The organism is Lactococcus sp. EKM203L (assembly GCF_011800585.1).
Classification (GTDB): Bacteria; Bacillota; Bacilli; order Lactobacillales; family Streptococcaceae; genus Lactococcus; species Lactococcus lactis.
Map to the genome: position 1 here is coordinate 1 of NZ_JAALEQ010000007.1, position 86,563 is coordinate 86,563.

An 86,563-nucleotide genomic window follows, 5' to 3' on the forward strand; every position below is an offset into this window, starting at 1 on the left:
TACGTTCGCTTTTTCCCTCTCCTGTATTCGCTTTATTTCATGCCACCACTAGCTTTGACAAATTAAAAAAATAAGTCAAAATTGACTTATTTTTTTATTAATGTACCCAGATACTCATCAACATGACCATCCCTAAACCTACAACTGCGATAATCGTTTCTAGTACTGTCCAAGTTTTTAATGTTTGTTTGACATCTAAATCAAAGTATTCTTTAAACATCCAGAATCCTGCATCGTTAACATGAGATGCGGCAATTGAACCTGCCCCTATTGCCAAGACCATTAGTGCGGCTGTATTTGGAGAAGCTGATGCAAGCATTGGTTGAACTAAACCTGCTGCTGTTAAAGCGGCCACGGTTGCAGAACCTAAGGCTACACGTAAAATTACTGTGATGATCCAAGCAAGTAACAATGGCGAAAGTGGTGAATCTTTAAACATATTGGCGATTTGGACTGAAATCCCTCCATCAATAAGAATTTGTTTAAGAGCTGCTCCACCACCGATAACTAACAATAGCATCGCAATTGATTTAACTGAATCTGCAATCGATACTGCAATTTCAGAATTTTTCTTACGTTGCATCCAACCCATAGTAACTAAGGCAAAGAGTAGTGAAATAATCATTGCCGATACGGGATTACCAATAAACATCATCACATTTTCAACAAAACTTGATGGGTAAGTGGTGGTCGTTACTACCTTTCCTGCTTTCATTGCACTTGTTGTTACTGCGGCAAAGGGTTTCCCATCATTAGTCGCGATAGAATAAATGGTGCTGATTGCCATTAAGATTACTGGCATTAATGCTGTCAAGATGGAAATTCCAAATCCTGGAGTTTCTTCTAATTTCCATTCTTTGATTTCACCAAAGGCGGATAGTTTATTTTTTACAACAAAGGCTTCTGGAACCCATTTTTTAGCAATTTTTGTGAAAACTGGACCTGCGATAATGACTGTTGGAATTGCTGCAATAATTCCGTAAAGGAGAACAGTTCCAGGATTTGCGCCTAGTACACCAGCAATTGCAATTGGTGCTGGATGAGGAGGTAAGAATCCGTGAGTTACTGAAAGTCCGGCTGCCATTGGAATTCCGAGGTAAATCAAGGGAACACTTGCTTCTAAGGCGACGGCAAAGACAATCGGAATCAAGAGAACCATCCCAACTTCAAAGAAGGGGGCAATCCCAATAATGAAACTGGCAACCATGATTGCCCATTGAATTCTTTTTTTACCAAAACTGTTAATAAGCGTTTTTGAGATACGATAGGCTCCACCAGCATCAGCAATTAGTCTTCCAAGCATTGCTCCAAAACCAAAAACGATTGCTAACTCTCCTAATGAGCCTCCGATTCCGTTTTGGATTGAAACAGGGATTTGACCGAGTGGCATTCCAAGTCCTAACCCAACTAAAACCGCTACGACAATCAAGGACACAAAAGTGTTAATTTTAAATTTGATAATCATCAGGAGGAGGATTAAGACCCCAATTAAAAGTACAAGTAAATCAATCATATATTTTTTCCTTTCAAAAAATATTGAAGATACTGTGTAAGCACGATTGCTGGCGCTTACAATTTGCTTTTAAAAATTAACTCAATACTTATTTGTGATATATGGAAGTATTGAGTCTTTAAAGAATATAAGTTTATTTTTCTTCTTCAAATTTTCTTTGGAAATTGGCAATATTTTCATATTCTGCCAAGAGAGAGCGAGAAAGTCGGATAAATATTGGACTAATTTCTCGGTAAATTTCGAAATTTTTTGGATTGGGTTGGTAGGTTTCGTTTGTTCCTACCATCGTTTCGATTTCGCTGATATCTTCAATTAAGCCAAGGGCTTTTTCAGCCATGATAATGGCGGCTAAACAGCCAGCTTCTCGGCTCTCTGGCACATTGATTGGTTGTTCAAAAATATCTGCTAGGATTTGTGTCCAGAGTTCAGAGCTTGTAAATCCTCCTGTCGCTTGAATCATATTTAGGTCACCTACTACTTCAACAAGGCTAAGCGCAACCATATAAATATTGAAGATAACCCCTTCAAGAACAGATCTTGCCATATGACTACGATTATGTCCGTAGTTTAGGCCAAAAAATGAACCTCTGGCATTGGCATCCCAAATCGGTGCTCGCTCGCCTCCAAGATAGGGGTGGAAAAGCAATCCATCAGCGCCCGGGGAAATGTTTGCTGCAAGTTCCGTGACTTCATCAAAAGAAATTTTTCCATCAAAAATTTGGTCACGAGCCCAACGGAAAACATCTCCACCAGAGTTTACGGGACCACCGACTACCCAATGCTCTTTGTCTAATGCATAGGTAAATGTGCGTCCTTTTTCATCTGTTTTAGGTTTGTCAGTAACTACTCGAATCGCACCAGATGTTCCAATTGTGATGGCTGCAACACCCGGTTTAATCGCATTTACTCCCAAATTTGACAACGGACCATCGGCTGCACCCCAAATAAATTTGGTGCTGCTTTGAATTCCCATTTTCTTGGCATATTCGTGAGGAAGGTTTTCTTCTATCTCATAGGGTTCAACTACTTTAGGCAATTGACTTTCTTTGATTCCAGTCATCTCTAGCGCTTCTTTATCCCAATGAAGTTCAAATATATTGAAGATACCTGTACCTGTTGCGGTTGATAAATCCATTTTATTTGTTCCAAAAAGTCTTTGGAAAATGTATCCTTTAAGTTCCAAATAGTGGGCTGCTTTTTGATAAATATCTGGATGTTCAGCTTCTAACCAGATAAATTTAGATAAAGGAGCCATTGGATGAAGAGGCGTTCCGGTTCTTCGATAAATATCAAAACCATTTTTAGAGGCCTTAATTTGTTCGGTGTATTTTACTGCTCTTGTATCAGCCCAAGTGATTAATCTTGTAAGCGGCTGCCAATTTTCGTCAAAAGCAATTAGCGAGTGCATTTGTGTACTAAATGAAACGGCTAAAAGTTCATCTTCATCTTCTAAATTAATTGAAACTTCCCTGATTGTCACTAAAACTGCTTCAAAAATTTCTTCAAGAGATTCTTCTGCCATCCCACTAGCATCACGATAAAGGGGATAGGCTTGGCTACTACTTGCAACTATTTTTCCATTTTTCTCAAAAAGCACTGCCTTAGTTGCTGTGGTTCCTAAATCGACGCCTATTAAATATTGCATTTAGGCTCCTTTTCTTCTATATATTTACTGACAGACTTTAAAATTCTTTCATCATCAGTAGTTTTTTACTGACAGAAGTTTTTTGTCCTAGTTAGCTTACGCTTCTCATCTGTCAGTAAATTATTTTTGTTCTACGTCATGTCCGCCAAAGCCATTGCGCAAAGCGGCAACTACTTTTCCGGTCATGGTATCTTCTTGTAATGAGCGTTGACGCATCATTAGTGACAAGGCAATAACTGGGGCAGGAACGCCTAAGTCCAAGCTTTCTTCGACGGTCCATTTTCCTTCTCCTGAAGATTGAACATGACCGATAATTTGGTCTAGTTTAGGGTCTTTTGAAAATTGTTCTTGAGCAAGCTCCATCAACCAGCTTCGGATTACTGAACCATGATTCCATAATTTTGCAACGGCTTCATAGTCATAATCAAATGGTGACTCTTCTAAAATTTCAAATCCTTCAGCAATCGCTTGCATCATCCCATATTCAATTCCATTATGAATCATTTTCAAGTAATGACCACTGCCAAGTTTCCCTGTATAGAGGTAGCCATCTTCCATTGAGATTGCTTTGAAGATTGGTTCTATGATTGTCCAAGATTTTTCATCATCTCCACCAATCATAAAATTTCCGCCTTGACGAGCTCCAGCCATTCCACCAGAGGTTCCAACATCAAAAAATTTAATTCCTTTTTCTGTCAGTAATTTATTTTGTTCTAAATTATCTTTGTAATTAGAATTTCCACCGTCTATCAGAATATCTCCAGCTGACAACTTTTCAGAAAGCATTTCAATCGTTGAATTTGTAGGAGTTCCTGCCGGAAGCATCAACCAAACAATTTTGCTTGCTGGCAATTCTGTCAGTAAATTTTCAATTGTGCTGACAGCGGTAATTTTGTCTGAGTAATCCTTAGCTTCCTCTACCGCTTTTGTATTTAGATCGTAAGCAACAACTTCAATCTCATGGTCAACGGCATTTTTCACAAGATTCATTCCCATTTTCCCTAAACCAATCATACCAAATTTCATCATTTTTTCCTCCGTGGCATCGCTTTCATTTTATAACTTTAGTATAAGTAATTTTTTTTCATTTGTCAACAATATTTTTTGTAAAATATTTTCTGATTTGTCAAAAAAATTTCAAGTTAGGAGTTTGGAATTTTTGAGAAATCGAAAAATCTTGAGTATCACTACTTATAACACGCTATAGCGAACTCCCTAGATACCTTATTACTCCGCTCTAGGTGTAACAACTAGCATATCTGTAAGTCAGTAAACTGACAACAGCTATCCTACGCATCGTTCGGTCCCAATAAAATGATAGCCAGTACATGAAACATTGTTTCGTGTTACTGGCTATGATATAATGTAGTCAATTAGAAGGAGGCTTGATATGTCGCGTACTTTAATCAGCCGAATCCGAAGTTATTATGATAACCTCAGTAAATCAGATCAGGCAATTTCTGACTATTTAATTGCGAATATTGATAGTGCAGCGAGGCTTTCAATTCAGGAATTTGCTCAAAAAACTCATGTCTCTACGGCTACAATTTCCAGATTTTCTAAAAAAATTGGCTTTAATTCCTTCCAAGAATTAAAACTCGCCATTCATGCCACTGACTCGACACGAAACGATGAATTTTTTAGCGAACTTTCACCAACTGACGATTACAAAGAAATACTGACAAAAAACTTCAACGGCAATATTTCATCATTAAATTCTACATTAAACCTTATCACTAACAGACAACTTGACCAAACCATGGAAATTTTGCTCAATGCCAGCACTTGCGGTTTTTTTGGTTTGGGTGGTTCAAACGCTGTTGCATTGATTGCTTTTCATAAATTTTTGAGAATGCCTTTGCACTGCGTTTATCATCAAGATTTTCATTTTCAACAAATGCAAGCTGCAAAATTAACGAGCGACGATTGTGCTTTTGTTATTTCACATACAGGAAAAAACAGAGATACAATGCACTTGGTTGAAATTTTGAAGAGTCGCGGGGTTCCAATTATTGCATTGACTTCTTTTGCGAGTTCACCTTTAGCTAAAGCGGCCGATGTCGCGCTAATTTCAATTTCTGAAGAAATTTCATTTCGACCTGAAGCTGTCGCTTCCACTGTTTCTCAAATTAGTTTGCTTGATGCCTTGTTTATGATGTACGGAATGAAAATGAAAAATGTTTCTGAAGGGACTTTATCTGAAATCCGAAAAGTCATTCGAGATTCCCGTATTTCCTAGAATTTATCCATTTATCTTATAGAAAGGATGTGATTTTATGGCATTTTCTAACACTAGACGACGCTACGCAAGTTTTGATACCGTTGCGTCAATTCCTGGAGAAGTCATTGATGCCTTTTGGTTTATTATTGACCATCACCTCAAGGGCGTTTTTCCACTAGAAACAATTATCAATTTTGACTTGGTTAATTCGGATAATTTACTTTCTATTCGTTTTTCTCAAGACAATAGTCCAACAACCATCCTCGTTGATTTTGGCTACCCTTTTAATCCTGAATGGCCTCTACACTACCGAGCCGTTGATAATATGGGACGCGAAACGATCATGACTGCAAGAGAAATGTAATAACAGAATTTTTAACAAAGCTGTCAGTAAATTTTTAAATAAAAAAATAAAAAAATCTGTCAAAATTACTGACAGATTTTTTTAGATGTAGTAATACACAATTTCTGGAGGCACCCCAAAACGAATAGGTAAGAAAGTCAAACCAATTCCACGATTAACATACAATTTTGTTCGGTCATTGAGCTGATACAAACCACCATCAGCACTACTTGACCCCTTATTGCGTAAACGCCAATTTCCTATCCGAATTTGCCCTCCGTGACTATGACCAGAAAGAATTAAATCAAATTCCTTAATTGTTTCCATGTCTAAAATAGTATCCGGTTCGTGAAGGGCTAAAAGCGAAAATGTTGCATCAATAGGCTCAAGTTCAAAATCAGGCCGTCCCTCCCGCCAGTCATCAACCCCAGAAATAGATAAATTATCTTTGACAACTGATGAATTTTTCAACAGAAGAAAACCAGCTTTTTCTAGAAACTCTTCAACAAACCTTGACGATTTTTCATCATCAAAATCATGATTACCAAGTATCGCAAATTTCCCAAGAGGAGCTTTAAGTTCTGACAATATCGTCAGTAAATCAGTCCAATCTCGATTTTTTGCCCAAGCAACCTTGTCAAATAAATCTCCAGAAAAAATAATTAAATCTGGCTGTTCATTAGCAATATTTCGAGCAAATTTTTTAAAACGACGACTAGTCGTGTGCCAAGCAAAGTGGGTATCGGTAAAATGAGCAATTTTTAAATTTTGTTTTTGAGCGATTTTTACATGTCTCACTTTCATCAAATGAGGCTCTATAAAAATTCCATAAATTAACAAACTTAAGAGCACTGCTCCTATTATCAATTCAATCATTTGTCCATTTTATCATAAATTCACTGACAAAAACATAGTATTAATCAAAAATACTTGATGAAGTTATCAATCTATTCTCTTTTTCTGACAAATTTCTGGTCAGTAAATTCGGACGGAACCGAGCTTTCTGTCAGTAAATATCAACTCTAATTATCAAATTTTTATACAAAAAAAGACCACCGAAGCAGCCTTTCATTTATTAGTTTTGGTCTTCAGCTACGAATGGAAGCAAAGCCATTATGCGCGCGCGTTTGATTGCGTTAACCACTTTACGTTGGTTTTTAGCAGATGTACCAGTCACGCGACGTGGCAAGATTTTACCACGTTCTGAGATGAAACGTTTCAAAAGTTCAGTGTCTTTGTAGTCAACGACTTCGATTTTGTTTGCAGCGATGAAGTCAACTTTTTTACGGCGTTTGAAGCCGCCACGACGTTGTTGTGCCATTTTATTTCTCCTTATATTATTTTTAGATGTCTGTTTAAAGCTTTCTTAGGATTACGACGTTATTATGAAAAGCCGATTCTGCTTTTCATAATAACTAGTAAGAGGGTTAGGAAATCCGCCATAGCGGTTTCCGTGAAATAATTAGGCGCTTTAGCGTCAATTATTTCACCCTATTAGAATGGAAGGTCATCATCCGAAATTTCCATCGGTGAGCTACCAAACGGATCAGCATCACGACCGAAATTCGGTGTTGCATTATTGTTATTCGTTTGTGGACGTGGAGTATTATTTGTAGATTGGCTAGGTGCAGAATATGAACCAGCAGAAGTTCCGCCTCCCATACCTTCACGAGCAGATCTACTTTCCAACATTTGGAAACTGTCAGCCACAACCTCAGTCACATAAACGCGTTGACCTTGTTGATTTTCATAGTTACGTGTTTGAATTCGACCAGTTACCCCAATCAAAGCTCCTTTTTTAGCCCAATTCGCCAAATTCTCAGCTTGTTGGCGCCAAATAACGCAGTTAATGAAATCAGCCTCACGTTCGCCATTCGCATTTTTAAATTGACGGTTTACAGCCAATGAAAATGTTGCGACAGCTTGATTTTGAGGGGTGTATCGAAGTTCAGGATCGCGAGTAATGCGTCCTACTAATACAACATTGTTAATCATGATGAACTTCTCCTTAGAAATGAAAGCTCTTAAGCTTCAACTTTAACGATCATATGACGAAGAATGTCAAGGTTGATCTTAGCAAGACGGTCAAATTCGCTCAAAGCTTCTGAAGTTGTTTCAGCTTCAAAAGTTGCGATGTGGTAGATACCTTCGCGGAAATCATTGATTTCGTAAGCAAGTTTACGTTTTTCCCAGTCTTTAGACTCAAGATTTGCAGCACCGTTGTCAGTCAAGATTCCATCGAAACGTTCAACGAGGGCAGCTTTTGCTTCTTCATCAATGTTTGGGCGAATAATATAAAGAATTTCGTATTTAGTCATTGATTTTTCCTCCTTTTGGACTAATGACGCAGGTTGAGTCCTGCGTAAGTTGTGAGTTTTTCCCACAGAGTTATATTCTATCACTTTTTTCTATTTTTAGCAAGAATACATTTAAACTTTCCCTCAGCAAAGAGAACTATTTTAAAATAAAAAATACCAACTAAAGAGAGTTGGCATAATTTATCTCATTCTTAGCCCAAAAAGGCTTTAAACATTGCATAAATAAGAAGGATAATCCCTAACACAATCCGATATTTCCCAAAGAAAGTAAAATCATGTTTTTTCACATAATCGGTCAAGAACTTGATGGCAACCATTGATACCCCAAAGGCAACTATACAAGCTACTAACAAGACCCCAAATTGTTCAAAACTTAAAGAATTCCCATTTTTGAAAAAGTGAAGTATTTTGATGAAACTAGCCCCAAACATAACTGGAATACCCAAGAAAAAGGTAAATTCTGCGGCAACTTCACGACTTACACCAATTAATAAAGCACCGACAATTGTCGCACCTGAACGCGATGTCCCTGGAAGTAAAGACAGCACTTGGAATAATCCAATATAAAGAGCGGCACGATAAGGCAAACGGTCAATATTCATTACGGAAAATTCATGGTTTGGTACCCACCGACGCTCAATGACAATAAATGCTACCCCATAAATAATTAACATGAAGGCAACAGGAACAAAATGGTAAAAATGTTTGTCCAACCAGTCATTAAGTGGTAAACCAATAATCGCTGCTGGTAAAGCCGCAACCAAAACTTTCAACCACAAACGCCAAGTTAATTGAATTTCACGTGGGGTTTTTTGTTTGTCAGCTGGATTTAACTTATTAAATGGATTCAGTTTATGAAAATAAAGAACAACAACTGACAAAATTGCTCCTAGCTGAATCACAACATCAAACATTTCTTTAAAAGCTGCTGATTGATTAAGACGAATAAATTCATCAGCAATAATCAAATGTCCTGTTGAGGAAATAGGTAACCACTCAGTGATTCCTTCAATAATACCTAAAATAATGGCACGAATAAAATCCATATTTTGCTCCTAGAAAATTTCAGTAAAAAGACTGATTTTTATTGACTGACATAGCAGTCCTATCCTCATAAGTATATCATAAATGACAAATGAATAAACTTACAAAGAAAGTGATTATTTGTAATTAATTTTACATTCTCTTCCTTGACATCATCTTAAAATTGCGCTAGAATTACAAATAACACATCGATAGAGGTCGCAACTGATATGAATCTACGCCGAGTTGGAGCACAACAAAGACGCGTATATAGAGGAGGAGAGGTTGCCGAAAGAATTTTGTTGCTCAGCAAAGTTCTTGGGCTAGTGAGAAAAACTCACTAGACTGTCGCAAATGGTTAATAACCATGCGGAGGGCTATTCGTTCAAGAAAATTTTTAAAATTTTGTCGGACCTTTAGCAATCTATTCTATCTAGTAGGATTGCTTTTTTTGTTTTTCTCAGACTTTTCTAAACTAAACAGGAGTAAGGTTGAGTCTGAGTCAAACAAGTCGGTGTAGAATAAATTTTATTAGGGAGAGAATTTTGGAAAATTCTTCAAACTCAACTACTGAGACGCAAGTAAAACGCGGCTTAAAATCACGCCATGTTTCCATGATTGCCCTTGGCGGAACAATCGGAACTGGATTGTTTCTGACTTCAGGCGATGTCATTCACACGGCAGGACCATTTGGTGCACTGACTGCCTATGTTCTTATCGGAGCAATGGTTTACTTCCTCATGACATCACTTGGTGAAATGGCCACTTATTTACCCACTTCTGGTTCTTTTTCAGACTATGGAACACGTTATGTTGACCCAGCTTTTGGTTTTGCTCTAGGTTGGAATTATTGGTTGAACTGGGCAATTACCGTAGCGGTTGATTTAACAGCCGTTGCCCTTTGTATCAAATTCTGGTTACCAGATGTTCCAAGTTGGATTTTTTCACTGATTGCCTTAATTATTGTCTTTGCAATCAATGCCTTATCAGTTAAAACTTTTGGCGAAACTGAATATTGGTTGTCAGCCATTAAAATTACTGTTGTTGTTTTATTCTTGATTATTGGTTTCTTATCTATTTTTGGAATTATGGGCGGTCATATTGACGTCGCTAAAAATCTTTCAGTTGGTAATCATGGTTTTGTCGGAGGACTTGGTAGTTTCACTACCGGCGGAGGGATTCTCGGCGTACTCTTAGTCGCTGGTTTCTCTTTCCAAGGAACAGAATTGCTCGGAATTACAGCTGGTGAAGCTGAAAATCCTGAAAAATCAATTCCTAAAGCTATGAACTCTATCTTCTGGCGTATTCTTGTCTTTTATATCTTATCTATCTTCGTGATGGCGGCTATCATTCCATTTACCGACCCCCACTTAGTTGGAGGAGATTCAGCTGCTCAAAGCCCTTTCACAATTGTATTTGAACGTGTTGGTCTCTCTATTGCAGCTTCTATCATGAACGCCGTTGTTTTAACTTCTGTCGTTTCAGCAGCAAACTCTGGAATGTATGCCTCTACTCGGATGCTTTATTCACTAGCTAAAGATGGTGGCGCACCAAAGATTTTCTCAAAAACTTCAAAAAACGGGATTCCTTTCATTGCTTTATTAGCTACAACTGCTGTTGCTTTACTCACATTCTTGACATCAATTTACGGAGTTAGCTTCTTTACATTCCTCGTCTCAGCCTCTGGTTTAACAGGATTTATTGCTTGGATTGGGATTGCAATTAGCCACTTCCGCTTCCGCCGCGCCTATGTCGCTCAAGGAAAAGATGTTAAAAAATTACCTTATCATGCAAAACTATTCCCATTTGGTCCAATCTTAGCCTTAATTATGACCGTTTTAGTCACACTCGGCCAAGACCCAATGCTTCTTTTTGGTAAAACTTGGGTGCAAGGTGTCATCATGTATGCCGCAATTCCACTCTTCTTCATCCTTTACTTGGGTTATAAATTTAAAAACAAAACGAAACTTATCCCCCTTAAAGAGGTTGATTTAAGTCGTCATAAAGATTAAAAAAAGTCGCTCAATGAGCGGCTTTTTTATTATTTTAATCATTAATTTCAACTACTTTTTCACCAAAGAGTTCTTTAGCTAAGTTTACCGTTTCATCCGGCTCTTTTTCATCTTCTTCATCTTCTTGAACATTTTCAGATTTTAAATTAGAAACATATTCTGCTCGAACTTCTTGCCAGTCTTGTTCAGCAAGAGAGATAATTTCTGGCGCAAATCCAACAATTGAACTCAAGAGATTCCCACAAAAAAGTTGCAATTCTTCATTTTCACTGACTCTTTTAGCAAGATTCTCATGAGGAAAAGTCACCACAAGGAAATTTTCTGACGCAGCGACAGGGGCTGTATTATTAAGTAAAGCTCGGTCTGCCGGTTTAGTTACCGAAGCAACAAGTTCTGGCCACGCACTTAGAGCAGCTTTTCTAGCTTCATTTGTCGCCTCAGCCAAAGCTTTATAAATTAAATCTTTGTTAATTTGGCGTTTTTTAGATGCTATTGGTTTCGGACTGCCTTTAACTTTTTCTGTCAGTAAATTATTTTGTGAATCTGAATTTACCTGAATTTGACCAGCTGAAATTTGAGCTTTCAATTGATTAATTTCGGTTTTTAAAGTAGCAATTTCGGCTGTCAGCTGATTAGGGATTTCTCCTTGCGAAGTATTTTGTCCAATTTCAGCCAAACGCATGGTCATGACGTCTGCCGCAATTTTTGTTTGAGTCGTTTCCTTTATCGTTTTCAAACTTTCAATTGCAACATCAATCCATGAAAAAATTTGACCCCGGTCATACTGAGAATTTTTATCCAAGAGTAAATCCCGAAGGTATGCTAATAAATCTTCCGTAAATCGAAGCATATTTTTTCCTTCAGCAAAAATCTTATCAAGTTCCGTCAGCGCTTTTGCTTCATCATGCTCAAAAAGTGCTGCAACATATGTTACTAAAGCATCTGCAGCAATCGACCCTGTGACAAGTAGTGCATCATTTTCTTCTAATTTTCCTGATGAAAACGATAAGGCTTGGTCTAATAAAGAGAGGGCATCACGCATTCCACCTTCAGCTGCTTTAGCAATAACATCGAGTGCTTTACCGTCGAATTCAAGTCCTTCATCAGCCATTATTTTTGCTAAATAAGTCCGAATGTCTCCTGTTGTGATTGATTTAAAAGCAAAACGTTGAACACGCGAGATAATGGTTGCTGGAATTTTTTGTAATTCAGTAGTAGCCAGGACGAAAACAACATTTTCTGTAGGTTCTTCTAGTGTTTTCAAAAGTGCATTAAAAGCCCCTGTTGAAAGCATATGCACTTCATCAATAATATAAACCTTGTAAGTGGCTTGACTAGCTGCGTAAGTTGATTTATCTCGAATTTCTCGAATTTCGTCAACCCCATTATTTGATGCCGCATCAAGTTCAATGACATCATCTAAGCTTCCTTTGGTGATTGAGTCACAAATAAAGCAATTATTGCAGGGCTCTCCATCCACTTGATTAGGACAATTTATTGCCTTAGCAAAAATTTTAGCTGCTGAGGTTTTCCCTGTCCCTCTTGGACCAGAAAAAAGATAAGCATGTGAAATTTGATGATTGACAATCGCATTTTTTAATGTTGTTGCTACAACTTCTTGCCCCACCATTTCATCAAATCTTTGACTTCGATATTTTCTATATAATGCTTGATATGCCATTTTTCTCTTCCAATTTTTTTACTTAGTATTCTTTTCATATCCGCTTGTTTCAATAGAAATCTTGCCCAAGACTATAGTTTAAGTCTTTTAAAATTTCAGTTGAAGCATCACGTGATTGAATCAATTCATCAATATCTTGTGATTGATAATTTCTGAGGGCCTGTCTGAGGGCGAACATTCTTGCTCGATTAATCGTTGCCTCATCTGCTTCGGTTGCCGCAAAAAATATTTTACGTGCTTTTTCATCAAAAATCGTCCAAGCAATTGCTAAATCAAAAGCTGGATCACCAATAACAGCTTTGTCAGTAATTTTGACGTTAACTAACTTTCCGTCAGTAACTTTTAAATTTTGCGTAAGCAATTCCCCCAAAACCCAAACAGGTTTCTTGGACCATTTTGTTTTTGCTGCAAAATCAAATTTTTCTTGCAAAAGGTCAGCAGGAACAACTTTTTGATAGACTTTCAAAAGTTCTATCATCTCAGCTTCAAAGAAAATCAAATCAGAACCAGCAAAAGCATTTTCAAAACTAGGTGACTTTGCATCTGTTGTTGGTAGCCGATGTAATTGATAGAGAAAACTTCCTAATTCTTGCGCAAATTCACGAACATCTCCAATATTACCTGGATTTACAGATGTTCCTTCTTTTTCCCCAAAACGGTCAGCAATAAATTTTTTTACTATTTCACTCATTTTTTTCTCCGATACCCTTTAAAATTTTGATTTAACCTACTTCAAAAAATTTAAAATCAGTCATTTCACATAAAATGTTAGCAAATTCTTCAAGATATTTTTGGTCGATTTCATCGTAAAAACCAATTTCTGAACTGTCTAAGTCAAGAACCCCAACTAATTTACCATCTTTAACCATTGGAACAACAATTTCAGACATTGCTCGACCGTCACAAGAAATATAATTTTTGTGTTTCTTTACATTTTCAACAATAATGGTTTGGCGATTTTGAGCTGATTCCCCACAAACCCCTTTGCCCATTATAATTTCAACGCAAGACACAGACCCTTGAAATGGCCCTAAAATTAATTTTTCACCATTGTAGAGGTAGAAACCTGTATAAACTTGCTCAGGCAAAAAGCTCCAAAGTAAACTACTTGCATTGGCTAAGTTTGAAAGTGTATAATTTTGTTCACTAAGAAGCGCTTTTAGTTGCAAATTAAGCAACTCATAACCTTCGATTTTTTCTTCTTTATTCATCTTGTTGCTCCTCAAAAATAATATAATCCATTATATCATTTTTTAAAGGCAAATTTTAGATTAGTTTTGATATAAGCATTCTTGCTTCTACTACGCTGTCCGTTTTGACTAGCTGCTCAAGCAACTGCCAAAAAGGCAACACGCTAAAGCGTGAACGCGCAGACGAAAAGGTGAAAAGCTATACTTTTCTAATCTGCACCCTGAAAGCTCCCTTTTCAGTCGCTTCCAGCTATGGCGTCCTTCCTGCCTTTTCACCTTGCTGGCTTAGATCGAGCCCTTTTGTCCGTTGCTTTAGCAATGCTGACAAAATGGACACCTGTGGTATGGACAACGTAGTGAAACAAAGTAGATACCTTATTACTTCTCTACGCTACGTTGCTAAAGCAACAAGTCGAGCCGCACTCACTCGGCGGAAAATTATCGTCCCGCTGAGTTCGGTCATAATGAGAGAAAGAAGTCAGCAACATGAAACGTTGTTTCGTGTTACTGGCTATGATATAATAAAAACCATGAATAAACTAGAAGAACTTCGGAACAACATTGACCACGTGGACCAAGAAATCGTTCAGCTTCTTGAGAAACGTATGACAATTGTTCAAGAAATTAGCCAAGAAAAACAAGCACAAAAAATTACTATTTTAGATAACTCTCGCGAACAAGCCGTATTAGATTTGGCTCGCCAAAATATTAAAAATTCTGCTTATCAAGAAACAATCATTAATACTTTTAAAGATATTATGAAAAATTCTCGCCTTTATCAAAGAGAAAACCGTGAACAATAAGAAAAAGTTACTGACAAAAATTCTATCACTCCTATCTGCTTGCTTACGCAACTTACAGACTGAGCGATAATTTTGTCAGTAACTTTTTTTATAATTTAAATTGTCCAGCTAAACTGTCTCGCAACATCATGTATTCTAATTGCGGCAAATCAAGCAGAACCAATTTACTATTTTCTAAAAGATTATTTTCTTTCAAGCTGTTAAGAAAACCTTTAATTTCTGTTGTTCCCAAATAGAGACACTCAACAAAAATAATATGTTTTTCCTTGGTCATCTGACCGATAAATCGCGAAAAATCTTCTGGAGTCAGTGCCTGATCAATATCTGAACGACCAGCTACCACTAAATCCTCGTTTTCATCTTTAACTGTAGCAGCAAGCTCTTTAAAGATTCCAGAATTTATCTTTTGATCTTTACTTTCCGCTTCAATAGACTCTTCAATTTCAGCATATGCGCCTCGGTCAATCATAGCGACAGTTGCAATTTCACCATATTTTAAAGCAGTCAGTGAATCTTTCAAATCATTGAGTTCCATATTTTCCTATGCAAATCTACTTTTAGTAAAAAGTATTAAGATTCGCTTCCTTTCTCGCATTAAATTCATAAAACCTATCTCAAGTTTACACTGACTTTGTGAATTTTTCAAAAAATATGGCTCTTTTTGTGATTTCAACTTTGATTTAAAGTTTTATCAGTAAAAAATAAGTGCCTTTTGCTATAATAAAACTATATAACAAGAGAGAGCTATAAATCCCTTTGTAACAAGTATTCCACTAATTAAAACTATCTTTTTTTACGCTTTTTACTACGTTCGCCCCAAAAAATCATAATGCTTTTAAGATATTGCTGAACTTTTCGGCAGTCTCTTTTTTCTTGTCCTTGGCAAGGTGGCTATATGTATCTAAGGTTGTTGTTATTTTAGAGTGTCCTAACCGCTCTTGTATCTCTTTAGGGTTCACATCGTTGTTCATTAACAAGCTGGCATGAGTATGGCGGAAACCATGCAGACCGATATTTGGAAGTCTTGCTGATTTCAAGTGAGAAGAAAGGCGAAACCTCTCACTTTCATAAATCAATCTTTGACCGTCATAAGAGAATACTACACTATCAGACAAACCTATAACTTTATTATGGTTATTTTGGTATTTACGCCAATTTGCTAAAATTTGTAAAGTGGCATTATCAAGCGAAATAATTCTATTACTTCCTTTAGTTTTGGGACTATCTTGCACTTCTCTGCTCTGTAAAGTTGTCTTTGTTACATTAACAAGTTTTTCGGAGAAGTCAATATCAGACCAATTCAAAGCCAAAGCCTCACCAATACGTAAACCAGTAGCCAATAATAGACGATATAAGGCATTATGTAGCTGGTTCTCTATACTTGGCTCTAACGATTCAAGATATTCTAAGAACATTTTCAGCTCTTTATCATCAAAATACTTAATTTTACTTACAGTTCTTACCTTTAATTTAGGAGGAAAAACTTTAGTAGCTGGGTTGCTCTTTATTGCTCCTAGTTGCATGCCATAATCAAGAATACGTTTGATGATATTGAGCATTATCTTAAAATTTTTACCTTTACCTTTTTCACGCTTACCATTAACTATTTCAGCCGTATTAGCATTTTTAGACCAATCGTTAACAATACTTTGTAATAACATCGGAGTTATTTTTGGTAAAACGTATGTCCCAAGAGCTGGTAAAATGTATACTTTTAGATAATTTTTCACTGAACGTACACTATTTGCTTTAACTGTCAGCTTATAACTTTCAAACCAACTCAAAGCCAAAGCCTCAAAGTTATCAAAGACGACTTTTTCTCTTGCAATTGTTGACCCGTTATTGATAAAATTATTTATAGATTGGCGTGCTTTAATCTCACACATTTTTCTACTATTGGCACTTACACTTGTTCGTACTTGCTTACCAGTCAGACTATCTACGCCCAAATAAACGTTAGTTCGGTACACCTTTGTACCGTCTTTTTTTATATATTCTTTAATATTCATATTTTCTTCCTTTCCATTTTTGTACTAATGTCAGGCAAGGCATGTACAAGGATTGAGAAATATTGTTATTAGAGCTTATACGATTAATTAGTTAACTGGTTTATTAGTTTATAGAGTTATAAAATTATCAACTGATATAATATTATTTACGGTAACAAGAGTAACAAAGTATTATAAAGCTATATAAATAAAGGGTTTATGCTGTTACCTTTCTCTATATTAAGAGTAACAGTAAGGTATCAAGGGTAACAAGATAATTAGAGAGGAATCCCTAAACTAGAGCCAGTACCTGGAAATGCTGGTAGAATCTCTGCAAGAGTTTTGGGCAATGTACTATAAAACTCACTTACACTTGGGGAGAGGTTACTATTTATGGCATCCAACGTAAAATTTGTCTGCATACGCCTGATGACATTGGGGATATACTCTCCTTTTTCTATTAGATTCTTAGCTTTAGTCAGCACTCTACGTTCTTCTTCTGTTATACTTTCACTCAGTATAAGATCATAAAGTTCATTTAAAAATTGAGTCTTAATCCGCGAAGATTTTTCATTTTCTACCATATTATGCTCCTATCGTATTTTAATAGTCTTTACTATGGTTTTATTTATTCCGTTTTAGAATGATGTAACCCTTGTGCTAAAGCCTCACCTTCAGTCATCGAAATAACAGGACTTTTTGGTATAGGATGAATTGCAGTTTGGCTGTACCAGTAAACATTAGTTGTCCCATTATTAACAACATAAACCGTTCTGCTATTTGGATCGCTCGCTGTGGTAGTCTCAGTATCTTGAGAGTTTCGTTCAAGAGCTATAGCTGCTTCTTGAGAGGATGAGGCCAACGCATTTGATTTAGAAATACTATCAGCCACACTAGCTGAACTTTCAGCAATTGATTTAGATTCTGACTCACTTTTAGCAATTGATATTGATGCAGATTGTCTCTCTATACTCTCTGACTCTGAAATAGAGTAACTTTTACTGAGAGATTTTGATTCTGATTGTAATGAAACTGATTCTTTAAAAGATTTGTCACTACTTGAGTTATCCTTTGTGGGTGATGTGGAACAAGCAGATAAAGAAACAACTGCTAATATAGTAATCATACACAACCAAATTTTTTTCATAATTACCTCCTATCAGCTTTTAACGTGATTCAGGTTTGCACGTATTGGGGTTAAGTAAAAAAGATTGAATAATTTACTTATGGAATTTGTGGAAAAAGTGGAATTTGTTATAAACGACTATTATTTTAATGAGTCCGCAAGCGTTAGAGTTTTTCTATCAACTACTCTTATATCTTCATTTTCTAGCCGTACAATATAGCAATTGGTCAAACTCGTTGATTCGTCGCCAGTAACAATTGTGGCAGTCTGTCCGTCTGATAGTTTGATAACGTCGTCTTTTTTCATGGTGTAAATTCTTTCTATTTTTATAGTGGATATAAACCACTTTGATTATATTGAGGAGTTTGAATACTCCGTCACGGATGATATGAATTAAAAAATATATTCATACCTTTGGTTTTCACAGATATGAACTTCCGTAAATTTCCGATAGTTGAGGTAAAGTGAAAAGTTACTTGTCCTAATTAGATTGTGGCTATAGTCGTAAAATGCGACCTCAGGTAGTTTAACAAAAAAATTGTAATAACTATGTCTCTATTTCTTAATTTGAAAACCAATACAAAAAGGTGTAAGATGAAAGTATAATGATTTTGAGATGTCATTACTTTCAAGTATAAAGTTACTCTTTGGAGTGACTTTTTGTTTAGTTTAAGATTTATTAGCTATACTCTATTTATTCCAAAAATAAACTTTTCATGAAGTTTTGCATTAAGCGTCCTATTTCAAACTAGGGCGCTTTTTTTATTTTACATTAGTCAAACTTATGAATTTCATTTTTTCTTGGTTCGACATAAAAATGATGAATATTACCCCCACCCGTCCCTTCATCAGAAAGAGATTTTACTATTTCACGCCCTAATATTTCTCCTCTAAGCAATTCTTTCGTAATCCGCCCGATATGGAGTAGATGATTCTTTTTGATTTCACTAATGTCTACCCAATCGTTATCGGGAAGGTTTTTAATTGCTTCATAGAGCTTCATTATGATGTCTCCTTAGAATATATATTTAGTATTTCACTTTTAATAAGATTATTATAGAATTTTTGAACCTTAGCATTTCTAAGCATTGGTTTATCTCATAAGATGACAAAAATTAACAAATACAGCTTTTTTATACTGTTTTTGTCTGTCATCTTTTGCGTTACCAGTACTAAATAATACTAAAGGTTTGTGCTTATAGTGAATTGCTACAACCCTTTTAACGCAGGCGATTTTTCCTTGGTTACTTTTTGAACCTTTAGGGCTATGTTAACAAATGTTAAGGTTCACAGCTATATAGACTTTAGCACTATTAAAGTTCTAATCTATTGCTTTTTTCATTTCATGAATAACTCTTCTTAATTTTGGTAAAGGCAATTCCATCAGGTCAGCAAACTGTTCTTGTGGTAGTCTGTAGTGTTCTCCAAGCATTCTCTCATACCCAGCTATAATTACAGCCTTTTCCATTTTTTCATCTAGGTGATCAATATTCTTTAAGTAGTCCGATAGTTTCATGTTGCTAGACCTTTCCTTGACTGGTTATATTTGCAAATATTCATTTAGAGAAATGCAAAGTTCACCACTATATATTATGTAACTTATTCCGATTATGTTATAATATTAGTGAGAGCTAATGACTCTCTGGGGTCCATAAGTGTTTGGACGGAGCGCCTATAAAGGCGCTTTTTTTATTTTCTAAATTAAATCCAGTTGTTTAATTTTATGCAATATCTTCATTATTGCTGACCTCGGCAAAATTGGCTGTTATGCGTTTAGAGTAGTTTAGAGTAGTTTAGAGTAGATTAGAGCGAACCTATAGAGATTTGTACAAAAATGTTCATATCCTATTATTGGTTTCAGAAAAAAGTGATGGCAATAACTAGCAATGTTCTGACAAGGTTAATCACAAAAATGTGAGCAAGTATCCTGACATTTCTGGCGCCCTAAAAAGGGTGTAACGAATCGTTACTACCTAGCAAGTCGTGAATCACGACCCCTTTATTAACAAGAACGAAATTTCCGTTTTTGCCACTTGTGGCAGAAAGCTATACCGACATCACGTAGGGTATGAACAACATACAAAATTTACATGTAGTTATTCCCCATATAAATGGGGAAGCCGTCAACCATTCCGCAACCAAACGACAACCACAAAAACACTTGTTTAATTGTTGGCAAATGTTGGCAGAAATTGACTTGGTACGTCATTTTATTTTTTATGATTTAAAAAAGAAAGTACTCTATGGCGGTATAGATTAGATATAGCACAACTACAAACAACAATAATACTCCAACCGTAGAGATATGTTTTTTATTTTTCATAAATTACTCCTTACCAGTTTTTAGTGACTGGAAACACATAGACTTACGAATTCACGCGCCCTGGCGCTTTTTATTTTTCTATGGTCTAGCATATTGATTCCCTCTTTGCGCTGGTTGCGCGATATTAGAGGCTTCTGCTTGTGACATATATTGGTAATTACTAGGATTAGTTACTGAAGAGTAATACTTGTTGCTTTCAGAAACAAACACCATACCAGGAGCTGCGATAGACCACCCGCCCTCAGTTGTATAGGAGTTATCATTAGCTACTGTTTGAGATGAAGGCTCTGTAACTACTGGGGCTTGTTCTACTGCTTGCGATGAACTTACTTTAGGCGCTTCTGACTGTACTGGTTGAGTTGTTGAAGAGATCGGAGTTCCTGAGGCATAGTCAATTTCTAAGCCCTCTGCGCTATTAATAACAACTACCTCAGTATTTAGAGTATTATCTGAAGACTTGATGTCTACAATTGAGCCACGAGGTATAGTTTCATTGGCATTATAGACAGGGGTAGTTTGATAATTTATAGTTGCACTTGTATTTGGATTAGCCTTCCAAAAATCTTCTGCTAATTCTTCCGCATACCTCATTCCTCCATTTTGATTTGCTCCAACGTTTTGACTACGCGTACCAGTAGTGAAGTTATATTGTGAAGTATAAGAGCCTTCTCCTAAGAGACTGTCAGCAATTGAATGACTTCTATTGTATAAATAACCATGATAGGTTCTTCCTGTCAGTGAGAACGTGATTGCGATTTTTGGATTGCTTGATGGCCAAGCTGGAGGGTCTAAAGGTTGTCCTTGTCTCGAACCTTTTGAGGCTTCAAACTGTGAATATGTTAAAATCGCGCGTGCTACTCCTGAACGCCCTTTATCATCAGCATTAAAACTATACTCTCCTGCTTTCAAATTTTCAAAGCCCGAAAGTTTTGCTGAACCATTTTCCCAGTAATAATTACCAGTAGGACCTGCAGACTTGGCATTAGTGTACTCGTTTAATTTGTTTAAAATATCCGTTGTACTAGCTGCAGTAGAACTGCTTGAGGAACTAGCAACTACTTTTTTAGCTACTTTAGAACTGGAAGAACTCGTAGTACTCTTACTTATAGATTTCGCAGGCTTAGTGCTTGTGGATACTGAACTGCTAGAAAAACTAGAGGAATAGCTAGATATAGCTGTTTCAGTTTTATTATCAGAATTCGGCCCACTAAATGCTCCAGCATAAACTACAAATCCAAACAATGAAACTAACGCAAGTGGGACAACTCCGACTAACCAAACTTTTCGACCTGTCGTTCTATAATTTATAACTAAACGATAAATGCCATAAAGGCATAAGAAAGGAAACAGTAAAACAGCTAGAATCCAAAACCACCATTTTTTACTTTTATTTTTCATAAATTACTCCTTACCAGTTTTTAGTGACTGGAAACACATAGACTTACGAATTCACGCGCCTAGGCGCTTTTTATTTTGCGTTCCTAAAATTTAGGACTTGTTATATAGATTTGAACCTTAGCATTTCTTAGCATTGGTTTATCCGAAAAACAGTTATACCTTATTGATATACAACCGTAGCAAAATATCCCCAAATAGTTGGTCTGTATTGAATTTCTACTACTTCAAATCCATCGTGTTTCAAGTCATCTAAAAATTCATTGATATAATTCTCTAATCTTTTATCACTCCAACAAGAATGTAGCATTTTTACTTTCATTTCATCTCCTTTTCAACTGCTTTAAAGTATCAATCAGTCGTTGATACTAACAATTTTGCGCGTGCTTATAATTTTTTATAATGTAATGCCACATTTTGGCAAATTAGAATACAAATATAGCAAAGCATGATGCAATAATACCTACAATAATGAGCATTATATTTATTACCCTTGATGTAAACACTCTTTGGAAATAGAACAATGAGGCAAAAAATATAATATTATACATTAAAATAAAACCTAAGTCGACATTTAATAATAAGCATATTAGATTTACAGTAAGTAGTATTAAAAGTTTAGGTAATAACTCTTTTAGGTTTATATTCATGATCGATTACTCTCCAGTAGTATATTTTTTAATTGTTTTTGACTTTGCCAGCACTAAATAATACTAAAGGTTTGAGCTTATAGCGAATTGCTACAGCCCTTGTAACGCGGGCGATTTTCGCTTGGTTACTTTTTAAACCTTTAGAGCGATGTTAAGAAATGTTAAGGTTCACAGCTATATACTTAAAAAAATAATTTCAAGAATAGCAAGTATTATAAACATTATCGATAAGATAATCGCCATTATTCCTATATCTATTTTTTTCATGAGTTATCAACCCCTTTATCTTTGCATCAGTTTCATAAATGTATCATGGAATACCACAAAGAACCAAAGACCTCCGATAACAGAAATTATCAGGTTAAAGAGCCATATTTTAAACAGGACAATAACAATGTCCCAAAAGGCATATATTGTAAGTGCAATAAGAGCAAGAGCGATGATAGTTGCAAGGAATACAATCATTATTGACCTCTGCTCTCATTATTAGGCTTTAGAGTAAATTTGGTATCACAGTTATAACAATACCAATCATTTCCACCAAGTGTGTAATCAGGTTGAAGCCGTTTTATTTTAGCAAGCATAAAAGCATCAGTTGTTTTGCAATTAGGACACCTTGTTATATTGCTTATGTCTTGAAGTCTGTTTTTTTCCATAATCTATTAGTTACTTTGCTGTTTTTTGATAAGAATTAGCTTATCATTTATACCCCTTAATAGGACGTTTGTTGTACTTTTTTCATTTTTTCTAGTGAAACCAAAACAGGATTTTCTGCATTTCGATTATACCGTTCTAAAAGAGAAATGAATTGAGCAAATGAAATATCTTTAATACCATCTTTTGTTTTTTGGATATCAAGCGGTAAATACATTACCTCGTATTCTTTTCCATTGAGCTTTAAGGTAATGCCATAAACACCGTTCATCCTAATCTCAATATCATTTTTTGATTCAATAATCGCTTCTGAAATTAAAGGAGCATAAATAGATTGAAAAAACTTTCTTTTCTCTTCTAATGAGCTATTTGGGGAATAAGTAGCTTGGCTATTTCCTTGCGATAACCCCACAGAAATCAAATCATTATTTCTCATGCGTACAGTTGCAATTCCGTGGTCTGCTAGTTTCCTCTCAGCAGCTTTTAACTTTGCTTGTTGTACCATCTTTTTCATTTTGTCTTTTTTCATTGTATTTTCCTTTATCCAGCTAGTTCAAACCAGCACAGCTCATACAGCAACGCACGCGCCTCGTCATAAGCGTTGTGATGATAGCCGTAAAAGTCTAAGAAGTTGTATATATTTAACGTGTCGCGCGTGATAATGTCAAAACGGATGATGTAATCAATGGCGCACTCACGAAAGCTCTTTTTGCTCATATCACAGCACATTGATGTTATCAGTCGTTTAGTGGCTTCATAGTGGCAACCAGTTATCTGACAGAATCGTGTTATATCGTTAAAGCTTCCGCCATACTGTATAAACCAGTCCCAAAGCATGAGAATCGCTTCTTTGTTAGCTCTCTTTTCTGCAGGGCTTAACGTATCACATTCGCCTAGCCGTCTATCATCTTTATAATATGCGTGCATGTACTCGTGAGCGTGGTCAAAGGGTGTGGCAGTATTTGGATTATATCCACCAATACAAAGCCTTGTATCTATCCAAGCTCTTTGATTATCATATTCAAACGTTCTGTAATCTATACCTAAGTTCTCAATCTTGATTACTATAAGAGCGGTCAATTCTTCTTGATTCATTTAACGCCCTCATTTTTCACTATCTTTCAAGTCTTTAGCTTTTTGTTGCAATTCTTCCCAACGGTCAGCAAAAACTAACTTAATCATAGCTTTGTCTTTTTCGGTCAAAGGGCGACCACCAGCACTTAGAATACTATCAAAAATAGCGTCATCATCAGAGTTTGCAACCTCCGCCAAGTCTATCGGCTCAAATTGTCCATGAGCTATTGTATTCCTAACCTCCGCTCCGTACACAAGAGTATCTATATCTGTATCAAAAAGCTTTGCTAGGGCATGAACATCTTCCATTTTCGGGGAGTTATCTCCACTTATCCATCTTGAAATAGCAGATTCTGTCTTACCCATTTTATTTGCTAACTCTTTCATAGTCCAACCTTTTTCTTTTCTGAAATAGTCGACCATTTGAGGAAATTTAATATCTGTTTTTGTCATACCTTGATTATATCGCAATGTTTAACTACTTTCAAGAGAAAACTTGCAAAAAAGTAAAGTTATTACTTGCATAAAAATCAAGTTAATGTTAGAATGAAAAACATAAAAATCAGAAAGGAGATAAAATGAGTAAAACTTATAAACCACTTGATGAGATTTTAAAACAATCAGGGGTAAGATATGAGGCGATAGCGAAGAATATGGGAATCACATATAATGCTCTATATCGCATTAGATTAGCTCCGAATAAATTAACACTTGATAAGGTTAAAGAATTAGAAAGAGCAGCAAATTTAGAAGAAAATTCTATTTATGACTTGATGAAAAATTTTAACTATTAACTTGATTTTTTTGCAAGTTAAGGATAGCTAACCATGAACAAACTAGACACCGCAATCATGCAAAGCAATCAGTCGAAGCCATACTATCACAAAATCATTCTTGATTTACTCGTACAGCTTACGACAAACGGAAAATATCGTAGTCTAACGAGCTTTAAACAGTCAGGCGACAAATTAACCGCAGAACAAAAAGAAACGCTCAGGCGCTATACTGACAGCATTATATTACTGTTAGAGATAGGCATGGCGTTTCATGAAATTAAACAATTTTTAGTAAATTAAAAAGCCGATTAGGCTAGGATATGGAAAGATGAGAAAAGATAAAAAAGAGCTATGGATAGTAATCTTACTTAGCTTTACAGCCAGTTTTCTAGTAAATATTTTGTTAACCATATTAGAACAGTGGTTGCCATAGACACCCAAATAGGAGTAAAATATTTTTCTCTTATTTGTTCACGGTAAATATCTTTATATCTTAAACCTGTACTAGTTGGAGCAATAATATTTTGTGGATTTATGTGTTCCCCTAAGTCAGGATCATATTTATCGCTTGTAAAGTAAACTTTTGCTAACTTGTTTTCAATTAAAACCTGATGCGATAAATTATCTTGTTCATAATTTAGTTTTTTGGCTTTTACTAGTTTATACAAATACTTTCTATCTTTGCCACTAAGTTCAATCATTTAGTATAGAACTCCTAATATATTTATTTAAGTCAAAAACTATTATACACGCAGTTTACCACTAAAACAAGAGAGGTCATCACAATGTGGGACAAAATCAAAAAAGAATTAGACAAACAAGGCATAACCGAGTATCGGCTTGCCAAAATGACAGGCATAAGCCCCCAGCAGTTACACCAAATCAAAAAACGCAATACAAAAAATCCTAAATGGCTCACAGTCGTTAAGATTGCGGAGGCATTAGGAGTTAGTTTAGATGAATTTAAATAATCGTACAAAAAAAGCTTGACCCGACCAAGAGACAGCTTTTTATCAAATTAGAGTAGCAAACGCAATATCACGCGCTTTCTTACTCTAATTATATCAAATTGGAGAATGAAAACAAAATGAATAATACAGCAAACAAAGAAACTTATATCCTTGACGATTCAATAGCCTTTGAACTCATGGACTTATTAAAAGCCAAAGCGCGCCACTTTATCCAACTTAATGAGTATGTCTACCGCTTGTTTGACGGTCAATCAGTAGTTACTTTCACAACGTTGGAAAATAACATTCAAGTAGAAATGGTTAAGGGGTAAAGCATGAAATTTAAAAGATTTAAACGTGTTTATATCGCTCATGATAAGACAGCTAAGCCAGTTATTGGCATGACTACTGACAGGACGTTATTTATAAATATCCCTTATGAATTTACAGGTAAGCGACATCTAGTTAGAGGGGGCAAAGTATGAAATTTATAAAAATGGACGTTATAAGCACAAAAATACTACCTATTTGGTTGGTTAAATCTAGTCGTGCTGAAGTAAGAAAAATATTAATTGTCAATGAATCTAAAGCGCCAAAGCGACAGTTACAACTTAAACGAGGAGATAAAGCATGAAAATTAATACTATATCAGATTTAAAAGCGCTTGTAACTTCTCTTGAACGTTATGACGATAATACACCGCTAGCAATTAGTATCAACGGACAAGCTGAATGTTTTGCGGTTACTCCTTTACCTTTTTCTAAAGTTTTCGGACAGAAACAACCTGATTTAGTAAGTTTACAGATTTTTAAAAAAGGAGAAAAAAATGATTGAAGATATTAATTTAAAAAATGCTGAGGTTTCAGCAATCCTAACAATGGTTTTTGATGAAGTACAAAGAATTTACGAACTCGAAAAAGAAGGTAGGGAATACGAATTGGATAGATTGAAAGATACTTTAATGACATCGTTTTTTATGATGAGTGAACGAGTGGAAGACATCAATGAAATAGCTAGTTTGATTATGAAAAAAGAGAAGCCAAAGGGGGCAGGAAGTGAATGACGATAATTTAACAAGCCTTGTGGCGCGTGGTTTAGTTGATAAAGTCATCAGCCTATTTAATAAGTATCTTGGTACACAGCTCAAAATCAGAAATGAAAAGCGAGTATTACCTTATATCTCTAAAAAGCGTGTTATGGAAGACTTAGATATATCAGACGGCACACTTGATAATTGGGAAAAGCACGGCTTGAACCGCTACAAACCAAGATACAAAACCACACTTATTTACTATTTGATTGATGATATATGCAAATTCATCATCATAGATACTTAGCAACTTGTCAGGCAAGGCAAAAAAGGATTATAAGAAAATGCAAAATATTGTTAAAATTTGCCCTTATGTGGCTGGAATTGATAGCGTAGGCATGCAAAACTTAAAAGCCTATCATTCAGAGCTGACAGACAAGCAGATTGAAAAATTAGACCCGTTAAACGCCAATACAGGCACCGTTGATTATTCTTTTAAAGTTCGTAAATATAAGCATGGTGTCCGATTTGAGGGCGAAAAAGAGGGCGGAGAAATCAGCTTATTTGATGAGGTAGCGAGATGATTGAACACCACCAAGGCTACACGGCTATAAAACGGCAAGGACGGAATAGTTTTAGACCGATAGGAAAACACCCATTTAAGATAATTTACAATGCACAAGCGGTTAAATATGACTTAATACAGCAGTTTGAGGTAAGTACAGGCATAATCTTACCCAGCGGAGTGAAAAGCAACTTATGCACGCAAACAGTACCGAATTTAGGTAAGCAACTGGCTGTCATGAAATTACAGATAAAGGAAAATAAAAAATGAAAATTACAATTGATGTCCTTGAAAATGAAAGCAACAAGGACAACCTAGAGTATCTTATCAGCGATACAAGCAGCGAAGCTATTACTATATTAATGTTTGCTTTGATTGGCGAAGCTAGACAGAGAGCAAGCTATGAGCAATTTTTAGAAACCATTACTAGAATTTGGGGGTATCTCAATGAAGATAACTGACTTACAGAAAATAGACCAAAACATTATTAAATTTCTTTCTGAACATAGAGGAATTGACCGAGCTGTCAAAGGCAAGATTTTAGCACAAGCGCTTGATATTGATTTTAGAACTTTACAGAGTAGAATTGAATACCTCCATAAGCAAGGTTGCGCCATTGGTTCGATTGATAACGGCTATTTTATTCCAACTAACGAAGACGAGCGCAGAGCCGGAATTATCAAGAAACAACGCACAGGTATAGCGATTAATAATGCAGTCAACGGCTACACCCTTGCAGAACTTGATTGGATTGACCAACTTTTTAAGGAGGACTAACAAAGTGAATTGTTATTTATGTGGTAAACCTCTAAAAGAAAATGAGATTATCCCCTATCAAGAACGGCAGATTTGTGATGAATGCGAGTATCGTTTGGAGGTTGACTATTGACAGAATTAGAAGCACAACGCAAAGCGTGGGAACGATTAGAAAATAATCATAAGCGCGTGCTGGCGTTACCGTGGGAAGAGTTCGACCATATTGACAGTGCCAAAATACCAAGAGCACTTGATTTTATACATGTTTTACACCGTGATGAATTTGAATATCCTTATCTGTCAGTTAAAACAGCCGAGGGAAAAATCAGAATTAAACGCCCTACCTTTCATATTAATAATGGACTGAACCATTTCTCACTCTTTTATGGCAGAATAAAAGCAAATAAAGATGAAACAGAGACATCAATCTCAGAAGAATCAAACGTACCGAGATATATTCATGCCATTATGGATTATCTTGCAGGAACAATCGCCATTTATAAAGAATGTTTCTATTTGATTAATGATGAAGAACTGATTCTACTCTCACAAATGAAACTATCAGAACGTTATCGACTATCAAACCGTAGTACCTTTGATGTTGGAGCAGTTGAAGAAATATTGTTATTTATTCATGAACACTTACAGCTTGAACCCATAAAAGCCATAAAAACGGCGGTTATCGCTTGTAATGATTTTCAAATGGATTTACACACTAAAAACATCTTAGTTGATACCCTGCCGGATGAAAAAGAGTGCTATTTTAAACGTTATGAGTGTAATTATAATGATGTGATGAAGATTGTAAACACTTATGGCAGTTACTTAGATATGGTTATTGATGATAAAGATAGCTTACACAATGCGAGCTTACAGCCGATTTATACCATGTTAGTCGCTTGTCGTGAGGGAACCAAAGCAAAATTCTTTGTCAGTAAGTCCGCAGAGCGTACAGGCAAAGGACTAAGACACAAGGTTATTTCAGCCCCATTTATCACAAAAGACATTTTACTGGATAACTTGGGCGGTGGAGGTTTTGAAGCCTTAAACGCTTGGGCGCAGTTAGACGGTGGCGAGTTCTTACTAGCAACTGAACAGGGCGATATTACAGGTAAAGCTATGGAGCGCGCTTTAAAAGTCATTGCGACAGAGGACACCCACCAAGCACGACAAACAGGAGGAAATACAAATAATGTCAATCTCACAGGGGTGCTGTCAATTGATAGCAACGCCAAAATCTTACTCGATGAGGGAATGAACTCACGCGCAGTCAATATCGCTTTTCGGAATCGCCCAGCACAAGAAAGTGATAACGAACGTGAACAGATTTTTTCTGAATACTGGGAGGCGTTTACCATACAAACGGCAACTAGTACCAGCAGAACAGCTAAAATAAGCGCAGGCGTTGCTAGTTTGGTGCATAGCTTTTTATATTGGAAGTCCGAAAAATTCAAGTTTAATTTCAAGATTGTAGAAATGAATAATTTACTTGATAACAGTATGCTTGATGAAGTTCAGGAGCGCATACTTGAGATTTACACGCAAGGCAACCCTATCATCTATTTCGAGCATTTCCCTGATATTGTTCCACTCATGAAAGAAACTTACACAGGAGCAGGCAGACAAGCCAAAAGAAATAAAGCGCTGGAGTTTATAGGTTTTAAACAAGTCAATAAAAAAGTGATGAAGCAAGACGGTTCAGGATATACCAGCAAACAGGCTTTCGTCATTAGGAATAAAAAAAGACTACAACAAATCTCAACATCTTACCTAGAAAACATGATAAAAGATAACCAATTATAGACAAAACTATATTCTGAATATAGTTTGGATATAGATTTATGATAGCTACAAACCCCATTAATAAGGGAAAGAATATAGATAATATAGATAATATAGATTTATATAGGGGTATATTATTTTTACAAAATATTAAGGGTTATAAAACTATACCAATTATTAAGTGGAAACATTAAATATATTGGGGGTGGGCAAAAACTATATTATTTATATTATCTATATTCTTTTAAGGAATTATAAGGGTTTGTAGCCTGTATGAAATCTATATTCTTTGAGGTAAAAACAGTATTCTTTTGCTTGTTTTTGATAAAATCACTAGAAAAAATCAAAAAGCGATATAAAACATACACCAATACTAACTATACCAATTATAAAAGGAATAAAAACATGAAAAAAGCACGCTGTCCGACAAATTGAAGTGTTGACAAATGTTGTCATAAAAAATACTATAAATTACTACATAGAAAAATCGGAGAAAATAAAATGAGCCAAAATACAAAAACAATCTTATCTAACCTTTTTACACTTACAAGTGAACTTACAGAACCAACTTCTAAACTTATCCATATTGAGGGAGCAAACGAAACGCCAGCCACTCAAAAAGACTTAGTGAAAGGATTGCATGAGAACCTCATCAACCTTACTGAAGTTTTGGGCTTATCTGTGGAAGAACTGACAGCACCGCAAGAGTATGAACCACAGGAAACAGTAAAATCAATTATTGAGGAAATGCAAGAACTGACCTTTGCACCTCAGGAAACCTCAGGCAATGACGTACAAGTATTTTCAAACTTACTGACTGATAATGTCGAGCGTTTAATCAAAGCGTTAGGATTGAATGACATGAGCCTATCAGCAGAGAGCGAGAATAAACCGCAAGAGCTGGCACTTAAAGCACAGCTCCAAGACTTGCACGCGCTAAATGATTCAATGTTCAAAGAGGATATCAACGAAGTCCCACGGTTCACAGACGGCACAGAAATCACAGCGAAAGATTTGGCGGATATGAATATCAGCGCGCTGGATAATATCGCGGAATTAATCGGCTTTGAGTTAGAAGAATAAACAAAAAGAGCCTAGTCAATGACTGGGCTTTTTTAACGTTATGTGGAAATAAAAAAACTTATAAAACTTGTCTTTTTACTTTGCTATAATCAATAAAGGACATATAAACAGAAACGAGGGGAAAAAATGACACCTAAACAGCGTAAATTTTGCGACGAATATATAAAAACAGGAAACGCCACCCAGTCGGCTATTAATGCAGGATATAGCCAAAAAACAGCGAAGTCGATAGGAGCCGAAAACCTGACTAAACCTGACTTAAAAAAATACATTGATAGTAAGTTAAAATCAATCTCAGACAATGCCATAGCAACCGCAGAGGAAACCTTGGGCATATTAACTAAGATAGTACGCGGAGAGCATACAGAGCAAGTGATAACAGCAGAGGGCGATGTCATAGACAAACACCCTGACACTAATCAAATCATTAGAGCAAGTTCTGAAATCTTAAAACGTTACCCACTTGTACAAGATATTAATATCAACGGAAACTTGAGCGTGAGCAATCCTTTTGAAAATCTAACAGAGGAAGAACTTAGAATCTTAGCAAGCAGAGAGCGGGAAGCGTGAAAGATAAAATAGATAAAATCATAGCCGATTATATTAACGGGCGCACACAAGCCAAAATAAAAGCAATTGAGAGCCGTTATTTATACAGGGTAAAACAGGACAATCTTGGAATAAGAACAGCTTATAAAGGCACAGCAGAGCCAGAGGGGAACACAATAGACAGGGAACGCATGGAAGAGGATAAAGAGCTGATAGGATTAAGGCGAATACTTGAACTTATAGGAGCTTTATACAATACTTTAACAGTATCAGAAAAAAGAATCATAGAGTTAAGATGTAAAGGGTATGACGGTTATACGTGGTATCGTGTCGCTATGGAGTTAGAGAGCGCAGGCATAGACATACCTATCAAGAGAGCGAAAAAAATATACTTTGCTTTCAAAGAAGATGTGGCGCGTGTTTTGTAGTGTTTTTGTTTGAAAGGATTATATTATGAATAAGCTAGAGTTTAATATAAGATTATATCTCACAGGTACAATGAAGTCATGGACAGATAGAATAGACAACACAGACCAACTCACACCACAACGCTTTATACTCAACGCAATGACAGAGCTGTTTGATTCATTGAGTGATGATGACCTAGAGTTAATAAGACTTAGATACATGGAACGCTTGAAACTATCAGAAGTTGCAAGCCGTTATCTGTTAAACGAACATACTATTAGAAACCACACGAACCCAACCATTAAGCAAGTGAAAGAGATTATAAAGAAAGCCACAGAACAAGCACAGCACGCGCGTGAGGTTGATTGAATATAAATTATTATTAGACAATAAAAAAACTCACAGCGATTAAACCGTGAGCTTCTGTGATTGATTTACATTATTAATCTATAATATTTTTGCGATAAGCTCCAATGATTAGATTATTTTTTAAACACCCTCCCCCCCATACTAATGTTAGGGAAAGCACACACATAGGTATCGTCTTGCGTGAAAACCCAATTTTGAAAATTTTTATATAGGGGGGTCAAAATCTTAAAACATTGATTTAATCACGTTTAAAGGCAAAAAAAGGGAAAATCACTTCCCTTTCTTGCCTTTTTTTACGTCGTTTTAGCACTAATAATCGTTGGTAGCGTGTCTCACAAATAAATTTAGCTGGTTTGCCTCATTTTTAGAGGATAACTTTTAGGGGTCAATTATCCACGATATCCTTATGGTTGAGCGATTCCATCCCAGAAAAAAAGTTTTCAAAATTGGTCTGTGATGTAAGAAAACAGTATGTGTGTGCTTTCCCTATGAAAAGATAGGGGCGGGGGTATTCATTTTTTAATAATTTTTTTACGCTTTTATACAAAAAGTCAGCAAAATTAAAAGCCGTATATCGTGGATATACAGCCCCTTGCCTGACAAAAATTTGTTCATTTTTTTAACGCTTTTTACTACGTTCGTGTTTTTTTACGCTTTTTACTACGTTTAAAAACATGTATATTTGGTTCTAATGGGTCGTGTTTTCATTGCATAATTGCATAAAACAGCCATTTTACCTTCTATTTGGTTCTAATGGGTTGCCGTGGTATACTAAAACTATAACAAAGAAAGGACTTTTTATTATGAAATTTAAATTTAAAGGAATCAATTATTACGAGGACTCAGAAAACAATTATGTCGGTGCCACAAACACTTGCTCAATCGTCAAAGAATTCGCTGATTTCCAAGCAGCTATTGACTATGTTGCTGAACACAAAGGATTCTTGATTGCCGAAGACGGAAAAACTGCCTTCAACGTTTTGACAATTACTGAAAACAACTAAAATATTTAAATGGTCCAAAAAATCACTGACAGGCTTTGTCAGTGATTTTTTATATCAATTAATAAAGTTCTAAATAGTTATCAATTTCCCATTGCGATACGAATTGTGCATAGCTTGCCCATTCAATGCGTTTCGCTTCAACAAAGTTAACCAAAACATGTTCTCCAAGCGCTTCAGTCACAATTGTATCTTCACGCAATGCTTTAACGGCATTGTGCAAAGTAGATGGCAAATCTGTAATACCATGTGCTTTACGTTCTTCTTCTGTCATTACGTAAATATTTGATTCGATTGCTTCTGGCGCTTCCAATTTATGTTCAACACCGTCAAGACCAGCTGCCAATAGAACAGCCAATGCAAGATATGGATTTGCTGTTGGGTCAACCGCACGAAGTTCAACACGAGTTGACAAACCACGTGAAGCAGGTACGCGAATCAAAGGTGATCTGTTACGTCCAGCCCAAGCGACATAAACGGGTGCTTCATAACCAGGAACCAAACGTTTATATGAGTTAACAGTTGGGTTTGTAATTGCTGTAAAGTTATAAGCATGTTTCAAAAGTCCAGCAATAAAGCTATGTGCAACATCTGAAAGTCCCATATCTCCTGTTGGATCAGCAAAGGCATTGGCACCATCTTCTGTAAACAAAGACATGTTACAATGCATCCCAGAACCGTTGATTCCGTGAACTGGTTTTGCCATAAACGTTGCATGTAAACCATGTTTACGCGCAATTGTTTTAACAACAAGCTTAAAGATTTGAATATTATCACAAGCTTTCAAAGCATTGGCATATTTAAAGTCAATTTCGTGTTGACCGATTGCTACTTCGTGGTGAGAAGCTTCAACTTCAAAACCAAGGTCTGTCAATACATTTACGATTTCACGTCTTGTGTTTCCAGCGAGGTCAGTTGGTGCAAGGTCAAAATAACCACCTTTATCATTCACTTCAAGTGTTGGTTCATCATTTTCATTAAGTTTGAAAAGGAAGAACTCTGGTTCAGGTCCAAGGTTAAAGCTCTTGAAGCCCAATTTTTCCATTGATTTAAGGTTACGTTTCAAGACACCACGTGGGTCTCCAGCGAAAGGTTCACCTTCTGGAGTGTAAACATCACAAATTACACCTGCCACTTTACCATACTCATCTCCCCAAGGAAAAACAATCCAAGTGTCAAGGTCTGGATAAAGATACATGTCTGATTCATTGATACGAACGAATCCTTCGATTGATGAACCGTCAAACATCATTTTGTTTTCAAACAATTTGTCCAATTGTTCATCTGTAGCTGGAACTTCAACGTTTTTAAGTGTTCCAAGAATGTCTGTAAACATCAAACGCAAGAATTTAATATCCTTTTCTTTGACGTCGCGACGAATGTCTGCTGCTGTGATTGTCATGCTTTACTCTCCTAGTTAAATTTTCGCTGTAAACTTAGTTGACAAATAAAGTAAACTAAACTTACATCCGCGGTTGGGTAAAATGAGTGGGATCAGGAGTTCCGAATCTACCTTGTTGGGCAAATTCGCGTTCAAGTGCATGGTGGACTTCTCCGATAGATAAAGTTTGAGCCTTCTTAGCATCCCTTTTGGCATAAATTTCTTTGATATCTGCAATATTATTACCTTCTTGCAATAAGTCAGCAATATCAAATAGAGCATCTATGTCATTGAGCGAATACATGCGACGATTACCGTCACTTCGCTCCGGGAAAATAAGCTCTTGCTCTTCGTAATAACGAATCTGCCTTGCGCTTAGGTCAGTGAGTTTCATGACAGTTCCTATTGGAAGTACCGCCATAGAGCGTCTTAATTCACGTTCTTTCACCAAATCTCGCCTCCATGCCTTTCATTATAGACCTTGTTATTAGCAAAGTCAAGTTTTAATGTGAGATTTTCTCACATCGGTTTATTTTATTTGAAATATTTTATACAATTTCATCCAATAATCTTTGACAACCCGTCTTAACAAGTTGATAAGTTTCTTGGAAATCGCCCGTGAACCATGGATCTGGAACACCTTGTTCTAAAAGCATCGCGATTTTTTGACTCGTTCCTTCTGGTGCCATTTTTCTAAGATTTTCTAAATTGGATTCATCCATTGCGATAATTTTATCAAATTCATAAAAATCTTCACTACTGATTTTTTGACTTCCTTTGTGAAGGTCAAAAGCAATCTTTTGTTCTTTTAGTTTTGTTTGGGTTCCAGAATGAATTGGATTTCCATGCTCCCAAGAAGAAGTTGCTCGACTTTCAATCAAAAACTTTGATTCATTCCCTGCCTTTTCAACTAAATCTTTCATGACAAATTCTGCCATTGGGCTACGACAAATATTTCCTAAACAGACAAAAACAATCTTTTCCATGACTTCCTTACTTTATATCATTTATAAATTAACTAATTTTGAGCATTTATTCTATTATACCCTATTTCACAAGATATTACTGACAGAATTCTAAAATGAAAAAGTCTGCCAAAATTTGACAAACTTTTTTACTGACAGACGAACTAATCTTTCTGCTTAATTTTTTTCTTTTTTTCCTTCAATTTTTTATAAATTTTATTGTTATCTACCAAAACTTTACTTTCATTATTTTTAAAAGAATTTTGGAGTTGTTCAACCTCCCGAAAAATATCACTTTTAGGTTGAGGGGCAGGTGTAATTACTGACATAAGTTCTCCTTATCTTTCATTCGACTTATCTCTTAATCGGAAACAATTATTAGAAAATATATAAACCAAATAATGTAGTATTCTTTCGCATTAATTCCCTTTCACTAAAAAAATACATCCATATAACCGATTTCTTTTGCCGCTTCATCAAAATTTGTCACCAAAGTCAGTCCTTTTTCGGACAATAGATAAGCTTGGTCACAGAAATGTTCAATTTCCTTGAGATTGTGTGAGGTTAATAAAACAATTTTTTCTTGAGCGATTTTTTTCACTTCTTCATAAACTAGGGATTTTTTGGAAACGTCAAGCCCACTGAATAGCTCGTCAATGATTAAAATATCACAGTCGATAGAAAATGATAAAATTGTCGCAAAAAGCTCTTTCATTCCTAAAGAAAATTGGCCAATTCTCTTTTTCGCAAATTTATCTGCACCAAAAGTAAGACTTAACTCTCTTGCTCTATCCTGTTCACTATTTTTCAAAATTTTAAAATAATCATGCATTTTTAAACTTTCTTCAAAAGATTCTACATCGGGAAGATAAGCGACACGCCCATTTTCTATTTCTCCTTGAGAAAATCCAATTTCTCCTGAAAGAATGCCGAAAAGTGTACTTTTCCCAATCCCATTTCGTCCAATCAGACCGTACAAACCATTTTCAGAAATCTCAAAATTAAGCGGAGCAATGTCTGGTATCTTTAAATTTTTTATTTTTAATATCATGAGATTCTCCTTGTTTTTTGATTTTTAATAATGAAGACAGAAATGAGCAAAAATAATACACTTAAAGAAAGTAGATAGCCAGCCCCGATTAATATAGAATATTTCCCAAAAAGAGCACTAGGATTTCCAAAAAGTTTTAGAGGTTCAAGATAAGAAAGTGGCACAAAACGTCTAATTGAAATTATCCAAGAAACATTTCCTATCATCGAATATCCCATGACAAATAGAGCTATAACCCCAACAACAACCATACTCCGTTTTACAAAAACAGAAATCAAGGCACCTAATGAAGCCAAGAAAAAGATGACAAAAAACAGATAGAGGATACTTCCTAAATCCAAAATTCCATTTGGAATTGTGAGATTAGTCAAAGTAAATCCTGTTTTCAAATCCGAATCACCAAGATAGGCGGGATAATTCCATGCTCCAAAACCATTCACCACCCCAATTACCAGAAAATAAATGATACTAGAAATAATAATCCAAGCAAAGGTCGCTAAAGTTCCAGATAAAACTTTTATAATTAAATTTTTCTGCAAATCAATTCCCGCAAATCGATAAAATCTGTTTTCTTTTGATTCATAACTAGTGGCGACAAGGATTGAAACCATGGAAGCAAATAAGACAATGAATAGACTACTCGTTAAAATTGGAATGAACTGCTGATGAAAATTTCCAAAAGCATGAGATTGCATGGTAGACATTGCTTCAAAATCTAACTTTCTCTCTTGAACTGTCTTGATATACTTAATTTCTGCTTTCAGGAATTTATCTTGACCAGATGATGATTGGTTACCATTTTGTTTAAAATACAACTGGTCAATTTCTTTTTGTAAATGATAATATTCATTAATGTCATTGACGCCTATAGCTGCGATTTGTTTTTGATAGATGTTATCTTTTTGCTTTAAGTCACTCAATGTATTATTTAGATTATCATCTTCTGCCTTCACTTTTGTGGTTTTTAGGCTTTCTTCAGTAGTTTCAATGTTATCCTGAACTGATTTTTCATTAGTCTGTACCTCTTGAACAAGGCTAGTGATGTTATTTTTAAAAATATTAGTAAAAGAAATTGTATTATATACACTATAAACTATGATTAAGGAAGAAATCAAAGCTAATAAGTATCTGTTTCTTTTGTTTAGAATAAACTTTTTTAATTCAAATTTGAAGTATTTCATTTAATCACCTCTCAATCAAAAATAATCATTAAATAGGAGTAAGTGAGGTAGCTTACTCCTATTCCATCAATAATGATAATAAGTAGTTACTTGTTTTGCCGGTTGACTTTGTCCGACAGAATTTACTACCGTGTAGTAAATTGTACTTGTGGTGATTGTATAAGAACCTCCATGAAGGATATTCACATAATCATAATAATCCGTTGTTCCTGTAGAAACATTATTTAGATAGTAAGTAACTGAACTTGTTTTTACATAGGCGACTTGAGTCGCAGATACAGAAGTTACCCCTATCGCACCTGTCGTAACAAGTAAAGTTGATAAGACAAAGATTTGTTTTTTCAAATTCATTTTCATAATTTACCTCTTTCTGCCCAAATTCAGAAAGAAATTATCTTTTCTGAATCAAGCTGATGATATTTTTCTCATGTTGAGAGATTCCTTTCATTTTTTACTTTGTTTTCTTGGCTGCGATCAGTAGCTTGCGAATTTGTCCATTGGTTTTTCCTCGTTTGTTTTTATTTTTGTCTCCTTAACTTTATTGTAGCACCGATTTCGAAAGCACAAAAAAAAGATTCAAATTGAATCTTTTCCTAGAATATCACTTAACCATTGAGGAAAATTATAGTTTTTCACATATTTATCATAGAGTTTTTGGTAGGTTTTTGCTAAATTTATACTTCCTTCCCAATCAAAAATTTCGATGACCTTTTTCATGCTTTCAATTCCCAGAAGTCGTTCTTCGCCTTGACCATAAAAAATACAATAATAACCTTTAGTAAAGCGATAAATCAATCTAGAATATGCGTCTTTTTCATGACAATATGCTTTGACCAGAGCCAGACATTCTTGCGCTTCCTTTTCTTTCCCTTCTTGGATACAAGTCACTGCTCCGCGACAGGCGATTTGACAAATAATTTTGCGATAACGTGTACGATTGGCTAACCTTTGATGATGATGGCTCAAATCTTGAATAATTGCTTTTATCATTTCTGACGAAAATTGCTCAATGGTATCTGACAAAATGAGAAGTTCATAAAAACTAAATATTTCAATTCCTAAAATAAAAGAACTTAACTCAACCACTTCGTTTTCTGGCAACTTTTCTAAGCGTGCTTTGGCACAAAGAGCAATCAAATGTTCGCCAATTTGCTCACATTGCCAGGCAATGTCTTTTAGTTCTTCAATATTATTATTCGTTGCCGCTTGGTCGATTTTACTAAATAATTCTTCGTAAAAACTATGTTTAAAATTATTGAGATAATAATCATATTCAGAAAGTTCCAAGTGAAGAAATTCAAGCAAAGCATCAATTTGATCAAGATTTAAATAACCTTCTCCACTAAAAAAACGAGAGAGACTACTTTTAGGAATTCCTGTTTTTTTGATAATTTCATTTTTCGTGATTTCTTTAGCTTCACAGAGTTCTTGAAGTTTTAAACCATAGTATTGATTAACCATTTGTCTTGTCTCTCCAGTCGTAACTTTATGGTCATATTATATACTTTTTTCATTATTGTTACAACGGTAGGAATTTATGTAATATAAAAAAGCCCGTCAAGCTTTGACAAACTTTTTTACTGACAGATACTAACTGTCAATCTTCTTCATTATAAACGTAACCTAAGTGTTCATAGGCTCTTTGGGTCACCTTACGTCCCTGTTTAGTTCTCATCAAAAATCCTTTTTGAATCAAATAAGGTTCATACATATCCTCGACCGTTTCACGGTCTTCGGCAATATTTACCGCCAAAGTTCCAATCCCAACAGGACCACCGTGGTACATTTCAATCATTGTGCGGAGAATTTTTTGGTCAATATAATCCAAACCAGCGGCATCAACATCAAGAATAGACAAGGCCTTATCGGTAATTGCTTTATCCACTCGGCCATCCCCCATTATTTGAGCAAAATCACGCACTCGTTTAAGTAAACGATTGGCAATCCGCGGAGTCCCTCGACTACGTAAAGCAATCTCTAAAGCGGCATTATCAATAACTTCGACTTCAAAAATATCAGCTGTTCTTTTAACAATTTCTTCTAAATCACGCTCTTGATAATACTCCATATGACTTGAAATTCCAAAACGGGCACGCAATGGATTCGAAAGCATTCCAGCTCTTGTTGTTGCCCCAACTAGAGTAAATGGCGGCAAATCTAAATGAACCGAGCGTGAACCATCACCAGAACCAAGCATAATATCAATGTAGAAATCTTCCATAGCGCTATAAAGAACTTCTTCAACTTGCATTGGCATCCGATGAATTTCATCAATAAATAGTACATCGCCAGGTTCCAATTCATTCAAAATCGCAACTAAATCTCCTGGCTTTTCAATGGCAGGACCCGCTGTTTGTTTAATATTAACCCCCAACTCATTGGCAATGACAAATGCCATTGTTGTCTTACCAAGTCCCGGAGGGCCAAAAAGTAACACGTGGTCCAAAACTTCTTCACGCATTTTTGCTGCTTTAATAAAGATTTCTAATTGTTCTTTGACTTTATCTTGACCAATATATTGATTAAAAAATTGCGGACGTAGAGATTTTTCAATACCGTAATCTTCTTCCATTGGCTCTTTGTTTAATATATCGTTCATCTTATCTTGTAATTCTCCTTTTAGAGATGATTTTTGATGACTTATGAGAAGCTGTCAGTAAATTTTACTGACAGAAAGACTTGAATGACTATTTTTGATGTCTGTCAGTTCTTTCTTCAAACTTTTTTATTTCATCATAAGTTTTAAGGCTGATTTGATATATTCTTCGCTGGTCAGACCTGTTTCTTGAGCTAATTTTTTCTCAATTTTCTTCAATTCTGTTGCTTTATAACCCAAAGCTTGTAGCGCTTCAATCGCTTCTTCCAAAGCAAGATTGCCAGCAGGTCCAGCATCAAGAAGAGAAATACCTACAGTTCCTGTCGCATCAAATTTCCCAGCCAAATCAAGCACCATCTGCATGGCTGTTTTTTTACCAACTCCTGGAAATTTAGTTAAATACTTGATATCACTATTGTCAATAGCAGTGATTAAACCTTCGTTATCAGCCGCCGCAATGATGGCCAGAGCTGATTTTGGCCCAATCCCAGAAACGCTGATCAGACGTAAGAATAAAGCTTTTTCGGCCTCGTTAACAAAACCATAGAGGCTGTGGGCATCTTCGCGAATGACTTGATGAACATAAATTTTTACTTCTGTGTTCATCAAAGCCGACCAAGCGTAAGGGTTAGCTACACTGATAAGATAACCAATTCCTGCTACATCAATTACAATATTTGTTGGGGAAATTTTTACTAATTTTCCATTAAGATATTCAAACATTTTTTTACTTTTCTAATTTTTTTGATTGACAAACTCCCTTATTCAAGTCTGTCAGTAGTTTTTATCTATTTTTTTACTGACCAACTTCATCATTAATCTGTTTAGTCACTTTTTACTCAAAATCTTTCCACGAAGCTGCTTTTGAACGATGCGTTTCTTGGATTCTCCGGAACATTTTTTGAATGTCATCCCCTGAAAAATGAACAATCGTTGGCCGTCCATGCGCACAACTATAAGGATTTTTACAAGTTGCTAATTCTGCAATCAATGCTCTAGCTGACTCGGCATCAAGGGGATGATTAGCTTTAATTGAACTTTTACAAGCAACCATTGCAGCTAAATCATGACGATATTTTTTGAGTGAAAATTCTTTTGATGAGAGAATAATATCAATCATTTCATTAATTGATTTCTCTATCTCGGTTTCTTTTAACCAGATTGGATGTTCTCTTAAAATGAATTGATTTTCTCCGTATTCTTCTAAGAAAACACCGGCTTCATGCAACAAATCTTTCTTCTCGGCTAAAACAATAAAATCATTTTTGGCTAAAGTGAACAAATATGGTGCAAGTAAAATTTGTTGCTCCATACTGACCTCACCAATTTTATCTTTCCAATACTCATATTTGATTCGCTCTTGAGCCGCATGTTGGTCAACCAAATAAAGTCCTTCTTTGGACTGACAAAGTAAATAAGTCGCATGCAATTGTGCCAAGTATTCAAGCTGCGGAAAAGTTGATGACTGACTTATCTTTACTTCATTATCAAAATCAATTTCAAAGTTGCTGACAGTATTTTCTAGACTGTTGTCAGTAATTTCAGTTGTACTTTCAACAGTTCTGTCAGTAATTTTTTCACTGACAGCATCTGTATTAAGTTGATTTTCTGTAAAATTATCAAAAGTTCGTTCAGACGAATCATTTGAAGCTTGATTTTTATTGATTTTAAAAGTTGCCTCTTCTCTGACATAAAAATCTTGGCGAACATTATCATAATATAAAGGATTATTTTGCAAAGGAAGTTCCGTTTGAACAGAAAGACTCTCCTTTTCTTTAGCTCTTCCTTGCAAATTTTCCAAAGCTTCTGGAATCAAAACACCTTCTGATAAAGCTTCATCAATTGCTTTAGAAATTAAAGCCATCAATTCACGCTCTTTAGACAAACGCACCTCTTGTTTTGTCGGATGAACATTAACATCAGCAAGTGTTGGGTCAATTTTAATCGATAAAATAGCAAAAGGGAACCGTCCCACCATCAATCGATTGCCATACCCTTCTAAAATTGCCCGATTCAATAAAAAGTTTTTGATAAATCGACCATTTATTAAAATCGTAATATAATTACGATTAGCCCTTGTCAGCTCTGGTAAGCTGACATAACCTATTAGTTCAAAATCTAAGTCTGAGCCCTTGATTTGACGCATTTTTTTCGCTGTCCCTATACCATAAATTGCAGCAATAACCTGACGTAAATCACCATTTCCAGCCGTTTTCAAAAATTCTTTACCCTCATTAACTAAAGTAAAGGAAATCTCTGGATGAGCCAGACTCAATCGGTGGATGATGTCTGTGATATGAGAAAGTTCAGCCTGCAAGGACTTGATATACTTGAGTCTTGCTGGTGTATTATAAAAAAGATTAGCAACAGAAATTTTCGTCCCCACGCGCTTAGCAAGTGGTTCTAAAGTTTCGATATTTCCACCTTTAGCAATTAGTTTTGTTCCTGATTCTTCCTCAGCCGTACTTGTTTCAATGGTCATCTGGCTGACAGAAGCGATTGATGGCAGAGCCTCCCCCCGAAAACCGAGTGTTCTAATCCGAAACAAATCTGCCGAATCCTTGATTTTACTTGTTGCATGACGACGTAAAGCCAAAGCCACATCTTCTTTTTCCAAACCCAAACCATTATCAATGACTTCAATTAATCGCAAACCAGCTTCTTCAACATTGATAATAATTTTACTGCTTCCAGCATCAATTGAGTTTTCGACTAATTCTTTGACAACACTAGCAGGCCGCTCAACCACCTCTCCAGCAGCAATTTGATTGGCGAGCGCTTCATTTAGTTCAATAATTTTTCCCACAATAATCTCGCTCTCTTGTTTTTTAAAATTAATTCTAATTATAACACAAAAAGCAAGGGCTCGCTTTTCATTTTTTACTGACAAAAAATGATAGACAAGATGAAAATTGTCTATCATTTTTACATTAATTAGTAGTTTCCAAAATTGCGGTAACCATTATCAAAATTATTATAGCTGTTAAAAGCAAAGACTAATACGAAAATAAGAATCAAAATTGCAATCACAAATAATACAATTCCAATAATGAATGCAACGAAACCTGCTCGATTCCAACCGTCCATGACCTTACGGAACTCTTCCTCATCACGATATTTATTATCTCGATTTTCAAGTGCCCATTTTTCGCCATTAAAACCAAAAACAATCATCCATACAATCCCAAAAATCCAACCTATCCATGGGATTAATCCAATCAAAATCAAGAGTCCCAAATAAGCACGGTTGGCAATCCCAAACCACATTGGAAAAGAGAAAGCTCCCCAGTTCCATTTAGTTTTAATTTCATCTTGATTTTCTAGTGAGCGATTCTGAGGAATATCTGCATAAGCTGATTGTTCGCTCGTTTTCTCTTCGACTTTTGAATCAAGTGGTTCACTAGCAGCAATTACTGGTTCTGCAATCACTGGTTCACTTACAAAACCTTCTGAAACTTCAGCCTTGGCAACTACTGGCTCATCAAGTACAGGCTCTGAGGCATCCCATTCACTAATATCACTCTTAGTTGTTTCTTCTTGAGAAGCAAGATTCTCAGAATTTAATTCTTCAGTTGGCTCCACTTGAGTCTCTGGAATTTCTTGCCCTTTAAGTTCTTTTTCATTTTCCATGTTTAGCTCCTTTTTATGTTAGCTTCTACTCAATTCATCTTTCAATGAATTTCTTTTTAAGTAATTATAGCCTTTTTTCTTAGCTTATTTACAGAATATGCCTCGCTACCAAGTTCAAAGTGAATCTTTAAGTTCCCACAAGAAATTCAATGCCTCTCTTGCAGTCATATTATCAACATTTTGCCTTTTTATCTTTTCAATAATTTCTGAAGAATTTTCGGTAAAATCAAATAAACTAAGTTGTTCTTGTTCATCAGCAACTTTTTTAGCAGGCAAAGGTTTATTTTCTAACTTCTGCAAAATCAAATCTGCTCGCTCTAACAAAGGCTGTGGTAAACCTGCAATTTTCGCCACATGAATCCCATAGGATTTATCAGCTGGTCCCTCTGTTATTTTATGCAAAAAAGTCACATTCCCATTTTGCTCCAAGGTAGCAACATGGACATTATCAAGATGATCGAGCGCTTCATCTAAGTCTGTCAATTCATGATAATGCGTAGCAAACAAGGTCTTTGCCCCAATATGGTCATGAACATATTCAATAATTGCTTGAGCTAGAGCCATCCCATCATAAGTTGCCGTTCCTCGCCCTAATTCATCAAAAATAATCAGGCTGCGACTGCTTGCCTTTTGAATGGCATGATTGGCCTCAGACATTTCAACCATAAAGGTCGATTCCCCTGAAATCAAGTTATCACTGGCACCAATCCGTGTAAAGATGGCATCAAAAATTGGTAAATTGGCTGTTTCGGCTGGAACAAAAGATCCAATTTGAGCCATAATCACCGTCAAAGCAAATTGACGCATGTAGGTTGATTTACCTGACATATTCGGTCCTGTGATGAGTTGAATATCTGTTTGTTCAGGCAGTTCAATATCATTTGGCACATATTCTTGAGCACCCATGACCGCTTCAACGACCGCATGACGACCGCCTTTAATTTCAACAATTCTTGAACCGTCTGTAAGCGTCGGACGGATATATCCTTGTTTTTCGGCAACGACAGATAGACTTTGTAAACAATCAATTTCAGCAATTGTTTTGGCTAGAGCTTGTAGTCTGCCAATATATTGCTCCGTTTCAGTCCGAAGGCCCATGAATAAATCATATTCTAGAGATGATGATTTTTCACGCGCTTCCAACATAATTTCTTCAATTTCAGTTAATTCCTGAGAACCAAAACGCTCAGAATTTTTCAAAGTTGCCTTCCGATAAAAATGTTCAGGAACACTATTCAACTGACTTTGAGTAATATGAAAATAATAACCATCCTTACGATTATAATCAATTCGTAGTGTGGAAATTCCTGTCTTGGCTTTTTCATCTGCTTCCAATTTAGCAATCCAAGAAGTCCCATTTTCAAGCGCCTCCCGATATTTATCTAATTGAGCATTGTAGCCTTTTTTAATAATGCCCCCTTCAGTAATCGTTCTTGAGGCATTCTCACTAATAGCTGAATTAATTAAACCAGATAATTCTGGAATTTCGTCTAATTGGCTTTTTAACTCTTCTAATGGAGCTTCATTAAGCATTCCCAAAATATTTTTGATAGCAGGAACATTTGATAAAGAATTAGCCAGCTGCAAAAAATCAACCGGAACAGCCTTACCAAAAGAAACACGTGAAGCCAAACGTTCTAAATCATAGACCCCTTTTAAGGCTTCTATCAAATCGGAACGCTCAAAGAAATGGTCTAAGAAAATTTGAACAATTTCCATTCGTTTTTGAATGGCTGAATTTGAAACCAAAGGACGGTCAATCCACGACCGTAACATTCTGGTTCCCATCGCTGTTTTCGTCTCATCAAGCAACCAATAAAGTGTGCCATGTTTTTTATTTTCTCTTTTATTTGCCGTCAGCTCTAAAGATGATTTTGTCGCAAAGTCCATTTGCAAAAAGTCTTTAATTTCATAATGTTCAACTTCTTGTAAGTGACTCAAATCACGCATTTGTGTTTCTTTGACATAAGCCAACAATTTTGAAGCGACTTGATTTTCTAAGGCGGTCAATCCTGACAAATCTATCAGTAAATTTTCAGGAATTTCAATTTGTTCTGAAATCAAAAGATTCATTTGTCTTTCAAAAACTTTTAACTGACTTTCATCTAAAGTAAAACCAGCTACAATTTCCCGCGCCTTGAGTGAAGCAATTTCTCCTACTACCGCTGAAAATTCGCTGAGCTCTGTCACCTTGAATTCACCAGTTGATAAGTCCATATAGGAAAGAGCATAATGTTTATCTTTGAAGTCAATTGCCACCAAGAAATTATTATCAACCGAATTTGCAGTGTCAATCGTTGTCCCTGGGGTAATCACCTGTGTTACTGCCCGTTTAACAATTCCGACCGCTTTTTTCGGGTCTTCCATTTGTTCAGCAACAGCCACTTTGTAGCCTAAATCAACCAATTTATCAATGTATTCAGCTGCTGCATGGTGGGGAACACCAGCCATTGGAATTGGATTTTCTGAATTTTTATTTCTTGAAGTCAGGGTTAATTCTAATATTTGGGCAGCATTCACTGCATCATCATAGAAAAGCTCATAAAAATCACCCATCCGAAAGAGCAAGAAAGCATCGGGATAATCTTGTTTGATGTCTAAATATTGTTGCATTCCTGGTGAAATTTTTTCAGCCATTTTTTCTTCCTATCCCATCTAAATTTTACTGACGAAATTCTTAGCATATCCGTAAGAAAATTTAACACTAAATATCCTAAAACAGAAATTCTGTCAGTATTTTTTTATTATATTTTTACTGACAAAAATTCTAGCATCTCCATAAGCAAGCTTTCATGGCCTATCCTATGCCAGAATTTCTTGTCAGTACTTTTTATTCACCAGTTTCCAACAAAAGATTTACTTTTTCTTCTAATTCACCAGTGATATATTGAACTAAATCATTGACATCCTCTAATTTTGTAGCATAATCTTCTACCAAAGGATGATGCTTAATCCGTTTTTCAATGACTTGAGCCGACTGTGAAGTCTTTTTGTAAGCCTGTATTTTATCAATTTTTTGATATAAAACAGCCTCTTTTTGTAGAGCTTTCATTTCTTCTTGAGCTTTAAAAAGTTCTTGATTAGCCATTAGTGCTGTTTCAGCTTGTTGAAAATCTTTAACATAATCAAGACTTTTTATTTTTTCAACAAGCAAATCAACTAAGTCATCATAGTGCATCTCAAGCCTCCTTAAAATTTCATTAATTACTAATTATTTCTTTCATTAAAACTCTTAGACTTTATAAAATAATTATAACATATTTGGTAAAGTGACGATACTTCGCTTTATAAATTAGGGTTAAATCTATAAAATATATTTAGTTTTTCAATCACTTCAACTTTTTTATCTATAAAAACAGCCTGAAATGTTCAGGCTGTTTTGCGCTATTTCTCTTATTCTGGACGATGTCCATTTGGCCACCAAAGTTTAATCAAAGCTTGAGTCCCATCATTTTCAAAGCCTTTATCAGCTAATTGCTCATAGAGTTCTTTTGCCCCTTTAGTTGCAGGAAGCTCAAGATTCATTTTTTCTGCCTCAGAAAGTGCAATCCCTAAGTCTTTGATGAAATGCTTAACAAAAAATCCTGCACTATAATCTTCACGGAGAATCCGAGGCCCGTAATTAGCCAAAGACCAAGTAGCACCAGAACCTCCCCCAACAGTATTTAAAACTTTATCCAAATCCAAACCAGCCTTTTGGGCATAAGCTAGAAGCTCAGTCATTCCAGTCATTGTACCCGCAATACAAATTTGGTTAGCCATTTTGGTGTGTTGTCCACTTCCAGCTGCCCCTTGATGAGTAATAGTTTTTCCCATTTTTTCAAATAAAGGCAAAGCTTTCTCATAAGTTTCTGAATCACCACCAACCATAATAGTCAGTGTCGCATTTTTTGCACCCAAATCTCCTCCAGAAACAGGGGCATCAAGTGCGAAAGCTCCAACTTTTTTAGCTTCTTGATAAATTTCTTGTGCTAAAGTTGGCTCAGTCGTCGTCATATCAATAAGAACTTTTCCTGAACAATCATTTTTGAAAATTCCTTCTGCACCAAAATAAACTTCGCGGACGTCCTTAGGATAACCAACAATTGTAATCACAAACTCAGCTTGAGCCGCAGCCTTTTGTGGATTTTCAGCATAAGTTGCACCACGTGCCACAAGACCGTCCGTTTTTGATTTTGTACGATTATAAACAATTAAATCATGACCAGCGTCCATAAGATGACCAGCCATTGCGGCTCCCATCACACCCGTACCAATAAATGCTATTTTTGACATTTCTTCTCCTTTATTTAGCAGATTTATAAAATCTGTTTCGTCTAATTTTGGTAATCACGACGTTTACGGGCTTTATCTCCCCGCAACCGTTTGATTTTTCGGTTACGATATTCATCCAATTGATAAGTTTTCAACCATTTTTCAATAGCCACTCGTGAATTTCCTGTTTCTTCGCCAATGCTTGATAAAGAGCGTAAAGGATTTTCATCAATGATTTTCTCTAGTTCTTCTCTTGTTAATCTAGTCATATTTCTCCATCTCTTAAAAAGCTCAAAAGAGCAAAAAACGGCCAGCTTCCAGCCAACCGTCCACTTAATCATGGGGAAGAAGGGATTTGAACCCTCACGCGATTTCTCGCACATGCACCTGAAGCATGCGTGTCTGCCATTCCACCACTTCCCCTACGGATCATAACCTTGTCCTTTTACGTAAGTCGCTAAAGCGACTACTACAAAGGCACTTCCCCTACGGGTCATAACACTTTTCTATAATATCAGTTTAATAGAAAAAATGCAAGTTGAAAATCCGCTATGACGCCCTATTTAAGCACCTCCGTGCCCTACAAACATTGCAACAATTAATATAATCAAAACTAAAGTTGTAATTGCCACATAGAGTTTATCTCCTTCTTTTGCAAAAGCCACAATTGAAGCAACTACTCGCAAAACAGGAGTCAAAATTAAGAGGAATAATCCAGTCATCAACCAAGCCAATGCTTTAAATTCAACTAAACCACTTAAAATTTCATTAAATTTATCTGGCCAAACCCCTTCAGCATAACCAGAATGGCCGCTTAGGAGAAACATCAAAATTCCAATAATAATGACTGTAGTACTAACAAATACACCAATCCGAAGAATCTTTCCGATATTTCGCTCTATTTTGAGTAACTCTTCTTTTGTTAATTCTTTATTTACCATTAGAGCGATACCCCCAATCCTTTAAGCAACATTTGTAATGCCATAATTAAAATAACTGGAATGAAAATCAATCGAATTGTTTTCGCTGGTAACTTAGGCATAATTTTTGAGCCCAAAGCTGCACCGGCAACAATCCCAATAGCAAGCGGACCTGCTAAACTTGGATTAACATAGCCATTGAAAAAATAAACCGTTGCAGAAGCCGCTGCTGTTACCCCAATCATCAAATTTGAAGTCGCTGTTGAAGCTTTTAAAGGCATTTTCATCATTGAATCCATTGCCATGACCTTAAAGACCCCAGAACCAATTCCCAAAAGACCTGACGCAACACCAGCACCAAGCATTACAGCAGCACCACCTGGAACCTTTTCTACTTGATAAGGAATTTCTTTGCCAAGCTGTTTATCATAATAGCTTGAGTTTAATTTTAATTTCTCAGCAATCTTGTCTGACTCCACCTTTTGAACAACTTCCTCACCTTTATGCATTTTCCGCCACATATTGTAGCCTTGGAAAATCAAAAGACAACCAAATAAAATATTTAAAATCGTAGCATCAAAAAATCCTGCTAAAATTGCACCAACTAAACCACCAATTGTGGTAAATATTTCCAAAAACATAGCGGTACGAACATTAATCATATCATCTTTCAGATAAGAAATGGCCGCACCAGAACTTGTTGCAATAACGGCAACAATACTTGCCCCAATGGCATATTTAATATCAACACCAAAAAATGTCGTAATAATAGGCGTGATAATAATTCCACCCCCAAGACCCAAAATTGAGCCAAATACCCCTGCGACGAAACCAAGAAGTAACATCAACAGAGTAAATACTAATAAAGACATGTGTTTCTCCAATCTAATAACCCTATTTTACCAAAAACTTTTTAAAGCTGCTTGTTCCTTTGATTAAGATACTTTATCAAGAACATTTAAATCCTATTCTATTTTTTACAACCCCAATTTATGATATAATTCTTATAAGATTAATGCTTCACAAGAGTTTTTGAGGCAACTTATTGGAGGTTAAAATGAATAGACAAGAACTTGAGACACGACTTCGTCAAGAGCTAGCAATTCCCTTTTATAATGCTAAAATAGCCGAGCGCGATTATAGCGAGTCCGAATTTCAAGAAATGAAAGCTGAACTCAAAGCCGATATTGAACAGTACGCTCATGATTACGTCAATGAAACTAATACAAATGGTTAAATTTTACTGACAGAAATTCTAAATCAGTCTGTCAGTAAATTAATTATTGTTTTTTAAAAAAGGAAAAAATATGACCGAACAAAAACAAGCACTTTTCACCATCTTCGGAGCAACTGGTGACCTCGCTAAAAGAAAGCTCTACCCTTCACTCTTTCGCCTCTTCAAAAAAGGTGAACTAGCTGACAATTTTGCAGTCATCGGTACCGCTCGCCGTCCATGGACAAACGAGTATTATCGTGAAGTTGTTTTAGAGTCTATCAAAGATTTAATGAACTCAAAAACGGAAGCCGAAAATTTCGCCAGCCATTTTTATTATCAAAGTCACGATGTTAGCGACAGCTCACATTACGTTAACTTAAAAGATTTGGGTGAAAAATTGCGTAAACAGTATAAAACTGCGGGCAATCAAGTCTTCTTTTTAGCAATGGCTCCTCAATTTTTTGGCACTATCGCTGAACACCTTAAATCAGAAAATATTTTGACAGGTGAGGGTTTTGAGAGAATCGTCATTGAAAAACCATTTGGAACAAGCTACGATACGGCAAAATCACTTAATGACAGCCTCGCAAAAGTATTTAGTGAAGAACAAATTTTCCGAATCGACCACTACCTTGGAAAAGAAATGATCCAGGCCGTTTCTGCCGTTCGTTTTGCCAATCCAATCTTTGAATCGCTTTGGAATAATCAACACATTGATAACGTTCAGATTACTTTTGCCGAATTTATCGGTGTTGAAGACCGTGGCGGTTACTACGAAACTTCTGGTGCTTTAAAAGATATGATTCAAAACCATGTCTTACAAGTACTCAGCCTCATTGCCATGGAAAAACCTGAAAAATTTGATGAATCTTATATTGTAAAAGAAAAAGTTAAAGCCCTTAATGCAATCCGTCAATATTCTTCTGAGGAAGCTTTAGAAAACTTCGTTCGTGGTCAATATATCGCAGGACGTTTTGACGGTGAAGATTACCTAGGCTATCGCGAAGAAGATTCTGTTGCAACAGACAGTCGAACTGAAACTTTCGCTGCTGGAAAATTTGTCATTGATAATGAGCGTTGGTCAGGCGTCCCTTTCTATGTTCGCTCAGGAAAACGTATGACTGAAAAAGGAACTCGTATTAATATCGTTTTCAAAAAAGATAAAGACAATCTCTTTGCAGAAAATTGCGATGACCAATCCGTTCAAAATGTTTTGACCATTTATATTCAACCAACTGAAGGGTTTTCACTTTCAGTAAATGGAAAAGCGGCTGGTCAAGGCTTCCATTTAGAGCCTTTGCGCTTAAATTTCCGACACGATAGTGAATTTCTTGGAAATTCTCCTGAAGCATATGAAAAACTTTTCCTAGATGTCCTTAATGGAGATGGAACAAATTTCTCACATTGGGAAGAAGCGGCTCGCGCCTGGGAACTTATTGATGTTATTCGAGAAGCTTGGGATAAAGAAACTTCTGAGCTTCCAACTTATACGGCTCGCACAATGGGACCTAAGGCTGCATTTGACTTACTAGAAAAAAATGGTCACGAATGGGCTTGGCAACCTGATTTATGGTATCAAGAACGTGGTTACTACAATAAATAAAGAAAAAAACCTGTCTTAACGATAGGTTTTTTATCTTTTCCACAAACTTTTACACAGTTTTCCACATATTTGTGGAAAGACTTCACAATTCTGTGGAAAACTTTCTGTTTTTATCCGTAAAATAAGATAAAAAAAGGATTTTACTTGTGAATTTATTTTTCCACAGGTAAAATTCTTTTTTGAAATCTATTTTTATAAACTTGTTTTCCACACAGGCTCACCATCTCGAGCAATCAATTTTTTCCAAACGCGTCGTTCACGCCAACGATTCACTTGTGTACTCCAAGAGTCTGATGCAACTAAAGGTTTGACTAAAATACTTCTGACGCCGGCACGATGAGCAGCTCTAATATCCGTCATCAATTGATCACCAACCATAATCACATTTTCAGGACGCTCATCAAGCAATCTCAAGGCTTTTTTTATCCCCCAAGCAAAAGGTTTCATTGCCCGCCAAATATATTGAACACCAAACTTTTCCACAGCACGAGCAACTCTTGCTTGTTTATTATTTGATACAACCACCACTTTTAAACCATTTTCTCGCATATCCAAAAGCCAAGCCAAAAGCTCTGGAGTTCCGTCAGGATTATCCCAGGCAATTAAAGTATTGTCCAAATCCACCATTACGGCACGAACATTCAAGGCTTGCAGACGTTTAGGGTCTAGTTGATAGACAGCTTCCACTAAATAATCAGGCTTATAATTATCAATTTTCATGCCCCTATTATATCAAAAACTTACAGAAATTCCTGTTTTCTTCCCTAAAAATACTGACAAACTCGTCAACAAAAAAATAGAGAACAAAATTACTGACAGAACAAAAAAAGCCGCCAAAAGCGACTTTTACTTTTATTTTTATTTAAACTTATCAAAGAAACCTTTTTTACCTGAACCAGAGACTTCAACACCACTTGCTTTAGCAAAAGCTTGGAGCGCTTCTTTTTGAGCTTGATTCAAATTCTTAGGAGTGACAATATTGATAATAACATATTGGTCACCATTACCAGAACCACGAAGTTTTGGCGCACCTTTACCTTTTAGACGGAAATTAGCCCCTGTTTGTGTTCCAGCAGGAATTTTCAACTTCACATTTCCATGAACAGTCGGAACTTCAATTTCATCACCTAAAGCAGCTTGAACAAAGTCCATTGGCATCTTGTAGTAAATTTCTGCACCATCACGCTCAAATTTGTCTGAAGCTTCCACTTGGAAAACAACATACAAATCACCATAAGGTCCACCATTTACACCAGCATCACCTTGTCCTTGCAAACGCATTTTTTGTCCAGTTTCAACACCAGCAGGTACAGTAACCTTAACAGTATGTGCCACTTTTTCATGACCTGAACCATGACAAGTTTCACATTTCTCTTTGATTTCTTTACCTGTTCCGTTACAAACATCACATGTTACTTGTGTTTGCATCCGTCCAAGTGGTGTATCACGAACAACATTAATTTGTCCACGACCACCACATTTATGACAAGTTTCTGGATGTGTGCCAGCTTTCGCTCCAGAACCTCCACAAGTGTGACAGAGTTCTTCACGATTATATTTGACTTGTTTTTCCACGCCAAAAATAGCTTCTTCAAATTTTAAGTTTATCCGATACTGTAAGTCATCTCCTTGACGGGGTGCATTAGGGTTAACTTGTGCACCACCTCCTCCAAAGAAACTTGAGAATATATCTTCAAAACCACCAAAGCCACCTGAGCCACCGCCGAAACCAGAGAAACCAGAAGCTCCGCCGAAGCCACCGCCACCAAAGCCGCCATTGGCTCCAGCTTCACCATATTGGTCATAAGCAGCACGCTTTTGTTCATCCGAAAGCGTTTCGTATGCTTCTTGAACTTCTTTATATTTTTCTTCAGCACCCTCTTCTTTATTTAAATCGGGATGATATTTTTTGGACATTTTACGATAAGCTTTTTTTATTTCATCTTGACTGGCATTTTTATCGACACCTAGTCGTTCATAATATTCAGTATTATTCATTTCTAAATTACTCACTTCCTTTACTAAATCAATTTTTCAATAGCACTATTTTACCACGTTTTTTCATTTTTGGCAAAAAAATTAGCACTCTTTTTATAAGAGTGCTAATTACACTATAAAAATTCTATCGCAAATTGATTTGTTCCACTATAAACCGAATCAACTGTAGATTCAGCCAACCAATATTTTCCTTTTATTGGATCAGTAACATGAAACTCATTTTTCTTTTCGTTATACCCATCTAAAATAACAGCATGCGTATTAGCTACAACCTTATAACCGTAATAATCATCGTAAGTGATATTAGGTTCATCAAAATCAATCGTCACCCACATTTCAACTAAATGTTCTGATAAAACAGCATCTTTAATCTCGCTAATACTTTTTCCAGATAAGTCAGCAACTTGGATATTATTTTCTTGAGCAAAACTCATCAAAGCTGTGGGCCAAATCGTTGGAAAACCACCATCCGGGATGTCTTCATCAGACGTCCAAGGATTCCCAGCATAACCACTTCCTGGATCACCTCCCCAACCCACATACGGCAAAGATTCAATCCAATCAGTGACCGTCCTACCCTGAGTTTTATCCAAATAGACCAATGCATTGTAAAAAGAAACAATTTCACATCCCTGGTAGGCTCCGATTGTCATTTGATTAACATCACCAGTTTTCATCAAAACATAATCGTACTTACCCTTACGATCAGTTTGGACAAAAGTTTTTGATGCAGATGTTAATTTTTTATCTTCTTGATTCTTAGGATTTACAATTAAAGTAAAAATAAGTAGACAGGCCACAAGAACAAATAAAATTACGATTCTTTTTTTAAAAAGTTTTTTCTTTTTAATAGTCATCTAATAAATCTTTTTTTCCCATCATAGATATTGTTCGATGTACAGTTTCAGCTTGTGCATCTATTATATTGTACTCTTTTGTCAAATCATAGGCTTCATATAAGACTGACAATTCTGTACAACCTAAAATGGTTACTTCACAATTCATTTCTGACGCGACATCAGACAAAATTTCCTTATAAAGCTCAAAATTAAGATTTCTATTTTCCTTAACTTCTTGATAAATCAAGCGATTTACCTTTTCTTGCAATTGATCATCTGGAATTACCGCTTCATATCCTTGTTCTTCCAAGGCCTTACGATAAACTCCTGTCAAAATTGTTCCTTCAGTCGCTAGCACGGCCACCCTCTTAGCTTTTGGAAAGTGATGGCTAATACTATCAACGGCAATGCGTGGCATATGTAGAATCGGAATTTCTGTTGCTTTTTGCATCTCATCAAAATAATAATGAGCCGTGTTACAAGGAACAACGAAAAATTTTGGTGAAAGTTGACTGTGAATCTTAATATCATCAATCAATTTTTCTTCTGGATTTTCCAATGAAGGATTCTTGATATAATCTGTTCGGTCAGGAATTGTCGCATGATTAACTACGATATAATTCAAATAATCTTGGTCACGATAAGCCTCTGTTCGTTCATTCAGCGTATGAATAAAACTTTCAGTCGCAAGAGTACCCATTCCCCCCAAGATTGTAAAGAAGTTTTCCATTATATCCCCCTGTCCTTCTTATTCTTAATTTTTATTTGTGAAAGTACGTTTTAAATGCCCCAATATAGCGATGGAATGCATATTTCATCAAAAGATAACGTTTTGGTGAGTTATCCTTAGAATAAAATAGAGTTGTCCCATAGTTTCCTGAATTAATAAAACGACGAATTTCTTCTTTAAAACTAGGATTTACATATTTGAGCAATACTTTTTTAGGAACCCCTAACCAAAGTTTTGAACCTTTTCCATAAATTGTCTCAGTAAAAGGTTCATTATTAATACGGTCAGCAACTAAATAACGTGTCAAATTGTAACCATTTAAAGTAACATAAAAGGAGCTACGTCCTTGACGTAAGTTAATTTCAAAAAGTTTATAAGAGCCATCACGTGGGTCATATTTCATATCAAAATTAGCAAAGCCTGTATATTCAATTTTTTCAAGAAAATCCTGAATTTGTTGATAAACTTGTTGATTATAATCAGGCAAAATCGCCACATAATTCCCAATCGCTTTTGGACTTGGATCCTCAAGTAAGGGATGACCCAAACACATCATGCGAACTTTATGATTTTTATCTACATAAGCGTTAAGAACACGCATATTTTCATCCCCTCCAGGAATGAAATCTTGAATAATCATCTCATCAGGATAACCAGCTTCATAACAACGATGAAGCATCAACTTCATTTCTTCGTTAGATGCAATCGTGAACGCTTTTTTCTGTCCTTCAAAGTGCACATCTAAATAAGAAATAGAATTCCCTGGTTTTAAAATCATTGGATAAGGGAAAGTTAACTCATCTACTAAAGTATCTATTTCTGATTTTGGATTAACTAATACCGTTTTTGGATAAGGTAAATTATATTGTTCACAGATATTGTAAAAATCAGGCTTATTTTCTAATTGACGATAAAGCGCGTAGTCAATATAAGGCACTTCAAAAAATTCCGAAAGCTCCTCACGATATTTTGAAGCAAGTAGGGCATAACCGTCCCCACAAGCTACTAAAAGATATTTCTTCTTACTGTCTTTATGTTTACTTGCAAAATCACGAAGCACCTGAATAAACGTTTCTTCATGGTCAAAATTTTCATGAGTTTGTACTTCAACAATTTTTGAATACTTTGTTGGAGCTAATCCAGAAGCACTTAAAGCCAGAGAAGTAATTCCAAATTCTTCATGAAATGAACGAGCCATTCCATAGACATTGATATCAGAACCTAACAAGATAGGTTGAAATTCATTTGTTTGTGACACAAAAACCTCCCTTAAAAATTAACCACAGCAGGTTTTTCACCATTATTGATGAAGTAAACATCATACCAAGTCAAGAATGAATAAATTGTCCAGAGTTTACGACGTGCATCATTTTTGTCTGCAAAGTTATCATCCAACATCTTCAAGAGTTTTTCTTGATCAAAGAATTCAGCAACAAAATCTTGTTCAAATAATTGACGAACAACTTTATAATATTTTTCTTCTCGCAACCAGTTTTTAATTGGCACTGGGAAGCCTAATTTTTTACGATTTGACCATTCTTCTGGTAAATGACGACGAGCTGCTTGGCGGAAAGCATACTTTGTATTATGTCCATTCAAAAGATATTTTGTAGGAATTTGTTCCGCTGTATGCATCAATTCAATATCAAGTAGTGGAACACGCAATTCAAGTGAGTGTGCCATTGCCATTTTATCAGCTTTAAGTAGGATATCTCCTGGCATCCATTGGTGCATATCAAGATATTGCATTTTACGAAGTTCAGAACCTTCTGGGGCCTTTTTGTAAGTTTTTCCAACAATATCTTTAACAGTTGGGGCTGCTTTAAATTCTTCTTTCAAAAGCTCTACTGATTCAGACTCATCAAATACTTTCGCTTGACCGATAAAGAAATCTTCAGCAGGCGCAAGTGATTCATAAAGATGTTTTTGACCTTTGAAATGTTTATTTTCAATACCACGAGCAATTGAGAAACGTAAAGATTTTGGTAATTTCTTCAAACCTTCTGCGAAAACACGAACCGCACGAGAATTTGTACTAAATCCATAAGACTCATAACCAGCAAAAAGCTCATCAGCACCTTCACCGCTCATTACAACACGTACATCACGTGCTGCTAATTCTGCGAGGAAAAAGAGTGGCACACAAGAAGGATTTGAGTCTGGTTCATCCAAATAATATTGAATTTGTGGGAAATACTTGAACGCTTCATCTCCATGGATTTCACGAGAAGTATTGTTCAAACCAATCATATCAGTCAATTGTTTGGCTTGTTTAGATTCATTGAAAGTTCCTTGACCAAAACCAATAGAATAAGTATGTTCCGGACGAAGCGTTGAAGCAACATAACTAGAATCGACACCACTTGATACAAAAGCTCCAACTTCTACGTCAGCAAATTTATGAGCGTCAACAGAACCCAAAACAGTCTTATCAATCAAATCAATTGATTCTTCCAAACTCATATCTTTTTCATCAACTTTCATATCCCAATAAGGTTTGATATCCAAGACCCCATCTTTGTAAGTAAAGTAATGACCTTCTTTGATACGAAAAACATTTTTAAAGAAAGTTTCATCAAGAGCAGAGTATTGGAAAGTCATGTAAGGTTTTAAAGCTTCTTTATTTAATTCTTTTTTGAAGTTTGGATGTTTCAAAAAACTTTTAATTTCTGAACCATACATGAAAGTTCCACCCATTTGAGTATAGTAAAGTGGTTTGATACCAAAATGATCCCGAGCACCAAACAATTCTTGTTTTTCTCTATCCCAAATAACAAAAGCGAACATTCCACGAAGCTTTTGAAGAAGTTCTACACCATATTCTTCATAACCATGCAAAAGAACTTCTGTATCAGCATGAGTTGTAAAATCATGACCTTTAGAAATAAGGTCCTCACGTAATTCGCGGAAGTTATAAATTTCACCATTAAAAGTAATCAATTTAGTTTTATCTTCATTGAAAATAGGTTGGTCTCCACCTTCAAGGTCAATAATACTCAAACGACGAAAGCCAATTGCGGCACCTTCATCAATAAATTCACCTGAACTACTTGGACCACGGTGAACAATAGTATTCATCATTTCTTCTAAAGTTTTTGATTTATCATTTTGATTCATCCGGTCAATAAAGCCGACAATTCCACACATTTGTATCTATCCCCTTATCATTTTTCCTTATTATTATACCACAATAATAAAAAATGATTTGACAGAAGGAAAATTATTCCCCACTATCAAATCACTATTTATATCTTTAAAATTTTTGAATTAGTTTGGCATTAAGAATGTTACACCAGCTGCACTTACGTGTGAGCGTGTATGACCCCATCCAAAGCCACTTCCACCTTCAACAACGTCAATTGTACCATCGGAATTTACCGCTGTTACAATAGCAACGTGACCATAAGGTGATCCTGCATATCCAACAAAGTCAGTTGAGAATCCAGACGCGATAACACCAGGAGCCGCACCTACTACATGGAGAACACCTTGTGCAGGGCCATTAGATGCCCATTGACCACCATTACCTGGCATGATATTTCTGATGTAGATTCCTTGTGCAGCAAAATGTTGCCATACGTAGTCAGTACATCCACCACCAGCATAAGGATTACCGATTGGTGTGCTATTAATACCTGATGAACTTGAACCACCTGTATTACCAGTATTTGTACTTCCACCACCATTTGAGCTACTTGAATTTGATGAGCTATTAGAGCTTGATGAATTGCTACTTGAATTTGATGATGTATTATTGCTACTTGAGCTGCTTGAATTTGATGATGTATTATTGCTACTTGTGTTTGAACTTGATGAACTTGATTGTGAAGCTTGACTAGATGAAACAGTTGAAGTTGCTTCTTCTACCGCTTTAGTTGTTGCTGCTGTAGAAGCTGCCTGAGCTTTAGCGGTCTCTTTTTGTTGTGCTTCATAAGCTGCTTGTTTTTTAGCTGCTTCTTGAGCTGCTTTTTCTGCGGCTGCTTTTTCATCTAATAAAGATTGTTTTTTATCTTGCGCAGTAGCAATTGTTGCTTGATAATTCAAAGTAGCAACTTTAAGTTCAGCTTGTTGTGAAGTCAACTCTTGAGCTTGAGAATCTAAACTTTGTGAAAGAGAAACGAACTGGTTATAGTTCTTTTTAACAGTTTCTGATTTTTGACTAAGTTCTTTTTGCTCTTTTTCTTGTTGTTCCAACATTTGTTTGTTGGCACTAGAAACTGTAGCAATTGCTGTTACTTTTTGAATAACATCTGTCAAAGATTTTGAATTAACAACAGCATCCATATAGTTTGTTGCTGAGCTGTTAACTTGAGCACTACGTGCTTGAGCTTCCAATGTCTTTGTACGTTCTGCGATACTTTCATTCAATGTTGCAATTTGTGCATTAAGCGCTTTTGCTTCACTTTCGATTTTAGCAATTTGAGCTTTTGTGCTTGCTTGTTTTTGTTGTAAGCTATCAACTTTTGATTGTAAGCTATCAACTTGTGCTTGGGCTTGAGCCTTTGCAGACTGCGCACTTGAAATTGTCGCATCTTGTTTAGCAATATCTGAATTTGTGTCAGCGTAGACCCCTGACAACGGTGCTGCAGCAGAGAGTACCACTGTAGACATTAAAATAGCTGAGATAATCTTTTTTTTCATAACTGTAATTTTTTAATTTTTCCTCCCATTAAGTTCGGTTGAATAAACATATTATACTATTCCTACCCGCCCAAAATATTTCTTTATGATTACAAAACACTTTCTAATTGTATCTTCCGTGACTTTTCTTTAATCTGTAAAAGATTTCTAAAGGAAATTGCAAGGCTACAGCCAAGATAATATTAAGCAAAAGTGTAGGCGCTAGCTGGTAAACAACAAAATTAATAAAGTTTAAATGTGCAAATCCAAAAGCTACCATAATGATTGCACTAAAAACTTCAAAAGCCGTCACAATAATAATTGTTGTAAATAACCGTGTCCAGCGATTAGTAAATATGGTTATCTGTATATTATATATAAAAAGAGCAATAAGTGGGAACAATAAGGTCGCAATTCCATAAATCCCTAGATAATAACTATCATATATTGCCCCCAAAACTGCCGCTAAGATGATAATATAGCTTGGTCTGTGCTGAGTGACACTGTACATCAGAAATATCAAAAATAAATGACTCACTGGTACCCACGTCCCGCTGCTAACCCCCGTTAATATATGGGTAATTTGACCGTCCAAAATCATTAGTAAAAAAAGAATAATTGGACTAAAAAATTGAAATGTAAATCGACTCACTACTTAATTCCTTATATTCTAGTTGGTTTTAACAAATTAATGCTTTATTTCCATAAGCAAAATAATAATTAATACTTATCTAGCAAAAACTACTGACCGTCAATTTTGCTTTTGACCACAAAGACGAATCTAATATCATAGAGATTTGTTTCTGGTTTGATATAAACCATTTTACCAAGGCCATCACTATCTTGCTTTTCACCGATAACCTTTCCTATAAGTAAACCACTTGGTGTTCCACCTTGACTACCAGAATTCGTTCCAAGACCACTAGTAAAAACGGAATCTCCATTTTTAAATTTCCCTTGTGAGTCGATATTTTTAACTACATAAGCCTCTTGTTGGGAATCATAGCTGCTCAAAATGCCATAAATAGGTGAGCCGTCACTTTCAATTCTTACAGGAATTTTATTATCAATTCCTTTAGAAGAACTTAAAAGTGCAACTTTTGAACTATTTTTATTCACTTGAGTTACACGACCAACAACGCCACCATTTGCCATAACAATCATACCTGTTGTCAAGCCATCCTTACTACCGCTATCAATCACTAGTGTATCATTCCATGAAGAAGGCTCACGAGTAATCACATTTGCAGCAACCGTTTGATAATCAGTTAAAGTTTCTTGGAGTTTCAAAGCTTTTTTCAACTCTTTATTTTCTGACTCAAGGCCGCTTAATTTATTATCATCATCTTTTGACTTTGCCAATTGTGTTTTTAAACTTTGGTTTTGTTGGTAGGTATCCATCAGATTCGACAATTCATTAGCCTTGTCTTGAACAAAGTGGATAGGTGCCACAAGTACTCTGTCAACAAAACTTGTCCCATCATTAATGGTTTGAGTCATTGCTGACGGATTACGGTTAGACTTAAAATTTTTGGCAGAGATAAAAATTGCTGACATCGCTGCAATAATGATAATGAGTGCAATAATAATAAGCTTACTTAAGTTAATTTTTTTCACTATTCTATGTTCCCTTCGGTAATATGTTTCAAACTCTCTAAATTAAATTTGAAAGCTCTGTGATTTCACATAGCCCTTTGCATAAGCAAAAGCAATTCTTATATCGTTTATCTCTTTGAACTAATCTTCACTTTCAATCCGATAGTCGTATAAGTTCTTCTTACTCGTACCTTATTTTATCAAATTTGACAGAATTTTGATAGAATAGTAGTAATAAATTTCTGTAAGCGGTTTTTAACTATTTTAAAATAGTTATGTTTATCATAATAATCAGTATTGGGGAGAATTTTTTATGAATCATATTCCAGTTTTCGGTGAAAAAAATGAAGAGAAAAATTATCAGGCAAGATATGGTGTCTATTCGATTGTCGCAAGAGAGAATAAAGAAATTTGTCTCGTTCAGGCACCCAATGGAGCTTATTTTCTTCCTGGGGGAGAAATTGAAGCGGGTGAAGATCAAGAAAAAGCACTTCATCGTGAACTCATGGAAGAGTTAGGAGCTACCGCTGAAATTGGAGAATTTTTAGGGCAAGCAGATGAATATTTTTATAGTTCGCATCGTGATAAATATTTTTATAATCCCGCCTATATTTATAATACTAAGAATGTCCGCTTTGATTCCAAACCTCTCGAAGATTTTAACCATATTAGCTGGTTTGACCCAGAAACAGCTATTAGTAAACTCAAACGTGGCTCTCATAAATGGGGAGTTCAAGAGTGGTTAAAGAAATAAAAAAATCGTCTGATTGACGATTTTTTATTTACTTATTTATTATTCTTACGCCTTCGTTGCCAGCAACAATCACTTTTTTAACCATATTATTAAAGAGGCCGTGTTCAACAACTCCAACCATTAAATCAAGCTCTTCAGCAAGTTTTTCTGGTTCTTTAATTTGAGAGATATGAAGGTCAATAATAAAGTGATGCATATCCGTTATCAATCTCTCGTTTTCCTCATTTAGACGCCAAGTTGGAGCATAGCCAGCCGCTTCGAATTTTTTAAAAACTTGTTGTGAGCCATAAGGAATAACTTCTACAGGAATTTTAAAGGATCCTAGATTTTCTGATAATTTACTTTCATCAACAATCCAAATATAGTCTTTTGAGTAGGTTGCAACAATTTTTTCCATTAGAAGTGCTGCTCCACCACCTTTAATACCATTTAGTGAAGAATCAATTTCATCTGCGCCATCAACTGTTAAATCAACATAATCTACTTCGTCAATAGAGGCTAAAGGAATTCCAAGAGCTCTGGCTTGGCTACTTGTTACATTGGACGTTGTTACACCCGTAATTTCCAATTGTTCTTCGGCAATTCTTCGACCCAATTCTTCGACAAAATAGGCTGCTGTTGACCCAGTTCCTAAACCAACGACCATTCCCGATTTAACAAATTCAGCAGCTTTTATGCCGACTTGTTTTTTTAAATTATCCATTTTACCTCCTTGAATACTTTGATATCATGCTGACCTAATTATAACAAAAAAGCTACCTAAAGTAGCTTTTTTATCTGTTTATATTAACTAATATATTCTTCCAAATATTGAGGATTATAAATCATGATCTTATTATCAATCACATCAATTACTTTCTCATCCTTTAAATCGTGGAGAATACGATTGACACTGTTTCTTGTAGAAATACCACAGAAGCCTGCAATATCCTCATTAGTAACTGTGAAATCAATCAAAATTCCATCTTTCTTACGAATGCCAAAATCATCAATTAAACTATGGAGACAAGCACAAACTGCTCCTTTTTTACCATTAATTGTCATTTTTTGAAGAATTTCTAAATTAAGTGCCAATCTTCTTTTATAAAAATCATCAACAACTCTAAATAAATTTAAATCTTCGCGCACCCAATCCCAAAAATCGCTCCGCGAAATTTTATAAAAATTAGCCGTTGGAGATTCCACTCTGACATTAAATAATGCTGAGATTCCATCATTTTGTTTTTCTTCCAATAAAGAAACAAAATCTGGCTGCGCAACATACGCGATATTAAATTCACGACCATCTCTTAAAATATTGCTAATCTTCGCTACACCATCTTTAAGGACATAGATATATTCTGACTCAATTCCTTGATACATAATATAGCTATGCTTTTTACGTGTTACGACACTGACTTTTTTTTGCTCTAGTGTATTGATTAGATATTCAATGTTTACGTTTGCCATTTCTTCCATCTTATTAAAACTCATCTACTCGCTAATTTGTTCATTTATTCGCCTATATAAGGCTGTAGCCATTTCATTATATCATTTTTTATGTAAATCATTAAAATCAAACTTTAGAACTTGATTTTTGATGTTTACCATGAATGAGATAGTATATAATCCAAACAATTACAACTGCGGGAGCACTGTAAAGGTACAAATTTCTGAAACCAAGCATACCATTTCCAAGCATTGGAATAATTGCTCCAAGAACAATAGGTCCTCCACCAACACCTAAATCTAAAAATCCAAAGAAGGTAGAAGTTGCAACACCGATACGATCTTTACTTGAATCACGAATAGCAATTGCTTGACCAAATGGAGCGACACCACCGTAACCAAGACCGAAGGCTCCACCAGCAATTAATAAGACAACAAAGCCAATAGCTGGGCTGAAGAAACCGGCTAAGCCAACAAGAAGCATTGCCACTGCAAAGAAAATAAATGTTGGATTGAAAATCCAGTTATCCCCTTTAGTATCGAATAAACGACCTGTGAATGGACGTGAAACAAAGATTAACACGGCATACATCGTGAAGAATAATGATCCCGCAAGTGGAATTTTAAGATCTGTTGAAAATGAACCCATTCCTGTTAAAATAGCTGAGTCAATAAATCCGGCTAAAAAGGCAATAATTGAAATAGGAAGAGCTGATTTTTCAATATATCGTTCAACACCTTTAGGTTCATGCGCCAGGGCATAGGCACGCTCTTCTGCAGAAAATTCTTTGACACGAACAAAGAAAATTAATATGAAGGTAATAACCAACAAACCAAGAGCAATTCCAAGTAAAGAACCAAAACCAAGTGAAGAGTAAATCATGATTGAAAGGGCTGGACCAACTGCAGCTGCCAAGGTAACAGATAAAGCGTAGTAGCCAATTCCTTCACCACGACGTGAAGCAGGGACAACGTGACCTGCAATTGTTCCTGAGGCTGTTGCACCAATCCCAAAACCTGCGCCTTGAATCACTCGAATCAAAAAGAGTAAGGGAATATTAGTTGTCAAATAATAACCAAAAGTTAAAACAAGAAAAATAAGTCCACCAATATAGAGCAATCGCTTCATTCCGATACGTGTGATATTAATACCTGTCCAAACCCGACCAATCAGGGCTCCAATAACAAAAACGCTTGATAAAGAAAGACTAACAACTGTTGATTGATGAAGTTGTTGAAGCGCATAAGTCCCTATTGAGGAGGTTAAGACGTAAAAAACAATATAAAATAAAAAACTAATAAGCGTGTTAATAACGAAAGTAGGAGTAAAAATACTTTCTTTTTTCATGATTTTTTCCATTTCTAAGTAAAAGAGACTCTGCTCTTTTTATGAGTGACTAAGTAAGACTATTATTTTCTAACGATGAGTGTATTGCAAGTGGCATGATTAACAATATAAGATGCAACTGAACCAACAACTACACGCTCTATATAACTAATCCCTGTTGCGCCAATTACAATCAAATCAACATTTTCTTGCTTAGGAATTTTTGTTGCCATTGCTACTTTAGGTGAACCATATTCCAAAAGTGTTCTAACATTTGTTAGTCCTTCATCCAATGCTTCCTTAGCAAATTGTTGCAATAAAAGTTTTGTTCCATTTTCATGCTGTTCTTCGGCAATTGTGTCGTAAGTATTCACGGCAAGAAATGAACGTTTTTCAATAACGTTGGCTAAGATGAGCTCAGCGTCATTGCGTTTAGCAACTCTGACTGCTTCATCAAATGCTTTAAGTGATTCTGCTGAACCATCCATACCAACTAAAATTCTTGAATATTTTTGTTCCATGCTAACTGTCCTTATCTAATTAACCGATAGCTGAGATATTTCTTACTTCAAAAGCAAATTTCCCATCTTCAGTTTTTATAAAACCGTGGTGATTTGAAACAAATTCAATTGCTTCATCCATGTTAACGAAGTCTTGAATGACACTGCGTACTTTAGTATCGCCTACATAGTTTGGTGTTGAATTTTCTTCATATGAAGAAAGTCCTTTAAATTCAAATTTCATTTCGAAATTCCTTTCTTAAATAACAATAATTTCTATTTTTGAGAAACGGGAATCTTGTTGTTCTCAAATGTTTTTAAGTTACTCAATTATTTTAAACAAAAGCGATACGAAGCGCGACCACATTTTTTGATACCAAGCATTGATATCCAGTATTGATATTAAGCATTGATACCCATCATTGATAACATTTGTTACTCTTTATATAAAAAAATACTGACAGATTTGTCAGTATTTAATCTTTATTTTTTAATAAGCTTGAGCAGTTTCCATTTCTGACTCTCTTTCTGATTCTTCGACTGAATTGGAAGTAGTGTTCATTCTCTTTTTAGCCGTGGTCATCATTAAGCGGATCCTATTCAATTGATTGACCGCAGAAACTCCTGGGTCATAATCAATGGGAGCGAGATTGGCTCCTGGGTACTGACGACGAAGTTCTTTCATCATTCCTTTACCAACGATATGGTTAGGAAGACAACCAAATGGTTGAAGACAAATGATATTGTGCACCCCTTTTTGCAAGAGTTCAATCATTTCGCCAGTGAGGAACCAACCCTCACCTGTATGATTCCCAATTGAAATCACTTCTTCAGTTGATGCTGCAATATCATAAATTGATTCAATAGAATCAAAGCGTTTTGAGGCTTTCAAGGCTTTATTCATTGGTTTTTCTAACATATTAATAATACCAATGAAAGTTTTAGCCATGAGTTTATTTTTCTTACTAAAGCCAATCTCATCTGCTTTCCAGATTTGATTGTACAAGCTATAGTTCATGAAGCCAATTAAATCAAGAACAACTGCTTCGCCGCCCTCTTCTTCAATTATTGACACAATATCATCATTTGCTGTTTTACTATATTTAACCAAAATTTCACCGACAACACCCACTCGTGGTTTTTGAATATCCAAAAGTTCAATTTGGTCAAATTCGGCAACAATTTTTTTCATGTTACGATTAAATTCAAAAATTGATCCAGATTCTACATTTTTCCGAGCTTTTTCTAACCATTTCGCATGTAATTCATTGACAGAACCTTCAGTGGCTTCATATGGTCGAGTACGATAAACGACTCTTTCAAATAAATCTCCATAAAGAACTGCAATCATAAAGCGTGTTAAAAGTGGAACTGTGAATTTAAATCCTTTTTCTGTTCCTTGATTCCCCATTGATAGGGAAACGACAGGTACTTGTGGGAAACCTGCATCAATTAGAGCTTTACGCAATAAAGGAATATAGTTTGTTGCGCGACATCCCCCACCTGTTTGAGTCATCATGACCGAAGTATTATCAAGGTCATACTCTCCTGACTGGAGAGCTTCAATGAGCTGACCTATTGTAATAATCGCTGGATAACATGAGTCATTATTAACAAATTTCAACCCATTATTGACAGAAGTATTGCTTTCTGGTAGAGAAACGACATTATATCCCGCAGCGGCAAAAGCTGTATCTAATAGCCCTTCTTGGTGAATTGGTGACAACATTGGTAAAAGAAGAGTGTGTTTTTTTGCCATTTCTTTTGTGAAAGCTGGTGTTTCTTGTACTAATTCGTGAACTTCGGTGCTTGCTTCAATATTATGACGCACGCGCTCTGAAACTGCTGCTTTCAGACTACGTAAACGGATCCGAACAGCTCCCATGTTTGATCCTTCGTCAATTTTCAAGACGGTATAAAGCTTATTGTGTCCACGCATGATTTCTTCTACTTGGTCTGTCGTTACGGCATCAAGACCACAACCAAAGGAATTAAGTTGAACAAGTTCTAGATTTTTATTTTTACAAACAACATTTGCAGCTGCATAAAGGCGGCTATGGTAAACCCATTGATTGACCACACGCAGGCCAGAAACTTCGGCTAAATGACTAATAGAATCCTCAGTCAAAACGTGGAAACCTTCTTGAGTGATGATGTCAGCAATTCCATGATTGATTTCTGGGTCCAAATGATAAGGACGTCCAGCGAGAACAATGGCTTTTTCATTATTTAAATTAATTTGCATGAGCAGCTCTTCTGCTTTAAGGCGCAAATCTTCTTTAAATTTATCCATTTCTTCAAAGCCATGTTGGACGGCAGCTTGTACTTCCGTAAGATTGACAGAAATCCCTTGGGCGGTTAAAGCCTTATGAACATTAACAGCTACTCCTTCCGGATTGGCTAGATTAATGAAAGGATGAAGATAATTAACTTGCCCTTCACGAATTTCATCGATATTATTTTTAAGAACTTCAGGGTAAGATTGCACAATCGGACAGTTGAAATGGTTTTGAGCATTTTTTTGTTCTTCTTGTTCAAAAAGGACAGATGGATAGAAGATATTTGGAACGCCTTGTTTAATCAAAGCCATAATATGTCCGTGACTCATTTTTGCCGGATAGCATACCGTATCTGAAGGAATGGTTTCAATTCCCTCTTCAAAGAGTCCTTTATCAGAGCGAGGGCTTAAAACAACACGGAATCCAAGGTCTGTCAGCATCGTGTGCCAAAGCGGATAGTTTTCATACATATTGAGTACACGTGGTATCCCAATTTCTCCTCTGGTTTGTTTTTTCTTGCTTAAGCTATGGTAACGGAAAAGTTTTTTATACTTGTAATCAACTAAGTTAACTTTTTTATCCTTTTTAGCGACTTTAACTTTTGTAGCTTTTTCGGCACCACGTTCGCAACGGTTCCCAGTTACAAACTTATTCCCATCATTGAAGACCGTTAGGGTCATTTTACAGTTATTTTCGCAAAGACCACAGACCATAAATTCTTTATGAGTTGTGAATTTTTCTAATTCATCAAGTTTTAGAATTTCTGATTCTTTATTTGCTTCTTGGTTATCTAAGGAAATCAAAGCACAACCGTAAGCTCCCATTAATCCTGCGATACTTGGACGAACCACTTCGCGCTCAGAAATTTTTTCAAAAGCACGTAGAACGGCTTCATTGTAAAATGTTCCCCCTTGAACAACGATTTTCTTACCAAGTTCTTCTGGACGTTTTACTTTTATAACTTTATAGAGAGCATTTTTAATGACACTGTATGAAAGACCTGCGGAAATATCTCCAACAGTCGCTCCTTCTTTTTGAACTTGTTTTACTTTTGAGTTCATGAAGACGGTACAACGAGAACCCAAGTTAACTGGATGCTCAGCCAAAAGTGCTTTTTGTGAAAATTCACGAACATCATGTTTTAGTGAATGGGCAAAGGTTTCAATGAATGAACCACAACCTGATGAACAAGCTTCATTAAGTTGAATACTTGATAGAGCACCATCACGAATCCGCATAGCTTTCATATCTTGTCCACCAATATCAAGAATGAAATCTACTCCTGGATTGAAATAATCAGCGGCCTTATAATGAGCCATTGTTTCAACTTCACCATAATCAACATGAAGTCCTGCTTTAATCAGGTGTTCTCCATACCCCGTTACTGTTGATTTTGCAATATAGACGTCCGCTGGAAGTTTAGCATAGACATCTTTTAAAATATTAATGACAGATTCAAGCGGTTCTCCATTGTTAGAACCATAATGGTCATAAAGAATATTTCCTTCATCATCAATAAGAACAACTTTTGTTGTGGTTGAGCCGGCATCAATTCCTAAGAAGGCAGCTCCATGATGTTCAGACAGGTTCTTATAGTTAGCTGTTGCTTTGGCATGACGCGTCCGAAATTCATCAAGTTCTGCTTGATTTTCAAAAAGTTTATCCATTGTATCTTGTGGAATTAAGCTGTCTGAATCATCATTTTCTAAACTATGAATTAAATCAGTTGCTGTTTTCTGACTTGTTTCTTCATAGAGCGCAGCTCCCATTGCCACAAAAAGTTGTGGATTTTCTGGGAAGATAATATTTTCTTCTTTTAAATCCAAGGTTTCGATGAAACGTTTGCGTAATTCACTCATAAAGAAAAGCGGACCGCCTAGAAAGGCTACATTTCCTTTGATTTTTCGTCCACTTGCTAAACCAGCAATGGTTTGATTGACAACGGCTTGAAAAATACTAGCAGCAATATCTTCACGACGCACTCCTTCATTTAACAGCGGTTGAACGTCGGTCTTGGCAAAAACGCCACAGCGTGACGCTATCGGATAGAGTTTTTCGTAGTTTTTAGCTAACTCATTGACACCATTGGCATCAACTTTCAAAAGGGCTGCCATTTGGTCAATGAAAGCACCTGTCCCACCGGCACATGTTCCGTTCATACGTAATTCTTGAGTTCCGTTATCAAAAAATGTCATCTTGGCATCTTCACCACCAAGCTCAATCATCACGTCTGTTTGGGGAATGAATTTTTCAATGGTAATTGATGAAGCGATAACTTCTTGAACAAAAGGAACATCAATGACTTCCGCAAGTCCCATTCCTCCTGAGCCGGTAATGGCTAGTTCTAGATTTAAATCTCCATATTCTTCTATAAAATCTTTGAATACTTTGATGGTTGCTGCTTTCACATCTGAAAAATGGCGCTCATAGCGTGAGAAAATGAGCTTAAAATTTTCGTCAAAAACGACGAGTTTTACTGTGGTTGATCCAACGTCAATCCCTGTTTTATAAATTTGTGTCAAGATGGTCTCCTAGTTATGTGAGAAATATCACTTGAACAAGTCCGCTAAGTTCTTAATATTTTTTTCGGCAAGTTAAATTTGAAATCTAACTTATCTTTTGGACGCAGAATTTTGATAAAAAGTAATTTAGACGGTCTGTTGCTTATCTTATTATATGTTCATTTTATCATTTGTCATAAGAAAAGCAACCAGCAAAAAGGGCGTGGTTGTCACATAAACGACAATTCAAAACAAGCTGTTGATTATGTTAAAAGACTTTGACATCGAATGACAAAATGTTTTGACTAAATTCTTTAATGACTTTAATCTATTTTTTGATTATAATGGAGTTAAATAGTACAATGTGAAAAATTAGACAAAACAGTCTATCGGACTGGGTCTTTTTGAAACTGGAAAGATGGTTTTTTATGGTTAAATCAGATGATTTACGTGTGAAACGAACGAGAAAATTGATTAGTCAGGCTTTTTTTGGTTTGTTACGCAAGAAAAAATTTGAAAAGATTTCAATTCAAGAAATTGCCGATTCAGCCATGATTAATCGGGCAACTTTTTATGCTCATTATGCTGACAAACAAGATTTATATGATAGTTTGATTGACCAATTTTTAGCTAGCTTCACTGGCATTTTAGATGAACAAAATTTGGTTGATGGTAACAATGTTCATGTCAAAGAAATTGAAACTGTCTTGAGTCGTTTCTATGAATTTGTTCGCGATAATCCTGAAATTGCACAAATGATTACTGACAGAGCGCATGATCAACGATTAAAAAATCGATTTCTGGAGATTTTATCTGAACGCTATACCGAGTTATTTGAAAAACTGGAAGTTAGAGAAAAAGATGTTGTGGTTCCCAATGATTTTGTAATTTCTTACATCAGCTCGATTTTGGTGGGAACTTTAGACTGGTGGGTCAGCACTTCTACACAAATGTCTGCTCAAGATTTTGCTCATTTGATTATCAAATTAATTTCTAATGGCCATTTGACCGTCCTTGGGGTCAATATTAATCGCGAAAATTAAAAAAGTTACTGATGAAACTTCTAGGATAGCCGTTGTTTTTTAACTTACGGATACCTTCGAATTTTCATCAGTAACTTTTTATTTTTTCAAATTTTCTATTTCTTCGGTTGTTAAAGGACGATAGGCTCCTAGCGCTAAATCTGAATCCAATGCTAAATTGCCCATCCGAATGCGTTTGAGATAGAGAACGTACATTTCAACAGCTTCAAACATCCGTTTGACTTGATGAAATTTTCCTTCATGAATAATCACACGAATTTCACTAATCCAGCCAGATTGACTCTCCCCTTTGTAAATATTTTCAATGAATAATTCTCCTGGTCGTGCTTTTTCTCCATTTTTTAGAGTCAAGCCCTCAGCAAATTTATTGACAATTTCGTCAGTAACTTTTCCATCAATTCGCGCAAAGTATTCTTTTTCAACATGCTTTTTGGGTTGAGTTAAATCATGTCCCAATGCTCCGTCATTCGTTAAAATTAAAAGTCCCTCAGTATTTTTATCTAAACGTCCGACTGGAAAAATATCCTCACGAAAATCTTTTTCCGATAATAATTGAACAACTGTCTTAAAAAGATTATCTTTTGTTGCAGAAACAAGACCTTGCGGTTTATTTAATAAGTAATAATAATATTCTTGGTAATCTAAAATCTCACCATCAAAGGCGACTTGTCTAGAATTCTTGTCTACTTGAAACCTGCCGTCTCGCTGAACTTCCCCAGCAACTGTCACGCGCCCTTTTTTCAATAGAATTTTGACTTCACTACGGCTTCCGAGGCCACTTTCTGCTAAAAATTTATCTAGTCTCATGTCTTTTATTATATCAGATTTTGCTGACAGGTCTGTCAGTAAAATAATGAAAAAAAAGTTACTGACAGAATTTCTGTCAGTAATTTTTCTCATTCTTATTCTCCATAAATATCTGCATCTGTCAGCTTAAAAATAATCATTGTTTCTGGTGGATATGCTGCCAATTGATTGGCAAAACTGTCATCATCATCTTTTTTGACTTTTGCTTTGATATTAATGGTCACTTTTTGATGTTCTTCAACAAGTGCGTCATAAAGTGTTTTTAAATCGGCAATATCTTGGCTGCTGGCTTTGGGTAAAATCGTATATTTGGTGTAATCTTTATCAAACCAAGAACCTTCTTTTTCAAAATCAACTGATGAATTTTCACGAATTTGCAATTTAGCTGAGATATCATAATCATAATCTTGCTGTTCAATCATTTTAGCAATTTTTACCATTGATTCATAATCACCACTTGCTTTTAATTTCAAAGTGGCTTTATAAGGAATCCCAGCAAGCTCTAAGCGACCCGCAATCATAAATGGGTCTGGCTCAGTTCCCTTGTCATCAAGTTGAGGTGGAGCAAAATTGACTGAGATTGAATAACCTTTTGTCAGTAATTGCTCATATTGCGTGATGACTTCTTCTAATTCGAGTCCATCAATAAACTCATTAAATGTACGCTCAGTGAGTTTGTTATTTTCAGCGGCTTCTTCTTTTGGATAGATAATTTTTACTTGATAGGTCATATCTACTATTATATCAAGATGTGAGCATAAATTGGGAAAATGCGAAGAAAAAATAGAAAATTTTTTGTTTCTATTTTTAGTCAGCATCAAAATTTATTTTTTTATCACTTTTTATTGGTGCAAACTCAATTATTATAGATTTTTATTTTTTATAAAAAAATAAATTAAATAGGCTAGGAAATTCAGCCTTTTTGCGTTAAAATAGTCTTTATGACATTAACACAAGAATTTGATACGATTGCGGCGATTTCGACACCGCTTGGTGAAGGAGCAATTGCCATTGTTCGTTTATCAGGGACAGATGCCCTAAAAATTGCTCAATCTGTCTATAAAGGAAAAAATTTAACTCAAGTTGCTAGCCATACGATTAATTATGGCCATATTTTTGAAGAAAAACGTCTCGTTGACGAAGTCATGGTTTCAGTCATGCGTGCGCCTAAAACATTTACACGCGAGGATATTGTTGAAATAAATACGCATGGTGGAATTGCAGTCACACAAGAAATTTTGCAATTACTTTTACGTAATGGCGCAAGACTCGCTGAACCTGGCGAATTTACCAAACGTGCCTTTTTAAATGGACGAATTGACTTGGCTCAGGCTGAATCTGTCATGGATTTAATTCGAGCTAAAACTGACAAAGCTGCCAACATTGCCGTAAAACAACTTGACGGAAGTCTTTCAAAAATGATTAATAACATTCGTCAAGAGATTCTCGAAAGTTTGGCACAAGTCGAGGTCAATATTGACTATCCAGAGTATGATGATGTGGAAACAATGACTTCACAAATGCTCCTTGAAAAAACGGCTCATTTTGAACAGCTTTTGGAAAATCTTTTATCAACAGCTAAACGCGGAAAAATTTTAAGAGAAGGTTTAAAAACGGCGATTATTGGTCGGCCAAACGTTGGAAAATCAAGTTTACTTAATCAATTGCTTCGTGAAGAAAAAGCCATTGTCACTGATATTGCTGGAACAACGCGCGATGTCATTACTGAATTTGCCAATATTGGCGGTGTTCCTCTTGAACTAGTGGATACTGCTGGTATTCGTGAAACAGATGATTTAGTCGAAGCGATTGGGGTTGAACGTTCTAAAAAAGCTTTGGCTGAAGCTGATTTAGTTTTACTCGTTTTAGATGCCTCAAATGAATTGACTGACAAAGATTTAGAGCTCTTAGAACTGTCTAAAAATTCAAATCGCATTGTTCTACTCAACAAAACCGACCTGCCAGAAAAAATTGATAGCACTCAAATTTCTGGTGATTTTATCCGAATTTCAGCTCTTAAAAATGAAAACTTAAATGCTGTTGAAGAAAAAATCAATCAAATTTTCTTTGCCGGTGAAATTGAATCCAAAGATGCAACGGTATTATCTAATGCCCGCCACATTTCAATTGTTGAAGAAGCTTTGAAGGCTCTTAAAGAAGCAAACTCTGGGCTTGCTCTGGGCTTACCTGTTGATTTAATTCAAGTGGATGTCACACGTTGTTGGCAATTACTTGGAGAAATCACAGGGGAAGCTGCCCCAGATGAATTGATTACACAACTTTTTTCACAATTTTGTTTGGGAAAATAAAAAAGAGTTCAAATGAACTCTTTTTTTTACTGACAGAAATTGGTCAATCATCAAATCATCCCTTTAATTTCTGTCAGACATTTTCTAACAAACTGGTCAGTCATTCCACCGAAATAAGTTCCTTGAAAGTTTCGACCGTTAATCACGATTAATTTTTTATCGACACGATAAGCTCGAACGTATTTGGCAGCTTTTCCTACTTCTTCTTTATCAAATATTTCTTCGATTTCAGTTCCAGCATTTTTAAGTAAAATTTTTAAATTACTTACTGACAGACTTGTCAGTAAAATATCTGGTTCTAAAAGTTGCAAAAGTTGCGGAAATTTCATCTTGAATTGTTCTTGTTGGCTCTTAGCTAAACCTGGCCAAACTGGATGTGTCGCAATTGGGGTAAACAAATCAATGTGTAAGGCTCGATTAATTTGATTTTCAGATTCTTTATAAGCTGAATCAAAAACAGGTAAAAATTTTGCTAACTGATTGAACCAAGGACTAGGATTGTATTCAAAATACCGATTGAGATTTGACTTGTAAGTTTCCAAATTTACTGACGAAAATTCTGTCAGTAATTTTTCATAACGTTGATTTTCACCAAATTCTGCATAAGAAGCATTTTTACTGACCGTCAGTATTTTTAAGTCTGATTTTTCATATTTGGCTAAGTCACCAAACCACAAAAGTGGCATACTATTTGGAATCAAAACTTCTGACAGCTCAGCTTTATTTTTTAAGTCGATAAAATCTGTCCACGTTTCTAAAATCAAGTGGTCTAATTTTTCATTATCCATTTTACTCATCAATCAAAGCCCCCGTCAACATTAACTTGAGCAATCAAATCAGGAAACTCATCTGCATTTTTAAAAATTTCAACTGCTTCTTTTCTAGCCACTTCTAAAATATTATAATCATTGACTAAATCAGCCGCAATAAATTCTGGAAGTCCTGACTGACGAAGTCCAAAAATCTCTCCAGAACCACGCATTTTCAAATCTTCTTCGGCTAAAATAAAACCATTTTGTGTTTCTGTCATAATTTTCATCCGTTGTTTTCCTGAATCGGACTTAGGATTTGCTACTAAAATGGCATAAGATTTTTTTGTTCCCCGACCAACACGACCACGCAATTGGTGAAGCTGCGAAAGTCCAAAGCGGTCAGCATCCATAATCACCATAATGGTAGCATTAGGAACGTCAACTCCCACTTCAATCACTGTTGTTGAAACCAAAATATCTAATTTTTTAGCCTTAAATTCTTGCATGATTTGGTCTTTTTCATCATTTTTCATTTTTCCATGTAAAAGACCAATTTTGGCAAATAATCCAAAGTATTCATTTAATTCCGCAAAAAGAGCTTCTGCGTTTTTCAGGTCCAACGTTTCACTTTCCTCAATTAAAGGTGAAATAAAATAAACCTGTGAATCTTTAGCAACCTCTGCTTTTATCCAACTTAAAACTTCGGAAAATTGTTCATGTTTGACCCACCTTGTAGTAATGGGTTGACGTCCCTTGGGTAGTTCATCAATAATTGAAACATCCATATCCCCAAAAGCCGTAATCGCAAGCGTTCTTGGAATGGGTGTAGCTGTCATCATTAGAACATCTGGATTTTGCCCTTTTTCTCGTAAAATTTTTCGCTGATTAACTCCGAAACGGTGTTGTTCATCTGTAATCACAAGACCCAAATTATAAAAATCGACCCCTTCTTGAATTAGTGCATGAGTTCCAACTACCATATGTGTATGACCACTAACTAAATCAGCCAAAATCTCGCGGCGCTCTGCCACTTTCAAACCCGAAACCAAAAGTGAAATTTGCAATTCTGGAAAAAGAGCTTTCAAGTTTGCAAAATGCTGACGGGCAAGGATTTCCGTTGGTACCATAATTGCTGCTTGAAAATTCGCCAAACAAGCCGCGTACATGGCAAGGGAAGCAACAACTGTTTTACCAGAACCCACATCACCTTGCAAAAGTCGATTCATGTGATAAGGAGATTTCATATCCGTCAGAATCTCTGACAAAGCGCTTAATTGAGCATCTGTCAGTTCAAAAGGTAATTCAGAAATCTTCTGATCAATTTCTCCTTGCTCAAAAACAACTTCTAATCCTGCTCGGCCCGACTTTTCTTTATTTTTTAACGCCTGTAATTTCAACTGAAACATGAATAATTCTTCAAATTTTACACGACGTAAAGCCTGCTTATGAGCTTCCGTATCTTCAGGAAAATGCATAGCCAAAACGGCTTCTTGCCGGTTCATCAGACGATATTTTTTAATCAAAAATTCTGGTAAGTTCTCAGGTAATTCTGATAGAAGGTCTGATTCAAAAACCTGATGAATTACTTTGACCAATTGACTTTGTTTCATACCAGCTGTCAAATGATAAACAGGTTCTAAGCCATCGTCCACCTGAGCCACAACTTTCATCCCCATCAGTTGTTGCTTTGCCTGCTCCCATTTTCCGTAAACTGCAATTTCCTTACCAACTTCCACTTTGTCAGCCAAATAAGGTTGATTAAAAAAGCTGACAGCAACCACGGCCTCACCTTCTTTAATTTTAAATGAAAGTCGATTACGTTTAAATCCGTAATACTGGACATTAGCTGGTGTCACTACCGTTCCAATAATTGTTGCTTTTTCTCCGTCAACAAGTTCAAAAACCGAACGACTTGCGAAATCTTCATAACGAAAAGGGAAATAAAGCAATAAATCTTGAACCGTGAAAATTCCTAACTTATGGAAATTTTCTACAGATTTCGGTCCCACACCTTTTAAAAATTGCACTGAATCTGTTAATTTCATACTTTTATTATACCAATATATAAGGTTAAATGCTTCAAAAATCAAATATAATTTGCTGACAGAGAATTTATCAGCAAAATTTACTGACAGAAAGCTCTGTCAGTAAAAAAATAATCAGAAATTACTCTGATTATTTTTTATGCTTTCTTAACAACTGAACCCTTCAAAGCAATTGCTCCAAAGCCCGGAATTTTTGAATCAATAAAATGTTCATTTTTCCCTTCTGGATTAATGCGAATGTTTTTCACTTTTGTTCCCTGCTTAATTGGTTTTGGCATTCCCTTAACTGGCAAATCTTGTACAATAACAAGGTCATTCCCAGTTTCTAACTCATTTCCTAAACTATCAAGGACAATAAATTTTCCAGCTGCCTCAATTTCCTCAAGAGTAAATTCATTTCCACATTCAGAACAGCCAAAGCTCGTATCTGATAATTCATAAGTATATTCACTTGAACAATGAATACATTTTGGTGTTTCCATCTTCTCTCCTTTATTAAATCAAAAAAAACCAGCCCGAAGACTGGTTTTTATACCGTTAAAATCGGAAAATTATTTAGCGATTTTAGCGAAGTATGCAAGTGTACGAACAAGATTTGAAGTGTATGACATTTCGTTATCGTACCAAGATACAGTTTTAACAAGTTGAGCTCCATCAGCTGAAGTAACTTCAGTTTGAGTAGCATCAAAGAGTGAAGAGTTTGAGATACCAACGATATCAGATGAAACGATTTGGTCTTCGTTGTAACCAAATGATTCATTTGAAGCAGCTTTCATAGCTGCGTTGATTTCGTCAACTGTAACTTCTTTGTTAAGGATAGTAACAAGTTCAGTCAATGAACCAGTTGGAACTGGTACACGTTGAGCATGTCCTTGAAGTTTACCTTGAAGTTCTGGCAATACAAGACCGATAGCTTTAGCAGCACCTGTTGAGTTAGGTACGATGTTTTCAGCTGCAGCACGTGCGCGACGGAAGTCTCCACCACGGTGTGGGCCATCAAGAGTCATTTGGTCACCAGTGTAACCGTGAACTGTAGTCATTGTACCAACTTTGATACCGAATTGTTTGTTCAAAGTATCAGCCATTGGAGCAAGACAGTTAGTTGTACATGAACCAGCTGAAATTACTGTTTCAGTTCCATCAAGTACTTCGTGGTTAGTGTTGAAAACGATTGTTTTAACATCAGATCCACCAGGTGCAGTGATAACAACTTTTTTAGCACCGTTAGCGTGCAAGTGTTGTTCAGCTTTTTCTTTAGTTGCGAAGAAACCAGTTGCTTCAAGAACGATTTCTGCACCAACTTCAGCCCAGTTGATGTTAGCTGGGTTAGATTCAGCAGTAACTTTAACGAATTTACCGTTAACTTCAAAACCACCATCTTTAACTTCAACTTTACCATCAAAACGACCTTGAGTTGTATCGTATTTAAGCAAGTGAGCAAGCATTGCTGGATCTGTCAAGTCGTTGATTGCAACAACTTCAACACCTTCAACATTTTGAATACGACGGAAAGCAAGACGACCGATACGACCGAAACCGTTAATACCAACTTTAACTACCATTAGTAGTTTCCTCCTTATAGGGATTAGATTTTATAAAAGGCTTACCTTTTAAATTGACTAAGTTAACAATTTAACTTACTCTTTTATTTTAACACTTTTTTTAAAATTTGCAAACATAAACTCCCTTAGAAAGCGCTCTACAAAAGCAAAAGAAGTCCACTTCTATTGAAAGCGTTTAACATTAAAAAAGCTCGTACTTTTAAGAATAGTTTCTTCTTCCACTTCTATAAAAAAGCAATAAAAAAAATTTACTGATGAAACGCTCAGCAAATTTATGATTTATTTCTTACCAAATAAACGCCCAAAAAAGCCCTTATTATCAGTGGTTTTTAACTGTTCTTGCAAATCCGTAAAAAATTGTTTTTGATCTGTCAAAGCTTTTTCCATTAACTCTTGCTGTTTTTTAATCTGTACATCTTTTTCAGCAATTTGAGCATCTTTTACGTTTAATTGTTGATCTTTGGAGATAAGTTGACTGTTTAAACGTTCAATCTCAGCGTTTTTATCTTTCATCAAAGCGCTAATCATTTCGTAAGCTGCGGATGTTGCATCATCTGTCTTAAGCGCAACCTCAGAACCTTTGTCAGCATTTTCTTCCAGAACCTCTGCCTTGGCAGTCACCACTTTTCCGTATAGTCCCTCAAGTTCATGAATTCCCTCGGCATTAACGACTGTTACATTCTTCTCATTTTTTTCAACAAATTTAGTATCTAGCGACTTAACACGTTTATTCATCGCTTGGCGAGTTACTCCAAAAAGCTCTGCCAATTCACTTACTGTTTTAGTTTTCATATCATCCATAATACCATATTTTCGGCTAATTATACAGACTTTTGTAAAAATTTTATTTGCATATCGTTCTAGGAATTATTAAAAATATATTATAATTATATTATAGTGTAAATTTCCAAAAGAAAGGGCTAAAAAATATGAAATATAAAACAGAATCCATTGATAATATAAAAAAATTCTATGATATTAATAGTAAAACTGGTCTCAGTCCAACTCAAGTCACAAATTCACGAATAAAATACGGTCATAATAACTTTGAAGAACAAAGTGGCCCAAATATTTTTCAAAAACTTCTTCATCACCTCTTAGAAGTCATGAATATCATTCTTATTTTAGTTGGTGTTCTCTCAGCCTATTTGGCTTATATCAGTAACGGAAACTACACTAAAACAATTGTTGTTTTACTTATCGTTGCCATCAACGTTTTCGTTTCAATCTTCCAAGAAAACAGGGCGGAAAATGCACTCGCTGCACTCAAAGAGCTTTCCTCACCAACTTCAACTGTTCTTCGTTCTGGAAAACGCCAAACTATTCCTTCAAGTGAATTAGTCTGCGGTGACCTCATTGAGCTGACAGCCGGCGTACAAGTTGGAGCTGATATTCGCTTACTCACAAGTAATAGCCTGCAAGTTGATGAATCTTCACTGACAGGTGAATCAGAACCCATTGACAAGAATGCTGACCTTGATATTACTGACGAAGTTCCTCTTGGAGATCAACTGAATATGGTTTTCTCAGGAACAAATATCCTTAACGGAACAGCCGAAGGAATCGTTGTCGCAGTTGGTTCCGAATCTCAAATGGGACAAATTGCCACACTTATTGGCGAACAAATAAAAGGAAAAACTCCTCTTCAAAAAAGAATCGATAAACTTGCCAAACGCTTAGCAGTCATTGCCTTTGCCGCTGGAATCTTAATCTTTGTCATTAATCTTTTGTACGGAAACGTTCCTTTTGTTGATAATTTAATGACCGCCGTTGTTTTAGGAGTCGCTGCCGTTCCAGAAACACTTCCAGTTATTGTTACCCTCAGTTTGATTTACGGTGTAGAAAATATGGCTCAGAAAAAAGCCATTATCCGAAATGTCCCTGCCGTTGAAACTCTTGGAAACGCAACAGTCATTGCTTCTGACAAAACCGGAACACTCACACAAAATCAGATGACCATTCAAAAACTTTGGCTATCTGGACAAGATAGTTGGTCAGGAGGTCAATTATCAAGCTCTGAAGTTTCCTTAATACAAAATTTTGCTTATGCCTCAAACGCCAGTGCACAACTCATTGACGGTGATTGGGAAATCCATGGTGACCCAACCGAAGCAGCAATCATTCGCTTCTTAATTACTCATGACCTCTATGAACCCGAAAAAAATCCAAAACGACTTGCCGAACTCCCTTTTGATAGTTCACGCAAAAAAATGACCGTTGTCATTCCACATCCGCAAGATAATGAAAAATATCTTGTACTGACCAAGGGCGCTTTTGATAGACTTGCACCAGGCAGTCAACATCAAGCACAGCATCCACAGCTCCTTTCTTCAAATAACGAGGAGACTTCCACTCACTTATCAAATGATTTATTGAGTCAAGCCCAAAAAATACATGATATTTTTGCTGACCAAGCCCTACGTGTTCTTGCTCTTTCTTACAAAATCATCGATAAAGTCCCAGAAGATTTAACTGAATTAGAAAATAATCTTACCTTTCTTGGAATCGTGGGAATGATTGACCCTCCACGATTAGAATCAAAAGCCGCTGTTCAAGAAGCAAGGGCTGCTGGTATTAAACCAATCATGATTACAGGGGACCACGCGCTTACAGCAAAAGCAATCGCTCAACAAATTGACATCTATCGTGACGGAGATAAAGTTATTGACGGCTTGACGCTCAAATCAATGACAGATGATGAACTTAGCCAAACGATTGAACAAATTTCGGTCTATGCCCGAGTAAGTCCTGAAGACAAACTTCGTATTGTAAAAATCTGGCAAGAAAAAGAACAAATCGTCGCCATGACAGGAGACGGGGTCAATGACGCACCTAGCTTAAGAGCAGCCGATGTCGGAACTGCAATGGGAATAGCTGGAACAGAAGTTGCAAAATCCGCTTCTGATATCATTCTTGCTGACGACAATTTTGCGACCATCGTCGCTGCCATTCGCGAAGGCCGTCGCGTTTACACCAATATCAAAAAAACAATTTATTACCTTCTCTCAGCAAACGTAGCTGAAATTCTAACAATGCTCATTGGAGCAATTGTCGGTTGGGGAATGCCTTTTACAGGAATTCAACTCCTTTACATCAATGTCCTTGCTGATGGAATTCCCGGATTTGGACTTTCACGTGAAAAAGCCGACAGTCATATCATGGAACAGCCACCTGTTGGAGTCAAAGAAAGTATCTTCTCAAGAGGAGTCAGCTGGCGTATCGCCATTTGTTCTACAGCATTTATCATTACTGCTCTAGTTGGTTTTTATCTTGGTAGGTTTATTGAAATCGCTGGATTGACACCCAACCATCAACTCGGACAAACAATGGCCTTTGTGATATTAACCCTTGCTTCTACGATTAATGTCTATAATGCTAGAAGTAATGAATCTCTCTTCACAAGAGGAATTACCACTAATAAAATGATTTTTGGTACCACCTTATTATCACTAGGAATAACCGTTCTCTTTACAAATGTTCCTATTTTGATGAACATCTTAGAAGTTGCTCCTTTATCAATGACACACTGGCTAATAGCTATCATCTTAGCTTTAATCCCAACCCTTGTCATTGAAATTACAAAAGTGATTCTTAATAAACAAGGGAAAAAATTTATTGGCTAAAAGAAAGGCTCAAAATAACTTGAGCCTTTTTATCTGTCACTTATTCATGGAATTCTACAACCATCTTCACCACTTCATCATAAGAGTCTTGACAGCCATTTTTCACCCAATTTCCTAAAACATAAAATAAACCAGCAGCCATAAAATCGTTCCAAAATTTTTGCTTTGTCCCTAGATAATCAGCCCAAGTCGTTGTTTCATTATAAAAAATAGTCATCTTTTGAGCAAATACCTGAAAAATCAGCGAATAATAATTCCCCTTGACAGCTTTTTCTATTTCTTCTTCTTGTTCAACAAATAGTCCCACCAACTTCTCACTTAAAATAAGTGAGTTAATACTTTCTAGCTCCAAAAGTTCTTTAAGAAATTTATCATAGATTAGCTCAAAATACTCTAATACGACTTCTTCCTTATTTTTGAAGTGCCGATAGAAAGTCATCCGACTCACCCCGGCTTTTTTGCAAACTTCTGTCAATGGTAATTCATTGATTGTATATTTCTCTAAACACAACATCGTTCCTTCAATAATAAAGTCATGAAAATCTTGATATTGCTCTTTTCGCTTCATTTCTGTTACACTTTCATTTTGTTGTCACTTTTAAAGACAAACCGTCCAAAGTTAATTGTAAAAGTTCTTTTTTGCTGTTACACTTGTATCACATAAATATTATAACACAAAGGAAAATTTTATTATGTCAAATCAAGAACCAATAGCAAACTACAAATTTAATTATAAAACAACAGCAAATAAAGTTATGAAAAATATTAATCTTTCAGGGAAAACAATCATCATCACTGGTGGGTATTCTGGTATTGGTTTAGAGATGACCAAACAACTTTCATGTGCTGGAGCAAAAATTATTATCCCCGCCCGAAGAATGGAGGTAGCCAAGAAAAATTTATCTAAAATAAAAAATATTGACATTCTTCCCCTTGACCTCACCAATCCAGAAAGTATTCATCAATTTGCCGAAAGTTTTTTGCAAAATAATTCAAAACTAGATATTCTTATTAATTCCGCTGGATTAATGTACCTTCCTTTAAAAAGAGATTCACGAGGAATAGAATATCACTTTGCCACAAACCATCTAGGCCACTATCAATTAACAATGGAACTTTTACCCGCTTTAAAAAATGCAAAAAACTCAAGAGTTATAAATTTATCCAGTCGTGCTCAACAAATGACACCATTACTAGAAGATTGGAATTTTGAAAAAATAGAAAACTATAATCCCCAAATAGGCTACCAACAATCTAAAACTGCCAACGTTTTATTTTCAATAAAACTAGATGAACTAGGAAAAAAATATGGAATTAGAAGTTTTGCCGTCCACCCTGGTATGATTCCAATGACAAATATTGGTCGTCAAAATTCACCGATTACCCCTTGGCTCCGCTACCTAGCCGACTATTTTAAATTAATTCATATCCCCGCATTTTTTAATGCACTTAAATCCGGCTTTGACCGAAGTAAATATCGCTATTTAAAAACAATCGCTCAAGGTGCCGCAACACCTCTTTGGGCCTCAACAAGCCCTGATTTAGAAGGTAAGGGTGGTCTTTATTGTGAAGACCTTAATATTGCCAGACTTATGACATCAGAAGAAGCTAATAATTTTTCTGGAGGCTTACGTCCACATGCAATAGACCACAATGACGCAGATAGACTTTGGCAGATTTCAAAAAATATAACAGGTCTGGATTTTGAATAAACCCTTACTATAAAATAAAACTGACCTATTATAAATAGGTCAGTTTATCTATTTTTTCATTAGATGAAACTTATTATACATACTACTTTTGATTAAATAATGGCATTTATATTAAAAATACACAAACTTCTTTGACATGGTATTGATCAAGTGCTAATATTATACTATATATTCAAAATAGTTTGAATATATAGTTTTTTATAACAAAGGAGATGCATATGAAGAAGAATTTAAATGAACTTCAAAAATTTATAGTGATGAACCTGTGACACTCACTAAAAATTTTTATAAGAGAACAGCCATGATTTTAAAAAAATACAAACTTAATATTTTAGGAATTCTATTTTTTCTTTTATTAAACATTCTTTATCAATATCCTCTTGTTTTAGTTTTTGCCTATTTCTTTAATAAAAGAATCTTTTTCTTTACCGATTTTTTATATACTAATTCCTCTTGGACCTTACCACTATTAATGACTTTGGTATTAATACTCATTTTTATAATTGCTTGGAAGCTCGGATATCTAAAAAATACACTTAAGAACTGGGATTTAAAGCGTATTTTTTGGCTAATGGGGATTGTGTTTTTCACTTTAGCAACCAATTATCTAGTAACAGTACTTGTCCTAAAAACACAAATTATTTCTTCCGTGACGAGTGATACTGGTATGTCGGATATTTTAGGCCAACTACCAATCCTTTGTCAAAAATATATTTTAGGAATTATTGTTCCACTTTCGGAAGAGCTATTGTTTAGAAGTTATATTTTTGGATCAATAACTAATAAAAAGGTTGCCTTTTTAATCTCTTCTGTACTTTTCGCTCTTGTCCATACGGGATTTTCTTGGTACTTACTTCCATATCTCATCCTTTCTTTTATTATTACTTGGGTTTATTCAAAAAGAAATAATTTCATCGAGAGCGCGATTGTCCATAGCTCAGTGAATCTTTTTGGTGGATCTGCAATCAAACTACTAGACACATTTTTTAAGCTATTACCTTATTAAAAAATAATGTAAAAAGGAGAACTATGAAAAATTTTATAAACAAACCAAATAATATTAAAAGATGGATCTTATTACTATATTCTATCCTTTCGCTAATTATTATCATCACTTATATTATTTTTAACCATACTTTTTTTAAAGTAGATTGGAAACGGTATGATATAGATGGGACTTACAGGGGAAAGGTGGATGAGATACTAAAACATGGCGTCTTCTGGATAAATGGTAATTTAACAGCAATCAACTCTACACTACTGATTTTACTTCTTGCTGTAGGAGCAGTTCTTTCACTATTAATTTTCTATTTAGCCTGGCATAATCTAGCAACTAGAACATGGACCCCAATTCTGTGCTTAGCAGGATTTTTGATTCCTCTAATCGTTCATGGCGACGGAAATATTCTCAAATCCTTGATTATTGGCTATATTTTTATCATTGCTGGAGCAAGCTTCTCAGTTCAGGCTTTACGCTTTTCCTGATTTTAAAAACGCATTTAATATAACAAAAAACTACTGAATTCAATAATTTTCAGTAGTTTTTTATTAACTATAAAATAATCCAATTAATTATATAAAAAAGCTAACAATAGGCATGTTAGCTTTTATGTTATGCCGAAGGCCGGGGTCGAACCGGCACTCCCGTGAAGGAACCAGATTTTGAGTCTGGCGCGTCTGCCTATTCCGCCACTTCGGCGAAACATAACAACTGGGGTAGCTGGATTCGAACCAACGCATGAGGGAGTCAAAGTCCCTTGCCTTACCGCTTGGCTATACCCCATTAAAAAGGCGGATGACGAGGATCGAACTCGCGAGTGCCGGCGCCACAAGCCGGTGTGTTAACCACTTCACCACATCCGCCATAATGAAACACGGGCAGCAGGAATTGAACCCACACTAAAGGTTTTGGAGACCTTTGTACTACCTTTATACGATGCCCGTTTTCTATGGAAGGGGAGGGATTCGAACCCCCGAACCCGAAGGAGCGGATTTACAGTCCGCCGCGTTTAGCCTCTTCGCTACCCTTCCAAACTCTTTATTCACTTAATGGCTGAAACAACCAATGGGAGTTAACGGGATCGAACCGCTGACCCTCTGCTTGTAAGGCAGA

The 86,563-nt window shown here is 35.8% G+C and carries 98 protein-coding genes, 6 tRNA genes and 1 riboswitch; of the genes, 32 read left to right on the forward strand and 72 right to left on the reverse strand.

From position 1 onward, the window contains the following. Positions 1–97 precede the first annotated feature (97 nt). The 3 genes from HFD15_RS10765 to gnd all read right to left on the reverse strand — a co-directional run bounded on the left by HFD15_RS10765 (position 98) and on the right by gnd (position 4,184). A complete protein-coding gene (locus HFD15_RS10765) occupies positions 98–1,513 on the reverse strand; it encodes a gluconate:H+ symporter (RefSeq protein ID WP_167593650.1) in 1,416 nt (471 codons plus the stop codon). Between the two features lie 133 nt (positions 1,514–1,646). After that, complete coding sequence (gene gntK / locus HFD15_RS10770) at positions 1,647–3,158, reverse strand: gluconokinase (RefSeq protein WP_003131772.1); 1,512 nt, start codon at positions 3,156–3,158, stop codon at positions 1,647–1,649. A 120-nt stretch (positions 3,159–3,278) separates the two neighbouring features. Further along, complete coding sequence (gene gnd / locus HFD15_RS10775) at positions 3,279–4,184, reverse strand: phosphogluconate dehydrogenase (NAD(+)-dependent, decarboxylating) (protein ID WP_038603774.1); 906 nt, start codon at positions 4,182–4,184, stop codon at positions 3,279–3,281. A 364-nt stretch (positions 4,185–4,548) separates the two neighbouring features. Here gnd and HFD15_RS10780 point away from each other — a divergent pair, with 364 nt between their 5' ends. Then, a complete protein-coding gene (locus HFD15_RS10780) occupies positions 4,549–5,397 on the forward strand; it encodes a MurR/RpiR family transcriptional regulator (RefSeq protein ID WP_012898662.1) in 849 nt (282 codons plus the stop codon). Positions 5,398–5,434: 37 nt separating this feature from the next. Further along, a complete protein-coding gene (locus HFD15_RS10785; protein ID WP_017865196.1) occupies positions 5,435–5,743 on the forward strand; it encodes a DUF960 domain-containing protein in 309 nt (102 codons plus the stop codon). An 81-nt stretch (positions 5,744–5,824) separates the two neighbouring features. Here the strand turns inward: HFD15_RS10785 and HFD15_RS10790 are convergent, their stop codons facing one another. From HFD15_RS10790 to HFD15_RS10810, 5 genes are all read right to left on the reverse strand, one after another. Beyond that, positions 5,825–6,598, reverse strand: coding sequence for a metallophosphoesterase (locus HFD15_RS10790; protein WP_058208075.1), 774 nt, complete (start codon positions 6,596–6,598; stop codon positions 5,825–5,827). Positions 6,599–6,797: 199 nt separating this feature from the next. Next, the gene (gene rpsR / locus HFD15_RS10795) at positions 6,798–7,043 is read right to left on the reverse strand and encodes a 30S ribosomal protein S18 (protein WP_023190141.1); all 246 of its coding nucleotides are present in this window, start codon (positions 7,041–7,043) and stop codon (positions 6,798–6,800) included. A 173-nt stretch (positions 7,044–7,216) separates the two neighbouring features. Beyond that, positions 7,217–7,717: a single-stranded DNA-binding protein gene (locus HFD15_RS10800; protein WP_003131953.1), complete on the reverse strand. Its 501-nt coding sequence runs from the start codon at positions 7,715–7,717 to the stop codon at positions 7,217–7,219. A gap of 29 nt (positions 7,718–7,746) precedes the next feature. Continuing rightward, positions 7,747–8,040 carry a 30S ribosomal protein S6 gene (gene rpsF, locus HFD15_RS10805; protein ID WP_003131954.1) on the reverse strand — a complete coding sequence of 98 codons (294 nt, stop codon included), beginning with the start codon at positions 8,038–8,040 and terminating at the stop codon, positions 7,747–7,749. Positions 8,041–8,231: 191 nt separating this feature from the next. Then, on the reverse strand, positions 8,232–9,086 hold the full coding sequence (locus tag HFD15_RS10810) for an undecaprenyl-diphosphate phosphatase (RefSeq protein WP_058208076.1): 855 nt from the start codon (positions 9,084–9,086) through the stop codon (positions 8,232–8,234). A 182-nt stretch (positions 9,087–9,268) separates the two neighbouring features. Beyond that, positions 9,269–9,451: riboswitch (Lysine riboswitch) on the forward strand. A gap of 157 nt (positions 9,452–9,608) precedes the next feature. On the opposite strand from HFD15_RS10810, the gene HFD15_RS10815 reads away from it, so the two are divergent. Continuing rightward, positions 9,609–11,075: an amino acid permease gene (locus HFD15_RS10815; RefSeq protein WP_017865200.1), complete on the forward strand. Its 1,467-nt coding sequence runs from the start codon at positions 9,609–9,611 to the stop codon at positions 11,073–11,075. 34 nt (positions 11,076–11,109) lie between these two features. Here HFD15_RS10815 and dnaX read toward each other — a convergent pair whose 3' ends face one another. Genes dnaX through HFD15_RS10830 form a run of 3 tightly spaced genes read right to left on the reverse strand, consistent with a single transcriptional unit; the run spans position 11,110 to position 13,967 of the window. Next, entirely contained in the window at positions 11,110–12,756 is a 1,647-nt protein-coding gene (gene dnaX, locus HFD15_RS10820) for a DNA polymerase III subunit gamma/tau (protein ID WP_058208077.1), read from the reverse strand. A gap of 49 nt (positions 12,757–12,805) precedes the next feature. Then, entirely contained in the window at positions 12,806–13,447 is a 642-nt protein-coding gene (locus HFD15_RS10825; RefSeq protein WP_003131958.1) for a phosphotransferase, read from the reverse strand. A 31-nt stretch (positions 13,448–13,478) separates the two neighbouring features. Then, positions 13,479–13,967 carry a GAF domain-containing protein gene (locus HFD15_RS10830; RefSeq protein ID WP_003131959.1) on the reverse strand — a complete coding sequence of 163 codons (489 nt, stop codon included), beginning with the start codon at positions 13,965–13,967 and terminating at the stop codon, positions 13,479–13,481. Between the two features lie 509 nt (positions 13,968–14,476). Here HFD15_RS10830 and HFD15_RS14585 point away from each other — a divergent pair. Beyond that, on the forward strand, positions 14,477–14,749 hold the full coding sequence (locus HFD15_RS14585) for a chorismate mutase (RefSeq protein ID WP_023190154.1): 273 nt from the start codon (positions 14,477–14,479) through the stop codon (positions 14,747–14,749). A gap of 88 nt (positions 14,750–14,837) precedes the next feature. On the opposite strand, the gene HFD15_RS10840 is transcribed toward HFD15_RS14585, so the two are convergent. The 13 genes from HFD15_RS10840 to HFD15_RS10900 form a co-directional block, all read right to left on the reverse strand. Beyond that, the gene (locus HFD15_RS10840) at positions 14,838–15,284 is read right to left on the reverse strand and encodes a hypothetical protein (RefSeq protein ID WP_058208554.1); all 447 of its coding nucleotides are present in this window, start codon (positions 15,282–15,284) and stop codon (positions 14,838–14,840) included. Positions 15,285–15,573: 289 nt separating this feature from the next. Continuing rightward, a complete protein-coding gene (locus HFD15_RS10845; protein ID WP_153241212.1) occupies positions 15,574–16,758 on the reverse strand; it encodes a site-specific integrase in 1,185 nt (394 codons plus the stop codon). A gap of 257 nt (positions 16,759–17,015) precedes the next feature. Beyond that, a complete protein-coding gene (locus tag HFD15_RS10850; protein ID WP_128267784.1) occupies positions 17,016–17,321 on the reverse strand; it encodes a bacteriocin immunity protein in 306 nt (101 codons plus the stop codon). A gap of 44 nt (positions 17,322–17,365) precedes the next feature. Further along, positions 17,366–17,884 carry a hypothetical protein gene (locus HFD15_RS10855; protein ID WP_167593649.1) on the reverse strand — a complete coding sequence of 173 codons (519 nt, stop codon included), beginning with the start codon at positions 17,882–17,884 and terminating at the stop codon, positions 17,366–17,368. 120 nt (positions 17,885–18,004) lie between these two features. Further along, positions 18,005–18,169: a hypothetical protein gene (locus HFD15_RS14385; protein ID WP_012898671.1), complete on the reverse strand. Its 165-nt coding sequence runs from the start codon at positions 18,167–18,169 to the stop codon at positions 18,005–18,007. 466 nt (positions 18,170–18,635) lie between these two features. Further along, positions 18,636–18,866: a hypothetical protein gene (locus tag HFD15_RS10865; RefSeq protein WP_012898672.1), complete on the reverse strand. Its 231-nt coding sequence runs from the start codon at positions 18,864–18,866 to the stop codon at positions 18,636–18,638. A gap of 318 nt (positions 18,867–19,184) precedes the next feature. Continuing rightward, positions 19,185–19,379: a hypothetical protein gene (locus HFD15_RS10870; RefSeq protein ID WP_012898673.1), complete on the reverse strand. Its 195-nt coding sequence runs from the start codon at positions 19,377–19,379 to the stop codon at positions 19,185–19,187. A gap of 885 nt (positions 19,380–20,264) precedes the next feature. Then, positions 20,265–21,584, reverse strand: coding sequence for a DNA/RNA non-specific endonuclease (locus HFD15_RS10875; RefSeq protein WP_167593648.1), 1,320 nt, complete (start codon positions 21,582–21,584; stop codon positions 20,265–20,267). 160 nt (positions 21,585–21,744) lie between these two features. Beyond that, positions 21,745–21,903: a hypothetical protein gene (locus tag HFD15_RS10880; protein ID WP_167593647.1), complete on the reverse strand. Its 159-nt coding sequence runs from the start codon at positions 21,901–21,903 to the stop codon at positions 21,745–21,747. A gap of 610 nt (positions 21,904–22,513) precedes the next feature. Next, the gene (locus tag HFD15_RS10885) at positions 22,514–22,696 is read right to left on the reverse strand and encodes a hypothetical protein (protein ID WP_167593646.1); all 183 of its coding nucleotides are present in this window, start codon (positions 22,694–22,696) and stop codon (positions 22,514–22,516) included. 247 nt (positions 22,697–22,943) lie between these two features. Then, positions 22,944–23,414, reverse strand: a complete 471-nt coding sequence (locus HFD15_RS10890) for a DUF4924 family protein (protein WP_167593645.1) — start codon at positions 23,412–23,414, stop codon at positions 22,944–22,946. Between the two features lie 11 nt (positions 23,415–23,425). After that, complete coding sequence (locus HFD15_RS10895; RefSeq protein WP_167593644.1) at positions 23,426–23,980, reverse strand: hypothetical protein; 555 nt, start codon at positions 23,978–23,980, stop codon at positions 23,426–23,428. A gap of 9 nt (positions 23,981–23,989) precedes the next feature. Continuing rightward, a complete protein-coding gene (locus HFD15_RS10900; protein ID WP_143459107.1) occupies positions 23,990–24,412 on the reverse strand; it encodes a helix-turn-helix domain-containing protein in 423 nt (140 codons plus the stop codon). Between the two features lie 125 nt (positions 24,413–24,537). On the opposite strand from HFD15_RS10900, the gene HFD15_RS10905 reads away from it, so the two are divergent. Together HFD15_RS10905 and HFD15_RS10910 are read left to right on the forward strand one after the other, a co-directional pair. After that, positions 24,538–24,753 (forward strand): hypothetical protein, encoded by a 216-nt coding sequence (locus HFD15_RS10905; protein ID WP_011834152.1) that lies wholly within the window; start codon positions 24,538–24,540, stop codon positions 24,751–24,753. Positions 24,754–24,786: 33 nt separating this feature from the next. Further along, positions 24,787–25,035 carry a hypothetical protein gene (locus HFD15_RS10910; protein WP_167593643.1) on the forward strand — a complete coding sequence of 83 codons (249 nt, stop codon included), beginning with the start codon at positions 24,787–24,789 and terminating at the stop codon, positions 25,033–25,035. 74 nt (positions 25,036–25,109) lie between these two features. Here the strand turns inward: HFD15_RS10910 and HFD15_RS10915 are convergent, their stop codons facing one another. Continuing rightward, positions 25,110–25,436 carry a hypothetical protein gene (locus tag HFD15_RS10915; protein ID WP_167593642.1) on the reverse strand — a complete coding sequence of 109 codons (327 nt, stop codon included), beginning with the start codon at positions 25,434–25,436 and terminating at the stop codon, positions 25,110–25,112. 84 nt (positions 25,437–25,520) lie between these two features. Between HFD15_RS10915 and HFD15_RS10920 the strand changes: the two genes are divergently transcribed. The 17 genes from HFD15_RS10920 (at position 25,521) to HFD15_RS11000 (ending at position 33,231) form a co-directional block, all read left to right on the forward strand. Further along, positions 25,521–25,706, forward strand: coding sequence for a helix-turn-helix domain-containing protein (locus tag HFD15_RS10920; RefSeq protein ID WP_063282780.1), 186 nt, complete (start codon positions 25,521–25,523; stop codon positions 25,704–25,706). 116 nt (positions 25,707–25,822) lie between these two features. Continuing rightward, entirely contained in the window at positions 25,823–26,017 is a 195-nt protein-coding gene (locus HFD15_RS10925; RefSeq protein WP_032951169.1) for a DUF1655 domain-containing protein, read from the forward strand. Positions 26,018–26,020: 3 nt separating this feature from the next. Continuing rightward, positions 26,021–26,170: a hypothetical protein gene (locus HFD15_RS10930; RefSeq protein ID WP_167593641.1), complete on the forward strand. Its 150-nt coding sequence runs from the start codon at positions 26,021–26,023 to the stop codon at positions 26,168–26,170. After that, positions 26,167–26,319 carry a hypothetical protein gene (locus HFD15_RS10935; RefSeq protein WP_167593640.1) on the forward strand — a complete coding sequence of 51 codons (153 nt, stop codon included), beginning with the start codon at positions 26,167–26,169 and terminating at the stop codon, positions 26,317–26,319. The genes HFD15_RS10930 and HFD15_RS10935 overlap by 4 nt, the downstream gene beginning before the upstream one ends. Beyond that, positions 26,316–26,519, forward strand: coding sequence for a hypothetical protein (locus HFD15_RS10940; protein ID WP_167593639.1), 204 nt, complete (start codon positions 26,316–26,318; stop codon positions 26,517–26,519). The genes HFD15_RS10935 and HFD15_RS10940 overlap by 4 nt, the downstream gene beginning before the upstream one ends. Next, positions 26,512–26,748 carry a hypothetical protein gene (locus HFD15_RS10945; RefSeq protein WP_167593638.1) on the forward strand — a complete coding sequence of 79 codons (237 nt, stop codon included), beginning with the start codon at positions 26,512–26,514 and terminating at the stop codon, positions 26,746–26,748. Before HFD15_RS10940 ends, HFD15_RS10945 begins: the two co-directional genes overlap by 8 nt. After that, positions 26,741–27,022 (forward strand): hypothetical protein, encoded by a 282-nt coding sequence (locus tag HFD15_RS10950; protein WP_167593637.1) that lies wholly within the window; start codon positions 26,741–26,743, stop codon positions 27,020–27,022. Before HFD15_RS10945 ends, HFD15_RS10950 begins: the two co-directional genes overlap by 8 nt. A gap of 37 nt (positions 27,023–27,059) precedes the next feature. After that, positions 27,060–27,299, forward strand: coding sequence for a hypothetical protein (locus tag HFD15_RS10955; protein WP_167593652.1), 240 nt, complete (start codon positions 27,060–27,062; stop codon positions 27,297–27,299). After that, positions 27,296–27,550, forward strand: a complete 255-nt coding sequence (locus tag HFD15_RS10960; RefSeq protein ID WP_167593636.1) for a hypothetical protein — start codon at positions 27,296–27,298, stop codon at positions 27,548–27,550. The genes HFD15_RS10955 and HFD15_RS10960 overlap by 4 nt, the downstream gene beginning before the upstream one ends. Beyond that, entirely contained in the window at positions 27,547–27,741 is a 195-nt protein-coding gene (locus HFD15_RS10965) for a hypothetical protein (RefSeq protein WP_167593635.1), read from the forward strand. Before HFD15_RS10960 ends, HFD15_RS10965 begins: the two co-directional genes overlap by 4 nt. Continuing rightward, a complete protein-coding gene (locus HFD15_RS10970; RefSeq protein WP_167593634.1) occupies positions 27,728–28,057 on the forward strand; it encodes a hypothetical protein in 330 nt (109 codons plus the stop codon). Before HFD15_RS10965 ends, HFD15_RS10970 begins: the two co-directional genes overlap by 14 nt. 108 nt (positions 28,058–28,165) lie before the next feature. After that, positions 28,166–29,839 carry a hypothetical protein gene (locus HFD15_RS10975; protein WP_167593633.1) on the forward strand — a complete coding sequence of 558 codons (1,674 nt, stop codon included), beginning with the start codon at positions 28,166–28,168 and terminating at the stop codon, positions 29,837–29,839. Between the two features lie 480 nt (positions 29,840–30,319). Continuing rightward, positions 30,320–30,901 (forward strand): hypothetical protein, encoded by a 582-nt coding sequence (locus HFD15_RS10980; protein WP_167593632.1) that lies wholly within the window; start codon positions 30,320–30,322, stop codon positions 30,899–30,901. A 126-nt stretch (positions 30,902–31,027) separates the two neighbouring features. Next, complete coding sequence (locus tag HFD15_RS10985; protein ID WP_167593631.1) at positions 31,028–31,471, forward strand: terminase small subunit; 444 nt, start codon at positions 31,028–31,030, stop codon at positions 31,469–31,471. Continuing rightward, the gene (locus HFD15_RS10990) at positions 31,468–31,878 is read left to right on the forward strand and encodes a RinA family protein (RefSeq protein ID WP_167593630.1); all 411 of its coding nucleotides are present in this window, start codon (positions 31,468–31,470) and stop codon (positions 31,876–31,878) included. The genes HFD15_RS10985 and HFD15_RS10990 overlap by 4 nt, the downstream gene beginning before the upstream one ends. Positions 31,879–31,903: 25 nt before the next feature. Next, positions 31,904–32,227, forward strand: coding sequence for a sigma-70 family RNA polymerase sigma factor (locus HFD15_RS10995; RefSeq protein WP_167593629.1), 324 nt, complete (start codon positions 31,904–31,906; stop codon positions 32,225–32,227). A gap of 803 nt (positions 32,228–33,030) precedes the next feature. Continuing rightward, entirely contained in the window at positions 33,031–33,231 is a 201-nt protein-coding gene (locus HFD15_RS11000; RefSeq protein WP_003131983.1) for a hypothetical protein, read from the forward strand. A 58-nt stretch (positions 33,232–33,289) separates the two neighbouring features. Here the strand turns inward: HFD15_RS11000 and glnA are convergent, their stop codons facing one another. The 19 genes from glnA to HFD15_RS11095 form a co-directional block, all read right to left on the reverse strand. Then, positions 33,290–34,630: a type I glutamate--ammonia ligase gene (gene glnA / locus HFD15_RS11005; protein ID WP_003131984.1), complete on the reverse strand. Its 1,341-nt coding sequence runs from the start codon at positions 34,628–34,630 to the stop codon at positions 33,290–33,292. Positions 34,631–34,691: 61 nt separating this feature from the next. Next, complete coding sequence (locus HFD15_RS11010; RefSeq protein WP_003131985.1) at positions 34,692–35,057, reverse strand: MerR family transcriptional regulator; 366 nt, start codon at positions 35,055–35,057, stop codon at positions 34,692–34,694. Between the two features lie 100 nt (positions 35,058–35,157). Next, entirely contained in the window at positions 35,158–35,595 is a 438-nt protein-coding gene (locus HFD15_RS11015) for a low molecular weight protein-tyrosine-phosphatase (protein WP_003131986.1), read from the reverse strand. Positions 35,596–35,738: 143 nt separating this feature from the next. Then, positions 35,739–35,903 carry a hypothetical protein gene (locus HFD15_RS11020; RefSeq protein ID WP_003131988.1) on the reverse strand — a complete coding sequence of 55 codons (165 nt, stop codon included), beginning with the start codon at positions 35,901–35,903 and terminating at the stop codon, positions 35,739–35,741. A gap of 104 nt (positions 35,904–36,007) precedes the next feature. Next, entirely contained in the window at positions 36,008–36,625 is a 618-nt protein-coding gene (locus HFD15_RS11025; RefSeq protein ID WP_058208535.1) for an AAA family ATPase, read from the reverse strand. Then, positions 36,622–37,806 (reverse strand): ABC transporter permease, encoded by a 1,185-nt coding sequence (locus HFD15_RS11030; protein ID WP_167593628.1) that lies wholly within the window; start codon positions 37,804–37,806, stop codon positions 36,622–36,624. The genes HFD15_RS11025 and HFD15_RS11030 overlap by 4 nt, the downstream gene beginning before the upstream one ends. 66 nt (positions 37,807–37,872) lie before the next feature. After that, positions 37,873–38,163: a hypothetical protein gene (locus tag HFD15_RS11035; protein WP_058208533.1), complete on the reverse strand. Its 291-nt coding sequence runs from the start codon at positions 38,161–38,163 to the stop codon at positions 37,873–37,875. A gap of 219 nt (positions 38,164–38,382) precedes the next feature. Next, complete coding sequence (locus HFD15_RS11040) at positions 38,383–39,267, reverse strand: XRE/MutR family transcriptional regulator (RefSeq protein WP_012898698.1); 885 nt, start codon at positions 39,265–39,267, stop codon at positions 38,383–38,385. Positions 39,268–39,403: 136 nt separating this feature from the next. Further along, positions 39,404–40,405 carry a Holliday junction branch migration DNA helicase RuvB gene (gene ruvB / locus HFD15_RS11045; RefSeq protein ID WP_003131994.1) on the reverse strand — a complete coding sequence of 334 codons (1,002 nt, stop codon included), beginning with the start codon at positions 40,403–40,405 and terminating at the stop codon, positions 39,404–39,406. Positions 40,406–40,531: 126 nt separating this feature from the next. Continuing rightward, positions 40,532–41,125: a Holliday junction branch migration protein RuvA gene (gene ruvA / locus HFD15_RS11050; RefSeq protein ID WP_003131995.1), complete on the reverse strand. Its 594-nt coding sequence runs from the start codon at positions 41,123–41,125 to the stop codon at positions 40,532–40,534. Positions 41,126–41,237: 112 nt separating this feature from the next. After that, the gene (gene mutL / locus HFD15_RS11055) at positions 41,238–43,208 is read right to left on the reverse strand and encodes a DNA mismatch repair endonuclease MutL (protein WP_167593627.1); all 1,971 of its coding nucleotides are present in this window, start codon (positions 43,206–43,208) and stop codon (positions 41,238–41,240) included. 128 nt (positions 43,209–43,336) lie between these two features. After that, positions 43,337–44,032, reverse strand: a complete 696-nt coding sequence (locus HFD15_RS11060) for a hypothetical protein (RefSeq protein ID WP_017865243.1) — start codon at positions 44,030–44,032, stop codon at positions 43,337–43,339. A gap of 114 nt (positions 44,033–44,146) precedes the next feature. After that, positions 44,147–46,669 carry a DNA mismatch repair protein MutS gene (mutS, locus tag HFD15_RS11065; RefSeq protein WP_012898701.1) on the reverse strand — a complete coding sequence of 841 codons (2,523 nt, stop codon included), beginning with the start codon at positions 46,667–46,669 and terminating at the stop codon, positions 44,147–44,149. A gap of 193 nt (positions 46,670–46,862) precedes the next feature. Then, the gene (locus HFD15_RS11070; protein ID WP_012898702.1) at positions 46,863–47,210 is read right to left on the reverse strand and encodes a RicAFT regulatory complex protein RicA family protein; all 348 of its coding nucleotides are present in this window, start codon (positions 47,208–47,210) and stop codon (positions 46,863–46,865) included. A 215-nt stretch (positions 47,211–47,425) separates the two neighbouring features. Beyond that, complete coding sequence (locus HFD15_RS11075; RefSeq protein ID WP_012898703.1) at positions 47,426–48,307, reverse strand: NAD(P)-dependent oxidoreductase; 882 nt, start codon at positions 48,305–48,307, stop codon at positions 47,426–47,428. Positions 48,308–48,348: 41 nt separating this feature from the next. Further along, positions 48,349–48,555 carry a hypothetical protein gene (locus tag HFD15_RS11080; RefSeq protein ID WP_003132002.1) on the reverse strand — a complete coding sequence of 69 codons (207 nt, stop codon included), beginning with the start codon at positions 48,553–48,555 and terminating at the stop codon, positions 48,349–48,351. A gap of 71 nt (positions 48,556–48,626) precedes the next feature. Beyond that, positions 48,627–48,709: transfer RNA gene (locus HFD15_RS11085), tRNA-Leu, on the reverse strand. A gap of 140 nt (positions 48,710–48,849) precedes the next feature. Then, complete coding sequence (locus HFD15_RS11090) at positions 48,850–49,227, reverse strand: DUF1634 domain-containing protein (protein WP_003132003.1); 378 nt, start codon at positions 49,225–49,227, stop codon at positions 48,850–48,852. Then, positions 49,227–50,078, reverse strand: coding sequence for a sulfite exporter TauE/SafE family protein (locus HFD15_RS11095; protein WP_021463283.1), 852 nt, complete (start codon positions 50,076–50,078; stop codon positions 49,227–49,229). Before HFD15_RS11095 ends, HFD15_RS11090 begins: the two co-directional genes overlap by 1 nt. A gap of 185 nt (positions 50,079–50,263) precedes the next feature. Here HFD15_RS11095 and HFD15_RS11100 point away from each other — a divergent pair, with 185 nt between their 5' ends. Together HFD15_RS11100 and zwf are read left to right on the forward strand one after the other, a co-directional pair. Further along, the gene (locus tag HFD15_RS11100) at positions 50,264–50,443 is read left to right on the forward strand and encodes a hypothetical protein (protein ID WP_003132007.1); all 180 of its coding nucleotides are present in this window, start codon (positions 50,264–50,266) and stop codon (positions 50,441–50,443) included. Between the two features lie 70 nt (positions 50,444–50,513). Beyond that, complete coding sequence (zwf, locus tag HFD15_RS11105; protein WP_167593626.1) at positions 50,514–52,025, forward strand: glucose-6-phosphate dehydrogenase; 1,512 nt, start codon at positions 50,514–50,516, stop codon at positions 52,023–52,025. A gap of 192 nt (positions 52,026–52,217) precedes the next feature. Here zwf and HFD15_RS11110 read toward each other — a convergent pair whose 3' ends face one another. The 9 genes from HFD15_RS11110 to mreC form a co-directional block, all read right to left on the reverse strand. Further along, entirely contained in the window at positions 52,218–52,745 is a 528-nt protein-coding gene (locus tag HFD15_RS11110; RefSeq protein WP_003132009.1) for a YqeG family HAD IIIA-type phosphatase, read from the reverse strand. Positions 52,746–52,883: 138 nt separating this feature from the next. Beyond that, positions 52,884–54,023: a molecular chaperone DnaJ gene (gene dnaJ / locus HFD15_RS11115; RefSeq protein WP_010906396.1), complete on the reverse strand. Its 1,140-nt coding sequence runs from the start codon at positions 54,021–54,023 to the stop codon at positions 52,884–52,886. 113 nt (positions 54,024–54,136) lie between these two features. Then, entirely contained in the window at positions 54,137–54,880 is a 744-nt protein-coding gene (locus tag HFD15_RS11120) for a C39 family peptidase (RefSeq protein WP_017865247.1), read from the reverse strand. Then, a complete protein-coding gene (locus HFD15_RS11125) occupies positions 54,870–55,592 on the reverse strand; it encodes an aspartate/glutamate racemase family protein (protein WP_003132012.1) in 723 nt (240 codons plus the stop codon). Before HFD15_RS11125 ends, HFD15_RS11120 begins: the two co-directional genes overlap by 11 nt. 31 nt (positions 55,593–55,623) lie before the next feature. Then, complete coding sequence (locus tag HFD15_RS11130; RefSeq protein ID WP_010906398.1) at positions 55,624–56,850, reverse strand: carboxylate--amine ligase; 1,227 nt, start codon at positions 56,848–56,850, stop codon at positions 55,624–55,626. An 11-nt stretch (positions 56,851–56,861) separates the two neighbouring features. Next, positions 56,862–58,739, reverse strand: a complete 1,878-nt coding sequence (asnB, locus tag HFD15_RS11135) for an asparagine synthase (glutamine-hydrolyzing) (protein WP_058208531.1) — start codon at positions 58,737–58,739, stop codon at positions 56,862–56,864. Between the two features lie 120 nt (positions 58,740–58,859). Further along, positions 58,860–60,233, reverse strand: a complete 1,374-nt coding sequence (locus tag HFD15_RS11140) for a CHAP domain-containing protein (protein ID WP_167593625.1) — start codon at positions 60,231–60,233, stop codon at positions 58,860–58,862. A 103-nt stretch (positions 60,234–60,336) separates the two neighbouring features. Further along, positions 60,337–60,864, reverse strand: coding sequence for a rod shape-determining protein MreD (gene mreD, locus HFD15_RS11145; RefSeq protein ID WP_014570856.1), 528 nt, complete (start codon positions 60,862–60,864; stop codon positions 60,337–60,339). An 89-nt stretch (positions 60,865–60,953) separates the two neighbouring features. After that, positions 60,954–61,829, reverse strand: a complete 876-nt coding sequence (gene mreC, locus HFD15_RS11150; protein WP_003132018.1) for a rod shape-determining protein MreC — start codon at positions 61,827–61,829, stop codon at positions 60,954–60,956. A 292-nt stretch (positions 61,830–62,121) separates the two neighbouring features. On the opposite strand from mreC, the gene HFD15_RS11155 reads away from it, so the two are divergent. Continuing rightward, positions 62,122–62,562: an NUDIX hydrolase gene (locus HFD15_RS11155; RefSeq protein ID WP_012898710.1), complete on the forward strand. Its 441-nt coding sequence runs from the start codon at positions 62,122–62,124 to the stop codon at positions 62,560–62,562. A 28-nt stretch (positions 62,563–62,590) separates the two neighbouring features. On the opposite strand, the gene rpiA is transcribed toward HFD15_RS11155, so the two are convergent. The 6 genes from rpiA to HFD15_RS11185 all read right to left on the reverse strand — a co-directional run bounded on the left by rpiA (position 62,591) and on the right by HFD15_RS11185 (position 70,609). Then, positions 62,591–63,265, reverse strand: a complete 675-nt coding sequence (gene rpiA, locus HFD15_RS11160) for a ribose-5-phosphate isomerase RpiA (RefSeq protein ID WP_003132023.1) — start codon at positions 63,263–63,265, stop codon at positions 62,591–62,593. 83 nt (positions 63,266–63,348) lie between these two features. Next, on the reverse strand, positions 63,349–64,035 hold the full coding sequence (locus HFD15_RS11165) for a Crp/Fnr family transcriptional regulator (protein ID WP_012898712.1): 687 nt from the start codon (positions 64,033–64,035) through the stop codon (positions 63,349–63,351). Positions 64,036–64,117: 82 nt separating this feature from the next. Beyond that, positions 64,118–65,338 (reverse strand): MFS transporter, encoded by a 1,221-nt coding sequence (locus tag HFD15_RS11170; protein WP_010906404.1) that lies wholly within the window; start codon positions 65,336–65,338, stop codon positions 64,118–64,120. A gap of 62 nt (positions 65,339–65,400) precedes the next feature. Next, complete coding sequence (locus tag HFD15_RS11175) at positions 65,401–65,838, reverse strand: universal stress protein (RefSeq protein WP_003132028.1); 438 nt, start codon at positions 65,836–65,838, stop codon at positions 65,401–65,403. A 19-nt stretch (positions 65,839–65,857) separates the two neighbouring features. After that, positions 65,858–66,061: a hypothetical protein gene (locus HFD15_RS11180; RefSeq protein ID WP_003132029.1), complete on the reverse strand. Its 204-nt coding sequence runs from the start codon at positions 66,059–66,061 to the stop codon at positions 65,858–65,860. A 246-nt stretch (positions 66,062–66,307) separates the two neighbouring features. Beyond that, positions 66,308–70,609, reverse strand: a complete 4,302-nt coding sequence (locus tag HFD15_RS11185; RefSeq protein WP_167593651.1) for a 2-hydroxyacyl-CoA dehydratase — start codon at positions 70,607–70,609, stop codon at positions 66,308–66,310. Between the two features lie 416 nt (positions 70,610–71,025). Between HFD15_RS11185 and HFD15_RS11190 the strand changes: the two genes are divergently transcribed. Next, the gene (locus HFD15_RS11190) at positions 71,026–71,640 is read left to right on the forward strand and encodes a TetR/AcrR family transcriptional regulator (RefSeq protein ID WP_003132032.1); all 615 of its coding nucleotides are present in this window, start codon (positions 71,026–71,028) and stop codon (positions 71,638–71,640) included. A 78-nt stretch (positions 71,641–71,718) separates the two neighbouring features. Here HFD15_RS11190 and HFD15_RS11195 read toward each other — a convergent pair whose 3' ends face one another. After that, positions 71,719–72,447 (reverse strand): pseudouridine synthase, encoded by a 729-nt coding sequence (locus tag HFD15_RS11195; RefSeq protein WP_025017062.1) that lies wholly within the window; start codon positions 72,445–72,447, stop codon positions 71,719–71,721. Between the two features lie 95 nt (positions 72,448–72,542). Further along, positions 72,543–73,178: a hypothetical protein gene (locus tag HFD15_RS11200; protein ID WP_003132036.1), complete on the reverse strand. Its 636-nt coding sequence runs from the start codon at positions 73,176–73,178 to the stop codon at positions 72,543–72,545. 210 nt (positions 73,179–73,388) lie between these two features. On the opposite strand from HFD15_RS11200, the gene mnmE reads away from it, so the two are divergent. Next, complete coding sequence (gene mnmE, locus HFD15_RS11205; RefSeq protein ID WP_023190220.1) at positions 73,389–74,756, forward strand: tRNA uridine-5-carboxymethylaminomethyl(34) synthesis GTPase MnmE; 1,368 nt, start codon at positions 73,389–73,391, stop codon at positions 74,754–74,756. 50 nt (positions 74,757–74,806) lie between these two features. On the opposite strand, the gene HFD15_RS11210 is transcribed toward mnmE, so the two are convergent. From HFD15_RS11210 to HFD15_RS11230, 5 genes are all read right to left on the reverse strand, one after another. Then, a complete protein-coding gene (locus tag HFD15_RS11210) occupies positions 74,807–75,553 on the reverse strand; it encodes a hypothetical protein (protein WP_023190221.1) in 747 nt (248 codons plus the stop codon). Continuing rightward, entirely contained in the window at positions 75,553–77,553 is a 2,001-nt protein-coding gene (gene recG / locus HFD15_RS11215; RefSeq protein WP_023190222.1) for an ATP-dependent DNA helicase RecG, read from the reverse strand. The genes HFD15_RS11210 and recG overlap by 1 nt, the downstream gene beginning before the upstream one ends. Before the next feature lie 137 nt (positions 77,554–77,690). Beyond that, entirely contained in the window at positions 77,691–78,035 is a 345-nt protein-coding gene (locus HFD15_RS11220) for a zinc ribbon domain-containing protein YjdM (RefSeq protein WP_012898719.1), read from the reverse strand. A 69-nt stretch (positions 78,036–78,104) separates the two neighbouring features. Further along, positions 78,105–79,115 carry a type I glyceraldehyde-3-phosphate dehydrogenase gene (gene gap / locus HFD15_RS11225; RefSeq protein WP_003131244.1) on the reverse strand — a complete coding sequence of 337 codons (1,011 nt, stop codon included), beginning with the start codon at positions 79,113–79,115 and terminating at the stop codon, positions 78,105–78,107. Between the two features lie 279 nt (positions 79,116–79,394). Continuing rightward, positions 79,395–79,916, reverse strand: a complete 522-nt coding sequence (locus HFD15_RS11230) for a DUF536 domain-containing protein (RefSeq protein WP_003131246.1) — start codon at positions 79,914–79,916, stop codon at positions 79,395–79,397. A 128-nt stretch (positions 79,917–80,044) separates the two neighbouring features. On the opposite strand from HFD15_RS11230, the gene HFD15_RS11235 reads away from it, so the two are divergent. Further along, positions 80,045–82,738 carry a cation-translocating P-type ATPase gene (locus HFD15_RS11235; RefSeq protein WP_039116534.1) on the forward strand — a complete coding sequence of 898 codons (2,694 nt, stop codon included), beginning with the start codon at positions 80,045–80,047 and terminating at the stop codon, positions 82,736–82,738. Between the two features lie 40 nt (positions 82,739–82,778). Here HFD15_RS11235 and HFD15_RS11240 read toward each other — a convergent pair whose 3' ends face one another. Further along, positions 82,779–83,306, reverse strand: coding sequence for a TetR/AcrR family transcriptional regulator (locus HFD15_RS11240; RefSeq protein WP_021723196.1), 528 nt, complete (start codon positions 83,304–83,306; stop codon positions 82,779–82,781). Between the two features lie 124 nt (positions 83,307–83,430). Here HFD15_RS11240 and HFD15_RS11245 point away from each other — a divergent pair, with 124 nt between their 5' ends. The 3 genes from HFD15_RS11245 (at position 83,431) to HFD15_RS14390 (ending at position 85,935) form a co-directional block, all read left to right on the forward strand. Further along, entirely contained in the window at positions 83,431–84,450 is a 1,020-nt protein-coding gene (locus HFD15_RS11245) for an SDR family NAD(P)-dependent oxidoreductase (protein WP_167593624.1), read from the forward strand. Between the two features lie 301 nt (positions 84,451–84,751). Beyond that, positions 84,752–85,456 (forward strand): CPBP family intramembrane glutamic endopeptidase, encoded by a 705-nt coding sequence (locus HFD15_RS11250; protein ID WP_023164731.1) that lies wholly within the window; start codon positions 84,752–84,754, stop codon positions 85,454–85,456. Between the two features lie 185 nt (positions 85,457–85,641). After that, positions 85,642–85,935: a hypothetical protein gene (locus tag HFD15_RS14390; RefSeq protein WP_223203830.1), complete on the forward strand. Its 294-nt coding sequence runs from the start codon at positions 85,642–85,644 to the stop codon at positions 85,933–85,935. Between the two features lie 130 nt (positions 85,936–86,065). Here the strand turns inward: HFD15_RS14390 and HFD15_RS11260 are convergent. The 5 genes from HFD15_RS11260 to HFD15_RS11280 all read right to left on the reverse strand — a co-directional run bounded on the left by HFD15_RS11260 (position 86,066) and on the right by HFD15_RS11280 (position 86,481). Further along, a tRNA-Leu gene (locus tag HFD15_RS11260) sits at positions 86,066–86,149 on the reverse strand. Positions 86,150–86,161: 12 nt separating this feature from the next. Further along, positions 86,162–86,233, reverse strand: a tRNA-Gln gene (locus tag HFD15_RS11265). Between the two features lie 7 nt (positions 86,234–86,240). After that, positions 86,241–86,313, reverse strand: a tRNA-His gene (locus HFD15_RS11270). A gap of 10 nt (positions 86,314–86,323) precedes the next feature. Next, positions 86,324–86,394: transfer RNA gene (locus tag HFD15_RS11275), tRNA-Trp, on the reverse strand. Between the two features lie 6 nt (positions 86,395–86,400). Then, positions 86,401–86,481 (reverse strand) — tRNA-Tyr (locus HFD15_RS11280). Positions 86,482–86,563: the final 82 nt, after the last annotated feature.

Bases quoted from the DNA above. Each gene is read 5' to 3' on its own strand.
- HFD15_RS10765 (WP_167593650.1), bottom strand. From the start codon at position 1,513: ATGATTGATTTACTTGTACTTTTAATTGGGGTCTTAATCCTCCTCCTG.
- gntK (WP_003131772.1), bottom strand. From the start codon at position 3,158: ATGCAATATTTAATAGGCGTCGATTTAGGAACCACAGCAACTAAGGCA.
- gnd (WP_038603774.1), bottom strand. From the start codon at position 4,184: ATGAAATTTGGTATGATTGGTTTAGGGAAAATGGGAATGAATCTTGTG.
- HFD15_RS10780 (WP_012898662.1), top strand. From the start codon at position 4,549: ATGTCGCGTACTTTAATCAGCCGAATCCGAAGTTATTATGATAACCTC.
- HFD15_RS10785 (WP_017865196.1), top strand. From the start codon at position 5,435: ATGGCATTTTCTAACACTAGACGACGCTACGCAAGTTTTGATACCGTT.
- HFD15_RS10790 (WP_058208075.1), bottom strand. From the start codon at position 6,598: ATGATTGAATTGATAATAGGAGCAGTGCTCTTAAGTTTGTTAATTTAT.
- rpsR (WP_023190141.1), bottom strand. From the start codon at position 7,043: ATGGCACAACAACGTCGTGGCGGCTTCAAACGCCGTAAAAAAGTTGAC.
- HFD15_RS10800 (WP_003131953.1), bottom strand. From the start codon at position 7,717: ATGATTAACAATGTTGTATTAGTAGGACGCATTACTCGCGATCCTGAA.
- rpsF (WP_003131954.1), bottom strand. From the start codon at position 8,040: ATGACTAAATACGAAATTCTTTATATTATTCGCCCAAACATTGATGAA.
- HFD15_RS10810 (WP_058208076.1), bottom strand. From the start codon at position 9,086: ATGGATTTTATTCGTGCCATTATTTTAGGTATTATTGAAGGAATCACT.
- dnaX (WP_058208077.1), bottom strand. From the start codon at position 12,756: ATGGCATATCAAGCATTATATAGAAAATATCGAAGTCAAAGATTTGAT.
- HFD15_RS10825 (WP_003131958.1), bottom strand. From the start codon at position 13,447: ATGAGTGAAATAGTAAAAAAATTTATTGCTGACCGTTTTGGGGAAAAA.
- HFD15_RS10830 (WP_003131959.1), bottom strand. From the start codon at position 13,967: ATGAATAAAGAAGAAAAAATCGAAGGTTATGAGTTGCTTAATTTGCAA.
- HFD15_RS14585 (WP_023190154.1), top strand. From the start codon at position 14,477: ATGAATAAACTAGAAGAACTTCGGAACAACATTGACCACGTGGACCAA.
- HFD15_RS10840 (WP_058208554.1), bottom strand. From the start codon at position 15,284: ATGGAACTCAATGATTTGAAAGATTCACTGACTGCTTTAAAATATGGT.
- HFD15_RS10845 (WP_153241212.1), bottom strand. From the start codon at position 16,758: ATGAATATTAAAGAATATATAAAAAAAGACGGTACAAAGGTGTACCGA.
- HFD15_RS10850 (WP_128267784.1), bottom strand. From the start codon at position 17,321: ATGGTAGAAAATGAAAAATCTTCGCGGATTAAGACTCAATTTTTAAAT.
- HFD15_RS10855 (WP_167593649.1), bottom strand. From the start codon at position 17,884: ATGAAAAAAATTTGGTTGTGTATGATTACTATATTAGCAGTTGTTTCT.
- HFD15_RS14385 (WP_012898671.1), bottom strand. From the start codon at position 18,169: ATGAAAAAAGACGACGTTATCAAACTATCAGACGGACAGACTGCCACA.
- HFD15_RS10865 (WP_012898672.1), bottom strand. From the start codon at position 18,866: ATGAAGCTCTATGAAGCAATTAAAAACCTTCCCGATAACGATTGGGTA.
- HFD15_RS10870 (WP_012898673.1), bottom strand. From the start codon at position 19,379: ATGAAACTATCGGACTACTTAAAGAATATTGATCACCTAGATGAAAAA.
- HFD15_RS10875 (WP_167593648.1), bottom strand. From the start codon at position 21,584: ATGAAAAATAAAAGTAAAAAATGGTGGTTTTGGATTCTAGCTGTTTTA.
- HFD15_RS10880 (WP_167593647.1), bottom strand. From the start codon at position 21,903: ATGAAAGTAAAAATGCTACATTCTTGTTGGAGTGATAAAAGATTAGAG.
- HFD15_RS10885 (WP_167593646.1), bottom strand. From the start codon at position 22,696: ATGATTGTATTCCTTGCAACTATCATCGCTCTTGCTCTTATTGCACTT.
- HFD15_RS10890 (WP_167593645.1), bottom strand. From the start codon at position 23,414: ATGAAAAAAGACAAAATGAAAAAGATGGTACAACAAGCAAAGTTAAAA.
- HFD15_RS10895 (WP_167593644.1), bottom strand. From the start codon at position 23,980: ATGAATCAAGAAGAATTGACCGCTCTTATAGTAATCAAGATTGAGAAC.
- HFD15_RS10900 (WP_143459107.1), bottom strand. From the start codon at position 24,412: ATGACAAAAACAGATATTAAATTTCCTCAAATGGTCGACTATTTCAGA.
- HFD15_RS10905 (WP_011834152.1), top strand. From the start codon at position 24,538: ATGAGTAAAACTTATAAACCACTTGATGAGATTTTAAAACAATCAGGG.
- HFD15_RS10910 (WP_167593643.1), top strand. From the start codon at position 24,787: ATGAACAAACTAGACACCGCAATCATGCAAAGCAATCAGTCGAAGCCA.
- HFD15_RS10915 (WP_167593642.1), bottom strand. From the start codon at position 25,436: ATGATTGAACTTAGTGGCAAAGATAGAAAGTATTTGTATAAACTAGTA.
- HFD15_RS10920 (WP_063282780.1), top strand. From the start codon at position 25,521: ATGTGGGACAAAATCAAAAAAGAATTAGACAAACAAGGCATAACCGAG.
- HFD15_RS10925 (WP_032951169.1), top strand. From the start codon at position 25,823: ATGAATAATACAGCAAACAAAGAAACTTATATCCTTGACGATTCAATA.
- HFD15_RS10930 (WP_167593641.1), top strand. From the start codon at position 26,021: ATGAAATTTAAAAGATTTAAACGTGTTTATATCGCTCATGATAAGACA.
- HFD15_RS10935 (WP_167593640.1), top strand. From the start codon at position 26,167: ATGAAATTTATAAAAATGGACGTTATAAGCACAAAAATACTACCTATT.
- HFD15_RS10940 (WP_167593639.1), top strand. From the start codon at position 26,316: ATGAAAATTAATACTATATCAGATTTAAAAGCGCTTGTAACTTCTCTT.
- HFD15_RS10945 (WP_167593638.1), top strand. From the start codon at position 26,512: ATGATTGAAGATATTAATTTAAAAAATGCTGAGGTTTCAGCAATCCTA.
- HFD15_RS10955 (WP_167593652.1), top strand. From the start codon at position 27,060: ATGCAAAATATTGTTAAAATTTGCCCTTATGTGGCTGGAATTGATAGC.
- HFD15_RS10960 (WP_167593636.1), top strand. From the start codon at position 27,296: ATGATTGAACACCACCAAGGCTACACGGCTATAAAACGGCAAGGACGG.
- HFD15_RS10965 (WP_167593635.1), top strand. From the start codon at position 27,547: ATGAAAATTACAATTGATGTCCTTGAAAATGAAAGCAACAAGGACAAC.
- HFD15_RS10970 (WP_167593634.1), top strand. From the start codon at position 27,728: ATGAAGATAACTGACTTACAGAAAATAGACCAAAACATTATTAAATTT.
- HFD15_RS10980 (WP_167593632.1), top strand. From the start codon at position 30,320: ATGAGCCAAAATACAAAAACAATCTTATCTAACCTTTTTACACTTACA.
- HFD15_RS10985 (WP_167593631.1), top strand. From the start codon at position 31,028: ATGACACCTAAACAGCGTAAATTTTGCGACGAATATATAAAAACAGGA.
- HFD15_RS10995 (WP_167593629.1), top strand. From the start codon at position 31,904: ATGAATAAGCTAGAGTTTAATATAAGATTATATCTCACAGGTACAATG.
- HFD15_RS11000 (WP_003131983.1), top strand. From the start codon at position 33,031: ATGAAATTTAAATTTAAAGGAATCAATTATTACGAGGACTCAGAAAAC.
- glnA (WP_003131984.1), bottom strand. From the start codon at position 34,630: ATGACAATCACAGCAGCAGACATTCGTCGCGACGTCAAAGAAAAGGAT.
- HFD15_RS11015 (WP_003131986.1), bottom strand. From the start codon at position 35,595: ATGGAAAAGATTGTTTTTGTCTGTTTAGGAAATATTTGTCGTAGCCCA.
- HFD15_RS11020 (WP_003131988.1), bottom strand. From the start codon at position 35,903: ATGTCAGTAATTACACCTGCCCCTCAACCTAAAAGTGATATTTTTCGG.
- HFD15_RS11025 (WP_058208535.1), bottom strand. From the start codon at position 36,625: ATGATATTAAAAATAAAAAATTTAAAGATACCAGACATTGCTCCGCTT.
- HFD15_RS11030 (WP_167593628.1), bottom strand. From the start codon at position 37,806: ATGAAATACTTCAAATTTGAATTAAAAAAGTTTATTCTAAACAAAAGA.
- HFD15_RS11035 (WP_058208533.1), bottom strand. From the start codon at position 38,163: ATGAAAATGAATTTGAAAAAACAAATCTTTGTCTTATCAACTTTACTT.
- HFD15_RS11040 (WP_012898698.1), bottom strand. From the start codon at position 39,267: ATGGTTAATCAATACTATGGTTTAAAACTTCAAGAACTCTGTGAAGCT.
- ruvB (WP_003131994.1), bottom strand. From the start codon at position 40,405: ATGAACGATATATTAAACAAAGAGCCAATGGAAGAAGATTACGGTATT.
- ruvA (WP_003131995.1), bottom strand. From the start codon at position 41,125: ATGTTTGAATATCTTAATGGAAAATTAGTAAAAATTTCCCCAACAAAT.
- HFD15_RS11060 (WP_017865243.1), bottom strand. From the start codon at position 44,032: ATGGAAAATGAAAAAGAACTTAAAGGGCAAGAAATTCCAGAGACTCAA.
- mutS (WP_012898701.1), bottom strand. From the start codon at position 46,669: ATGGCTGAAAAAATTTCACCAGGAATGCAACAATATTTAGACATCAAA.
- HFD15_RS11070 (WP_012898702.1), bottom strand. From the start codon at position 47,210: ATGCACTATGATGACTTAGTTGATTTGCTTGTTGAAAAAATAAAAAGT.
- HFD15_RS11075 (WP_012898703.1), bottom strand. From the start codon at position 48,307: ATGTCAAAAATAGCATTTATTGGTACGGGTGTGATGGGAGCCGCAATG.
- HFD15_RS11080 (WP_003132002.1), bottom strand. From the start codon at position 48,555: ATGACTAGATTAACAAGAGAAGAACTAGAGAAAATCATTGATGAAAAT.
- HFD15_RS11090 (WP_003132003.1), bottom strand. From the start codon at position 49,227: ATGGTAAATAAAGAATTAACAAAAGAAGAGTTACTCAAAATAGAGCGA.
- HFD15_RS11095 (WP_021463283.1), bottom strand. From the start codon at position 50,078: ATGTCTTTATTAGTATTTACTCTGTTGATGTTACTTCTTGGTTTCGTC.
- HFD15_RS11100 (WP_003132007.1), top strand. From the start codon at position 50,264: ATGAATAGACAAGAACTTGAGACACGACTTCGTCAAGAGCTAGCAATT.
- zwf (WP_167593626.1), top strand. From the start codon at position 50,514: ATGACCGAACAAAAACAAGCACTTTTCACCATCTTCGGAGCAACTGGT.
- HFD15_RS11110 (WP_003132009.1), bottom strand. From the start codon at position 52,745: ATGAAAATTGATAATTATAAGCCTGATTATTTAGTGGAAGCTGTCTAT.
- dnaJ (WP_010906396.1), bottom strand. From the start codon at position 54,023: ATGAATAATACTGAATATTATGAACGACTAGGTGTCGATAAAAATGCC.
- HFD15_RS11120 (WP_017865247.1), bottom strand. From the start codon at position 54,880: ATGACTATTAAAAAGAAAAAACTTTTTAAAAAAAGAATCGTAATTTTA.
- HFD15_RS11125 (WP_003132012.1), bottom strand. From the start codon at position 55,592: ATGGAAAACTTCTTTACAATCTTGGGGGGAATGGGTACTCTTGCGACT.
- asnB (WP_058208531.1), bottom strand. From the start codon at position 58,739: ATGTGTGGAATTGTCGGCTTTATTGACCGGATGAATCAAAATGATAAA.
- HFD15_RS11140 (WP_167593625.1), bottom strand. From the start codon at position 60,233: ATGAAAAAAAAGATTATCTCAGCTATTTTAATGTCTACAGTGGTACTC.
- HFD15_RS11155 (WP_012898710.1), top strand. From the start codon at position 62,122: ATGAATCATATTCCAGTTTTCGGTGAAAAAAATGAAGAGAAAAATTAT.
- rpiA (WP_003132023.1), bottom strand. From the start codon at position 63,265: ATGGATAATTTAAAAAAACAAGTCGGCATAAAAGCTGCTGAATTTGTT.
- HFD15_RS11165 (WP_012898712.1), bottom strand. From the start codon at position 64,035: ATGAGTTTTAATAAGATGGAAGAAATGGCAAACGTAAACATTGAATAT.
- HFD15_RS11170 (WP_010906404.1), bottom strand. From the start codon at position 65,338: ATGAAAAAAGAAAGTATTTTTACTCCTACTTTCGTTATTAACACGCTT.
- HFD15_RS11175 (WP_003132028.1), bottom strand. From the start codon at position 65,838: ATGGAACAAAAATATTCAAGAATTTTAGTTGGTATGGATGGTTCAGCA.
- HFD15_RS11180 (WP_003132029.1), bottom strand. From the start codon at position 66,061: ATGAAATTTGAATTTAAAGGACTTTCTTCATATGAAGAAAATTCAACA.
- HFD15_RS11190 (WP_003132032.1), top strand. From the start codon at position 71,026: ATGGTTAAATCAGATGATTTACGTGTGAAACGAACGAGAAAATTGATT.
- HFD15_RS11195 (WP_025017062.1), bottom strand. From the start codon at position 72,447: ATGAGACTAGATAAATTTTTAGCAGAAAGTGGCCTCGGAAGCCGTAGT.
- HFD15_RS11200 (WP_003132036.1), bottom strand. From the start codon at position 73,178: ATGACCTATCAAGTAAAAATTATCTATCCAAAAGAAGAAGCCGCTGAA.
- mnmE (WP_023190220.1), top strand. From the start codon at position 73,389: ATGACATTAACACAAGAATTTGATACGATTGCGGCGATTTCGACACCG.
- HFD15_RS11210 (WP_023190221.1), bottom strand. From the start codon at position 75,553: ATGAGTAAAATGGATAATGAAAAATTAGACCACTTGATTTTAGAAACG.
- recG (WP_023190222.1), bottom strand. From the start codon at position 77,553: ATGAAATTAACAGATTCAGTGCAATTTTTAAAAGGTGTGGGACCGAAA.
- HFD15_RS11220 (WP_012898719.1), bottom strand. From the start codon at position 78,035: ATGGAAACACCAAAATGTATTCATTGTTCAAGTGAATATACTTATGAA.
- gap (WP_003131244.1), bottom strand. From the start codon at position 79,115: ATGGTAGTTAAAGTTGGTATTAACGGTTTCGGTCGTATCGGTCGTCTT.
- HFD15_RS11230 (WP_003131246.1), bottom strand. From the start codon at position 79,916: ATGGATGATATGAAAACTAAAACAGTAAGTGAATTGGCAGAGCTTTTT.
- HFD15_RS11235 (WP_039116534.1), top strand. From the start codon at position 80,045: ATGAAATATAAAACAGAATCCATTGATAATATAAAAAAATTCTATGAT.
- HFD15_RS11240 (WP_021723196.1), bottom strand. From the start codon at position 83,306: ATGAAGCGAAAAGAGCAATATCAAGATTTTCATGACTTTATTATTGAA.
- HFD15_RS11245 (WP_167593624.1), top strand. From the start codon at position 83,431: ATGTCAAATCAAGAACCAATAGCAAACTACAAATTTAATTATAAAACA.
- HFD15_RS11250 (WP_023164731.1), top strand. From the start codon at position 84,752: ATGATTTTAAAAAAATACAAACTTAATATTTTAGGAATTCTATTTTTT.